The sequence below is a fragment of the Streptomyces sp. BHT-5-2 genome (assembly GCF_019774615.1).
Classification (GTDB): domain Bacteria; phylum Actinomycetota; class Actinomycetes; order Streptomycetales; family Streptomycetaceae; genus Streptomyces.
Window position 1 is genome coordinate 2,349,638 of the sequence record NZ_CP081497.1, and the last position, 114,606, is coordinate 2,464,243.

Here is a 114,606-nt window from a genome sequence, read left to right on the forward strand (position 1 = left end):
CGCGCACAGCGGCGGCGGGTAGGGCACGACGGGCGGGGGGAGCGGGCCCACCCGGACCAGGGTCCGGTAGCCCTGGTCCCCGTCGAAGACATGGCCACAGGAGGTGATGGTGTACTTGCCGGTGAACGGCTCGCCCACCCCGGCCAGAGCCACCGGAACGCCCGCCCGCAGTTCGGGGGTGCCCGAGACCTCGGCGGCCAACGTGGCCATCGCCGCCGCCGACTCCGCCGCCAGCGCGCGGGCCGCCGCGTCCACCTGCGGCGCGGTGGTGTGCGCCCGGCCGCCGACGAGCAGTTCCGGCGCCGGCCCGGGGAAGGCCGTGCCGAGCCGCGCGGGCGTGACGCCCAGGCGCAGCCGTTCGCTGTCGCCCGCACCGGCCTTCGCGGACAGCGCGGCCTTGCCGTCGGGATCCCAGCCCCGGACCTCCACCTCGGCGACCTGCGCCTCGGAGGACACGGCTGCGCGCAGGCCCAGCAGGTTCACCCCGTGCTCCAGGACGAACGGGCTCCGGTCCGCTCCGGTGCCGGGTGCGGGCGCCGTGTCGGCGGCGGCCGGGCGGCGCATGTGGAGGGTGCTCCCGTCGACCGTCAGACGCAGGCCGCGCTGGTCGGCGAGGTGGTTCAGGAACTCCCAGTCGGTCAGGTTGGGTTGGGCCACGTGCGGGATGCGGGTGCGCTCGGCCTCGATCCGGCCGGTCGTCAGGCCGTGCCGGGAGGCGGCCTGCCGGGCGGCCTCGGCCACCGTGGTGTCGACGTAGGCGGCCACCCGCCGCCCCCGCGTCAGCCGGTGCCCCCGGTCCATGGCCCGCACGGTCGTGAACGTCCCGTCGGCGTCCACCTCCGTCTCCAGCGCCGTGACCTCGCCGTCGAAGATCCCCACCCGGGTGCGGCGGCGTGCGGCGGCCACCGCCACGGTCAGCGGCTCGCCGACGGCGAGCCGCGCCGCCGCCAGGAGCTGGTGCCCGGGATCGCGGAACCGTAGGGTCGCGCGGGCCGGCAGCCCCACCGACGTGTCCACGGAAGCCTCCACCAGCCGTTCCGCCCACAGTTCCGGCAGCGGGGAGCCGAACGCGATGACCGGCTCCGCCGCGTACAGCCGCTCCGTCACCAGGTACCTCCCGCGGGTCGTTCCTCCAGGACCGGCAGGACCAGCACCGTGCCCACGGGCACCCGGGCCGGATCGTCGACGTCGTTGGCCGCGGCGATCGCCCGCCACCTCGTCGGATCGCCGTACGCCCGCCACGCCAGTCCGGCCAGGGTGTCGCCCGCCACCACGAGGTGGGTGTCCACCGCCCCGTCGCCGCCGGACGTCGGGTTCTGCCGGGGCGTCGAGCCGCCCACCTCCTCCAGGGAGACGGTGCAGGTGGCGCGCAGCGGTGTCCCGTCGTGCCCGAACCGGGTGTACGCCGCGTCGACCTGCGTCACCAGCGCGAGGAACGCGGTCGTGCGGGAACGCCCCCACTCCAGCCGCACCCAGGGTGCCGACGCGGGCTTCGCCGTGGCGCTCCGCGCGGTCGGGGCGCAGCAGTCGAGCAGCTTCTCCACCTGGTCCTGTACGCCGGAGCGGAAGTCGCCCGCGTCCAGGAACACCTCCAGCGTCATCGTGCGCGGCTGGGCCCCCACGAACTGCGCCCGTGGCGCCTCCTCGCTGGAGGGCGCCGGGCTGCGGTCCCAGCGGGCCTGCTTGCCGACCTGGAGCCGGTCGGGGTTGAAGTGGAAGCGGACGCGGCCGCGTTCCGGCCCCGGGGCGTTGCCGGTCCCCGTCGGCGGGTCGTAGATCACGAGGGCGGCGCGTACCGGTGCGCCTCCCAGCAGCTCGGGCAGCATGTGGTCCTCTCGACGGTTCGGAGGGGGCAGAGGTTCGGACGGGTCAGAGGCGCGGAGGGGGCTCAGGCGGGTCAGACGGTGACGCCCAGGAAGCCGTCGTGGGCGATCTCCAAGGTCTCCCGGGCCGGCTGCGACTGGTCCACGTCGAACGTCGGTCCGCTCCAGCGCACCGGCAGCACACCGTCGAGCAGCCACCGCACCAGCGGCCGCCGGTCCGGGCCGAGGGCGACGAGTTGCCCCGGCAGCCGCACCGGTTCGATGACCTGCGCCCGCAGCCACGCCCAGACGAGCACCGTCTCCTGGGTCAGCGGCCTGCTGAGCACGACGTTCGTGTAGCGCAGCCGTGTCGGCAGCTGCCACACGTGCCCGTTCGTCCCGCCCTCGACGCGCTCCTCGACGTCCATGGCGCAGCCGAGCCCTTCGCAGGACGTGAAGGAGCCGAGGGCGTGCATGCCGATGGAGAGCTGGAAGTGGGAACTGACGGCGAACGGCTGGTCCGGCATGTGCGAGCACTCCGTGGGATCAGGCGGCGGGCTGCTGCGGGAGTGAAGCGTGGGGCGTCAGCGGGGAGGATAGGTACCCCAGGGGTTGTCTTCCGTTGGCGTTGGCGATGGCGCCGACAGTGACTGCGACTGCCACCGCTTCGCGGCCCGGCGCATCCGCCGGGAGAGCCCGAGGGACGGAACCACGGCCTCGGCCAGGAGGCCGGCGTGCCGCCGGGCGACTTCCCGAGCGACCTCGTCGGCGATGGCCGCGGTGTCCGGTGCGGTCGGGTTTCGTGCGGGCTGCGAGGGCTGCGAGGGCTGCGAGGGCGGCGCGGAGGACGCGGCGGAGGTGTACAGGGGGGCGCCGGTGGACGTACCACCGGCCGCTGCGCCGGGCGGTGGCCCGTTCCCTGCGGCGGGCGGGGTGACGAACGGCATGGCGGTGCCGGGTACTTCGGGGAGCGGCTGCCCGACGCCGACCCGGTGCCGGGGGCCGGGCGGGGGGAGGGGGCCCTGGCCCTGCTCCTTCCCCGGTTCGGGGCTCCGCCCCGGCCCCCGCGGAGAGTTGGGTGCGTGCGGTTCGCCGGGGGCCTGCCGGCCGCCGAGTTGCTCTGACACTCCCGGCCGCGCCGTGACGGGGAACGCCTCGTGGTCCTGCCGGTCCGGCGGGCGACCGGAACCTTGCGGCGGCGTCGGTGCTCGGGCCTCGCTGCGGCCGCCCTGAGTCCCGGCGCGGCCGAGGCTGCACGGGGAGAGGGGGGCGGGGACGCCGCCTTGTTCCAACTGGCCTTGATGGTGCCCCGGTTCCCTTGCCGGACCGGGGCCGTCGGCTTCGGCCAGAGTGGGGCGGGGGCGGCGGTGTCCGCGGATTCGAGGAAACCGACGGCCGGGTGCTTCACCCTGGCTGGGTGTGCTCTGGTGACGTCCCGGGGCGCCGCCTGGCGGGTGGTGGCCGTCGGCCTCATCTCGCCTCGGGTGAGCTTCATGGTGGCCGAGGTCGCTTCCGTCGTGCCCCGGGCTCGCCGGCGTACCGGTGCCGTGGGCTATCCCCCTGGCCCCTGGCCCCCGGTGCTTCCCGCGGTGCTTCCCGGGGTTGTCGACAGGCCCGGGTGTACGGACCTCGGCGCGCTCCGTGCCCGGCGAAGCTTCGGACCGGTCGTCGGGCTCGCTTCGGACCCGCCGGTCCGCGCCGCTTCCCCGCGGGGGCAGGAGAAGGCCCCCAACGGCCTCGTCCTCGCACCGGATGCCCACCTCGTACTCGCGGGACCGATGGCCCACCTTTCTGTCGTCCACCGGGGGAACGGCGGCGAAGCCCCCGGTTCCTGGAAGGGGCGCGGTCGGGGCAAGGGCGTGCCCAGCCGGAGTCGGGGTCGGGGTCGGGGTCGGGGTCGGGGTCGGGGAGGAGCCCACCTCCACTCCCGACACGTCGGACACCTCGGCTCGCGGCAACCTCCCGGCGACCGCCGGCACTTCCGTCACCACCGCCACCCCGACCACCGGAGCGCCAAGGCCGCCCGGTGCCAGCGCCAGCGGCACCCCGCGTGGCAGCAGCCGCCCGTCGGCCGTGACGAGCGGCGCCGGGCGCCAAGCGGCGAGGTCCTGCCGGAAGCCGTCGAGCCCGCAGGAGAGCGACACCGGTAGCCGTAACAGGCCGACAGGCGCGACGATGCTCCAGTCCGCACGCGGCGGAGGGCCGGGCAGGCCCCCCGTTGGAGAGGACGGCGTCGGCGCTCGGCCCGTACGCCGCCCTCGCTGCCCCCGCCGCCCCCGCTCAGGCTTCAAAGAGCCCAACGGGTTCAACCGCTTCAGCACCCCCACCACTCCCACCACACTCACCGCCCCCACCACACTCACCGCCCTTCACCGATCGAGGAGTTGATCCGCGCGATCTCACGCACCCATGCACGCCGCTCCGCGTGCGGCAGGGCGAGGATGTCCTCGTACGCCCAGTGGAAGTGGTAGGCGATGTAGGCGCTCTCCTCACGGAGCCGGCGCTCCGGGTGCGTCATGCTTCCCCCAGGCGGCCGCCCGTGGCCGGTCCGGGCAGGGCGAAGCTGGTTCCGCAGGAGGGGCAGGCGACGGCTCCATGACCGGAGTCCAGGCCGTTGATGCGTCGGTAGAGGTCCTGGAGGTGGGCGAGGTCCTTGGCGAAGAGCCGTTCCACCACGCCCGCGTGGATGTCGCTCACGGTCCCCAGCCGTGTGATGACGAGGCTGAGGAGGACGACCCCCAGATAGGCGGGGTTCTCCCGGACCCGCTGGTCGATCAGGGGCGACAGCTCGTCGCGGGCCGTGGCGAGCCGCATGGCGCCCTTGCGGTGCACGGTGCCCGCGGCGTCCACATAGCCGTGGGGGAGCTCGAAGTCGTACTCGGTGCGCAACAGCGAATCGTTCTCCGGCATGGTGGGGCGGTTCCTCCTTCTGCGCCGGGCAACCGGGTGCCGGCCGGCGGATCCCGGCTCCCGCCGCAGGGTGGGAGCCGGGAGGGTCGTCAGTACGCGGCCGTCAATGGATGTACTGGTCGAGCAGGAGACTGACCGGGGTCTTCGCCACCCAGACCCGTACGGCGAACACGTCCGCCTTGTCGCCGGCCGTCAGCACCGGGGAGGCGGCCGAACCGTCGGTTCCGCTCGTCACCTTGGCGGTGTCCACGCCGCCGGGGAACGTCGCCGCGCCCTCGTCCCGGATCTTGAAGGTGACCTCGGCGCCTGGCACGGGACTGCCGTTCTCGTCCTCCACGATGACCCTCATCGGCTCGTCGAAGGACTTGCCCGGGGGGACGGTCTGCCCGGCACCCGCGACGTACCGGACGTGGTGCGCGGTGCCCACCGGCGGGGCGACGGTGAGCCGGGAGAAGGGCGCGACGGCCTCGGTCTCCGTCCAGCGGGCGGTGACGACGCAGGGGCCTTCCTTGAGCGCCTTGAGCAGGGAGCTCGTGGCGACGCCGAGCTGGTCGGGATCGCCGCCGGTGTAACGGACCTCCTTCGGTTTGCCGTTCTCGAAGACGGCCGAGCCGCCCTCGACGGAGAACTCGATCCGTTGCTCGGCCACCGGAGTGCCGTCCAGTTGGACGGCCTTGACCACGAGCGGTTCGGGGAAGCGCTGACCGACCGAAGCCGACTGGTCGTCTCCGGAGACGACGGTCAGCCGGTACCGGGACACGCGCCGCAACGCCGGCCTGCCGGAGAGCGCGGCCCACGGTCGGCTGTCGGCGGACACGGCCAGCCCCGAGGCCCGCGAACCGTCGCCGGTGGAGAACACGGTCGCCCTGCCCTCTCCGGGCAGGACGTAGCCGATGGCGTCGCCCTGGGGGCTGGTGAACCACAGGGTGCCGTCCGCGGTCGTCTTCAGACGGTGCGCCGGACAGGGGGCGTCGACACGCGTGATCAGACCGTCCTCGACGCTGTACTTGAAGAGCGCGTTGTCCGGGCTGGCCACCCATACGATGTCGCCCGACGGCGTGACCGCCAGGTCCCGTGGCTCGACGCCGATGTTGACGGGAGGGAGGAAGCTGCCGGTGTGCGCGTCATACCTGACCAGCGACCTGCCCCCGGGAGAGCTGAGCCAGTAGAGGGTGGGCTCGCGCTCCGAGACGGCCACGCCGTAGAGGCCGTCGTCGTACGAGAGCGAATTCGAGGTGGCGCCACCGGAGTTGACGAAGACCAGCCGGTTCCGGTCGGCCAGTACCGCGACGATGCGGTCCCATCCTTCACGGCTCTTGGCCAGCGCCATGGAATGGCACTCCCGCCCACTGTCCAGAGGGTGGATCTGGTAGCTGCCGTGGCTGTCGCATTTGACGAAGGCGGCTCCGCTCTGCCCCGAGATGAAGGTCCACACTCCGTGGCCGGGCCAGGCGATCAGGGAGTCAGCGGTGCCGGAAAAGGGCGGCCCCGGAGTGAAGACGGTGCTGCCCCAGGGGCTACGGGGTTCAAAGCGGCCGATCGTGCCCTCTGCCGTCACGAACCACAGGTTCTGGTCGTCGCTCTGCCATGCCAGGTCCACGGCGGGCGCGCCGATGGGGAACTCGTCGGGGTTGCTGGCGGGAATCGTAGTGGCTGTCATTCTGGTGCTCCCTCCGAGCGGAGCTATGGAGACATTTCGGCAATGCCGCGAGAGTGCGTGCCAGGCGCCGCGACACCGCGGAGATCCGTCTGAAGCGCCCTAGTCCTGGGTGATCCTCAGCGTCGTGGTCGCGTGCGGTTCGGTGTTGCCCAGACCGATGCTCAGGATGGCCACTTCCTCGGTCAGGCCGGCTGCCACGGGCGGCATGGCCACCCGGCCGAGCTGGTCGGTGAGGACCACGCGTTCCCTGGTGCCGTCGTCGAAGGTCGCCCCGTCCGCATCGATGCGGCAGGTGAGCGGAATGCCCGGTACGGGGTGGCCGTTGGAGATGTACTCGGCGATGAGGGGCTGCTGGACGTGGTCCTTCATGTGCACCACGGACTCGCCCTGATAGACCACCTGGGTCCGGCCGACGAGGGAAGCGCCGCCGTAAGGAGGCGGAGGCACGACGTACTTGCCGAAGGACTTGTTCCCGGGGCTCGTGTACCAGAGCTCCCCGTTGGTGCCGACGCAGAGGCCCTGCGCGCCTTTGCCGTGGGGGAGGTCGATCGTGGATTCCAGGCTCGGCTGATGGCGGTCGATTTCGTGCAGGCCCTTGCTGGAGGCCACCCACACCTTGTCGTCCGTGTAGAACACCAGTTGTTGCGGCACCGCGTCGCCCAGAGACACGGTGGTGCTGAGGCCCTCCGCGATGTCCCAGCGGATCACCTGGTTGGGATTGGTGGCGGTGAACCAGACCGCCTCGGTGTCGGCGATGATGTAGAAGGGCTTCTGCTCGGGTCCGTCGAGGATTCCGACGCTTTCCCATGTCGTCTGTCCGGGCGAGCGCCGGAACACACCGTTCTTGGTCCTGGTGGGGTTGCTGGCCCGCTTCTGACCTGTCGCCCAGTAGGTGTGGGTTTTCTTGTCGATCGGGTCCGTCGCGACGGCCACGTCCCAGAGATAGGTGTCATGGACGACGGGCATCTTGGCGTATGTGCCGCCGTGGGCGGGGATGGGGAGGATGCCGACGTAGTTGTGGATCGGCTCCGCGAACAGCAAGTCGTAGCTGATGTTCGGTTTGCCCTCGGTGCCCTTGTCGGTCGTCCGGAGCTTGATGCTCTCCGCCCGGCCGTCCCGTGGCTCCAACTCGTACACGGTGATCGGGAAGTTCCCTTGGGTTTCCATCATCAGGATGGGGTCCACCTTGTCCGGCGACGCCATCCAGATCCGCTGGTTCTCGGATACCGGGTCCTTCATGACTCCGGCCGTGAGGTCGTAATTCAGGGTCGGGATGACTCGCCTGCTGTTGGGGTCGTTGGGATTTACCCTGACGACGGACCGGTTGCTGGTGGTGATCCACAAGTAGCGCTGATTTCCCACGGCCACCGAATGCGGTGTCAGATTGAGGTTGAAGTCCTGGATGTTGGCGGTGTCTGCCACGGTGATCCCCCTCTGACCTTTGTTGAAGCGTGAACCCATCGGAGGGCGCGTGGAAGTGCGCACCAGCAAAAGGTGCCGCGGATTGATGGCTCACGCGAGGACGATGCTCGGCCGGTCGAGAGTATGCCGCCAGCACTCGCCGCCGCACCTGGGCGAAACCGGCCACCACGGGGCGGGGCTCCTGGCCTACGGGCGACACGGCTCCGCCCCCGCTACTCGGCTGGCATTTCAGCCGTGAACGGGGATATCCGACGCATGTCATTCCGCGCGATCCCCTGGTAGTCGATCTCGACAGGCAGGCTCGTCAAGGGTGCCTGTGCAGCGCTGACATGGCGGAACGATGTGGCCAGAACTCCTTCAAGAACCGTTTCCGCACGCCGGGAAAGCGGCCCCATGGAGAGAAATGACCTTGCCCGAATTGGTACGGACCTGCGATTGCCTATCGGTGGCCCTTCATGCTTCCTGCCGCAGGGCGCCGGCGGGAAGGCGAGGCCACCGAGCGCAAGCATCACGTCCTGGTCGCCGGCCCCGATTGCAGGATGTCCCCTCAACGCCTCATCGGGTTCTCCACTCCTCAACGGAGATGAAATGGCCCGTACTTGACGTACTCAACGGCACGGTCCACTGTGTGCTGGTTTCGCCCTGAGGGGGAGCATGCGCGCATGCGCAGTCGGATCCCGTTGTCGGATCGGCCGCAGCGTCCGGCGCGGCAACCGCCCAAGTCCAGGCAGGCCGGGCCGGCATCAGCCCTGGCATCCTCGGGGCGGGCCCCTTGCTCCTGGCCCTCCAACGGGCCGTGGGAGACGGCGCGGCCCTCAGGATGCTGCAAGCGGGCGGTGCTCTCCGCGAACGGTCCACCGCGCCTGAGGTGTTGCGCAGCGGCGGCGGCCGCCCGCTCGACGCCACCACCCGGGGCGAAACGGAAGCGCGGCTCGGCGCCGACCCGCCCGACGTGAGCGTCCACAGGGATGCCGCCGCCCACCGCTCGGCCAGGGAAATCGGCGCGCGCCAGTCATTCGTCCCGGCGGCGGCCGGTCAGCTCCGAGTAGAGCGCACGCCGCGCGACGGGATCGGTCTCGGCCGCGGCCAGCCGTCGCGCCCAGTCCTCCTTCAGCTCCTCCAGGAACCGCATCCAGCCGCCGCCCGTCGGGGTCCGGAACTCGCCGAGGTCGACATAGCGCTGGTTCACGGCCAGCTTCCCCTCGCCGATCTTGTCCTTCTTGTGTCCGTAGAAGCTGGATTCCGGGTTGGCGGTGGCCTCGGTGGAGCGCCACGTGTGCTGGTACCCGACCGGGCTTGGGCCACCCGGTGACGTGGTCTCGATTCCCACCTGCAGGGCACCGTCGCGGTTGCGGCGCGGCGGGGTGAAGCCGACGAACATATGGCCGTGCCCACCGTCCGGGAGGACCACGTCGCCGTTGAAGTCGCGGCTGCCCAGGCCACCGGCGGCCAGATCGAGGCCGTAGAGCCGCACCCGCTCGGACCTGCTCCCGAACTGCACGACGTTCTTCACCGAGGCGAGCGTGCCACCCTGCTCCCTGAACTTTCCCGCGACGCCGTCCTTGTTCTCGCCGATCTTCATGTGATGGGTGCCGAAGGCGCGTCGCTCCGCGGGATCCACATCGTGCCCGCCGTCACGCGTCAGCCCGAGCCAGTCGGTGAGCGCGAAGGCGGAATCCCTGACCTCCAGTTGCGGGATCCGGATGTTGACCCGTCCGCCGTGGGCCAGCGCGCGGGCGACGTCTCCTTCCCTGAAGTCGATATGACCCGCGCCTTCCTTGTACACCTTCAGGCCGTTCTGCAGGATCAGGAAGACGTGGGTCAGGATGGTCCGGGCCCGGGCGTCCTTCCGCCACGCGTCCGGGTCGTCCGGTAGGAGGGCGGTGCGGGTATCCAGCGTGTCGACGAAGGTCCCGTGGATCTGCCGATCACGCTCTTCTTCGGCGCTCCTGCGCGCGTCGTCGGGCAGGGAGCCGCCGCGCAGGGCCAGGTGACGGCCGAGCGTGTATGCGGGACTGGTGGGCGTGGGCCCGCCCTCATCCGGCCGGCGCCTCGTCCACTCCAGGGTGGCGATGAGCAGGCGCTGCCCCGGCTTCAGCCGCAGCCAGGTGCGGTAGTCGCCCTTCTCGGTGTACTTTTCGGCGTCCTCGTAGCGGCCGATGCCGATGTCGTCGAGCCACTTCGGTGACCGGGAGAGGATCTGGATGTCCCGGAGCTCGTCGGCGCTGAACACCGGGCCCTCGGTGAGACGCTTGGTCAGGACTTTCCTGACCTCGCGGTCACTGATCTCGCGGGTACCGATCTGGCGGGCACTGCTGTCCCGCCCGGTGAGCAGTCCACTGAGACGCCCCTGTGCGGCGCGTTGTTCGGCGACCAGAGCCACAGCCTGGTTGCCCAAGACGGACTGCAGACCGGCCAGGCCGGCGGCCGGCGGTGTCGATGGCCGCGTCACGGTCCGGTGTGCGGTGCCGGTGGGCGTCGCCGAACCCGTCCGCCGGCTTTCGTCGAGGTGTTGCCCCCTGTACGAGCGCATCCGCCCACCCCTCCGCGGTCGATGAAGCCCAGGGCCACCGCTGGAAGGACAGCCGCCCCAGCGCCCATTTTATCCGGAGACGGAGGTCGTTCCCAGAGTACGGTCACGCCGCGAAAGACCTCGGACGCACCTGGTCGGGGGAGTGGGATACGACGTCTCCCAAGTCAACTACGGGTGGGGGAGGGGCAGGCAGGAACGCCCGTCGTCCTCTCCGACATGACGGACAGTCAATTATTCGCATACGGCCGACCGTTGGATGACCGACGGCTCAGCGGCCGGACAGCTCCTTGTAGGCACGGGTGAATGCGTACAGCAGCCTGTTCCTGCTCCGGATCGCCATCTCCACCACCTGGTCATCGAGCTTGGCCAGCGTCGGGTTCTGCCTGATCCTGGTCTTGAGGCCCTTCGTGTCGATGGGGCTGTCGGGGGTCAGTTCCTTGGCGGCCAGATTCCGCAGCACGCCCAGGTCGGTCACTTTCGCGTAGACGAGTTCGGCCAGGGCCAGCTTCACGTCGCTGTCCAGTCCGTACACCGTGGCGACGCGGTCCTGCCACTCCTGCTTCCTGGCATGGCTCTGTGCGAGGTCGAAGAGCTTCCTGAGCGTGTCCTCGGCGACGGCCTGGCCCTTCCTGTGCCCCCCGACGTTCGTGCCGACCCGGTCCATGTCGGTGGAGATCGCGTACCGCGAGTCGAAGCCCTCTCTCACGTTGTCACGCTTGGAGCGCAGCGAGTTCACCAACTGCTCGCCCTCCAGCTTGCCGGTCCCGAAGGAGATACCGTCCTCCAGCCGGTCCATGTCCCAGTCTGTCTTCACCTTCACGAAGGTGTTCGGCTCGGGGTAGTACACGGAGCGCGGATTCACCTCGGCCATGGCGTTCCGGACGGCGAGGTCCACCTGATTGGCGTGCCAGATCAGGATGCCTCCGTCGGTGTCCTTGGTGCTCGCGGGAGCCGTGTAGCCGCCGCTGAACAGGTCCTTCTCCCCGGTGTCCAGGACCTCGGCGGCTGCCGAGAACAGCGGTCCCGCCTCGGTGTCGAACGACTGGGTGTCGGAGTCGCCGGTGTGCAGGTAGACATGGTCCCTGCCGCGATCCGTCAACCCCCGGACCAGTTCGCTCACCACCGGGTGGCGCATGATCTGGTCCCTGATCTCGCCGTAGGGAATGGTGGCCTGGCTGATGTTCGCGGTGGAGGAGACCCTGTGGTCGGCCCAGGTGAATCCGATGACCTCGACCCGGAATCGGTTGCTGTCCCAGCGGCTCGTGAAGTCGTTGATCTTGTTCCTGAGCAAGGTCTCCTTGGAGGTCTCCCTGGCGGCCGCGCCCGCCCCTCGCTGATCCCAACAGTTCACCCCGATCACCAGGGCGAATCGGTCCGCGGGCGCCGTTCCCCCGGTGAATCCCGTGTTGTACTTGTCCGCGATCGCGAAGAGGTCCAGGTTGTCGCTGAGCACGGCGGGCACGAGCGCGACCGTCCCCGCGCCGCCGGGTTCGACCTCGCCCTGGCCGAAGGCGCCGGCCCGCGCGGACGCGTTGAGCGGGGTGATCTGCGCCGCCCGCTGTACGACCAGCGGCCCCGCCTTCGCTGCGGACTGCGGCGCCGAGTGCTGCACCGTCCGTTGGGCCCGGCCCGCCGGGCCGGGGCCGAGGCGCATGGCGCGGGTGGCGCCGGCCTCGGCCGCGCGTTCGAAGCGGTCGGACGGGTCGCTGATCTTCAGGCCCGTCCCCTCGTCGGTACCGGCGACGGGGCCTTGGCGTTGTTGGATGACGTGGGCGAGTTCGTGGGCGAGGGTGTGGTTGTCGCTGCCGCCGTCGCCGATGACGATGTGGTTGCCGCTGGTGTAGGCGCGGGCGCCGACTTCGGCTGCGGATTCCTTGGCGGAGGCGTCGGTGTGGATCCGGACGTCGGAGAAGTCCGCTCCGAAGCGGGCCTCCATGTCCGTACGGGTGGCATCGTCCAACGGCCGCCCGCCGGCGCGCAGCACGTTGTGGACCGCGGAGCGCTGCACCTGGGATCGCACGTCTTGCCGGCCGCAGCCGGCACCCCGCTGGTGCTGTTCTCGGGTCCGGGCGTGCCTGGCCCGGCGGAGCATCTGTACAACGGCGGCGTTGCCGGCCGTACTCTGAAGAGCGAGGAGCCCCGGGACCTGGCCGCGGACTGTGGCCTCAGGCTTGCGGGCGGGGGCTCGTTCACTCGTGGTGCGGGCCGAGGATGTCTTGTCGTGGTCGCGCAACGAGGGCCTCTTCCCACAGCTGGTCGGCGACTACCTCAGGCAGTCGTACTGGACGGCGGCCGAGAAGGTCAAGCGCCCGTGGCTCGCCCTCGCACATGGCACCACGCACGGACTGCCGTTCCCACTGCTCACGCGGTCTCCGTTCGCCCCTGCCGTCTTTGGGGTCGGGATACCCCGTAGCGAGGGGCGTCACCAGTGCGCAGGGGCGCGAACGTGGTTGTACGGAACGGACTGTGGCAACGGTAGGGGCGCGACCGCTGCCCGGGAACGCCCGCCCGGCCTACGGTGCAATCAACGCCGCGCGGCAGGAGAGCGCAGAGAAGCGGCTGCTGCCGACGACGGACAAACGGTCGTGGAGCAGGTGGACTTCACCTGGGACGGTGCCACTCTCTGCGAACGGACCAGTACTTCGGCCCCGAAACCCAGCTTCACCACAACTACTTCCGGGCCTACTCGCTGCCGCCCGGGAAATAGGTAAGCCTGTTACCATCCGCAGAGTCAATCCCAATGATCCGTACCCGCCATCACTCAACGGCGTCACCTGGAAAGAAGCCTTCCGAAAGCGCATGAACTCCGGTCTGGACAGGGATGCGCAAGGTAATCCCGTTCCCCCTACGGGACTTACGGAACGGCCGCCGCACGCTCACCTTTCGAAGCGTTGGAAGAAGAGCGGATGCAAGAAGAATTGACTGTGATCGAGCGTCTCTGGGTGGATTACCGGTTGCCGGATCTTGACGGCCTGTACCTTCCTGACGGGCGATCGTACGAGGTCTTCCTCGACGCCGATGCGGCGAGCGGAATCAGGTTCGGGGAATCCTTCGACCTCGACGAGGTGCTGGCTGAGGACCCGGACTGGGTGACTGACATCGGCAGGAACCGATCGGTTTCACTGGCGGATGGAGGATTTCTCTGGGGAGGCGAGGGAGTGTCCCATGGGTCGTACGGATTCTGCGGACGGCTCCGCGCCGATCACACCCTGGTCTGGGTCCTCTTCCTGGAGGATTCCAACCCGTTCACCGAAATCCGGGTTTCGGGCAACGCCGCCGTTTTCCGCTCAACCTCCGGGAAGTCGATCACTGTTGACATCGACGATCCGCTCCGCCTCCGAGCCGTGTAGACCGCCCTCACGCACCATAAAAGTGGTCCGGCTGCCGAAGGAGTCGTCCCAGCCGGTACCTCCACGGCTCTGGCTCGTGGTCGAGCTGCCGTGGGCCTTGGCGGTCGGGCATGTGGACAGGGGGGCGGGGGCGGCGCGCCCGGGGCAGGGCTTGTCGTGGGGCCGCCTGGTCCCGTCTGACTGTTTCCGTTCGGTCTGTGTGTGGAGATTCCGAAAAGATCGCTGATACGTTTGTATGTGTAGTGAAGGCCGTGGCGTGGTTGGGGGTTGGGGGATGGCGCTTGCCTCTGCGGCGGCTGCGTCACCCCGTGCAAGTCACGCGCAGAGTGCGGAGGGGACACGCAGTGACAGGGGCTGGGCGGGGGGCGGGTGGTCCGGATGAGATTCACGGGCCGTCGGGCCGTCGGCGGAGCACACAGCGGGAGCCTCTCGCCAGTGAAGGGAACGGCGTCCAGGTACCTACGTCCGCAGACCCTGAACGCACGTTGCAGCTGAGGGTCGAACCGCCTGAAGCGACCGGTGAGACCGTTCTGACGCGGCGGCCGGAGGGGTCCGACGGGAGAGCCGGCCGACGTAGGGCCGCGCAGTCATCATCCGCCCGCACACGCATCGTTACGCTGCTGGCCCCCCTCGGCGTGCGGCTGGCGCCGTACGCTCGCCGGCTCAGGCCGCGTTATCCGCGTCCGAGCCGCACCGGCTGGCGGCGCTGGATGCCTTCCTGGCGGCAGTGGCTGGGCGTCGTGTCGATGACCATCGGCCTGACCGGGCTGTTCCTGGCCATCGCCTACGCCGCCACCGACATACCCAAGGACCTGAACGCGTACGCCACCCAGCAGGACAACGTGTACTTCTGGTCCGACGGCACACCCATGGCTCGCACCGGCTGGGTGCAGCGGCAGGCGATGCCGCTCAAAGACATACCCGGGGACGTCCGCTGGGCCGTGCTGGCGGCCGAGAACGAGAGCTTCTACGGCGACCCCGGCGTCTCTTTCAAGGGCCTCACCCGCGCCCTGTGGCGGACGGTCGGTCAGGGCGAAACCCAGGGTGGCTCGACCATCACCCAGCAGTACGTCAAGAACGTCTACCTGAACCAGGACCAGACCGTCAGCCGCAAGTTCACCGAGGCGATGATCGCGCTCAAGCTCGACAACCGGATGAGCAAGGACGAGATCCTGGAGGGATACCTCAACACCAGTTGGTTCGGCCGCGGCACCTACGGCATCCAGCGTGCCGCACAGGCCTACTACGGCAAGGACGTCGGCGAACTCAACGCGAGTCAGGCCGCCTTCCTGGCCTCGCTGCTCAAGGGCGCCGGCCTGTACGACCCCACACTGAGCGCGGCCAACCACCACCGGGCGGTGAAGCGCTGGAACTGGATCCTGGACCGGATGGTCAAGATCGGCAAACTGTCGCCGGCCGAGCGGGCCGGGTATCGGACGTTCCCCGAGCCGCTCAAACAGAACCCGCTGTACGACACCGGTCAGCAGAGCGACTACCTGGTGGAACTCGCCTCCCAATACGCCAAGAATGCCGGGCACCTCTCGGACCGGCAGTTCGATCTGGGCGGCTACCAGATCTACACCACCTTCGACCGCAAACGGGAGGCGGCCCTCGACGACGAGGTGGAAAAGGCACGCAAGAAGGCCCGGCAGACCCACCCGGACGCGGCAGCCACCGCCCATTACGGCGTCGCCTCGCTGGCCACCGACGGCCGCATCCTTGCGGTTTACGGCGGACCGGACCACCGGAAGCAGGGCTATAACGAGTCCAACGCCGGGACAATTCCAGCCGGTTCGGCCTTCCTGCCGTTCGTGTACGCGGCCGGTCTGGAGCACGGCGTCGCCAGGCGGCGGGACGCCCCCCGGGAGAAGGTCACCCCGCAGTCCCTCTACGACGGCGACGACGGCGTGCCCGTCAGTACGCCGGAGGGCCCCTACTGGGACCGCGGCGGCAAGAAGGTCACCGCCCACAACGACGACCGGAAATCGTGGGGCCGGGTGACGCTGCGCGAGGCGCTCGCCAAGTCGGTGAACACCCCCTTCATGCAACTGGGCATGGACACGGGCCTGGACAAGGTGAAGCAGACAGCCCAGGCGGCCGGGCTGCTGTCGTCGAGTTTCGGGCCGCAGGTACCCGCCCTGTCCCTGGGCAGCTCCACACCGAGCGCGATCCGCATGGCCAGCGGCTACGCCACCTTCGCCGCCGCGGGGCAGCACGTCGAGCCGTACTCCGTGCGCCGCGTCACCCGGAACGGCTCGACCGTGCGGCTGGACCTCCCGGACGCGCGCCGCGCGGTCAGCGCCGCGGTGGCCGGGGAGGTGACGCAGGCGCTCGCGGACTCCTTCCGGTCCGCCCACCCTGACGCCGCCCCGGCCGCCGCGGCGGTGTCCGGCAAGGCCGGCACGGTCGCCGATGACACGGCCGCCTGGTACGTCGGCACGGCCCACACCGTGTCGACGGCCGTGGTCGTCTACCGCATGGATCTGGCCAAGAGCCTCGAACCGCTGCCGCTGAAGGGGCTCGCGGGAACCGCCGCCGACAGCGTCCCGTACGACATCTGGGCGGGAGCCATGGGCCCACTGCGCTGACCGGCGGACCTATCCGCACCCGCACCCGCACAGGAACCTCCCTCGCAGATTCGAGCCTTGTATGAAGTCGACTTCAGGCCGCCGCCGTAAGGGGCGCGCACCCCGCCGCACCGTCCGTACCCGGTTCGTAGCCCTCGCGGCAGCCGCCCTCGTCGTCTGCGCGGCCGCCACCGGCTACCTGGTGCTGACCCAGACCGACGGCCAGGCTTCGGCTCCCACGGACGGCAAGGGGGGATCGGTTGCCCAGGGCCCGCCGCAGCCGCGCAAGAAGCCGGAGTGGGACGGCACCACCAAGATTCTCGGGGACGGATCGACCTCCTACACCGGCCCGCAGAAGGGGCAGTTGAAGGCGGTGCCGCTCAAACCAGGGGAGAGGCCACCGCAGTTCGTCGTCTTCTCCTGGGACGGTGCGCTGGAGGGCGACGATCGTCTCTTCTCCCACTACCGCGATATGGCCAAGGACCACGACGCCCATATGACCTTCTTCCTCACGGGCATCTACCTGCTGCCCAAGAGCAAGAAGGACCTCTACCACCCGCCCCAGCATCCGGTGGGTTCCGCCGCGATCAGCTACCCCACCGACGAACACATCCGCACCACCCTGACGCAGCTCGCCGCGGCCTACGAGGACGGCAACGAGATCGGCACGCACTTCAACGGCCACTTCTGCGGCGCCAAGGGGGGTGCCGACTGGAGCGTGGGGGAGTGGAAGAGCGAGATCGACCAGTTCTACGACTTCGTGGAGAAGTGGCGGACCAACACCGGCGACAAGGACATTCCCGCGCTGCCCTTCGACTTCCGCAAGGAGGTGACCGGCGGCCGTGCCCCCTGTCTGGAGGGCCAGCCGAACCTGCTCAAAGCCATGAAGAGCTACGGCTGGCGCTACGACGCCAGCTCCCCGGGCGACTTCCAGATATGGCCGAGCAAGAAGAACGGCATCTGGGACTTTCCGCTGCAAATGCTTCCGTACCCCGGTGGCAACTACCAGGGCCTGTCAATGGACTTCAACTTCCTCTACAACCAGTCCCATGGCGAGACCAAGGGCGATCCGGCCAAGTACGCAGACTGGGAGCGGCAGACCGTCGACTCCTACATGGCGGGCTTCAACCGCGTCTACTACGGCAGCCGGGCACCGCTGTTCATAGGCAACCACTTCGAGGACTGGAACGGCGGCATCTACATGAAGGCCATCGACCAGGTGGTCAAGAAGACCTGCACCAAGAAGGGCGTCAAGTGCGTGTCCTTCAAGGAACTCGCTGACTGGCTCGACGTGCAGAAGCCCGAGACGCTGCAGCGCCTGCGCGGTCTGGATCCGGCCCAGTCGCCGGACTGGGCCACGGTCGTCAATTGACCCGGGAACCGGCCTGGCCCCGATTGTCGGCTCGTCTCCAGGCACTTCACGCAGCTCAGGAAAAATTCGATCGCCCGGACCGTGTACCGGCGCAGAGGGGAACATCGGTGAAATCCACAAGAACAGGCCGCAAGCGGAGCCGCGCCACCATAGTCGCGGTGGCGGCAGCCTCAGTGGCCACGGGAATCCTGCTACCCAGCGGTAGCGCGAGCGCGGCGGCCACCCCCGATCCGACGCTGGACTCGGCGACCAAGGCCGCATTTCAGCGGCTGGCCGACGCGGTCTTCACCGATCGCACGCAGTCCCTGGTGAGCGATGCCGGGAACGGACGTCACAAGTCGCACCCGCAGCGGACATCCGGCTTCACCGGAAAGGTGCGACTGTCCGAGAAGCAGTCGCGCGAGGAGCGATCGACGCTCGACGAACTGCGCGCCCGCAAGTCCCGTCTGGCCCGGCTCGGCGAGCAGTACAGCGGAGCCGGTACCCGTGTCACGCTGGACGCCACCCGGGTGAAGGGCCGGTATGCCACGGCCGACGTCACCGAGACCACGACTCTGGCCTACGAGCACGCCAAGGGCACCGGGCCCGAGACCACCGGGTTCCGGGCCCGGCACGAACTGACCTTCCAGGCCGACCGCAAGGGTGACTGGCAGCTGACCGGTGTCCGCGACACCGACGACGGCCACGTCGCGGTGAACCAGGTCGCCAAGCCGTCCGTCGCCGCGCCGGCCACCGCTGCCGACCCGCCCTCGGCGACCCGCTCGGCCACGACGTGGCCCGCGCCGGCCAACCCGAAGAACTTCACGGCCACCGGGTACGACTACAACGCCATGGCGGCCTACGCGACGAAGTACTGGAGCAACTACAACCCGGACTACCCCGATTTCAGCGGCGCCGCCGCCGGCGGGGACTGCACCAACTTCGTCAGCCAGTCACTCAAGGCGGGCGGCTGGCAGCACGTCCCCGGCTACACGACGGACTTCCACAAGTGGTTCGGCAACTCCGAGATCCAGTCGGACTCGTTCGTCGGCGTCAACGAGTTCTCCTGGTTCGCCCTGTCTTCCAAGCGTGCCACCAGCCTCGCGAACGTCTACCAGATGGACGTCGGTGACGTGCTGCAACTGGACTTCGACAAGGACGGGTCCAAGGACCATTCAATGATCGTCACCAAGCGCAGCCGGCAGGGCATGCCGTACGTCACCTATCACTCCAACGACACCTACAACAGGTCGGTGGCCAGCATCGTCGCGTCGTACCCGACCGCCGCGTACTACGCCTACCGCACCTGATCGGCGCCGGACACCCGCGGCCGGCGCCGCGGCCCGCCCACACCGCTGCCGCGGCCCTCGTTCTGCGGGAACTCCTCCCGCAGGCTCCGGGGGCCGGCCGCAACGCCGGTGTGACCGCCGCACACCGACCACACCTGAATCGTTGGTGCAGCACCGTCGACTGGTCGACTGGTAGGTGGCGTCCGGTCCCAGGGAGCAGGGCGCGTCACAGCTCTCGGAGCCAACGATTCGACCACTCGGCGGTGGGCGCGTGGACGAAGCCATAGCGTCGGCCGAGTGACTTGGCGCCGGCCGGGGTTCCCATGTTCGACTCGATCCGTTTGAAACCTGCGTCGCGCAATATTTGGAAAACCCGTTCCAGGAAGGTGTCGACTATCTCCCGCCGGGTGTCACGATCGACTTCGGGAACGACGAAGAACCAACCGAGATCAGTCGCTTCCTGGCCTTCTTTCCGTTCCGTCGGGATGCAGAAGAAACCACCCAGCATCTTCCCCGAGTCGTCGAGCGCCACAAGGTGTTTGACGCTGGTGCCCAGGCCGCCCTCGATCGCGGAACGAGTGAAGTTCACGGGGTTGTCGACCGTGTACCCGTCATCGTTGAATTGCGAGTTCTCAAAGGTGTGGCGCAGTGTCGACTCGATATCGTCCCACCGGGCCTTCATGAAGTGCTCATCCACGAGCCTGATCTCCACTGCACACCTCCATCCGCTCGAACAGCGCGCGCTCCCGCGTCCACAATGACAACGGGTGGGCCTGCCTGCGATCAGACATCCGCCAAACAGGTGACGAGCCGCAGCGGCGGCGCCGATGACGCCACACACTCCGGCGCCCGTAACCCGCCTCATCAACGGGTGCTCGGTGATGGACCGTCCGACGTTGAGGGACGCGTGGATACCGCGCGAGCGCTGGGCGCGGATGTGAACCAGAAGGCTTTGACGGATCCGGCGGCATCGTCACGCACGAGAATCTCGGTGCCGCACCGATGGGCGGCGGGAATCTGGGCGAGCGCGGCGCCGAGCGCGACCTGGGGCGGCCCGTGTGATTGAGGTACGGCGACGACACCGTCGAGGACTTCTCCGGCATCGGCGAAGGCCCTCGCCCATCTTGGGCGAGGGCCTTGACTGTTGCGTCCTGCCGTCGAACGGGCTCTAGGTCCTGTCGTCAAACTCCCGCACGGCACCCTTGCCCGCTCGTCGGCCCGGTGCCCTCGGCGTGGTCAGGCCACGAGGACAACCGAGTTGATCGGTGTCATGTCGTAGGGCGAGAACTCGCCCGTAACGCGGTCCACGTCGGAGCAGTTGACGCCGTTGTACCCGAAGCAGAGCTGGAAGCCGGCCCCATCGGTCTGATTGTTGACCAGCACGCGATCGCCGGTCACGTTCGACAGGTTGTGGGACCCGTAGCTGTAGAAGATGTTCTGGCTCAGGATGGAGCCGTCCACCTCACGGATGCAGAACGCTCCGGAGGGGCAGGGTGTCGCCGCGACAGCATTGGGCGCTAGGGCGACTCCGAGTGTACCCACGGTGAGCGACAGTCCTGCGGCGGCTAATGCGATCTTGCGCATGCTTTCTACCCCCTCTGCCCTGGTGCACCCGGTATGGAGCACCTCGCACACGAAATTAGCCTGAACCAATGCGTGATGTCAGGACTTGGGGAAAATCGTGGAGGTAGTTCCGGTTACGGGCAGCCGGCAGTCAGAGGCCCCGCCGGCTACGGTCCAGGGGCGCTGGCGCGTCAGTGACGCTCACCCGCGGCCGGCAAACAACCGGTCCAGCCAGCCGGCGGCGGCTTGCTGGAACAGGCATGGCGTGAACTGATCCAGTGGGCCCGGAAACTGCACTACGGATGGACACCAGGCACCCCAGCGCAGTGGACCCGCAGTACACCCCGACCAGGCTGGGGGAGCAGCGCCCCCGAACCCCAAGCCGCCCCGGCGTCAGTCGGCAGGATCGTCGTCTCCACGTCAGCAAAGGAAAATCCGCTGCCTGGCAGTGCAGGCAGCAGATTGTGATCCGTGTTGACGACTATTGCGTCATGACTTCGAGAGCATTCCTGGCTGCCTCGGCAATACCGTCCCACAGCGGAGATGCCAGGAAGGCGCTGTCAGGGCTTTCGGAACCGACCTCTTCGATGATGTGAAGAAGCCGGTCAGACAGGCCCTTCATGGCCTGGGCTTCCTCCTCCGAGGCGAGCGTGTAACCGATGGCTGCATAAGGGTTGTCGAGGACGGTTGCGTCACCCAGAATATTGACATTGAGTGTGAAGTCGTCGAAGTAATCCGGGTTCGGATACTTCCTCTCAATCCATACCCGCTTCTGGTACTCAGGGTCCGCGAGGGCGCGAACGGCTGAGACGACCTCCTCCCTCATTTGTGGAAGTCGGATCTGCTCTTCACTCACGGCCGGTTCCATTCCTTCCTTGTCAGCCACTCGATGACCGGGGCGCTCGCAGTGAGCCTAGTGGCCGGGCCGTGAGCGCCCGCGCATGTGCCGCGGCCTCGGGCCCCGCCGGGCGGTGCCGGCCGAGCGCGTCGCACATGTGCGGGCACGGGGTATGGCAACAAGTCAGCGAGTACGTGCCGGGGCGAAGGGGATTCCCGAAGTCATGCCGCGATGGCCGACCATGAGGGACTCGCCGAGGAAGCTCAGGCCGATGGAGAGCTGGAGGGGGCGTGCGTTCTCGTGCATACCCATCTTCACCGCCAGGACATTGAACCCGGCTGTGGCCACCAGGGTGCCGATCAGGGTGAGGAAGGTGCGGCCGGTGTATCGCTGCCACAGGACGCCGCCCTTGTCGACGAGTTGAACGGTGGCGCCGCGGAGTGCGCCGAGTGCCGCACCGAGGACGGCGCCCGCGATGATCCAGGTGAGGTCGGTGCCGGTCAGATCCGTCTTCTTGACGAGGGACAGGATGCCGATCCCGGTCAGGATCGCCGGGGCGATGAAGAGGTCCTTCGCGTTGACCGGTTCACCGGTCAACCGTTTGATCACGACCGCGATCACGACCACCGCGATGATCGCGGTGAGCAGCCAGGGGTTCACGCAGATACCGCCCATCTTTGTAGCATGATTACGCTAAAAAATATTAGCTCGGTCGTGCTATAAAGGCAATGTGCCAAAGATCGTCGATCCCGTCGCCCGCCGCAGGGCGGTGGCGCAGGCCGTCCTGTCCGTCGCCGCCCGGCATGGGCTGGAGCATGCGTCGCTGCGCAACGTCGCCGATGAAGCCGGACTCGCCATCGGCTCGGTCCGCCACTACTTCGCCGACCACGACGAGTTGATGACCTTCGCGATGAGGGAGCTGAGTCAGCGCATCGGCGACCGCATCCGCACCCACGCCGAGCGGCTCCTGACTCCCGACGGCCACACCGACCGGCGGGCCGGAACAGAGGAGCTCCTGGCCGAGTTCCTCCCCCTGGACGAGACCCGCCGCCAGGAGTCCGCACTCTGGCTCGCCTTCACCGCCGCAGCGCACACCCGCCCCGAACTACGGCCCTGCGCTGCCGAGATGCAGGCCGATCTGCACGCCCTGATGACGCGTGTGCTGCACGAAGCCCGGTGCGCCGGCGGGCTGCCAGGCAGCATGGACGTCGAACTGGAAAGCACACGACTGGCCGCCCTCCTCGACGGCCTCACTCTCCAGGCAACGCTGCTGCCGGACCGCTATCCGCCCAGGCTGCTCCGGCAGGTACTGCGACGGCACCTGGACGCCCTCAGAGCCGGCAGCTGACCTCCGGTCATATGCGTCCGAGCTGCTTGGCATGAGGGCCGATCCCCGGTCGGCCCGTCGCCACTTCGCGCGACGGTCTGCCCCATCGGACAGGTCTAGGGCTTGCGTCGCTGGCGGCGTACGGCGAGGGAAGCGAGCGCCACGAGCGAGAGGGCGACTCCGCCCCCGATCAGCCAGGGCGGGCGGCTGTGCGGGACGGGTGGGCCGGCCACGGTCACCTGCCGGGTGGTGGTCTCCTGCCCGTGGTGGCTGACGACCGTCATCAGGTACCTGCCCGCCGGTATGTCGTCCCGTACGGCGGTGTGCCCTCCAAAGAGCCTGCTCCCGTCGTCGCACTTGCAGCCGGGATCGTCCTCGCCTTCCCTGAGTGTCAACGGACCATCGAAGAGCGGGGACTTGACCGTCAGTGACGTCTCGCCCGCGGCGGGCTGCCGATCGGTCAGGACCACGATGACGTCGCTGCCCGGACGCACCGCGCTTCGCTCCCCGTCGCCCGGCAAAGGACGCTTGGCGTCACCGACGACGAACCGGCCTATCACCGCCGGCCCTTCGGCGACGACTGCCATCCGGGCAGTGGCGACGATGCGGCCGTGGCTGGTCGCGGTCACGGGGTACGTGCCCGGCGCAATGTCACCGCGGATGCGATGCCGGGTTCCCGGCGCGCCCGTCTGGACGAACTGGACGGACCCTTTCCCCAACGGGGTGAGCGGAACGGGTTCGATGAGAGCCGGCGAAGTGACGGTCACCTCGTCCGTACCGGCGGGCATCCCGGCGACCTCGAACTCGACCGGTCCGTTCACCTCGACCCTGACCCCGGGCGCACCGCCGGTATACGACAGGTGAGGACCGCTGGCCGCGGCTGCTCCCGGCGCCGCCGACAGGACGAGCGCACCGGCAACGGCCAGGCCCAGGGCCCACCGACGCAGGGACGGAGGAGGGACCACGGCGAGCTCCTTGCGGGGTCGGGTCTCCAACCGGCGATGACGGCGCGGCACAGGTCTGGTGCCGATGGCGGCCACGTTGACGGATGTCATCGTCGAGGACGTTCGACCGCCCGCAAGGGTTGCCCGGCGGCGCTGCAGTGCACCGCTCTGATCCAACGGACATCACACCTGGCCGGGACCTGTCCGGTGAAACTTCGTGGATTCAACCGACGCCGGCATGTCCAGCCGCGGCTGGCTGACGGGGCCTCGGGCGCGGTCCGCTCGCATCAGGCACGAGTGCTCACCGGGACGAGCGATCTACCGGGCGTGCGAACTGCCCCCTGCTTCAACCGGATTGCTGCGACAACCCGGCGGTAAGGTCTCTCACCTCACTCGACTCCATGGCGCATCGTGGCGCACCCACGAGGTTCGACAAGAGGGCCTGCATCTTTCATGGCACCGTGACCGTCGCAGCAATTCGCCTGTGGCTTGGCTCTCAAACCCGCCGAAGAGCCTGTGAGTACCGGGCATCACCGCACGAGTCCGATGGCCTCGATCTCGATCATCCACTCAGGGTTGGCGAGTGAGGAGACCTCTACGAACGACTCCGCGAGGTGCGGTTTGTGCGGGAAGTGTTCCGCGCGCAACTCGGCAAAGATGTCCTGCTGCGCGATGTCCGTGACGAACACGGTCGCCTTGACTACGTCGGCGAGGCTGGAGCCCGCGTTTGTGAGGACCGTCGACAGATTCGCGAGCGCCTGACGGGCTTGCGTCTCGAAGTCCCCGGCGCCGACCGTGGCTCCCTGGGCATCGATCGGCGCCTGCCCTGAGGTGAAGACCAAGTTCCCGACCCGGACGCCGAGCGAGATACCGGCCGACTCGTACCAGTCGGGTTCCGCGGAGACGCGCACGCGCTCGGCGGCAGGCTGTGTAACGGACATATTTCTGACACTCCCTCAAAACTGCACAAGCGGGGCCGGGTAGCTGTGATCACCTCGGTTTGATCGACAGCCACGAGATCCTGAGATTCATTCCCGAGGGCTCACAAGTCCGCCTCGGCGCAGCTCGGGTGATGGTCGTCCACCTAGGCGAGCGTGCCGCATCCCAGGCTTGATCCGCAGGACAGGCCCTAAGGACCAGCGGCAGGAGGGAGTTTCCTTCGAAGTGCACCGGATCTTGGCATCGGCGCCGGACGCGTACGAACTCATCAAGTCTCCGTCGGTCAACGAGCGGACGGGCCGCAGCCAGTGGAGCGGGCACGCGGCGGAGCGGCTGCGGGCTGGTCGACCGCGACGCCGGTCGCGGTGGAAAAGAAGGTCGAAGCCATTCGCGACCTCGTTGAAGAGGAGGGCGAGGAGGACTGGTGGGATGAGCCCGAGCTCGAAGGCGAGGACGAGGGGGAGGATTGTGATCCGGCCCGGATCGTGCGGGGCTTCCACCGGGCGATGGGGTTCACGGATCTGATCGGGGTCTGTCAGGGGTTTGTTGCCGGGGCGAGCCGGCTGGTGCCGAAGCTGCGCGGCAGGGGAGTTCACCGAGTCGCAGCTCGCTCATGGGTCATGCGAGCCTGCCCCGCCCTGACATCTGCGCTCCCCCGCCTGCTTGCTACGGGGTGTAGGACAACATCACGCCGTCAACGGCCCCGTTCCGGCCGTTGGCCGGGTGGTGCTGCTGCCCAGACAGCGTACGGATCACGGACGACGGGGGACCAGCGCTCGATGGCATCGCTGGGCTCGTCCCCTCCGGAGAGGTCAAGACTGGTTCGCTTCGGCGCCCTTGCCCGAATCGGACCGCACGCAGAGGGAGATCGTGGTGGGAGGCTCCGAGTCCCCATGACCGACCTTCAGCACCACCCGGTCCTCCTCCCGGCCGGCCCGCAGCGCGGGGAGCGCGGCCCGGCCCCGGGCGTCCGTGGTCAGGAGGGTCTCTGTCGTTCCGTCGCTGAACGTCGTGCCACCGTCGGAGAGCACACGGCAGGTGAGCGGCACGCCGGGGATGGGCAGGCCGTTGCTGATGTACTGAACCACGCCCGACATTCCGGTGCGCTGCCCCGGCGCTGCCTCCGTCGCGAGTTGGGACACGAACTGGGTTTTCCCGCAGGGACTTTCGGGATCATCGGGAATCGGGTACTGCCCGATCGACTTGTTGGTCGGGTTGGTGTACCAGACCCATTTGCCGTGCTTGTCCACGCACAGCCCCATGGCGTCGCCGCCGTTCGGCAGGGACGGGCCCGGGAGCTCGGTAATGCTCTTGTCCGTACGGAAGCGTGAGATCCCCTTGCTGGTCGCTACCCAGAGATTTCCGTCCGTGCCCAGCATCATTTGTCGAGGCGCGCCGAATCCGGAGATGAAGCGCTGCGTCCAGCTGTGGAGGGCTGTGTCGTACCGACAGATCTGGCTTGGATTCTCGGTGCCTACCCATACCGCGTCCCCATTGGGGTCGGCGACGACATGAACCGGCTTTTGGCTGCTGCCCCCGGGGAGCGGAATGGGCTCCGGCTGCTTGTCCTTGGCGGGGGTATACCTGTAAAGACTGTTCGTCTTCCGCGGGTAGTCTCCCGTGCTGGCCTGACCCGTCGCCCAATAGGTGCAATCGGCGGGTGACTTCGCGTTCGCCGGAGCGGTGACGGCCACGGACCAGAGCCAGGTGTCGTAGACCGGGTGCTGCCGGGCGTCTGGAAACGGATACGTGCCCGGAGTGCCGGACTCGTCTTCCGCGTCACAATATCCGATCACGGTGTGCAGGGGCTCGGCGAACATGACCCAATAGGAATACTCGGGTTTACCGGCGTCGCCCGTATCGATCAGGAGCCACGTGAGAGTCTGAACCCAGGCTTCATAGGGAAGCTTGACCCCGGTGAGACGCCTCTGGTTCACGATGTCGTATTGGGCGACCGAGTCTCCGAACCCATCGGAGAGACAGGCGAACCATACGGCCTTCCTCCCGTCCGTTCGATGCGGGCGGGGGTCCGGAATGATTCCGATGCAAGGGGTGGGGACTTCGTCGGTGACCGCGAGTTGGGTGGCAAGGCTTTCCGGATTCACCTGGACGAGCCCGCTCCACTCGGTCGTCACCCAGAGATATCCATCCGGTCCGACGGTGACGAACTGCGGATCAGTGAAGCCATCGAGGAGAGGGTATTCCACGGGTTCGCCAGTGCCCGGCATTCTGGATCACTCCGTTCGATGTGCCGCTCAAGAGTGAAGCGTCTACTGTCGGCCCGGCATGGCTGCCGCGCAAGTGGCCGTTGGAGGATTGGCTTGAACGCACGCCGTGAGGTGCGCGTTCCGGTATTTCTCAGGCGGCCGGTATTCGATGTCGGTGAAAAATGATCCCACCGCGCCTCTGCGGCCCTCTGTCCTACGCCTCCTGAGCACGCGGGCGACCGTCGGAGCACGTTGTACGACCACCTCGTACATGTGGCGGCCCGCGCCTGACGGAGCGCGTACCCGCACCGCCCGTGCCTTCCCCGGGTGTCCCTCACAAAGCGTCACCGGCCAGGAGACCTGGAACAGGCACTCAGCTTGGCGTTTAACCTTGACTGATCACAAAACGTCACATTCATGATCGAAGCGTCGAAGGATTTCGCATTGGAGCTTGTGCCGGATGAGGACTCCCTGGGTGGTATGCGTCCGCTCCTGGAAGGTGAGGAGGCCGTCTTGGGGTACGAACCCCAGGAGGGTTTCCTGGACCGTTGCTGGGTTCTGCACGCCGTCACAGTGAGAGGGGAACGGGTCCGGTGGGATGACGTGCTGGCGCACGCCGGCAAGCGTCTGGAGGACTGGCAGTACACCCCTTCGTTCAGGGTCTTCGAGGGGCTGGACCTGCCCGAGGACCTTGAAATGCCGGAGCTGGGCGAGATCGACCGCGACAGTCTGGCCCGCCTGGTAGAGGTTTTCGCCCGGCACAGCCCTGATGGGCTGCGTACGAAGTGCTGCTGGGCCCAGGCCGCGATCGAGGACATCGGCCGTCCGATTCCGGCCCGCCGGGGCCGACTGGATGCGGCACTTGGCTACCACGATGCCTGCGCAGGGCCCCACTGCACCACAGGGAGCCAGTTCCCCGCGCACTGGTGGTCGCTGGAGGGTTCCTGGTTCGTCCTGACCGACTGGGACCTCAGCGCGACGGAGGTCTTTGGCACCCCGGCCCTGATCGTCGACCTTCTCGCTGATGACGGACTGGATGCCGTGCGTCACCCGAGCATCGCCGAGGTTCGGGGCAACCGCGCGCAATGGCGCGAGCGGGCCAACTGAGCCGAGCTTCCCACCAGCCTGACGCTCTCGAACGGTGAGTCATACAGGCTCACCCACCCGGGGATTCGCCAGACAAGCGGACGGCCCCCGCATGAGCATGCGTTCCGTCACAGAACCGCACTCGTACGAAGGCCGCAGGGTGAGTCTGGTGCACCACGATGTCCGGCACGAGGCATCCGACTTCACGTCCCACTTTCGGGAGGACTTCTATGGGTGCCTGACCCGGCGGGGTGACACGCTGTTCGAGCTCTGCGACGCGATGCTCTGCGAGAACGGGTCCGGTGACCTCGCCGGTCGACCTGACGCTGCTGGCCGAACACCGGCGGGGACACGGTGCGTTGTACGACGCGCTCAACCACGGCCGTATCGACGTGGACAGGCTGCGCAAGGCGCTGGCCATGCTGCCGCAGCCCAAGGCCGCCGACGGGCGCCTGGTGCTGGCCGTCGATGTCTCCCCGTGGCTGCGTCCCGACGCGCCGACCAGTCCGGACCGCTTGTTCTGTCATGTCTACGGACGCTCGGGACGATCCAGTGACCAGTTCATCCCTGGCTGGCCCTACTCCTTCGTCGCCGCTCTGGAGACCGGGCGGACGTCGTGGTGCCAGCTGCTCGACGCGGTCCGGCTCGGCCCCGACGACGATGTCGCCGAGGTCACCGCGGCCCAGATCCGCCGCGTCGTCACCGACCTGATCGGCCAAGGCCAGTGGGAGGCCGGCGACCCGGACATCCTGGTTGTCTTCGACGCCGGCTACGACGCCCCGCGCATGGCCTACCTCCTTACCGGCTTGCCCATCGAGGTGCTGGGGCGGATGCGCTCGGACCGAGTGATGCGCCGTCCGGCGCCCTCGCGCGAGGAGTTCCACCGGGCCCACCCCCGCGGCGGCCACCCTCCCAAGCACGGCAAGGAGTTCCGCTTCGCCAAGCCTGACACCTGGGGCGACCCGGACGCCGCCACCGTGCAGGTCACCGACCGCTACGGCATCGCCCAGGCCATGGCCTGGGACCGCATCCACCCCCGCCTCACCACCCGCTCCGCGTGGATCGGCCACGACGGCGAACTCCCCGTCATCGAGGGCACGCTGATCCGCCTCCAGGTCGACCACCTGCCTGGTGGAGGAGACCCGCTGCCGGTCTGGCTGTGGTCCTCCAAGACCGGCATGACCAGCCAAACCGTCGACCTGCGCTGGCAGGCATTCCTCCGCAGATTCGATCTTGAACATACTTTCCGTTTTGAAAAGCAGACCCTGGGCTGGACCCGCCCCAAGCTCCGCAGCCCCGAGGCAGCGGACCGCTGGACGTGGATTGTCATCGCGGCCCACACCCAGCTCCGCCTCACCCGCCCGCACGCCGCGGACCTCCGCCGCCCCTGGGAGCGTCCCGCCGAACCAGGCCGCCTCACCCCGGCCCGCGTCCGCCGCGGGTTCAGGAACATCCGCCCTCACCTGTACTGTCCGGCCCGTGCGCCGAAACCCTCAACTCCAGGCCCAGGACGCCCACCTGGCTCGAAGAACCGGCGGCCCGCCACCCGTTACGACGTGGGCAAGACCACCAGACGCCCCGAAAGCATCACCGAACGCGACCAACTCAGACGCTGAACACAGCGTCAGAAGGGAACGGCCAGCCCGGCTTCTCGCAATCGAAGCAGGGCCCTGCCCATGCACTCGGCAACCGAGGCCCCGTCGGCCCTCATCCCGCCGCTCAGCGGCCCACCAGAAGCGGCAAAAGTCCAGGCTGGCCGACCATCACGCATGCGCTCCGCGTCAACCCGGATCATGGCACCGACACCCTGCTCGCCGAGCCATTCCAGGATGAGCAGCGTCGCGTCCTCGACGCCGCTGTCCAGGTCCACCTTGGGCCACCGCCCCATTCCCTTGGCCATGGCCATAACCCTACTCAGCGTCTGGTTCGGCCTCGTCACACGCTTTCAAGGCGGCTCAAACCATAAAGATCAAGCTCAGCTTGTTCTTCAACCTGAGGTTGCTGCGGAGTGCTTGCTGGTCGGGGAAAATGCGGTGCGCGCTGGCACCACGCTGGTCAGACTCGCGGACATGACTGAGAAGATCACCCGCATCAACCCCGAGCAGCTGCATGAGACGCCCGGCTACCACCACATCACGGTGGTAGAGGCAGGTCGTACGGCCTACCTGGCGGGACAGTGCCCGCTTGATCGGAACGGTGACCTCGTCGGTTGCGGTTCCCTCGAGACGCAGGTCGACCAGGTGGTCGCGAACGCGCTCACCGCCCTGGCAGCGGCGAGTGCCCAGCCGCAACACGTGGTGCGGTCGGTGATCTACGTGCGGAGCGACGAGAGGGACGATCTCGGAGCCGCATGGCGTCGGCTCACCGAGTCTGCCCTGGGTCCGGCGTTCACCACCGCCAGCACGCTCTTGGGCGTCGCCCAGCTGGGCTTTTCAGGACAGCTCGTCGAGGTGGATCTCACCGTGGCGCTGCCTGACTGACTTCGAACGGCGTATCGAACCGCGTAGCCGAGCTGGGGATTCGCCGCCCGCACATCCGGCGAATCCTCACGCGAGCGAACCCGTTCGAGACACCGTTCGAGTTCGTGGCACCATGTACGGCGTGACGATGAACCGAAAGGTCCATGCCGCGTAGACGGCCAGGGCATATCCGCGCCAGCGTCCTCAGCCATCGCCGGACGCCAGGTGCGAAGCCAGTCATCGACGGCCTGTCCCCGGGTGCGATGTCCGAGGTCATCCGGCTTGAACGCACCCGCAACTATCTGCAGCCAGGAGACGTCAGCGCGGCCGTGCGCCTGTGGCAGGACTACGTACACCGGCCCGAGCGCGATGTATGGCACGACTACGAGTGGGGCAGCACGCACTGGTACTGCTGCGGCAATCCACTCGAATCCCGAGCTCTCCTCGACACCGTGATGCCGGCCCTATCGCCACGAAGCGTCCGCGAACTCCGAAAGATCGTCAGCCGTTCTGACGTTGTCTGGAACCGACCCGGTAGATGAAAAGCAAGCTCAGCGTGTCGCCGGGCACCGTGAAGCTCGGCCAGAACGTCTATCTCAAGGGACAGGGCGACAGTGACGCGCTGAAGTACGCGAAGTTCCGCGCCCAGGAGCGTGTCGGGACGCATGGTGCATGGCACACCGTCAAATGCGGCCGGGTCGTGACCATGGGCGCCGGCGAGGCCAAGGCCGATATGAAGGTCAAGGCCGGCCACCGGGGCGTGCTCCAGTTCCGTGGGGTGCTCTACGGCATCGACGGCCCGTGCGGCGGCCACTCGCGCGCGGACATCACCACACAGACCAAGACCGTCCACGTACGCCGACCCGGCGCCCGAGCCGTCCGGACCACCGCCAGATCGAGATCCAGAACACGAACAGTGCAGGCCCGATGGAAAACCACCGGGCCTGCACATGTGAGTAGCGGGGACAGGATTTGAACCTGCGACCTCTGGGTTATGAGCCCAGCGAGCTACCGAGCTGCTCCACCCCGCGTCGGCACGTTGAACTGTACGGCACTTACGCCGATCCACCGAATCGGCCTCGGTCGGCGTGACCGCGTGGCGAGGCTGAACGGGTCCGGCGGGTGGATGGTTGTGCCGTAGGGGGCGAGCCGTCGGTGTGGGTGTAGCTCAGCCGGTGAATTTGCCCAATTCAGGCTGCCAAGGGGTGTGCTGACCATCGCAGAGCACGGCTGAAGTGGCGTACGGGACTTGCTGCCAGGGACTGGTGGAGTTGTCCGGTCGAGGAGGCGTAGCCGCAGGCTCGATGGGATCTGTCTTGGCCGGCGGGGTGGGATGCCCTTGCTCTCCTTCCGGGCCACTGCGCCGCGTGGTTGCCCGGACTGCGGAGCGTGGTAGAGGCCACGCCGGTGTGGACACCCGCGATCAACGCGCGGGGTGCCCGGCGCGGGCCTCTGACCTGCGATGGTTTTGCCGGCCCGTCGTCCGCCTCGCGAATTGGCGAGGAGGCCGGACGCATCGTCCGGCCTCCTGTGCGCGTCACGGGGTCCCGGCGGTCGCCCCGGTCAGCCGATCCGGCTCTGCCGTTCGGCTGCTGTCGGCGCGATGGTCGCGCGGCCCCGGTGCTGGCGGGCCTTTTCCTGGTAGCGGCGCCGGTCCCGCCACCACAGCAGCCGGTCCCGGGAGTTCTGGGGGAAGACGGTGCTCAGCACTCCCACGAGCATGCTCGCCACACTGACCCCGACCACCACCTGCCATGGGGCGCCCGCCAGGGCGGTGGTGCCGGGAGGCACCGCGGTCAGGGCCATCGCGGTGCGCCCGCGGGCGCTCTCGGACTGGGTCACACTGCCTCCTCAGGTTCGCTGCGCAGGTCACGTGGCAGCCACACGCGGCCGGCCTGCTGTGCCCGCTTGATGTCCCGGCGCAACCGGTATCGGTGCTGGCGCACGGCTCCCGCGGTGGTCTTGAGCCGCTCGGCGATCTGGGAGTCGTCGTATCCCTCGTGGGCAAGCAGCACGACGGCCTGGGACTCGGGTGAGCGCTTGCCGATCAGCTCGGACAGCGCCCCGCCGGCACTGCGCGCCTCGGGACCGGGGAGGCGGCTGGGGGTTTGCAGGAGTTGGAGCAGCGCGTCGCTGCCGCGCACTGCCACCTCCTGCTCGGCCAGGCGGCGCCGAGCACGGCGCCATCGCAGGTAGACGCGACGGAACTCCCACACGCACTGCCCGATGAAGTAGGTCGTCAGGGTGCACGGGCCATGACGCCCCGCATGCCGGGGACTCCACCCGCCGCCCACCAGCGCGTTGTCGCGGAAGGACTTCAGTGCCCGCAGCAAGATCTCCACAGCTATCTCGTCGCGCGCCTCGGCACTGTTGTGCAGCAGCCGCAGGTCCTCGTCGTGGACATAGAGCGGGATCCCCCGCTGCTGGTGCTTGCGCTGCGAGAGCCGGGGCAGCTTTCCGCTGCGCAGCATGCCCCGCAGCATCGGCAGGCTTGAGCGGCACAGGTCGTCTTCGAAGATGCGGTAAGTAGGGCCGGCGAAGCCGTGATACGCGAGCTCGGCAACTCGCTCCACATCGCGCCGAATCCGCTCCGCGCGGTCGCTTGGTATAGCCGCCGTGACGCCCTCCTCTACTATGTCATCCCGCAAAAACATAAAACCCCCTCGGATCCCGGTTGCGGGCCGCATCGAGCGGGCCGGGGCGCCCGCCCGCAACGAGACTCGTGGCCTGGTTTTAGCGGCTCTCAGCCGTTGCTATGCAGCCGGGGAACGCGGATGTCACGCCCAGGCGGAAAAATCTTCGAGAAGTTCGATGCGGCGGGTACCGCGACCGTCGGCCGCGCGGCACGCTGGACGACCTGCCCTCCCGCTGGATCCCGTGCAGTGAAACAGCGTTGGGCCGTACGCCACGGCCGACCTAGCCGCGCAAGTCCCGTTCCGCTGGGCCGTGCAGCACGGATCGCTGGCCGCGCGCCCTCGCCGATGACCAGTGAATTTCCGCAGTGTGCACGGGTGCCGGTGCCCTGTCCCATCACCGACGCTTGAGTTGGTCGGTCTGGAGAAGGCAATGCCAAGTGATCGCCCGCCACCGCCACTACCGCAGAAGCCCCAGCTCAGGACGCGAACCGCAAATGGAGTGGGCGCCCGAAACGCGCTGGGGCGCGGACGCGATGGACGACAGAGGCGTCGAACGGGGTTGCGTGGTTGCGCAGTTGGGCAAGTGTTACACGTTGCGTGACTGATCGTGTCAAGGAGGTAGTAGGTGGAGCGGGGCGGGAGGTCGTCAATAGGGAGTACCAATCTCCGAGTTGGAGCCGCTGTGGCAGAGATCGAGGGCCTGTACACCGCGCTGCGCGGCGCGCGCAACGAGCGTCACCGGGAGCGCATCCTGGCCGACCTCGCCCAGGCCGGTCGGCGCCTCAGCGCCCTCACGCTCACGCCGCAGAGCGCTCGGGGAGGCGTGCGTCCGCGTTCGCGTTGGGAGCGACGGCGCCTTCTGGCAGCTCGCGGTGCCGACCTGGTGACGGCGTTCGCTACGGGCGGCGGCTGGAAGCACCTGGCCCGGTTCAGGGGTGGGGGGCAGCGATGAGGTTCCGCTCCGGCCTGGACAGCTGGCGAGGACCGGGGCTGTAAGTGGCGGCATCACAAGGTCGGTTGTGGGTGGGAGAACCCGTGGAGGACCCGGTGGTGAATCACGCGACGCGTTGCTGTGAGCTGCCGAGGAGCCACCCCTCCGGGCGACGCGGCCTTGGGTGCGTGAGCAGTCGGCCTGCTGTTCCGAACGGACCGAGGCACCCCCACGAGATGCTCAAGCGGATCCCGCCGACTGGCCTGGCCGGCCACACCGGCAGGAATCCGCTGTGGCGGGGCCGGACCTGTCCGGTGCGGTGCGGTGTGGTTCCTGCTGGGGGAGCGGTTCCTGTGGGCGGTCCTCGCCTCGGTGGGCGGGTGCCCCGTGCGGCTTCCCGGGCCGCCCGGTCGCCGCATTTCGGTAAAGCGTTCGACATGGGCATTTAAACAATCTTGTTGTGAGCATGGCTTACCGATGGGATCGCGACAGCCGCTGTGTGCGGCACAGATCCACTCAGGGAGGATTCATGCGCATAGCCCGTACCAGAAGACGTGTCGCGGTCACGACGGCCGCAACCGCCACCCTCACCGTCGTCGCCCTGGCGGCCACCCCGCTCGCCGGTACCGGAACCGCCGCCGTGCCGCACACCAAGGCCGTCCCGGCCATCGCCGGGCGCCAGTTGGTGCAGGCCGTGGGCAGCCCGCTCTCCATCGCGGAGTGCCGGGCCAAGTTCAAGCTCGCCTGCTACACCCCCCTCCAGTACCGCACGGCGTACAACCTCAACGCGCTGTACAGGAAGGGAATCACGGGCAAGGGCCGCACGATCGTCATCGTGGACTCCTTCGGCTCGCCGACCGTCCAGCACGATCTGGACGTCTACAGCAAGCAGTTCGGCATCCCCAGCACCAAGGTGAACGTGGTCAAGTGGGGCAACGTCCCGGCGTTCGACCCCAAGAACCCCGACATGACCGGGTGGGCCGGCGAAACCACCCTCGACGTCGAGATGGCCCACGCCGTGGCGCCCGACGCGAAGATCGTCCTGGTGGAGACGGCCGTCTCGGAGACTGAGGGGACCACCGGTCTGCCGGAGATGATGGACGCCGAGAAGGCCATGATCGACCGTGGCGTCGGCGATGTGATCAGCCAGAGCTTCGGCGCCACCGAGAACACCTTCCCCGGCTTCGACAAGGGCGACTTCTCCAGCATCCAGAAGCTGCGGTACGCCTTCAAGGAGGCCGCCAGGAAGCACGTCACCGTCCTCGCCTCCTCCGGCGACGGCGGTGCCACCGACAACACCGCCGACGGGAAGGGCTTCTACAAGGAGCGCGTCAACTCCTGGCCGTCCTCGGACCCGTTGGTCACCTCGGTCGGTGGCACCCAGCTGCACCTGAACGACCAGGGCCAGCGCATCAAGCCGGACGGCGTCTACAACGACCACGGCGCGGGCGGCGGCGGACAGTCGCACGTGTTCCCCCGTCCGGCCTTCCAGAACGTGGTGAAGGGTGTTGTCGGTGACCGCCGCGGCACCCCGGACGTCTCGATGACCGCGGCCGTCGACGGCGGTGCCTGGATCTACTCCAGCTACGACCCGACCGCCACCGGCTGGGACATCGCCGGCGGCACCAGCGAGGCGGCTCCGCTCTTCTCCGGCATCGTCGCCCTCGCCGACCAGGCCGCCGGTCGCCGCCTCGGCAACATCAACGACGCGCTGTACACGCTCTACAAGCGCTCCGCCCACGACAAGGGAACCGGCATCGTCGACGTCAACGACGGTACGAACAACAGCTACCAAGGCGTCACCGGTTACACCGCCGTCAACGGCTACGACATGGCCACCGGCGTCGGCACCGTGGACGCCGCCCGCTTCGTCCCGGCCCTCGCCCGGGCAAGCCACCACGGCTGACGCGCACCCCGCCTCTCGCGGTCCGGGCCTCGCCGGGCCCGGACCGCAGCTGTGCCCCGGTGCAGCCCGATAGCCTGCACACACTGGGACAACCGGAGGCTGAGCGATGGTGCAACCCCTTGGTCCATCACCCATCTCGCACCCGACGACGCGGTACCGAACCGGCGGCCGGCACCGTCAATACCCCCGTGCTGTACCGGATATGAACCCGAGCCACGGGCAGAGCTGCGTCGTCGAACAACCCGGAACCGGGGCGCGGCTCCAAGAGCCGCAACGCCGTGCCTGCCCCTCCTTCCGAGGAGCAATGCCGATGGCTTTGCGGTTGCCGGGCCCGTCGAGGCACTGCCTCCACACGTGAGACCTGGGGCGTGTCCGACGGGGCGGTGTGCCGCGCACCGCTGCCGCCTGCGGTGACGGAGCACGGCTCTTCGCTCTGCCTCGTCGGACGCGGATCCCGGCGGTTGGACGCGGCACGGGGCCGAGGGGCGGGTCACGCCGGGGACACCCCGTCTTGTGGCCGAGTCCGGGGGAATAACCGTCGCTCGAAGCGGAGTTGATACCCACATGATCGAATACACCGACATCTCCTACGGTCCTGAGTCCCGGAACCGACTGCACGAGGCCGGGGACCCTTCCGCCGAAGGCGCGCTCGCCGCGCTGGAGTCGTTCTACTACGCACTGAACAACCGTGACATCGAGGCTCTGCGCGCTGACTGGACCGCCGATCCGCTGGCCCAGTTGAACAACCCCGTCGGAGGCATCCTCCGCGGTGGGGCCCCGATCGCCGAGCTCTACGAGAAGATCTTCGCCGGCTCGCTGAAGGTGACCGTCACGTTCGGCGACGTCGTGGCCTACATCGGCGAGCGGCACGCCGTCTTCGCAGGTCGGGAGAGCGGCCACTACCTGGGACCGGACGGCGGCCGAATCCCGCTGGAGATCCGCACCAGCCGCTACTTCCGCTACGAGACAGGGCGTTGGAGCCAGTACCACCACCACGGGAGCATCGACGATCCCGATGCCCTCCGCGCATACCAGCAGGCCGTGCGCGGATGAACGGCGGCTTGGATCCCGGTGCCCATGCCGCTCTCGCCGCATTTCCGCCTGGCACGCCGGGATCGACCCGGGCGCAGCCCCCTCTCGCCGCTGGCCGACGGGGCTCAACCACTGCTGCCAGCTACTGAACTCGACTACTACTCCATCGTTATGACGGCCAGTTGGTATTCCCAGCAGTGAGATCCATTGGTCGAGTTGTGGTACGAGCAGTGCCGGACACCAGTTACTCCGGTTTCGTAGTCCAGGCCCTGCTAGGGGGTCTCACGCGGGTGTGCGCAACACACCTGCGGGGGGCGGGAACTCAGGATGAGGTTCGGGCAGCAACCGGTGGCGCCGCACTGCCGACACTGAGGGGCTCGACTTGCAACTGCTACGCACCGTGTCCAGCGTGCAGGAAGTGGGGAGCTGAACTGCCGCTTGTGGGGACCGCCAAAACAATCGGCCGCTGTCATTCCTTCGGAGCCGCCTGGACAGGAGCTGGCGGGACGAGTGGGGTGTCGGGTCGGGGTTGGGGCACGCGTCGACGCCGGCGACGAGGGTCTGCCGGCGTGGTCGCGGGTTGCCGGAGCTCGAACCGCGTGGACGAGCCCCCGGGTGTGCGGGCATGCTCGATCGCGCCGTGCGGCCGATGAGCATGCCCGGGCTTCGGTCGGGCGGTCGGTCGGGCGGGTCAGCGCAGTCCGGCGAAGAGATCGTTCTCGGGTACGGCCGCGCCGGTGGTGTCCTGGATGCGTACGAAGGTCTCCATGCCCATCAACCCGCCGAACCTCTCCTTGCCCATCTTGAGGAAGAAGATGCTCTCGCCCTGACTGGCGTGCGCGGCCAGCGCGTCGAACTTCTGGCCGCTGAACGCGGTGGTGTCCACCCACGTGGTGACTTCATCGTCGGGAAGGCCGATCTCGGCCATCGCGGCGGCCTCGGCAGGATCCGGCTCCGGCATGTCCTCATGAAACTCGCGCATGATCTCACCGAACCGCTGCATCATCGAGCGGGGCATCGTCGTCCAATACACCTTCGGTGTCAGCGCGGTCAGCTTCAGCGCCGCCATCGTGATGCGGTGCGCCTGGATGTGGTCGGGGTGGCCGTAGAAGCCGTTCTCGTCGTAGGTGACCACCACATCGGGCCGGTAGTGCCGCATGAGTTCCGCGAGTCGGGCGGCACCTTGCTCCACGGGGGTCTGCCAGAAGGAACCGGGGGCGTCGTTGCTCGGCCAGCCCATCATCCCGGAGTCGGCATAGTCCAGCATCTCCAGATCGCTGACCTTCAGGACGTCACAGCTTGCTCGGAGTTCTTGACGGCGCATCAAGGCGACGGCCGCCGGATCGTGCCCGGGATCGCCGGGCTTGGCACCCCCCGGTCCGTCACCGCAACCGCCGTCGGTACACGTCACGAGAACCGTGCGGATGCCCTCCGCCGCGTACCGCGCGAGGACCCCTCCGGTTCCGGTTGCCTCGTCGTCGGGGTGGGCGTGCACCGCCATGAGCGTCAAGGGCCGGTCAGTCATGAAACAGTCCTCCTGCAGAAATACGTCTCGGTCCGAGTGCGCGGTGGGCGTACCGCGATCCCGGGGTCCGGTCCTATCGGGGGGCGGACGACCCTGTGGTCTCCGTGTTCCCCGCCCGTGCGGCGCCGGTCCCTCGGTCGATGCAACAGCGCGGGCCGGGCCGGCTGTTCCCGGTCGACACCTCGGATCACGGGGCGACCGAGCACTCGGACGCGGCGTCAGCATGCCCGTTCCGCAAGCCGGAACCGGCGCCGCTCACCGACCACCGCCTGCTGTGCCCGCCATGCCATCTCCCACAGCCGCCGATGTGGCGCGCCCCGGTAGCTGAGCCTTGAGCCTTGCGCAGTGGTGCGTGACAGCCACGCCACCAGGGCAGCCATCAGCATGTCATCGCGATTTCAACGGTCGTGTCTAGCCTCTGGAGCCTTCGTTGTCGGACACGTCCACGACCTCAGGGGGAGATCAGGCATGTCGAAAACGAGCAGGACGGCACGGGCTGTTCGCACCGCGGCCGTAGCGGCCGCGCTGACCACCGGCGCCGCCGTCGCGTTCCCGTCCGCCGCACACGCGGCCGGCGCGGAGCACTACTACATCGAGATCGGCGGCACCGGTCCCACGGACTCCGGTCCCGGGTGCCCCACGACCACCAAGTCCTACAACACCGCGAACGACCGTCTCCACCTCGGTTCCTCCGCGATCAAGGTGTGCTACCCGGCCACCGCCGGGCCGCTCATCGGCACCCACGGCGGGCTCATCGAGCCGCCCTTGCAGCTCAACCCCGACGCCGCCACCGCACCGACCTACGACGCCAGCGTGCAACAGGGCTACCAGAACGGGTTGCAGGCGGCGGAGGACACCCACCGCGCGCACCCGGACGCGCGCCTCACGATCACCGGCTACTCCCAGGGCGCCCAGGCCGCGGACGAGGTGCTCCAGAAGATCGCCAGCGGCAGCACCGGCATTCCGCGCTCCCAGGTCGACGGCATGCTCTACGCCGACCCGATGCAGCCCGACACCGGCTTGTTCGCGCATCTCCCCAAGGGATTGGGCATCCCCGGGGTGGCCACCGCCGCCGGCGCCGGACCGGCGGAGTTCAACGGCATCCCGGTCAAGCGGTACTGCATCATCGGCGACCCCGTGTGCGACTTGAGGTCCATCACGAACGCACCCGGCTACTTCAACCTGCACTGGAAATACCCCGACTTCGTCATCCCCAAGAACCTCGACCAGGCCGGCCAGGACGGCGTCCAGTGGCTGAACGAGAACGGAGACCCCGTGTAGGGCTCCTGACGGAACCGCGGAGCAATGGGCCGCGGGGCCGGGCTCGGCCTGCCAGACTCGGCCGAGCCCCGGTTCCGCGGCCCGTGCCGTGCTTTGCCCTGCCCGAGACGCTAGGACCCGTACTCACCGGCGCCCGGCCGTCGTTGCCGGCATCGGCGGCCCGGGTCGTCCAGCGCACGGGAGATTCTCGCCCGGTCGGCGTCGGCGTCGGCGTCGGTGTTGGCGTCGGTGGCGGGGCGGGCGGTGCCCGTTCGAAGAAGTCGCGCTGCGGCAACCGCTCCTGTGCTGACGTCGGCCGCAACCCTGGTGCCGAAACCGCAGGCCAGGGCCGTTCCTCGGCCGGGGGCTGGCGGTGACCGGGGGCTGTCCGGTAGATCTTGTGCGTTCTAGGTTGCACGGAGCGGGGCCTGCGCTCCGTGCTCGTTTGTAGTTGCTGGATCAGGGGCTCACCGTGACAACTTCTCTCGTCGGTTTCTGTCTGTTCGCCCTGGTGGTGACGGTGGCTCCAGGCCCGGACACGCTCTTGGTCCTGCGTAACTGCATGCGCGGCGGCCGTCTCTCGGGTGTTGCGACCGCGCTCGGTGCGGCAGCAGGCTCGCTCGCCTGGGCGATCGGCGCCGCCGTCGGGTTGGCCGCTGCTCTACAGCGGTGGGACATGGCCCTCACCGTGGTCCGGCTGGCCGGCGCCGGGTATCTGGTGTTCCTGGGTGTGCAGAGCCTGTGGGCATACCGTCGTGGTGCATCGGGCCGACTGGAGATGCCCGGGGAGTCGGCAGGTTCCGCGCCGGCTGCCGGGCGGGCCTTCCGCCAGGGGCTGTTGAGCTGCCTGCTCAACCCCAAGGTAGGCATCTTCTTCGTGTCGGTGGTCCCGCAGTTCCTCCCCAACGATCACGCGACGTTGTCTACGACTCTGACCTTCGGTGTCATCGATGCCGGTATCGCTGCGGTGTGGTTGATGCTGGTCACGGCGTTCGCGGCCCGCATGCTGACGTGGCTGCGTCGTCCGCGCGTGAACACGGCGATGGAGCGAACCGCCGCGGGCGTTCTGGTGGTTCTGGGCGTTGGCACCGCTGTCGAGTCGGTCTAGTGACCTGAGTCAGAGATTCGTCGTTAGTCGGGCATGAGTCGTCCGGGTCCGAAGATTCCGCCGTTGTCGGTCACTGATGCCCAGCGGGCGGTGCTGGAGGGCTGGTTACGTCGGCGTACGACGGCTCAGGCTCTGGCTCAGCGGTCGCGGATCGTGCTCGAGTGCGCCGAGGGCCACTCGATCATGGAGGTGTCCCGCCGGCTGCGGATCGCTCCGGACACGGTCCGCACCTGGCGGCGCCGCTTCATCGAGCGGGGGCTGGACGGTTTGTGCGACGACCCGCGGCCCGGTGTCCCCCGGAAGATCACCGATGCTGACGTCGAGCGGGTCATCGTCAAGACGCTTGAGGAAACCCCGAAGAACGCGACTCACTGGTCGACGAGGTCGATGGCCGCCGCTACGGGAATGTCGCAGTCGACGGTCTCGCGGATCTGGCGGGCGTTCGCCCTGGCCCCTCACCGGTCCCAGACGTTCAAGCTGTCCACCGACCCGCTGTTTATCGACAAAGTCCGCGATGTCGTCGGTCTGTATCTCGATCCGCCGGAGAAGGCCTTGGTGCTCTGCGTGGACGAGAAGTCGCAGATCCAGGCACTGGACCGGTCCCAGCCGGTCCTGCCGATGGTGCCCGGCGTTCCCGAACGCCGCAGCCACGACTACGTCCGGGCCGGCACCACGACCCTCTTCGCCGCTCTCGAGGTCGCCACCGGAAAGGTCATCGGCTCCCTCCACCGCCGTCACCGGGCAGCGGAGTTCAAGAAATTCCTCGCGAAGCTGGACAAGGAAGTCCCGGCCGGTCTGCAGGTTCATCTGATCCTGGACAACTACGCGACCCACAAGACGTCCGACATCAAGCGGTGGCTGCTTGCCCACCCACGGTTCCACCTGCACTTCACGCCGACCAGCGCGTCCTGGCTGAACCTGGTCGAGCGGTGGTTCGCCGAGCTGACCCAGAAAAAGCTCAAGCGCGGCGTCCACCGCTCAGTCCAAGCCCTCGAACGCGACATCCGAACCTGGCTCGCCGACTGGAACGAGCACCCCAGACCGTTCGTCTGGACGAAGACAGCCGACGAGATCCTCGACAAAGTCGCCGCCTACTGCCACCGAATCTCTGACTCAGGTCACTAGGGCGCTTCTGACGGATCTCCGCGGCGTCGCGGCGCCTGGCACGCACGCTCGCGGCGTTGCCGAAATCTCTCCATAGCTCCGCTGTGAAGACCTTCCGGCGCCTTGCGATCGCACGCACCAGGCGCCGCTCCTTCCTCCACGGAGATCCGTCAGAAGCGCCCTAGGTCTGTGCGGAGCCGGCCGGCTCCGGTTCCGGCATGCCGTGACCGGTGAAGGTGCCGTCGAAGACGAAGGCGCATGCCTTCGGGGCGTCGCGGGGTGACAGCTCCTGTGGGACCACCGTGGGTCAACAGCATCCGGACGCGGAGGACTTGACCGTCGCGGAGCGGCGCCGGGGCAGGTGCTGTGGGCGTACATCAGCGGCAGCCCGAGGGACGAGGGACTTTGCCAAGCGGTGCATGAGCTCTGCTGCCCGGGAGATCACGGCCCGGCGGTCGTCGGCGCGCGGGATGCAGCGAGCAACGGCCTGACGCGGCGCAACCAGTTCACCGGGGCCTGTCCGGTACACCTCGAACCCCAGGACCTCCAGGACATCGGACTGCCCTTCGGGTGGACGCCGGTCGGCCGGGGCCGAGAGGCGGCCGCCGGTCCGGGCCGTGACGGCAAGTACGGCGCGACATGCACGAGGTGCCAGGCCGGCCACCTCGTCACGACACATCGCCGATTGACGGCCACATGCGTCTCCAGGCTGGGACCGCAAACGATCGCGCCCCGCGGTCACAGACCGTCCGATCCGTGACCGCGGGCCATGGCGGTCAGATGCTGTAGTGCCAGGTGGTGAGCAGGTAGGCGCCGTACCAGCAGCCCAAAAAGGCGGACGTGGCAAGAACGATGCCCGCGGTGCGGGGTGCGGTCCGGGCGAGGGCGCGGGCGGCGGGGAGGAGGAAGAGGAGGGCGGGGGTCAGCAGGCGCAGCTTGGAGTGGAAGTAGTTGCTCTGGCCCAGGGTGAGGATCAGGATGCCGGTGCCGTAGACGAGCAGCGGTGGCCAGGTCGTGCGTTGCCAGGCCAGTGCCGTGGTGGCGATGACGGCGAGGAGGAGGACGGCCGTGCTCACGGGCACCCAGCCGTCGCCGCGGGTCAGTGTCTGGCCGAGGAAGTCGAAGAAGGCGCGGCCGCTGTCCCAGTGGGTGCCCCAGCCCGCCTCCTGGATGGTGAAGTAGGCGTCCGGGCTGCCTGCCTGCTGCCCCACCCACCACAGGTACAGCGGGGTACCCGCGACCGCCGGGGCCAGGGCGGCCAACGGGCGCCAGGCGAGGCGGCGTTCACGCAGCAGATGGAGGCCGACGGCGACGGCCAGGGCGGCCACGACGGCCGCGGCGGCTGGCCGGGCCAGACCGGCCAGCAGGGCCAGACCGCCGGCCGTGAGCCAGGCGTGCCGGTACGCGGCGAGCAGCACCCCTGCGGCCAGGGCCAGGAACAGCGACTCGCTGTAGGCCATGGTGAAGACCTGAGCCATCGGCTGGGCCCCGGCCAGGAGCACGATCGCCATGGTGGCGGTGCGCCGCCCGTACAGCCGCGTCACGAGTCGGTGGACGGTGATCAGCGCGGCGATCAGGGCCAGATGGGCGGTGGCGATGCCCGCCGCGCCCCAGCTCAGGCCGCTGACCGCGTGGACCGCGCGGATCAGGAGGGGGAAGAGGGGGAAGAACGCCAGGTTGTTGCCGGTGAGCCGTCCGTCAGGGGTGTGGGAGAGCCCCTGCGGATAACCGTGTGCGGCGATCTCGGTGTAGTGGTGGCCGTCCCAGGCCAGCAGCCGGTCTCCCAGGCTGGGGCCGTCCGGGCCGGTCATCACCGACAGGAGCACCAGGTGCGCGAGCGTGGTGACGGCATAGACCGCCACAGCGGGCCCCGCCCGGCGCGTGATGCCCTCGGCAAGCCGCCGGGAGGGCGAGGGGGGTGGCGGCGGTGGGGCGGTAGTGGCAGGGGCGGATATCGCGGTGATGCTCATGGGTACTGCCATTCGTGGGGGGCTCGTGCTCGGAGATGTCGGAGTCTCCGTGCCAGGAAGAGGGGGCGCAGATCAGGGAGGTTGTCTCGTGATCGTCGCCGTCGCCGCCGCTTCCACCGTGGCCCTGGCTGGGCTGGTGTCCGCGGGGGTGGTGCTGGTTGCGGGTTGTGCGCCTGCCGACCAGGTCACGGCCGGCCAACGCGCCCTGGAGGACGGTGCCCCGGCCGCTGCCGCCGGGAAGGTCACCGCGATCGGCGACTCGGGGCCAGGGCCAGGCTCGGTTGGTCAAGCCGCCGACGGACCGCGCGCGGTGCGCGACGTCGGCTGAGATCGCGACGGCCGCGCCACCGACGTCTCTTCGGCGCGAGCGCGACCGTCGAGGACGTCCGGCGGACCTCCCCCTCCCTGGGGCGGCCGCACCTCACTGGCCCGTTGAGGGGGTGCCGCTGTCCCGACGCCACAACGTCAGGCTCACCGCGACGAACCAGAGGAGGCCGACGTGACGTCCGACCGGGATCAGCAGCGTGGCCGGCTCGGCGACCAGCGAGAGCAGGGACAGCATGCTCGCGGCGGACAGGACCAGCCCGGACCGGGCCACCCAGCCGACTGCCTGATTCTGGAGGATCTGCGCCAGTTCCTGGACGCCAAGATCTGCCGTATGCCGATTGCCTCGTCCACGACCCCTTCCGCGGCCGCGTGCCGTGCGGCGTGCACATCGCCCGTGCCGACCTGGTGGCGCGCCTGCGTCGCGTCGAGCCGCCGCGGGACGATCTGGGGACGAGCCGAGGACGCGTCCCCGGCCGGCTCAAGGTTTTTCTGGGGCTGGGGAACCGCTCCGCGGCTGCCGGCTGGATACGTTCCCAGCAGTGCGAGGGAGGCATCTGCCCCGTTTGAGCAGGCGCCGATCCTCACATCGTCCGGCCGCTCCATGACGTTGGCCACGGAACTTTCGGACGCACTCCGCCCAGTCACGTTGCCCGGCCCCCCTCGTACTCGTCTGGCAATGCTGGTCGCCGGTTTCTGCAGTAGCCGGTGTCCGCGGACGTGGTGCCGGAGAGGTATGGCGAACCGGGCGAAGTGCGACGTGGTTGGTTGAGCTCCACACGCAGGCGGGCAGGCCGGTGCCCGATCTCGACGAGGAAGAGCAGGAACCCCATGACGCTCTGCCTCAGGCCGGAAGGGTCGCCGCGGACGGCGGCTACCACACTCTGGGAATGAGGCGGGGGGTGGTGGCGGCGTAGTCGAGGTAATCGGGGCCGAGATGCTGAATGAGGATGGTGTCCTCGGTGTGGATGCGGTACAGCAGTGCGGCCAGGGTGCTGCCTGTAAGCACCAGCCAGGCAGGGGCGTCGTTGAGCGCTGTGGCGGCGCCGGCCACGGCGAGCAGGCCGCCCGTGTAGGAGGGGTGGCGCACATACCGGTAGGGGCCGGTGCGGATGACGGGCTGGTCGTCGCGGACGTCGATGGTGGCGCGGAAGTGGGTGCCGAGGGTACGCACGGCCCACCAGCGCACGGCGAGGCCGGCCCATACGGCAGGGAGTGCGACGAGGGCCGCCGTTGTGCGGTCGCCGACCAGCGGAACGGTCGGCCTGCGCCAGGCGAGGGCAACCGCGCCGGCTTCGCCGAGTACGCCCGTACCGAGCAGGACGAGAGTGCTGCGCCGTTCCGACGCCAACGGCTTGCTGCCGCTCCCGCGTCGCCTGGCGATCCAAGCGGCCTCCACCCCGTACCAGGTGGCGCAGGTCAACCCGGCGACGGTCCAGACGCCGACCCGCCAGTTCATCATCTTTCGTTCCTTTTCATCGGAGATGCGGTTAACTTTCGGCCATGCGCGAGAATCTGCACTGCCGTCCCCTTCGTGAGGAGGACCTGCACCTGCTCGACAGCTTCGCCGAGGACCCCACGGTGCTCGGCCCGTACGCGTGGACGGGCTTCAGCAGCGGACTACGTCGCCGCTGGGCGGAAACGGGACTGCTGACCGACGACGGCGGAGTGCTGGCCGTGGTGGACCAGGGCAAGCCGGTCGGAGTGGTCTCCTGGCGGAAGGCGGCCTACAACGCCGCCTCCCACGTCTGGAGCATCGGGCTGTGCGTGCTGCCTGAAGCGCGTCGCAAGGGAAGCGGTGAGCAGGCGGCCCGGTGGCTGATTCACTATCTGTTCGCGCACACCCAGACCAACCGCCTGGAGGCGCACATCGACGCGGAGAACATCGCGTCGCGCACGGGGATCGAGAAGGTCGGCTTCGTCTATGAGGGCATGGCGCGCGGCGCCGCGTTCCGCAACGGGGTCTGGCGGGACATGTGCCTGTACGGCCTGTTGCGTGAGGACCTCCGCCCGGCACAACCCACGTCTGTGCAGGGGTGAGGCGCAGCCGCCGCCCACTCGCCTGCGCTCCGCACCGGCAGCGCGGCAGCCGACCTGCCTGCCTGGTCACTCACTCCGGCGTGTACAGACGGGCCACCACCTCGCGATCAGGGGGACGGGAGGGCAACGGTGGCACCACGAGCGTGGACTTGTTGGTCAGTTGCGTATCCGCCAGCTTGGCAAGCGGCACCGGACTGATCCGCGGCGATGTCACCGGGTACGGGGACGCCTCGTACACCGTCACCTCGTGGTCAACGCCGTACGCCTCCGCCAACCGCTCGGCCAGCAGCGCCGCACCGACGCGCGCGTCGAAATCCGGGTTGCGGTCGGTCATGCCGATCACACCGACCTGCCAGAGCACCAGCAGGCTGGTGGGGTCGAAGAGACGCCGGTGCAGTAGGAAGTCGCTCGCCTCGAAACTCTGGCAACCGCACGTCCCCGGATCCAGCCCGAGGTCGGCGAAGAGCCAGTCCTCCGCCGAGGAGCCGGCGAGCATCCGCGCGGGGATCCCTTCCAGCCGTGCCCTGCGCACCGCCTCGTGCCCCGGGTAGGCGAACACTCCCGGGTGCCCGTAGAAAGCGCAGCACACCAGCCGCTCCCGGCGGACCTCGGACAGGATCTCCTGCACCATCTCCTCGTACGACTCCGACCGGTGCTTGCCCTTGGCGTAGCAGCCCGCCAGCGTGCGCACCGTTGGGTTCAGCCGTTCCAGGTAGCCGATGACCATGGGGTCGCCGGCCAGGCACAGCACCGTGTCGGCCTGTTCGAGACAGGCCTTCGCCTCCAGCGTCAGATCGCCGACGGCCCGGTAACCGGTCCCAACGACGATGAGCTCCGCCCTTCCGTTGGTCGCAGTCACCGGGCCACCGACCTCTCAAGGTTCGAATCCACCACGTGCCGTCGCTCAGTTCTCCTCGTCCGGCGTGCAGACGATGATGATGTGGGCGTCGGGCTGCTCCTGCACCGAGGTGTGGTCGGCCATCATCGACCGCACCCGCTCCGCATCACCTGACAGCACCGCCTGCCGCTCCTGCTCCGAAAGCCGAGACGCGGCCAGGCACTGTGCCGGCGCCTCACTGAACGCGCGCTGCTTGGCAACGTCCGTCGCGAGGTCTTCCATGAACTCCACCACCGCAGGGGACATGACTCCTCCTCGGGTTAGGAATGGCTTCGGACACAGCCATTGCACTCCGCCCCCACCCACCCCGCCACCGCAAACCCGTCCCCGACAACACCCTCACCCGAACGGCTCAGCAGCCCCACCCGGTGTACGGTCGGCACGAACCCGCGCAGGCACTGAAGGCGCGCGTGGTGACCGACCCCGAGGTCCACGATCCACGAGGTTGCCGCGCGTGCCGATCCCGGCTGGGGTACCGGGGCAGCCCTGGCGGCCAGGCGCGCCGCTCTCTTCGGGTGCGCCAAGCACAACGGCCAGGTGCCGGCGGGCAGGTCGAGCCGTTGCGGGATCCATTCGGCACCTGCGGTCAACGTCGACCACCTCGAACCGGTTCGTGCGCCGAGAACCTGCGTCGCGGTCACCGCGCGCGTGGGACGTGCATCTGCCCCGAGCACGGCTCCGAGTCGTGTCGCGCCTTCGGCCCCGGCTCGTGTGCCGTCCCTGCATCGCCGGGGAGGACGGTGTTCGTGTAGCAGTAGAGGGCGAAGGGGACGGTGCGTTCGACTCCGTGGCGGGTGTGGGAACGGGCCTGGTCCGCGCCGAGGTGCTCGTGTGCGGTGCCCGCTGTCGTTGCGGTCTGCGGTCTGCGGTCTGCGGTCTGCGGTCTGCGGGCTGTGTGCGGCGGCCGGTCCGCCTGGAACCGCTACATCGGCGTTGTCATTTCGGGAGCGGGGGGATCGGCCGCGCCCGGGGCGGCGTCCTCATCGGCCGCTGTCCAGTGTGGCCAGGGCAGGGCCATGGAATCTGGCTGGGGCCCGAGGTCACGGGCCGCAGCAGGCAGGCACTGTCATCGCCGCGTGGGTGCCGGTACTTACCGGGGGCTCTCCGCGATCCCCGACTACCGCCGTGGTGGACCTCCGCGCCTCCGTCCGGTGAAGAGGTTCCGGAACCGGTGGTGGGATGCCTCGTCCGCTGGGTAGTCGTCGCCGTTCTCGTCCGGGTAGCCGATCACCGTCCAGCTCACGGCGGAGACCGCGGGTTCCAACGACATGCGGCTGACGGCCGTTTCGAGAAGGGAGTCGTCGCGGCGTTCGGTGGTGAGTTCCGCGGCGACGGTGACCTTGCCCTCCTCGGCGTCGCGGCTGAACACCGAGCGCAGCCGGAAGCCGGGTCGGGCGAGGGCCTGGACGAGCAGGGCTCTGATGTGTGCCTCTTCCGGTTCGGTGCACACCGCCTCGAAGTAGTAGTCGGTGGCGACCTCGGCGCCGCCGCGCGGCTCCCGGTCCAGGCGTCGGCCCAGTGGCCGCAGCAGCAGGTTGGCGCCCACGACGGCGGCCGTGCCGAGCCCCGCCAGTACGTACAGCCCGGTACCGGACAGGGCGCCCACCGCAGCCGAACACCACAGTGTGGCGGCGGTGTTGAGCCCGCGCACACTCAGCCCGTCCCGGATGATGACACCGGCTCCCAGGAAGCCGATGCCGGAGACGATCTGGGCCGCGACGCGCGAGCCGTCGTATCCGACGGTACTGGTGGCCTGCGCGAAGCCGTAGTTGGACAACAGGACGAAGAGCGCGGACCCGGCGGCCACCAGCGCGTTCGTCCGCAGCCCGGCCATCCGGGCCCGCCACTGCCGCTCCAGGCCGATGGCGGCTCCGAAGCCGAGCCCCGCGGCGATGTTGTCCACCATCTGCCATTCGTTGACGATGGCCATGACCTGTTCCCCTCGTTCTTGATCCTGTTCCGTGTCGGCTTCTGTATCGGCCACTCACAGTCAGGTGTTGAACCGGCGGACACGCCTCGGGTTCGTTTCCGCCGCGGTACCGGCTCACCGGCACGGGCCGAGTTGCGGGAGGACGGCGTCCAGCCCGACGAACGCCACCGCATGGGTAATGCCACCGCATGGTGCCTGGATCGTCGTCCGAGGTGCCCGGAGGCCGGGTAGCAGCCGTACGTCTTCGCGACCGCCGTCCTAATCGTGCCAAATCGCCGCCGGATCACGGCCGGTGGCGTTGCTCCGCGCCGGGCAGCCACCAGTTGGCCCGGCCCAGCAGCCGCATCATTGCCGGAACCAGCAGCGCCCGGACGAGGGTGGCATCCAAGGCGATGGCGATGAACATCCCGACACACAGCTCCTTGACCATGTTCACGCTGCTGGTGGCGAAGACCGCGCTCACCACCAGAACCACCGCCGCGGCAGCGGTGATGACCGGAGCGGACCGCTGTAGCCCGACTGCGACGGCGACGGTGTTGTCCCCGGTGACGTCGTATTGTTCACGGATGCGCGACAGCAGGAAGAATTCGTAATCCATCGAGAGCCCGATCAGCAGGATGAGCATGATCACAGGCTGGGCGACATCGACGTAGCCGATGCGTTCCCCGCTGACCAACCACGTCAGATGCCCGTCCTGGAACATCCACACGAGTGCGCCGAATGAGGCGCCGAGGGACAGCGCGTTGACGACCAGCGCCTTCGCCGGCAGGACGACCGACCGCAACGCCGTCAGCAGCAGCGCATATGTGAACACCGCGATGGCGAGCAAGACCCACGGCAGGCGGTGAGCCAGCAGCTGGAGGGTGTCCTCGGCCATGGCTGACAACCCACCCACCAGCACCTGTCCGCCGTCCGGCGGGGACAGCGCGCGAACACGTCTGACCAGTGTGCGGGTGGCCGGGTCCTCGGCGCTGCTGTTGTGCGTCAGATAGACCACCGCGCTGTGCTTCGACGTCGCGGCGATGAGACCGGCACCGGTGCCTGGAAGGCGGACGAGTTCGCCGACCCAGGCCGTCAGCGTCTGCTGTCCCACGTGGGTGTCCAGGTTCTGCGGCACAGTGACCACCACCTGCACAGCGTCCAATCCGCCAAGCGCGAAGTCGCGCCCCAGGGCGTCGGAGGCCAGGCGCGCCGGCGCGTCGGCGGGCAGGGTCCGCTGGTCGGGAAATCCGAGAGTGATGTGCGCGAACGGTGCCGTCATGGCAAGCAAGGTCAGCAGTACACCGATCACGTAGTGACCGGGTCGGGCCATCACGGCCCGGGCCAGTCTGGCCCACGGCCCTTCTGCCGGGGCCGTGTCCTCGCGCCGTGGCCTGCGGATCCGTCCGGCGTTCACGCGCGGTCCGAGGAGCGCCAGCGCGGCGGGCAGCGCGGTGACGCTCAGTACGGCGCTGAGGGCGATGACCACAGCTGCGCCGACACCGAACGCTCGCAGCACGCCGATGGGGAAGAGCAGGAGCCCCAAGGCGATGCCGCTCATGGTGGTCCCGGACAGGAACACCGTACGGCCGGCGGTGGCGCAGGTGGCTGCCACCGCCTCCGGCACGCTGCCATGGTGGGTGAGCTCTTCGCGGAACCGGCCGACGACGAAGAGAGCGGCGTCCACTCCCAGGGCGAGCCCCAGGGAGGTCACCAGGCTCACGGTGATGAACGAGATCTCCACCGTGCCGCTCAGGAGCACCAGGATGCCCAGCGTGATGCAGATGCTGAGCCCGCCGATGACCACCGGCAACAAGGCCGCCACCAAGCTGCGGAAGACCAGCAGGAGCAGGGCCAGCACCAGGGGGAAGGCGACCAGCTCGGCGCGGCGCACATCCGCCAGGGCGCGCTCGGCGACCCCGTCGACCACGGCGACCGGCCCGGCGTACTCGATGTCGAAGCCCTCGGCCCGCAGCGCCGGGCGCAGCCGGTGGTAACTGGCCACCCGGCTCGTGTCGTCCGCTCCGGCGAGCATGATCGTGACAGCCGTCGCATGGTGATCCTTGGAGACCAGCGGGGGAAGATCGCGCGACCAGTACGTCATCGTGGAGACGACGGTCCCCTTCGGCGCGGACGCCAGCGAATGCTCCACCGCCTGTCGGAACACCGGCTCCTCCACCGTGTGGTGGGGACTGCGGTAGATGGCGATCACATCCGCACCACCCCGCCCGATGCGCTCCCGCACTGCCACCGCGGCCCGGTTCGACTCCGCGTCGCGCGCGATGAGTCCCCCGTAGCTCAGCCGGTCGTGGATGCCTGACGCCGTGATCGCTGCCAGTGCGGCCAACACCAAGGACACCAAGAGAACGACCCGACCGTGTCGGGCGGCGGCCCGGCCGAGCCTCACGAACACGCGGCTCCCTCCCAGTGCCGCGCGGGGGCTGCTCCCGTACCGGAACGGTGCGCACGGGACATGAACAGCGGAATGCCCAGGCGCAACGCCATCCGCGCCATGTGTGCGCGACCGATGCGGGGCTTGGCGGTCAGCACGTCGTAGTCCCGCCGTTCGATCTCGGCGAGGTAGGACCGGTAGAACATCAGCGAGGCCCTGACCAGGCTCCGGCACTGTGGATGCAGAAGATCAGGCAGACCGGCACCGCGCTCGTAGAGGGCGTGGGCGCGGTCCACCTCGAACTTCACCAGTTCTCTGACGGCCGGAGTCATGGGTCCACGGGCCAGGTCCTCGCGCGCGACGCCGAACCGGTCCAGGTCCTCCAGCGGTAGATAGGTCCGACCGAGCTGCTGGTCCTCGGCGACATCGCGGATCAGGTTGGTCAGGTACAAGGCGAGAGCCGCCGCTTCCGCTTCTGGTCCGGTCGGACGGCTCGTGGGCCCCATGACGGCGATGACCATGTGGAACGGTTCGACGCTCAAGAGACGCAGATGGCTCAGCAGATCGTCGAAGGTGGAGTACTCCGTGACGTTCTGGTCCATCAGATAGGCGTCAAGGTACTTCCGGGCCGGCTCGGGCCCGATGTCCCAGGTGCGCAGCGTGTGGATCAGTGCGCGTACGCTCGGCTCGCACGAGTACCCGGATTCGAGGTCGGCCATGGCTGTGGTGCACCAGTCGGCGAACTGCGTTCGCCCCGCCCCGGTTTCGATGGCCACCTCGGACATCTCGTCGACGTGGCGGCCGAATCCGTACACGGCCCACATGTGCGGTCGTCGTTCCGGTGGCAGGAACAGGCTGCCGCGCCAGATGTCCTTGCCGTCCCCGATGGCGACCAGGAGCCGGCGGCAGTATTCGTAGGATTCGCGCAGGAGCGGATCGTGGATGCCGGCTCGGCTCAGGGCGCGTTGGTCGAGGTACACGGCTGCCTCCCGGGTGCGGACCGCGCGGCGCTGCGCCCTGGGTCCTCGACTGTTCCGAAGGTGCGGTTGCGGGTCGCGTAGATCTCCACCGCCTGCCGCAGGTGATGACGATCGAAGTCGGGCCATGGCGTGTCGACGAAGACGAGTTCGGCGTAGGCGCACTGCCAGAGAAGGAAGTTGCTGATGCGCTGCTCACCGGCAGTACGGATGAACAGGTCGACGTCCGGCAGGTCGGGCGCGTAGAGGTAGCGGGCGAACGTCGGGATGTCGAGGGAGGCCGGGTCGAGCGTGCCGATGGCGGCGTCCTCGGCGATGCGGCGCGCCGCGTCCACAAGTTCCGCCCGCCCTCCGTAGTCGAGACACAGGCTCAAGGTGAGCCGGTCGTTGTCGGCGGTCAGTCGCTCGGCCGTCTCGATCGCGCTGACGAGCGTGGGCGGAAGTCCGGTGCGTCGCCCCAGGTGGCGGATGCGCACTGCGTTGGCGTGCAGCCGCTGGAGACGATTGCGCAGGGTGCGCTGCATCAGCGTCATGAGGAAGTCGACTTCGGCCGCGGGACGGCACCAGTTCTCGGTGGAGAACGCGAATACCGTCAAATGGCGAACACCGATCTCAACGGCGTCTTCGACCACCTGCGACAGCGCCTTTTCACCGGCTACGTGGCCCCTGGCGCGCGTAAGACCCTGCCGGGTGGCCCAACGCCCGTTCCCGTCCATGACGATGGCGACATGACCGGGAACGGGCGACGTCGAACGGACCCGACGCGGATCCACCCGAGGATTCTCCGCCACGGAGCACAGACTGGTCACCGCGGTGCCCGGTGACGTCACCTCGGCTCGATATGACTGCTCTCGTCGCACAGTGCACCCCGTATTCATGAAGGAGACATACCGCTGCGATCCCCGGCGGTTGTCGCGGGCGGGCCCCGCTGCCGGAGCCCGTGCCGGGCAGGCAAGGCGCGCCCGGCACACGCCCGTTGAAAACCGTCAGCTACCGGTCACCGCCCCGGAGCCGGAGCCGGTGGCCCCATTGAAGGTCCCGCTGGTGAGACAGTTGACCTCGACCTGTTGAACGGCCGTGGCCGTACCGCTCAGCACGGCGCCTTTGAAGGCACCGCTGGTGATCGAGCCGCTGGAGATGCCGGCGGTGATTCCCTTGCCGGCAGTGGCGGCCCACACCACGGTGGCCGTGAAGGTGCTCGTCTTCCCGTCGGGCCAGGTAATGGTCCCCGTGACGGGCATCGTTGCGTTCGCGCAGTTGTTTTTGGTGAGGGAGAACGTGGCAGTGCCGCTGGCGGCGCCGTTCTCCGTGCCCGTGACCGAGCAGGTGCCCTTCGCCTGGTACATGACCGGCTTACCAGGGTCGGCGTCGGTCACCATCACGGTGCCGGTGCCGTTCGGGCAGGTGATGGACACGGGTGCGGCGCTGACCGCTTGCGACTGCGCGGCGGGCGCTGCCGTGGCCGTCGCCGCGGTGCCGGCCAGCACGGCGAACAGGCTGTAGACGCCGAGGCGGGTGAGACGGCGACGCCATTTCGACATCGCGCCCGCACCCTCGACGGCGCCTTCCTGCGGATTTCCATGGACATTTCCTTGAGTTGACACGCTTCCTCCTTCCAAGAGGAATCGGAACTGCGCCGGGACGGAAATGATTCCGCGCCGCAGTGCGGGAAAGCGATGGTAAGTGGACCGCCATCGGCCCGAATGGACACATCTCACCGCTCCGTGAATCCAAGGAAAAATGGAACCACGGATATGCGGCGAGAGGGGGTGATCTCCCGAAAGTGCTCCGTGAAGTGAAAGTGCCACAGTCTGCTGGATGCGGAACGCTGTCACGGAATCCGCCGAGTCCGCCTTCGCCGTACAGGCTTGTCGTGTTGCAGCGACCGTACGGCGGAACCCGCCAAAGCGGAAGACGTCAGATGGGATTACGTGCCCATTCTTTACCGATGCCATCGCGGCGCCACAGGGCAGGCATTGGTCGCATATCCATTCGATGGAACGCTGAAATGGAATTCGCGCGTTCGACGCGAGGCGGGGTCACGGAGGCGGAGGCAGTCTACGAAAGTCCGCGACACCACAGGAATACCGTCCGCGCGAGGAACCCGCCTGACGCCCGTCGACGTGCGGGCCTGATCCCTCCAGGGTGGACAACGCGGTCCGTACAGCGCCCCGGGGCCCCTTCGCGCACATCAGGCGGCCCGTACGGGCTGTCGCACGGGCTGGTAGTTGTTCGGCAGCCATGTCGTCCTTCAGTGAACGCATGGTCACTCTCGCAAGCGGGCAGGCGCCCGCGACGCTCCCTCGCCCAGGGTGAAGGTCACCAGGAATGTGATCACGGCTGCCGCCCTGCCTTCCGCGCACAGGTGCCCGGAGTGCTGGACCGATACCAGCGGCGAACCGTCCCTCTGACCAGGTAGGACAAGGCCATGGTTGAGGAGTTGGTGGCGGGCCGGGCCGGGGCGCGTTTGCCGGCGAGGCGGCTTCCAGTTCGGCTGCACGGCGGTCGACGGCGATCCGGGCTTCGGCCAGACGTGGATGGGCTGCCGCAGGCCGTCGGGGAGTATCCGATGTGACCACGCCGGCGGATTTCGCCAAGCCGCGCCGCGGCCCGGGCTCAATCGCGCCCTACAGATGATGCGTTGGGGTGGCTACGGTGCCGCGGGTGGCCAACTCATACGCCGCGCTCTCGCGGCACTACGACCTCATCATGACCTCGGGCTACTACGACTACGGCGCCTATGCCCGCACCCTGCTCGCCGAGCTCGGCGACCACGCCGACGTCCTGGAACTGGGCGTCGGTACCGGCCTGGTCTGCGCAAGCCTGCTGGAGCTGGGCGGGGCCGGCCTGCGGATCACCGGGATCGACCACACCGAGAGCATGCTCACCCAGGCACGCGCCAGGCTCGGGGACCGGGTGCGGCTCATCCGGCAGGACATCGTGGCGATGGCGGCTCCGCCGACCTTCGACGCCGCCTACGCCGTCGGCGGCGTCTGGTACTGCGTCCAGGACGAGGACAGCACTTCGTTGTACACCCACCTCACAGGGGAGGACGACGACACCAGGGCCCTGAAGAACCTCGCTGCCGCCCTCCGGCCTGGTGCGCCGTTGCTGCTCGCCGTCCAGCAGCCCCACCGCGACTACCACCGGCCGCTACCCGGCGGGCTGGAGTACGCCCAGGAAATCCGAGCGGTGGAGGAGAACCGGTACCTCAAGGACTACTTCGTCCGGCAGGACGGCGAGGTCGTGATGCACCAGCGCTGCCAGTACCGCGCCTATCCGCAGGATCGGGCCGACCGGCTGCTGGCACAGTGCGGCTTCCGCTTCGAGCGCGTCACCGGTGACGGGCTGCTGCGGCGGTACGTGCGGGGATAGGCGGTACGCCGGGTAGGGCGGCCCCGCCCGGCAGCGCCGCGCCCGCGGCCTGGTCGAGCCGGTCGCCGCTCATCGAGCGTCTACGATCACTGCCCCTTGGAGCCGATCAACCGGTCGGCGCCGTCGTGCCGTTGGGCGTCCAGCGCGCGGGCGACGTCCTCGCGGGCTTCGAGCAGCAGTCGGCGCAGGGCCGGGGCCGAATGGTGCGTGGCGAGGTAGGCGTCGGTGGCCTCCAGGGTGGCTTCCTCCACCAGGGCGCGTGGGAAGAGGGCGTCGACGAGGCCCCGCGCGAGGTCGCCGCCGCGCTCGTCCCACAAGGTCGCCAAAGCAGCGAAGTACCGGTCGACATAGGGGCGTAGCAACTCGGCCCCGTCCTGGGGGAGGTTGGCGAACGCCTCGGCGACGGCGGTCTGCACGGCGTGCGGGAGATCGGTGCGGTGCACGACGGACTCCCAGGCCGTCGCCTTCGCCTCGGCGGTGGGGCGGGCGGCCAGGGCGCGGGCGGCGTGGCGGAGCCCGGCCGCGGTGTGGTCGTGGGCCGCCTCCTCGTCGATCGCCGCGGCGTCGGCGCGTCCCGCGGCGGCGAGCGCGGTCAGCAGCTGCCAGCGCAGCTCGGCGTCACCCGCCAGCCCCGGCACCGTCCGCTCGCCGGACAGCAGCGCGGCAACCCGGTCCAGGTCCGTGTCCGAGCGGGCCGTCTCGGCGAAGGCGCCGGCCCACATCAGTTGGAAGTCGCTGCCGGGCTCGGCCTGCCCCAGCAGCTCCCACCAGGCGGCGGCGAGTGCGTCGCGGGCCGCGGCGCGGTCGGCCGGCGCGGTGCAGCGGGCCACGGCCGTCTGCGCCTGCCGCTGCTGGACCTGTGCGATGCCGAAGTCGGTCTCGTGGGGCAGGCAGGCGGTGACGGCCCGGAGGTACGTCCGGGCGGCCAGTTCGGCGCTGGTGACCATGTCCCACAGTGCGTACCAGCACACCGCCCGCTGCACCGGCTCGCGCAGCGCGCTGACGTGCGCCAGCACGGTGGCCAGCGAACGCTCGTCGAAGCGGATCCGGGTGTAGCCGAGGTCGTCGTCGTTGAGCAGTACCAGATCGGGCCGGCGCACCCCGTGCAGCTCGGGGATCTCGGTGCGGGGGCCGGTCACGTCGGCCTGCACCCGGCGGACCCGTTCGAGGCGGCCGTCGCGGAGTTCGTACAGGCCGATGGCGATCCGGTGGGAGCGCAGTCGGGGGTGCGCGGCGGGCGCGTCCTGGACGACGGCGAAGGAGCGGAAGCGGTCGTCCCGGTCCACGGTCAGCTCGGGGCGCAGGGTGTTGGGCCCGGCGGTGCGCAGCCACTCCTCGGCCCAGTGGCCGAGGTCGCGGCCCGAGTGCTTGCCCGCGATGGCGAGGAGGTCGGCCAGGGAGGCGGTGGACCAGGCGTGCCTTCCGAAGTAGTCGCGCATCGCGTCGTCGAAGGCGTCGGTGCCCACCCAGGACACCAACTGCTTGATGACGGCGGCGCCCTTGGCGTAGGTGATGCCGTCGAAGTTGACCTGGACGTCGGTGAGGTTGGCGATGTCGGCCACCACCGGGTGGGTGGTGGTCCGCTGGTCGGCCTGGTACGCCCAGACCTTCTCGACGTTGGCGAACATGGTCCAGGACTGGGTCCACTCGGTCGCCTCGGCCTGGCAGCGGGCGGAGGCGTAGGTGGCGAACGACTCGCTCAGCCACAGGTCGTCCCACCACCGCATGGTGACCATGTTCCCGAACCACATGTGGGCCATCTCGTGCAGGATGGTGCCGGCCCGGCGCACCCGGAGCGCCTCGGTGGCCAGGGAGCGGAAGACGTACTTCTCGTGGACCGTGACGCAGGCCGCGTTCTCCATGGCCGCGACGTTGAGTTCGGGCGCGAAGACCTGGTCGTACTTGGCGAACGGGAAGGCCCCGAACACCCCGGTGTAGTGGTCCAGGCCCTGCCGGGTGGTGTGCAGGACCTCGTCCGCGTCGAGGTGCGGGGCGAGGGAGGCCCGGCAGGCCACCGCCAGCGGCACCGGCCGCCCGTCGGGAGTGGTGTAGGTGGTGTCGCGCACCACGTGGTATTCCCCGGCGACCAGGGCGAACGCGTAGGTCGGCAGGGCCGGGGTCGGCGCGAAGTGCCAGGCGGCGCCCTCGGGCGCGGCGGGGGTGGGCGAGGCGGAGAAGAGCTGCCAGCCTTCCGGCGCGGTCACGCTCAGGGTGAAGGGGGCCTTCAGCGACGGCTGGTCGAAGCAGGCGAAGACCTTGGCCGCTTCGGCCACTTGGAGGTGGGTGTAGAGGTAGACCTTGCCGTCGGCGGGGTCGGTCATCCGGTGCAGGCCGGTTCCGGTGTTGGTGTAGCGGCAGTCGGCGACCACCCGCAGGCGGTTGCGGGCGGTGAGGTCCGGGAGGCGGATCCGGCCGCCCTCGCACACCGAACGGGGGTCCAGTTGCCGGTCGTTGAGCTCGATGGAGTGGATGCGTTCGGGCACCAGCTCGGCGAAGGTGGTGGCGCCCGGTTCGGTGGCGGTGAAGTGGATCTCCGTCTCGGAGCGGAAGACGTCCGGGCCCGTGGTCAGGTCGAGATGGATCCGGTAGGAGTCGACGCGCAGCAGCCGGGTGCGCGCGTCGGCTTCGGCGCGGGTGAGTTCAGTGATCGCGGACACCGTGGGGTGCTCCTTGTGTGCGGGGGTGGTTGTGGGGCGGGTCAGGCGGTCGGGGTGTACGCCAGGGACGTGGTGGCGGCGGCCGCGTCGAGCCGCCGCTCGCATGCGGCGCGGTCCTCACCGGCGCAGACGACGTAGGCGAAGCGGCCCAGATAGCCGTTCGGGGGCAGGCGCAGTTCGGCGCCGGGGTCCGCGATCGGCTCGGCGTACAGCAGCCCGCCGGCCGGGTCCGGTGTCGGGACGGTGACCTCCTCGACGCGGCAGTCCCGCGGCGGGTAGCTGAACCGGATGCCGGTCGCCCGGCGCTCGGTGGGGGTGAGGTCGGGGCGGATGCCCAGGGCGAGTTCGACGGCCACCCGGCCGGGCTGGATCCCGGTCGCCAACTGGCCCAGCCAGGGGATCAGGTCGCCGCCCAGGCGGGCGTTGACCTCGATGATGACCGGGCCCTTGGCGGTGAAGCGGACCTCGGTGTGGGTGGTCCCGGTCGACACCGCCAGCGCCCGGTGGGCGGCCCGCAGGATCCGGAGCAGTTCGGGATCGCGGAGCAGTTCGTCGTCGGCGTCGACGACGTGGCCGGTCTCCTCGAAGTAGGGCTCCATGCCGGTCTGCTTGCGGGCGAGGAACATCGGCTGGTACGTGCCGTCGAGGCAGGCGCCGTCGATGCTGATCTCGGGGCCGGTCAGGTACTCCTCCAGGAGCACCCCGCCCTCGTAGTCGGGGGAGCCGCCGTGGCCGGCTTGTTCCGCCATGACGAAGGCGTCGTCCAGTCCGGCCGGGTCGTCGACCCGCACCACGCCGATGCTCGCGCCCATGCCGCGCGGCTTGAGCACCATGGGGAAGCCGATCGCCGCGGCGGCCTCCCGGGCCTCGTCCAGGGTGAGCGCGAGGGCGTAGCGGGGCTGGGGGAGGCCGGCCAGGGTGAGGGCCCCGCGGGTGCGGTGCTTGTTGCGGCACCGGTCGGCGCCGTCCGTGGTCAGGCCGGGCAGGCCCAGCTTCTCGGCGATCGCCGCGGCGGTGGTCACCAGCGTCTCGTCATAGGTGAGGACGCCGGTGATCCGGTGCGAGGCGGCGATGCGCAGGGCCGTGCTGGATATCCGCTCGCGGTCCGGGATCAGCCGGGCCCGGTCGAGCAGTGGCACCACGCTGGAGCCCACGATGTGCGGCTGCTGCCAGGTCGGCTCCGAGGAGTCGATCAGCCACAGCGGGTGCCGCTCGGCGGCGCTCGCGAGGAGGTACTCGCGGTAGCGCTGCTGGCCGCTGCCGATCACGAGCAGTACGTCGGTGGGTGCGGTCATCTTCCTGACTCCTCGGCCGTGACGGGGGTGGGGCGGGTGCGGGTGCCCGCCTGAAACCAACCATCGCCGTGTGCGGGCGGGTTGGCGGCCCGTGGACGACACCGGCAATCCGCCAGGCGGAAACCTGCCAAGGGGAGGAATCTCCACAGCCGGATCAAGTCGCCCGAGAACATGACAAGCCATGACGAGAATCTGGCGGATTCACCTCCGCTTCATACCCGGAAGCATGAATTCACTGCGCTTCAGATCGATTTGATGGGTTTTGTGAGAGGGGCGTATTTCTGCCAGGCGGTTTGCCGGGTGTCTTTTCGGCCAGCCAACCGGCCCGCGCGCTGCCATGGTTGCTGCCGAGCGGGCATCCCGGCACCACAGCCGGTCGAGGCCCCGCCATCCCTCTCCCCACGCCACATGAGGAGTTCGCATGTCCCGCATCCGTACCGCCGCAGCCGCCCTCGCGCTCGCCGCCTTCGTGTCCGTCCTGGCCGTCAACACCAGCTGCGGCCCGGAGGACTCGGGCTGGGGCGCCACGCTGGCCAGTGCCGACGACTCCGGCTGGGGTTCGACCCCGCCGACCGCCGACATCAGACCGGCGGGCGCCCTGCGGATCTGACCGCCCGACCCATCCGGCTCCGGGCGCAACACCGGGGCGCACCCACGCCACTGCACAAGGGGAAGTTCATGTCCAAGCACGACGTCGAAGTCCTCGCCATAGGAGCCGGCCCGGCCAATCTGGCACTGGCCGTGGCCCTGGAGGAGCTCGCGCCGCCCCACCTGGCCGGCCGGACCCTCCTGCTGGAGCAGGGCGACACCATCGCCTGGCAGCGCGGCATGCTGCTGCCCTGGTCGCAGAGCCAGGTCTCGTTCCTCAAGGACCTGGTGACGCTGCGCAACCCGCGCAGCAAGTTCTCCTTCGTCAACTACCTCCACGAGAACGGGCGGCTGGAGGAGTTCATCAACCTCTCCACCTTCACCCCCTACCGCAGCGAGATATCCGACTACCACCGCTGGGTGGCCGAATCCCTCGACCGGGTCCGCGTGCGCTACGGCTCCAAGGTCACCTCGCTGGTGCCGCGCCGGGACGGGTCCGGCGCCGTCGACGGCTGGCTGGCCCACACCGCGGACGGCGCCGTCATCTCCGGCCGCCACCTGGTCGTCGGCGCCGGCCGGGACGCCAACGTCCCCGCGGTCTTCCGCGGGCTCGGCGCCGACCGCGTCATCCACAGCACCGAATACATGGACCGCATCGCCGCCCGGCCCCGGCGGGCGGGGGAGCGGGTGGTGGTCATCGGCGGGGCGCAGAGCGCCGCCGAGATGTTCCACTCCGTCCAGCAGGACCTGCCCGGCTGCACTCCCACGCTGATCATGCGCTCGATCGGCCTCAACCACTACGAGACCAGCAAGTTCACCAACGAGCTGTTCTTCTCCGGCTTCGTCGACGAGTTCTACGCCGCGGACCCGACCGCCCGCGGCAGCATCCTGGAGGAGATGCACCGCACCAACTACGCGGGGCTGACCCCACCGATGCTGGAGCAGCTCTACCGGCAGGTCTACCTGGACCGGATGCGCGGCGGCGGGGGCCTCGCAATCCGCACCATGACCCGCGTCACTGACGTCCGGGACACCGGCGACGAACTCGTCCTGACCCTGACCAACCGGCTGACCGGCGCCGTCGAGGAACTCCCCTGCGACCTCGTCCTGCTCGGCACCGGTTTCCGCCCCGAACAGCCCGCCGTCATCCGGAACCTGGCCGACGCACTGGGCCTGGCGAAGATCGAGGTCGGTCGCGACTACCGGCTGGACCTCGGCGAACAGACCGCCGCCAGCTGCTACTTGCAGGGCGTCAACGAGGCCACCCACGGCATCGCCGACTCGCTGCTGAGCATCCTCGCCACCCGCAGCGAGGAGATCGCCAGAAACCTGATCGACCACGCCGCACGGTCCCCCCGGACCGCGTCGCGCCCCACCGCCGAGGACCGCGAGCCGGTTCCGGTCCTCTGAGCCCCGCGGCCCCGCCCCCGCCAGGCGACCGCGCCCCGCCGGCAAGCCCACTCTTGCCCTTCCCTAAGGAACTCCCTTGGACATCCGACACTTCGACCGCGCCGCGCTCGACGCGGACAACGGCTGGTCGCAACGGCTGCTGCCGTGGCCCACGCTGAACGCCCCCTTCGAAGGCGCCCAGAGCGTCATCCGCGCCGGCGCCTCCTCGCCCAAGCACGCCCACCACGAGTACGAGATCTTCATCGCGGTGAAGGGCGAGGCGTGGATCGAGTCCCGCGGCGAGCGGCTGCCGTTCGTGGCCGGCGACATCGTGCACTTCCCGCCCGGCCACGAACACCAGGTCATCAACGACACCGACACCGACTTCGAGATGTTCAGCGTCTGGTGGGACAGCGACATGAGCGCGGCGTTCACGAAGCGTCACGAGAGCGAGGGCTGAACCATGCCGTCCCGCAACGAGCTGGGCGACCGGCGCGTCATCGTCATCGACACCCCGCCCACCCCCAACGGCAGCCTGCACGTCGGCCACCTCGCCGGCCCGTTCATCGCCGCCGACGTACACGCCCGCTACCTGCGCGCCACCGGGCGCGGCGTGCTGTACTCCTCCGGCACCGACGAGAGCCAGACCTACGTCCTGGCCAGCGCCCGCAAGCTCGGCATCGCCCCCGAGGAGCTGGCCCGGCGCTCGTGGACCGGCATCCGGGACACCCTGGAGACGATGGGCATGTCCCTCGACGGCTTCGCGCCGTACGACGACGGCTACCGCGCCACCGTCCTGAAGTTCGTCCAGGAGCTGCACGCCGCCGGCAAGTTCGAGCTGCGCACCGTGCGCCTGCCGTACTCCGAGAAGACCGGCGAGTTCCTCGTCGAGGGACTGGTCTGCGGCGACTGCCCGATCTGCCTGTCGGAGAGCCGCGGCGGCCTGTGCGAGACCTGCGGCCATCCCAACAACTTCGACGAGCTGATCGGCGCCCGCTCCACCGTCGACCCCACCGACCGGCTCACCACCCGCGAGGCCGAGATCCTGGTCCTCCCGATGGAGGACTACCGGGACCGCCTCACCACCTACTACGCCGAGAAGCTGCCCTATCTGCGGCCCCACATGGCGCAGTTGGTGCGCGAACTCCTGGACCGGCCGCTCGCCGACTTCCCGATCACCTACCCGATCGGCTGGGGCATCGAGGCACCGTTCCCGGAGACCCCCGGACAGGTCATCAACGCCTGGGTCGAGGGCATTCCGGCGGTCATGTACACCACCGACCACGCGGCCCGGCAGCTCGGCGAGGAGACCGCCGCCTCCGACGAGCTGTGGCGGACCGACCACGACCACGAACTGGTCTACTTCATCGGCTTCGACAACATCTGGTTCTGGGGCCTGACCCACCTCGCCCTGATCATGGCCCACGAGGGCCGCTACATCGTCCCCGACGCCATGATCGTCAACGAGTTCTACGAGTTGGAGAACGAGAAGTTCTCCACCAGCCGCGGGCACGTCCTGTACGCCGAGGACCTGCTCAAGGAGGTCCCCCGGGACCTCGTCCGGTTCTACCTGGCCCTGGCCAACCCCGAGAACCAGCGCACCAACTTCAGCCGGGCGGCCCTCGACAAGGTCACCGACGAGCGGCTCGTCCAGCCGTGGGAGCGGCTCCGCTCCCGCCTCGACGAGGCGGCCCGCACGGTCGGAGCCACCACCCTGCCGGTCTCCGACCGGGCCCGCCGGCACGCGGCGATCATGTTGGAGCGGTTCGCCGCCTGCTACGAGCTGGAGGGCTACAGCCTCACCCGCGCCGCCGACCTCATCTGCGTACAGCTGGAGCGACTGGCCCGCTGGACCGAGGAGCTGGACCTGAGCGGCCAGAAGCCGGACCGGACGGCCCTCGGCGACCTGTACCTGGAGGTCCGCACCCTGATCGCCGGCGCCTCGCCGATCCTGATCGACCTGGCCGAGGCGGCCGCGCTGACCGACGGCTTCGACGGCTCGCTGGGCTTCGAGACCTTCGCGCTCTCCGAGGTCAAGCCGTTCGCCCTGCCGCAGCTCGGCACGAGCACGGCCCAGGCCGGCTGAAGCCGTGCGGATCATCGTCGTGGGAGGCGGAGTGATCGGCCTCCTCACCGCACTGGAGTGCTCGCTCGCGGGCGCCGAGGTGAGCGTCGTGGACCGGGGTGAGATCCCCAACCCGGAGGCCACCTCCTACGACCGGCACCGCGTCCTGCGGGCCCTGCATCCGGGCGCCCCCGAGGCCGCGGCGGCCATCGAGGCCCATCACCGGTGGGCCGAGGTCGAGTCCCGGCTCGGCGCCGACGTCTACCACCGGGTCGGGGCCCTGACCGTCCTGGGCCCCGGCGAGCCCGAGGTCTCGGCCGCCGCGCTCGCCGAGGTGCCGGGCGCGCTGCGGCTCGACGAGCGGCAGATCGTCGAGCGATTCCCGCACCTGCGGCCGCCCCGCGGCAGCCGCGCGGTGCTGGAGCGCAACGGGGGAGTGCTGCTCGCCGACCGGATCCTGACCGGCACCGCCGGCCTCCTGGCCGGTCGGCCGGGTGTCCGGCTGCTGCCCGGCCGGCGGGTCACCGGCGTGGAGGCGCCGTTCGGACTGGTGCGGCTGGCGGACGGCACCGCGCTGCGCGGTGACGCGGTCGTGCTGGCCGCCGGCCTGTGGTCGCGCGAACTGCTCGGCGCCGACCGGACCGACGACCTGACCCTCTACCGGCAGACCCAGCTGATGTGCACGGTGCCCCCGGACCTGCGGGCGGTGTGGGAGCGCACGCCCACCATCCCCTCCCTCGGCACCCCGGAGGGCTCCTGGCTGGTGCCGCCGGTGGCCGGGACCCCCCTCAAGCTCAGCGCGGCCGTCGCCTGCCGGCCCGTCGAGGAGGTGACCGACCGGACCGCCCCCGACGAACAACGGGCCCGGCTGGTGCGGCTCTTCGCCGCGCTGCTGCACGGATTCCGGGCCGAGTGGATCGAGCGGGCCGAGGACAGCTACTACCTCGCCGACAGCACGACCCACGGCCCGGTCCTCGGGCAGCTGGGCGAGGAGAACGCGTGGATCTACGCGGCCTGCGGCGGCTCCTCGTTCAAGTTCGCCCCCCTGATAGCCCGTTCACTGGCCCGCCGGGCGCTGGGCACCGGGCCCGCCGTCCCGACCGGCCTGGCCGCGGTGGACCGCCCGGTGCGGCTGCCCGACCGGCTGCGCGCCCCCGACCACTTGATCTCAGGAGTCGCACCATGACCACCTCACTGGCCCCCGGGGCACCGCAGGCGGCCCAGCCAACCGGCCGGGACCGGTCCGAGTGGCTGATCCTCCCGGCGAACTTCGTCACCTACCTCGGCAACGGCATCCAGATGATGGGCGCCTCCCTGCTGGTCCTCGAACAGCAGCGGACCGCCCTGTCGGTGGGCTGGCTGTTCATCGTGATGGCCATTCCGCAGGTGCTGCTCTCGGTGCTCTTCGGGCGGCTCGTCGACCGCTTCGACCGGCGGATGATGTGCCTGCTCTGCGACGTGGCGAGCGCACTCGCGGCGCTGTCGCTGCCGGTCGCCCTGGCGCTCGGAGCCTCCACACAGATCACCGCCTACGCCGTGACCTTCGCGCTGTCGCTGATCTCCGCCGCGTTCAACCCCGCCAGCAACGCCCTGGTGCGGGAACGGGTGCGGTACGAGCGGCTCGGACCGTTCAACGCCAACTTCTCGATGTCCACGCAGGCGGGCTCGCTGCTGTCGGCGGCCGTCGGCGGCTTCCTGATCCAGGTCTTCGGCCTGACACCGATGTTCTACTTCAACGCCGCCACCTTCGCCTTCTCCGCGGTGTGCTGGGTGCTGCTCGGCCGCAAGCCGCGGGCGAGCGCCGAACAGGCGGCCGGGGAGGGGGCCGCGGCGGGCGCGCCGACGGGCGGACCGGTCAAGCGGCTCGGGCTGCTGCTCGCCGTCGGAAGCGTCAACATCACCGTCAGCAACGTGCTGTTGGTGGTCCTGGTCATCCAGGTGTTCAAGGAGCACGCGGGCATCTTCGGGCTGGTCGACGCGCTCGCCGGGGTCGGCATGCTCATCGGCTCGGCCGTCTACAAGCGGATCTCCGCGCGGGTCTCCAACCTGGCGCTCGCGGCCTTCGGATTCGCGGGGAACGCGGCGCTGATCGCCGTGGAGCCGTTCCACATCGCCTCGCTGATGACCGCGATCCCGTTCGCCGCGTTCGCCTTCGGCTTCGCCGCGATCTCCTCGCGCACCCTGCTGATGCGGGCCGTCGAGGACAGCCGCTCCGGCCGGGTCTTCGGCACGGTCAACGCGGTCAGCCTGGCGGCCGGACTGGTCGTCACGATCACCCTGTCCTACCTCGCCGACCACCGGTCCGTGGCCCTCGCGTTCTGGAGCCTGTCGATCCTGATCGGCGTCGTCCCGCTGGCCGCCATCGCCACCATGCGGCGCTTCTACGCCACGCAGGAGCGGACCGCCGCCACCACGCCCGTGCCGCAGCCGGCCAACTGACCCCGAGGAGCCCGCACCATGAAACTGCTCGCGCTGGAGGCCCTCCAGAACGCCCAGTACTACCTCTCCCGCTACCAGCAGGTCGAGGAGTTCGGGGCCGAGCTGTACGTCCTGAACGGCCTGGGCGAGGACGCCTACTGGCCCGCCGAGCGCTACCGCGTCGCCGGCTCGCAGCAGATCGACGACATCGTCGCCGCCGCCCGCGCCTGGCACGCCGAGGAGCACTTCGAGGGCGTGCTGACCTTCTCCGAGGCCGGTGTGGTCACCGTCGCCGCCGTCGCCGAGGCGCTCGGTCTGCCCGGCATCGGGGTGGAAGCCGCCCGCACCAGCCGCAACAAGTACCTGATGCGCCGGGCCCACGAGAAGGGCGGCGTCCCGATCCCGGCCTTCCGCCTGGTCTCCGACCTGGCCGAGGCGCACGCGGCCGGCGAGGAGTTCGGCTACCCCGTCATCCTCAAGCCGACGCTGGGCGCGGCCAGCAACTTCGTCTTCCGCGTCGAGGACGCCGACGACATGGCCGAGCGGTTCGCCCAGGCCCTCGACGGCATCGACGACATGTCCTGGTACCGCATGGAGGCGCACGGCATAGACCTGGGCCCGCAGGGGCTGCTGGTCGAATCCTTCCTGGACGGGCGGGAGTTCCTGTGCGAGGCGGTCGCCTGGGACGGCGAGGTCTACCTCGGCTCGATCGTCGACCGGGTCACCGTCGAGGGCGACACCTTCGACGACGACGTGCACGCCGCACCGACCTCGCTGAGCCCCGACCGGATCGAGGAGCTGCACCGGGCGGTCCGGGCCGGCGTGCGGGCCCAGGGCGTCACCCACGGCGTGCTGCACGCCGAGGTCCGCTACCACCGGGGCGCCCCGCACATCCTGGAGATCGCCGTGCGCCCCGGCGGCGGCGGGCTCGACCACATCGCCCGGCTCACCGCCGGCCACTGCCCGATCCGGGCCCTGATGGACACCGCCCGCGGCGTCCGGCCGAAGGTCGGCGCGTACACCCCGACCGGGGTGCACATCGCCGGTATGGCCCTGCTGTGCGACTCCGGACGGATCGAGCGGGTCGACGTCCCGGCCGAACTCACCGACTCCGACAAGGTCTTCTTCTTCAAGATCACCGCCCGGCCGGGGGACCTCATCCGCCGTCCCCCCGAGGGCAACTCCATCCTCGGCTTCCTCGGTGTCACCGGCACCTCCTTCGAGGACGCGATGCGCACGGCGACCGACCTCGCCAACTCCATCGACGTGCGGTTCGCCCCCTGAACCAGGCCGTCACCCGGCCGCCCACCAGACCTTTCCGCACCCAGGAGGGACCAACCATGCCCTACCCGCAGCCCATCGAGCCGCCGCACACCCCCGAGGCTCCCCGCACCCGCACCGCGATCCGGCGCCGGCTGCTGATGTGCCGCCCCAGCCACTTCGACGTGCACTACTCCATCAACCCGTGGATGCACCCCGAGAAGCCCGTGGACGCCGAACTCGCCCTCGCCCAGTGGGAGACGCTGCGCGCGCTCTACGAGGAGCTCGGGCACACCGTCGAGCTGATCGAGCCGGTCGGCGGCCTGCCCGACATGGTCTTCGCCGCCAACGGCGCCACCGTCGTCGACGGCAAGGTGTTCGGCGCCCGCTTCCGCCACGTCGAGCGCACCGCCGAGGGCCCCGCCTACCTGGACTGGTTCCGCGACCAGGGCTACCAGGAGCTGTGCTGGCCCGAGTACATCAACGAGGGCGAGGGCGACTACCTCCTCGTCGGACGCCGGCTGCTGGCCGGCACCGGGTTCCGCACCGATGTGCGCTCGCACGCCGAGGCACAGGAGTTCTTCGGCGTCCCGGTCACCGGACTGACCCTGGTCGACCCGGAGTTCTACCACCTGGACACCGCGCTCGCGGTGCTGTCCGACACCGAGGTCATGTACTACCCGGCCGCCTTCACCCCCGGCAGCCGGGCCGTGCTCCGCGAGCTCTACCCGGACGCGATCCTCGCCACCGACGCGGACGCCGCGGTCTTCGGCCTCAACGCCTTCAGCGACGGCCACAACGTCCTGCTGCCGCAGTCCGCCACCCACCTCATCGACGCGCTGCGCGAGCGTGGCTTCGCACCGCGCGGCGTCGACCTGTCCGAGCTGCTCAAGGCCGGCGGCAGCGTCAAGTGCTGCACGCTCGAACTCCGCGACCGTGCCTGAGCAGCCCCCACCACTCCTGGAGGGCATGTTGATCCACTACGACGGCAGGCGGTTCCGGAAGGTCACGGCCGGCCCCGACGCTCCCATCGCCCACTACCGCCAACAGGGCGACCTGCTGTGGGGCTCCTCCGCCGGAGGCGACGTCCGACGCGGCTCGCTCACCGGCGTCGCCGCCCCCGACGGCACCCTCACCTTCGCCTACACGATGGTCCTGACCAGCGGCCGGACCGTCGCCGGGCACTGCGTGAGCGTCCCCGAGGTCCTCCCCGACGGCCGGGTCCGCCTGCACGAGACGTGGGAACGCTACGGGCCCGACGCCGCCACCGGCACCTCCTGCATCGAAGAACTCGCCGCGACCGACCCCCTCATCGAGCAAGGACCGTCGTCATGACCCAGATACCCCGCAAGGGCGGCACGATCAGCTGGGCCTGCACGCCCGGCTTCCCACCCGCCGGCATCTTCCCCCTGCTGCCGCCGGGCCGGTTCGGCGCCCGCAGCCTGTACGAGTTCCAGATGCTGATGTACCGGCCGCTGTACTGGTACGGCACCAAGGGCGACGCGCAGGTCGACTACGAGCTGAGCATGGCCGAGGCACCCCGGTGGAGCGAGGACGGGCGCACCGCGACCCTCACCGTCAAGCCCTACAAGTGGTCCAACGGCGAGACCGTGAACGCCGACGGGGTGATGCTCTGGATGCACCTGCTGGAGGCGAAGAAGGAGGAGTACGGCGGCTATGTGCCCGGCTACTTCCCGGACAACCTGACCGGGTACGAGAAGATCGCCGAGGACCAGGTCCGCTTCACCTTCGACCGGGCGTACGCGCAGAACTGGGTCCTGATGAACCAGTTCAGCCTCATCACCCCGCTGCCCAAGGCATGGGACCGCACCGCCGAGGGCCCCGCCAACGCCACCGCCCACAAGGAGGAGGCGTACGCGGTCTACGACTACCTGATGGCCGAGAACGGCGACGTCTACGCGGAGGACAACTCCGCGCGGGCCCGCTGGGCCGACAGCCCCATCTGGTCGATCGTCAACGGCCCCTGGAGGCTCGCCAGTTACGGGATGGACGGCCTCGTCACCATGGTGCCCAACCCGTCCTACTCCGGGCCCAACAAGCCCTACGCCGACGCGTTCCGCCTGGTGCCCACCGAGACCGACGAGGAACAGTACCGGGCGCTCGAGGGCGGCCCCCACGGACCGGACGCCATCCACCTGGGCTTCCTGCCCTTCGACAAGATCACCGAGCCGGCCGCGGACCCCGTCACCGGAGGCCCCAACCCGCTGGCCGAGCACTACCGGATCGTCCCGCAGATCCTCTACGCCATCCACTACTTCCCGTTCAACTTCGCCAACACCACCGTCGCCGGGAAGATCTTCCGGCAGCTGTACTTCCGGCAGGCGCTACAGACCACCCTGGACCAGGACGGCTCGTTCCAGGAGGTCTACCAGGGCTACGGCTACCCCACCTACGGCCCGGTCCCCGCCCTGCCGGCCACCGAGCTGCGCTCGCCCGCGCAGAAGTCCAACCCGTTCCCCTTCGACGTGGACCGCGCCCGCCGGATGCTCCAGGACAACGGCTGGGACACCTCGGTCACCCCCGCCGTCTGCGTCGCCCCCGGCACCGGGCCCGGCCAGGCCGGCGAGGGCATCCCCGCCGGCACCCGGCTGACCATCTCGCTGCGCTACGCCTCCGGGCACGAGAAGACGCTGGCCCGGGTGATGCGCAAGTTCCGCGACGACGCCGCGCGGGCCGGCATCGAGCTGGTGCTGGAGGAGGTGTACCCCTCGGTCCTGGTCGGCCAGGACACCACCGGAACCACCAACTGGGAGCTGTCCTGCTGGAACGGCGGCTGGGTCTACGGGCCCAACTTCCACCCGACCGGCGAACTGCTCTACCAGACCGGCGCCGGCTGCAACTTCGGCAGCTACTCCGACCCGGTCGCCGACGAACTCATCGCCAAGACCGTCACCAGCGACGACCTCGCCGACCTGTACGCCTACCAGGACTACCTCGCCGAGCAGGTCCCGGTGATCTGGATGCCCAACTTCCCACTGCGGGTCTTCGAGGTGGCCAACCAGCTCAAGGGCGTCGAGCCGATCAACCCGCTCGGCTTCATCAACCCCGAGAACTGGTACTTCGTCGACGAGCCGGACGGCTCCGATGCCCGCGACTGAACTCGCGGCGGCGCTCCCGGCGGTGGACCCGGTCGCCCACCTCCTGCTGGCCCTCCCCCTGATCATGGCCTGCGGGCAGGTGGCCGGGGTGCTCTGCCGCCGGGTGGGGCAGGCCCCGGTCATCGGCGAGATCCTCGTCGGGATCGCGCTCGGCCCCTCCCTGCTCGGGGCCGTCTGGCCCGAGGGGCAGCGCTGGCTGTTCCCGGCGGACCTGCTGCCGGTCCTCAACGCCCTGGCGCAGCTCGGCCTCGTCCTGTTCATGTTCCTGATCGGCTACGAGCTCGACCTGCGCCACGTCAGGAGCCGGGGCCGCACCGCGGTCCTGGTCAGCAACGCCGGCATCGCCCTCCCGCTGCTCGGCGGACTGCTGCTGGCCCTCGTGATGTACCGTCGGTTCGCCGCTCCTGGCGTCGGGTTCCCCGCGTTCGCCCTGTTCATCGCCGTCTCCATGAGCATCACGGCGTTCCCGGTGATCGCCCGGATCCTCGCCGACCGCGGGGCCGACCGCACCCCGGTCGGGGCCCTCGCCCTGACCTGCGCGGCCTTCGACGACATCACCGCCTGGTGCCTGCTCGCCCTGGTGACCGCGCTGGCCAAGGGCGGTTCGCCCGCGGCGGTGCTGGTCACCCTCGGCCTGAGCCTGGCCTTCGTCGCCGCCGTGCACTTCGGGGTGCGGCCGCTCCTGGCCCGGCAGGCCGCCCGGCACGGCGGCCGGTTCGCCCGCGCCGCCCTCCCCCTGGTGCTGTCCGGCGTCCTGCTGGCGGCCTACACCACCGACCGGATCGGCATCCACCCGATCTTCGGAGCCTTCCTGCTCGGTACGGCGATGCCCCGCGACTCGGCGGTGGTGGCGGCGGCCGTGGACCGGATGCGCGCGCTCACCGTCGTGCTGCTGCTCCCGCTGTTCTTCGTGTACTCGGGGATGCACACCGACTTCCGGCTGCTCGGCGGCGTCGGGATGTGGGGCTGGTGCGCGCTGATCACCGCCGTCGCCATCCTCGCCAAGTGGGCCGGAGCCACCGGAGCGGCCCGCCTGACCGGCCTTGGCTGGCAGGAGTCCGTCTCCCTGGGCGCCCTGATGAACTGCCGCGGCCTGACCGAACTCGTCGTCCTCGGCATCGGCCTGCAACTGAAGGTCATCACGCCGCCTGTCTTCGCGATGCTCGTGGTGATGACACTGGTCACCACGATCCTCACGGCCCCCGCACTGAATCTGATCGAGCGGGTGTCCGCGCGCCGGACGCCCTCCGCACCGTGCACAGAAATGGCCATGAAATGTCAGTAACCACCACCGTACGGGGCCGGTCGACCGAAGCGGTCCTCGTCCTCGAACCCGAAGAGAAGGACCAGGTCGAGGCCGCGGCCCGCGCCCTGTGCGCCCGGCTGCCCGAGGTCGACGACCCGCGCTGGGTGGCCGAGGCCCGGTCCGCCTGGGAAGAGCTGCCCGCCGCGCTGCGCCGCCGGGCGGGCACCTACCGGCGCCACTCCGGCACCTCCGGCGCACTCCTGGTGCGCGGCCTCCCCGTCGACGAGGAGAACCTGCCGCCCACCCCGACCGTGCCCGGCTCCGTACAGCGCGAGGTGAGCGTGCCCGCCGCCGTGCTGATGATGACGGCCTGCGGCCTCGGCGACCCGGCCGCCTTCCGCGCCGAGAAGTCCGGCGCCCTCGTCCAGGACGTGGTGCCGGTGCCGGGCCAGGAGACCTTCCAGGGCAACGCCGGCTCGGTGGCCCTGATGATGCACAACGAGAACGCCTTCCACGCCCACCGCCCCGACTACGTGATGCTGCTGTGCCTGCGCGCCGACCACGACGGCGCCGCCGGACTGCGCACCGCCGGCATCCGCGAGGCGCTGCCGCTGCTGCCCGAGGCCACCGTCGAGGCGCTGTCGGCACCGGAGTTCGCCACCCAGCCGCCGCCCTCCTTCGGAGCCGGTGGCGGGACCGTCCCGGCCCACCCGATACTCTCCGGAGACCCCGAAGACCCGGACGTGCGGGTCGACTTCGCCGCCACCACCGGCACCACCGAACGCGCCGTGGAAGCCCTGCACGCCCTGGAGAAGGCGTTCGACGACGTCTCGTACACGGTACGGCTGAGCGCCGGCGACCTGGCCGTCGTCGACAATCGGGTGACGCTGCACGGCCGTACCGCCTTCACACCGCGCTACGACGGCAACGACCGCTGGCTCCAGCGCACGTTCGTCCTCACCGACCTGCGGCGCTCGCGCGACCACCGACCCGACGACGGATACGTCCTGTCCCGCTGACCCCGGGACGTCCCACACCGAGGAGACCCGCATGCCCGAACTTCCCATGAACCAGGCCGCCCTGACCGCGGCCGTGACACGGTTCGCGCAGTTCACCAGGGTCGACGAGATCTGGGACGAGTACCTCGCCGCCACCGGCGGGCAGGCGGACCCGGCCCGCCCCGCACACCGCACCGCCCTGCTGCGCTGGCTCAACCTCGCCGGCTGCCGCATCCGTTACCCCAAGCCGGGCGAGCCGGACCTGTTCGACACCGGTCTGGCCGCCTGGTGGGAGACCTGGGGCGCGGCGCTCCCGCGACGCCCCCTGGCCCAGCTCACCGACGGCGAACTCGACACACTGGGCCCCTGCTTCGCCGAACTGGCCGCCACCCAGGCCGCGCTGTCCCCGGCCACCGGACGCGCCCGCACCCTCGGGCCGACCGCCGCCGCCAAGGCCCTGCACGCCCTGCGTCCCCAGTCGCTGATGCCGTGGGACGAGGCGATCGCCGCGCACCTGCACGGCGCCCGCGACCACACCGCGTACGTCGCGCACCAGCGGCTCGGGCGCACCTGGGCCGCCCAGATCCTCCAGGAGGCCGGCCTCGACCCGGACCTCGGCGGCGCGCTGAAGCTCGCCGCCGGCCTCGGCCGCCCGGCCCGCCCCCTCCCCAAGATGCTCGACGACTACTGCTACCTCGCCCTCACCGTCGACGGCGGGAGCACCTCGTAGGACACGAGCCGGCCGGCACCCTGCGCTCCACCGCCGGCCGGCTCCTCACTCACCGAAGGGTTATCACGTGGCTCGCAATGCGCTCAGCGCCGAGTTCCTGGAGACGGTGTCCGAGCCGGTCCCGGTGGACCCGGAGTCGGAACTCCTCAAGATCTTCTACAAGGGTGCCCTGTTGACCCGCCCGTTCTTCCTGGAGGCGGACGAACACCAGCGCCTCGTGGGCGACCTCGACGTGCTGCGCGGGGCGTTGACCAGCCTGCCGGACCGGCTGTTCGGCGGCGACCTCACGGCGTTCGCCCGCGCCCTGGGCATGAACGACGACCAGATCAGCTGCGTGCTGCGCGGCCGCAACACCAGCGTGACCCGACTGAGCCGCGCCGACCTGTACGCGGACGCCTCCGGCTTCCGACTGCTCGAATACAACATGGGCAGCGCCATCGGGGGTTCGGACGCCGTCGACATCGCCCGCGGCCTGCTCAACCACACCGGCCTCAAGGAGTTCGTCGAGAAGCACCGCCTCACCCACGTCGACACCCTCCGGTCCCACGTCGACACCATCCGCATCGAATCGGGTACCGCCCCCGGCAGCCGCCCGGTGGTCGCGCTCACCGACTGGCCCAGCAGCTACGAGTCGCTCGCCCCGTACATGCAGGCCGTCGCCCGGCGCTGGAGCGAGCTGGGCGTCGAGGCACACGCCTGCCACATAGGCGAGTTGACGGCCCGCGACGGCGGCGTCTGGCTGGGCGAGCGCCGCGTCGACATCATCAACCGGCTCTTCATGCTGGAGGACGTGCTGTCCGGCCCGGGGGCGATGGACCTGCTGGATCCCGTCCTGGACGCCGCCGAGCGCGGCGAGGTGAAGCTCTTCACCCCCCTCGACGCCGAACTCTACGGCTGCAAGGCCGCCCTGGCGATGCTCTCCGACGAGGCCAACCGCCCTCTGTTCAGCGCCCACGAGCTGGCGAGCCTGGACCGTATCCTGCCCTGGACCCGGAGCGTGCGGGAGGGCGAGGTGACGCTGGAGGACGGCCGCCGGGTCGACCTCGTCGCCTACGCCGTCGAATCCCGGGACGAGCTGGTGCTGAAGCCGACCCTGGCGCACAGCGGCGAGGGCGTGGTGCTCGGCTGGCAGGAAGGACTCACCGCCGAGCAGTGGGCCGAGCGGGTGCGGGCCGCGGTGGACGGGCCGTTCGTGCTGCAACGGCGCATCCGACCGGTCCCAGAGCCGTGCGCCGACCGGAACGGCGACCTCGTGGAGTGGACCCCGGTGTGGGGGGTGTTCACCACCGCCACGGTCAGCGGCGGAGGCTTCATCCGGGCCACCCGCACCGACTCCGGCGCCGACGTGATCAACCTCGGCGCGGGCGCTTCCATAGGGGCGGTCTTCCACGCCGTCGCCGACGACCGGTGAGGGCACCCGCGTCCCTGGACGCGTACGCCCGGCTGATGGCTCTGCTGGACGGTGCCGGCGCCGGCTACCGGCTCATCGACCACGCCCCCGAGGGACGCACCGAGCTCGCCTCCGCCCTGCGCGGCCACCCGCTCCGGCAGGCGGCGAAATGCCTGGTGATCCGGGTCGGGATGGGCAAGAAGCGCCGACGGTACGTCCTGGCCGTCGTCCCCGGCGACCGCCGGGTGGACCTGGCGCGGGTCCGGGACCTCTACCAGGCCGGCGACGCCGCGTTCGCGGTGCGCGACGTCGCCGAACGGCTCACCGGCAGCGTCAGCGGCTCGATCACGCCGTTCACCTTCGCCGCGGCCATGGACCTCCTGGTGGACCCCGACCTGTTGCGCCACGAGGAGATCTTCTTCAACGCGGCGCGGTTGGACCGCTCGGTGGCCCTCCGCACCGAGGACTACCTGGAACTGGCCGTTCCGCGGATAGCGGCGGTGGCCGGGCCCCTGCCCCTCGCCACCGTCGGCCACCCCGGCTGAGGCACGTCCCGCGGACCCGGCACGGGACCGGGCCGAACCGCAGGGCCACACCCGGGCCGCCACACCCGGAGGCCGCCCGTGACCCCTAGGAGGAGCGCACCGGATCCTTGGCGCCCTCGGGTGTTCCGGCCGTCCGCGCCGCGGCGGCCGGAGCACCCGTGTCGGGGTCCGCGGACCCCAGCAGATTGCTCTGGCCGATCAGGTAGCCCGCGTGCAGCCGGCTGCGGGCGCCCAACTGGTCCATGATCTCCGCGATGTGGCGCTGGCAGCTGCGCAGCCCCATGCCGAGGCGCCGGGCGATGGCGCGGTCGTCGAGGCCGGACACCAGCAGCCGCATGATGTCCTGTTTGACCTCCGACGACAGCGCCCGCACCTGCTCCAACTGGTAGCCCGCCGAGAACGGCGTGGCGGTCAGCCAGGTCCGCTCGAAGGCGGCGACGGCGAAGTCGACGATGCTCTGGTCGTGGACCAGCACGCCGCCGTGCGGATGGCCGTGGTACGAGATCACCGCGGTCTTCCGGTCGAAGACGATCATTCGCGCGAACCCGTCGCTGAGGGTCCGCACCTCGGCCCCGAGCTGGGCGACGCGCTCCACGTAGGCGACGGTCGGCTGGTTGTAGCGCGCGGTGTGCTGGTAGAGCGTGCGGATCTTGACACCGCGGCGCAGCATGTCCTCGTCCCGCACGATCGCCTCTTCGAGGACCGGCGTGGGACGGCCGCCGCCGGGCTGCGAGGTGAGCATCTCGGTGGTGCAGCACGCGCCCAGCTCGGTGAGCATGCTGCGCACCGACTTGAGCGTCTGCAGGATCTCGATGCCCGAACTCTGCAGCCACTTGGCCCGGGTGGTGGCGTAGAGCGGACGCAGCCGTTCCAATTCGGCGCGCACTTGAGTGACGGCGCTCTGCTGGTCCCGCAGGGCCTGCTCCATCGGGAAGAGGGTCTGGGCGGCCGCGCTGTCCGGGCTGACGGCCGTCAGCATTCCGGGCTTGTCGTCGGCCGGGCACAGCAGCCCCATAGCGCTGAGCTGCCCGAGCGCCTCCTCCACCTCTTCGACGGACTTGCCCAACTGGCCCGGGAGGGAGGCGGGGAGCACAGCCGGACTGTTCAACGCGAGCTCGTAGACGGATACACCGACCGCGCTCAGTTTCGTCAGTCCTGATGCTTCCAATCTCATCGACATCCTTGATGGGTGAATGAACTGTCGTGGAGCGGTGCCATTCTTACGGCCCGGGAACGTCCCGCACACAGTGGGGCGAGCATGTTTTTGCGGACATCTGACCGAACCGGGCGACGTACGGAGAATCCGTACAAGGTCACCACGCGTACCGGCCGTCACTCACATAAAGAGGGACGAGTGGTACGGCCTCCTCGGTTCCCCGCCACCGGGCCACCCGGCCGAAGCGGCGCTCTCGGAGCAGCATCCCGGACCGGTGCGGGTAGGACGATGACGATCTACCTTCCAGGACCAGAGGAGAGTGGTTGCGGTGCCGGACCCCAACGCCCCGGGTTCCTCCCCACCCGAGGGCGATGCAGAGCAGCAGGCGTATGACGCCGTCCGCGCCGTGACGCTCTGGTACAGCGCCCGGATCACCGCGGAACGCCGGGCTCCGGCCCCCGACGAGAGGCGGATCAGGGAGCTGACGGCCGCCCGGCGGGCCGCCCTCGACGACGGGGCGCAGCTGGCGACCGCCGACCCGGAGGAGGCGGCCCGCGTGGCGGCCTACTACACGGCCCGGCTCAGGGAACTGACGGAGGGGTGACCGGAGGGACACGTCACCGTCCGGTGTGCCCCGGCTGCCCGGCACCGCCGTGACAGGCGGTGAGGGGTGCCGGCCTGGTGAGCGCTTCGGACTCGCGAGATCACGGCGCACGCGCATGGCCCGGGCCGTCGACCGGCCCGGGCCGTGCAGGTGTTGGTCGATCAGTACTGGATGGTGTGGTCGTAGAGGATGTCTCGGGCCTTGGTGCCGCTGTCGAGGCCGTAGTCGGGCCGGTCCTCGACGAAGTACTCGCGGAGGCTGGACTGCTGGGTCTTGGTCATCATGGTGTTGCTCCTGGCCCAGCCGCCGTCGACCTGGGACCACAGGTCGACCAGCGCGGTGGCGACGCGGGCCTCGCAGGCGTCGCCCGGGTCGATACCCGTCGTGGAGCGGTCGTTGGCGAGATTCTGGGAGCTGCCGTTGCCCCAGTAGTAGGTGGTGTCGTTGAACGTGTGGAACGCCACCGCGTTGGCGAAGCCCTCGGTCCAGCCGCAGCTGGTGGAGGAGGTGCGGCTCACGTAGTGGGGCGAGCAGTTGCTCACGTTCGGCCACCAGCCCTTGTAGAGCTTGCCCATGAGGGCGTGGCCCGCCTCGTGGACGACGGTGTGTTCGGAGTCGGGGTCGTTGTCCGCGAGGTGGATCTTGTCCTCGTTGGTCGACCAGTAGGTGCCGTCGGTGGAGCCGGGGTACCACTGGACGGTGATCGGCGTGCAGTGGCCGTCCTGCTGGCTGCCGGTCCAGCAGTTGGTGGTGGAACCGCGGGTCCACCACAGCTTGTTGAGGGTGTCGAGGGCGTGCCAGGCACGGCTCTGCCCTTCGTTGGCGTAGACGTTGCCCAGGCTGGTGCTGCCCGAGACGTTGTCCTGCGAGTAGGTGGCGGTGGCGTAGCGGCGGCCGTTGCCGTCGACCACGGACCACGACTGGCCGGCCTGGGTCTGGAACTCCACCCAGACCTTGGAGGTGACGGAGGTGGTGGGGGTGTAGCAGAGGTTGAAGCTGCCGTTGTTGTTGCCGGTCATCCCCGTGGCGAGCTGCTGCGTACCGCTGTTGGCGGTGGGCTGGCCCCACAGGGTGACGTTGGCGTTGTGGACCGGCTCGTCCCGGTTGGCCTTGCCGTTCCAACTACCGCCCTCGGCGGACTGGAAACGGTTGCGGAAGGTGCCGCTGATGCAGACCTGCGAGGAGCCCCCGGCCCGGCCGGCGGCGCGCGGGGCGGCCGGGCCGGAGGCGGCCGAGGCGCGGGCCGGGGAGGACGCCGGGGCGGGAGCGGGTGCCTTGGGGGTGACCGGGCGTTCCTTGCGAGCGCCGGGCGCGGGACGGTGGACCGGGGCCGGACGGGCCTTGGTGACCGATATGCCCTGGTCGGAGGAGCCGTTGGCCTTGCCGACGGTGAGCTCGACCGAGTCGTGTCCGGCGCGGCGCGGGTCGGGGTGGTCGATGTCGCTGATGTCCGCCTGGATCTGGGCGGGTCCGGCGGCGACCGCCGTGACCTTGAGATGGACGGCCCGGGTGCCGGGGGTGAGGGAAAGGGTGCTGCTGGTGCGCTGGCCGAAGGTGTCCGTGGTGGGCGCGGCGAGGCCGGAGCCTCCACTGTCGGATATCCGGAGCGCGGGCGGTAGTTGGACGGCCAGGCCGGCGCGCTTGACGTCGGTCTGCGCCTTGACGTTCACGGTGAGGGTGGCCTGCTCGCCGACGGCGGGGAGGTGGTCGAGGGACGCGGTGACACCGAGACAGCTCAGCGGTGCCTCGGAGTTCTTCTCCGCAGGGCGGATCGTGCAGGCGCCGGCCGGTGCGGGGGTGTGGGCCTGGGGGGAGCTTCCCGCGAACGCGGACGGCATGACGACGGCCGCCAGGCAGACGCCTGTGCCTGCCATCGCGGTCAGAGCGACAGTTCTGGGAACCCGTCTCCGGGCCCGTCGTATTCGGGACATGGGTGTGCCTTCCTACGGCGTGCACCAGCCGACTTCGGTGCACGCCGACAAAGCGTGAGGGGGGTAAGGAACTGACCCCGGGTCACTACAGCCATCAAGCTTTGGCCGTAGCTGCACCGCGGGTAACAGGTGGGCGGAACCATATACCGCACGGCTCGCGCATGTCACTGGCGTCGGAGAAGAGAACGAGACGTGCGATGCCTGGCGTTGGCGGATGCCTGACCGCCACCGACTCGGCGTCGCCTTGGGCCTGCTGCCTGCCCAACACACCACCGACGACGCCTGGCAGCGCAGCCGGAGCCGTGGGCGGGCCGACAGTCGTACGCCTGCCGGAACAACCGCGCCTACCTGCGCCCGCCGGGGAATCCGCTGCACCATTTCGGACAAGTCCGACCGGGCCCGCAACCACACGTGCGCCGAACTCGCGGTCCGTACGAGGCCACCGTCCTCGTTGCCGCCGTCAACGAGTGGTTGTGACGTACTGGTCCGACGACAACTCGAACACCCGGACTCGCCGACCGCCGGTGGGATTGACGGTCTCACGGACCGGACGCATCCCCAGTTTGGTCATGATCCGTTCGGAGGCGTCGTTGCCCACTTGAGCGATGCTGACGATCCGCTCCAGACCTCGCTCTTCGAACCCGAACCGTACAGCGGCCGCGGCGGCCTCGGTGGCCAAGCCCTGCCCCCAGTGGGAATGTCCCAGCCGCCAGCCCACCTCGACCGCCGGCAGTACCTCCGGCAAGAAGTGGGGCACCGAAAGGCCGGTGAAGCCGGCCAGTTCGCCAGTGGACCGGACCTCCACGGCGAACAGTCCGAAGCCCCGCGACTCCCACTCGCTCTCCCATGCCTGGATCCCGCCGCGAGTCTGCTGTTCGTCACGGACGCTGCCGTCACGGATCCACCGCATGACCTCGGGGTCGGCGTTGATGGCAGCCATCGGCGCGACGTCCTCCTCGCGCCAGCGACGCAGGATCAAACGGGGAGTCTCCAGCGTGACCATCCAGGCATTGTGGATCACGAAATGGGCTCTACGCCATCCTCGCCGGGCGCTTTCGATCACATCAAGTGCCCTCCTGGACCGGCTCCGACGTCAAAAGTCGGGGGAGGCCGGATGCCCGGTGCGCGGTTGTCGGTTGAGTGCGATGACCCGGTCGAAGGGCTTGCGGAGCTGGCGGACTGGCTGGGCCAGGAGCCTGAGCTTCTGGGCCGGGGCAGCAATCGGCGCGAAGCGTGTCGGCGACGTCGAGGCGTTGGTGCGAGAGGCACTCGGGCGGGCAGAACGAGCGGGCGGGCGGTCGATCCTGATCGGCCGAGGATCGTGCTGGTCGGCACTCCCTCCTACGAAGATCCGGAACTGCCGGACGTGCCGGTGATCGCCAACAACATCAGCGACCTGACCCGGGTGCTCACCGATCAAAACCTCGGCGGCTTCAGCCCGTTCCATCGCGTTGCGGTTCCCGCGGCGGCCAGCGTGGCCCAGGTCGGTGACGTGTTGGTGCGTACGGCCGAAGAGGCGGAGGATTTGCTGCTGTTCTACTACAGCGGACACGGCCTGCTCGGCCCGCGGCGTCGGGAGTCGTATCTGAGACCGAGCGGCTCTTGGCCATGCTGAGTGCCGGCGGCCCGACGGCCGGGACGTTGATCGGTTTCGGAGACATCTACCGCCACCTGCACACCCGGTTGCGTGCCGACGGCCTTCCGGTGCCGCAGCAGTGCGGCACGCACACCGCGGACCTGCTTGGACTGGTGCGCAACGTCCACTCCGCACACACGGCAGCTGTACCGGACGATGCATCAGGCGTGGCTGTGGCTGATGACGGTTCGGCGACGGCTGATGATGACGAACCTGAGCCCGTGCCCGTCCCGGCCAAGGACGGTCGCCTCAGGCATGCCGAACGCATTGCGAGCACGATCGCTGATGGACGGTGGCGGGCCCGTGCGCTGACGAATATGGTTCTCGCGGCGGCGACGGAACTCGAATCCGACCATGTGGGGCGCCTGTTGGAGCGGGTGGAAAACGCCGTGAACACGATCGGCGACGGATGTGCCCAAGTCGGCGCGCTGACCGCCGCGGCCACTGCGGTGTCCGCCCTCGACCCCGACCGGGCCGAACATATCGCGAACACGATCACCGACAAGCAGCAGCAGGCGAGGGCGCTGGCTCCCGAACGCCTCGCGAGCGCAATTGCTCGCGAGGAATTCGCTGTACAGGTACTGGCCAGTGTCGCCAGGGCAGTGGCCGCGGCTGATTCTGATCACGCGCGGCGTATCGCCGACCCGGTCCCCAGCACGGCGAAGGCGGAGGTCCTGTACTCGATGGTTGTTGCGCTGATAAAGACGACGCCCTGACACGTCGGTGCGGAAATGACAACCAGGCAACCGGCCTTCCTCGCCTGGCTCTGCCTCGGGGCTGAGGCGCTCGCGGCACGCGGCGCCGGATCATGCCATGCAACACCTTGCTTTTCCGTGAGTTCTAACGTTTTGTTAATGGAGTTGAATGATTGCGGTAATAGTCGCAACGAAAGCGAGGTGCGGTTCGTGACTCCCGCCACAGCCGGGGGTCTGATATATGCCGCACTGTTACGATCGCGGCATGCTGATTTCGCGGCAGTTAATCTACTTCACGAGTCTCGCCAAAGAGTTACATTTCGGGCGCACTGCAGAATTTCTCCACATTACGCAGTCCGCCCTTTCTCAGAGCATTCGGTCCATGGAGCGTTCGCTGGGGCTGGAACTCTTCGAGCGCGATCGACAGGGCGTCCAACTGACCGACGCCGGGCGGGCGCTGCTGGCGGAGGCCGACGAACTCGTCGAGCAGTCCGAGCGTGCCCTCAGGGCAGTGCGTCGAGCGGCGCAGGGGTGTCGAGGAACGCTGCGCGTTCTGTACAGCCGTTCCGGCGTCCATCTTGGGCAGCGCGGTCTCGTGGAGGAGTTCCGCCGCCGGTATCCGGGGGTTGAGGTGCGCACCGAGGCCGGGTGGGCGGCGCACAATCTGGAAGCCTTGCACGCGGGTACGGCGGATGTCGCGTTCCTGCGCACGCCCCCGTGCTCCTCGGATGTGACCACCCATGTGGTCAGCCGCGAAGAGTTGGTTGCCGTCGTGCCTGTGGGGTCGACGGTGGCTTCCTCCCGCGACGTGGTCAGCCCGGAAGAGCTGCGCGGTCAGCCGGTGGTGACGTGGCCACGGTGCCAGGCACCGGAGCTCTACGACCGCATTCTGGCGCAGGTGTGGCGCACGGAGGACCCGCCCGTCGGCGTGGTCGAGCCCGACTACGCGAACGTCATCGAGGCGGTCCGTGCGGGTCACGGCATCGCGGTGCTGGACCGTCGGCTCGCGGAGACGGCTGGGCAGGACGGGCTGGTGATCCGTCGGTTCGTTCCGCCGCGTCCGGTCGGCGAGGTCTCCGTGGCATGGCTGCGCGGGGCCACCGCACCGGTGCTCCGCCGCTTCGTCGGCTTTCTCAGGGCCGAGCGGCCGGCGCCCTCGGCGGCCATGAAGGTCGGCGTAGCGGCGGGGTGAGAGGCGGCGCACCATGGGGGAGCGGTCCACCGAACTTCCCTCACCAACGCGCCCGAGCCCGCACCCACACCAGCCGCTTCGCAGCACTTTGCCCCGCCGATCAGGTGATCGGCGGGGCAAGGCGACAGGGGCGGGTCCCCTAGATTTCCTCCGCGACGGCGGGTGTCGGGATAGCGGTGCCACGGTCACGCTTCCGCACGTAGCGGGTCATCAATGCGTAGCTGGCCAGCCAGAACACGCCACCCAGGAAGATCAGCCAGGAGTCGCCGAGCACGGGGTCCAGGTTGGCGAGCAGGCCGGTCGCGACCCAGCCGATGGCCATCACCGAGCCGCTGACGCCCAGTACCCAACCCTGCTTGTCCTCGGGCACGGCGTCCGAGAACACCGTGAGCAGCGTCGTGTAGGCAACCATGTCGAAGGCACCGATGACCATCGCCAACACCCATTGCCCGGCCTGGACGTGTACGAGCCCGGAGGCGACTTGGGCGACGCCGGCCACGACGAGGCCCACCTGTGCGGTGTAGGCGGCGGTGCGACGGCGCAACAGGGCGCGGACGACCACCGTGAGACCGACCACGAAGAAGGTGCCGATGAGACCGCTGAACAGGCCCAATCCAAGCGTGGAGTAATGGAATTCGTGCTGCAGCTGCAGCAGGATCATCTGGAAGTAGAGGCTGTAGCCGATCTGCATGAGCAGGAAGACCACGCAGAGCAGCCGCACCCGTTGGTCCGTGGCGGCCTCGGCGATGACTTTGAACGGCAGCAGCACACTGATCCTCCGTGTGCGCGCCGCCCGTGTCGTCTCCTTGAACTTCACCAGAATCCACAGGTAGCAGGCGAAGGAGATGAGCCCGACGAGGGCGAACGGCGTCCAGTAGCTGAAGAAGCTCACCGTGGCGGAACTTGATGTCGCGCCGCCGATGACCGGGCCGATCACGATCCCCGCACTGTAGGCGATCGACATGACGCTCATGTTGATGGCCTTTGTCTCGGGGGTGCTCAGGTCCGAGATGGCTGCCTGTGCGATGCCCTGGCAGCCCGCCATGAGTCCGCCGAGGCCGCGGCCCACGATGAGCAGGACCAGACTGGGCAGGGCGGCTCCCGCGGCCATCATGAAGTAGCTGGCCGACAGGCCGAGCACACAGGTCGAGAGGACCCGCTTCCGTCCGAAGACGTCGGAGAGCTCACCCATCAGCGACGAGCCGAAGAACATGAACAGCGGATACACGGCGTATCCGAGGCCGATGAAGAAGAACCGCCACTGTTCACTGATGCCGGCGGACAGGATGCCGGAGTGCGGGTCGCTGAAAATCGCCGACAGGATCGGGTAGACGAGGCCGAAGCCCATGGCGTCGATGCAGATGGCCAGCAACGACGGCGAAATCTTCCACAGATCGAGCTTCGCGCCCGGCTTGGCGCTGGACTTGGCGTGGGACAAGGCCTGTTCCGTCTTCTCTGCGCTGTTCTTTCCTAATCCCATATCGGTCCTTGTGTTTCACTTGCTCTCGTTGAACAGGCAGTCGGTGTACCGGGAGATCAGGCTGTCGTAGTCGTCGTCGGGGCACCGGAGCCCGATCGTCTCCAGGCGGCCTGCGTGGCTTCGGTGCGGACCGCTATGGGGGGAGCTGTCCGGCGCGTCCGCGCGGTGTCCCGGAGCGATTCCCCTTTGCCGACTGGCGACCCGCCGGCCGACAGGTTCACCACCTGGGCGCCACCGTGCGCCCATGCAGCAAGGGCCTGACCTGGGAAGTGGAAAGCAGGCTTCTCATGTCGTTCACCGCCCCCGAAAATTCAGCGAATACACAATGCCTTCGGTGAAAAATAACCGTAGGTGATGGGGGTAGTTCGCGCCAACGAAAAATATTGATCACCTGATCAGTTTCGTTAATCGCGGGGTTTGCGGAGTCCGTTGTCCCCGGTGCCGGCCTGCGCACACTGGGGCAACCGGAGGCTGCTCGGCGCGCGGTGACGACGCGCGCCGGCGCGGAAGCGATGCACATCGGATCCGTAGGTGGTTTCGCCCACTGCTGTGCCGTAGCGCATGACCCGGTCCGAGGCCAGGCTTTCGCCTGGGACGACCGGATCGCGTGAGACGGTCAGTGCGCCGGACTCTCAGATGATCTGGACAGGGCCGCGGCGGGCCGTGATGTGATGGCGCCGTGAGTCGCGCCGCAGAAGAGGTCAATCGCCGCATGCTCCGGGCGCGGGACGCGATGGACCGCGTCTACGCGCAGCCGCTGGACGTGCCGGCCCTGGCACGGATCGCCCATGTGTCACCGGCGCACTTCTCCCGCACCTTCCGGGCCACGTTCGGCGAGACGCCGCATCGCTATCTGCAGCGCCGCCGTGTCGAGCGGGCCATGTTCCTGCTGCGGGAGACCGACCGCAGTGTGACGGACATCTGCTTCGAGGTCGGCTTCGGCAGCCCGGGAACCTTCAGCCGCACGTTCCGCGACATCGTTGGGCGGTCGCCGAGGACGTATCGCAAGGAAGCGGTGGCCACGGGCGTGCCGACGTGCTTCACCATGGCGTGGACGCGACCGAGCGGCTGATCGTCCATCCGGTCCGGGCCGCCCGTCGACAGAGCAGTTCTGGATAAGTTTTCGTCCCGTCGGCTCAGTAGCGTGATGCACATGTTCAACGCAATCACGCACTCGCAGATATACGTCCTGGACCAGGACGAGGCCCTCGACTTCTACGTCGGCAAGCTCGGCCTGGAGGTCGCCGCCGACGTCGACCTGGGCTTCATGCGCTGGCTGGCCGTCAGCGTTCCCGGTCATCCCGAGCGCCAGATCCTGCTGGAGAAGCCCGGCGCTCCGGCGATGTCCGAGGAAACGGCGGAGCAGGTCCGGGAGTTGGTGACCAAGGGCGCGATGGGCGGGTGGCTGATCTTCACCACGGACGACTGCCGCAAGACCTACGAGACGCTGCTGGGCCGAGGCGTGGAGTTCACCGAGGAGCCCACGGACCGTCCGTACGGTACCGACTGCGGACTTCGCGACCCGTTCGGCAACCGGATCCGCTTCACCCAGCCGAGGGCCTAGGAGTTCCTACGGTAGGCGGGCTGCCGGCCGCGGGCGTTGCCGGAGCGGCCGCGGCCTTGCGGATCTCGCGCATTGTCGGCAGGCCGTTGATCACCATCAGTGTCGCGGTCAGGCCGTGGACGCCGAGCCCGGTGGCCACGGAGCCGTGGTGAACCAGCACGGTGGCCATGTCGCCGTACGCGGCGAGGGACTCCACCGGCAGCACCCAGCCCGGCGCCCCGCGGTGGCCCGTCACCAGCAGGATGCCCAGGACCAGGACCAGGACGACGTGAGGATTTCCTTGACGACGTGCGGATTTCCTTGATGATCAGGAATCCGTCGCCGTCGCCGGACGGCCAGCTCGGCAGGCCGAAGCCCGGTGCCGACTGCCCGCCCGGAGAACTCCCCGGCTACAACTGCCGTGTCATACGTCGATCTGCTCGAAGACGTGCGGGTACGACACGATGTCGTCGGGGGACTCGGCCGCCATGCGCTGGAACTCCGGGTTGCCGAATGCCGTGGCGAGCGCCTCGGTCGACTCCCAGACCGCGACGTTCATCAGAAGTTGACTGTCCGCCGTTCCCTTGTGCATCTGCAGGGAGACGAATCCCGGCTGAGCCTTCATGAACTCCGCCTGCCTCCGAAAGAGGGCCAGGAACGCTTCGGTCCTCTCCTTCGGGACGACGAAGGTGTTGGCCAGAACGATGGGCCCGGTCTTCTCCTTGAACTGCGCGAAGATCGGCGTATTCGGGTCGAGGCTCTGCAGCTTGGCCATTCTCGGCACTTCCTTTCGCTACCGGTCAGTGGGTGTCGCCGGCGCCCGCGTCCGGGGGGTGCCGGCGGAGTTCGAGGGTGTTGGTGTCCGGGGCCCGGACGTAGACGGAGGTGGCGGTGCCGCACTTTCGGGCGCACGGCCGGGCGGTTGCGGCTGACGATCGGGCGGGTGGGCCCGGGGGCTCAGGTGAGGGCGGCGACCAGCACGGCGAAGGCGGCGATGAGGACGGCGACACGGGCGTAGTGGTAGCGGTCCCAGCGGTTCGCCTGCTCCTTCCAGTCCTCGGGCCGGTTCTCGGGGGTCCACGTCTTGCTCCGGTTGTTGATCGGGACGAGCAGCAGGATCGACATGATCACGCTGAGGATCAGCAGCGCGGCGGCGACGACGAGGAGGCCGGTGCCGGGGCGGTGCCATCCGGCGATGGCGCAGACGGCGACGAGGACGAGCGAGGTGATGTACCAGACCGGCATCACTGCGCCGAGCATCCGGCCCCCGTGGGCGCGGCCGAGTTGGCCACTGTCGCCGGGGAGCGCGTCGAGGATCCGGTTGATGACGAAGGCGACGGAGAACTCCACCCCCACCATCACGCCGACGACCACAGTGGTGACGACCTCAAGTGCGTTGAGCATGATGAGCCCTCCCGGGATCTAGCGCCGCTAGCTGGTGAGGCAACGCTAGTACTGCTGCCGCTCGATTGTCTAGCAGTGCTAGAATCGACTCATGTCGGTACAGGAACGCAAGCAGCGCGAACGGGCGGAGCGCGAGCGCCTCATCGTGGCGACGGCCCGCGAACTCGCCGAGCAGCAGGGCTGGGACGCGGTCACCACCCGCCGGCTCGCCGAGCGCATCGAGTACAGCCAGCCCGTCCTCTACAGCCACTTCCGCGGCAAGCGCGAGATCATCGGCGCCGTCGCCCTGGAGGGCGCCACCGAGATGGCCGTGGCGGTGCGGGCCGCGACCTCGGCCGCGGACGGCCCGCGCGCCCGGGTCACCGCCCTGGCCCGCGCCTACCTCGACTTCGCCGAGCGCAACCCGGCGGTCTACGACGCCTTGTTCCAGCTCGACGGCGGCCTGGCGTACGCGCAGGAGGGCACCCCGGAGCCTCTGAAGGACGCTTTCGCCGCGCTTCTGGAGAGCCTGGGCGAGGTCGCCGGGGACGGCGTCGACCCGGGGCTGTTCACTGAGACGTTCTGGGCGGCCCTGCACGGGCTGGCGACCCTGACCCGGGCGGGACGGCTGCCGCCGGAGTACATCGAGCCGAGGGTGGAGCTGCTGGTGGACCGGCTCGCCATGGTCTGACACACCATCCCGGCGGGCACACAGCCGGGGCCCTCGGGCCCCGCCGCTGCCTGTCTGCGGCATCGCTTCCGGTCCGTCGCGTCCGCGCGGCGCGGTTGCAGATCATTGGGCCCCGTGCCCCGGACGGGCACCCGCCCCGGCAGCTGCGATGCTCATGAGCGCGAACAGGACGGGCAGTTCGCCCAGCGTGCATACCAAGTGCGGGCGCAGGCCCCAGAAGTCGCTGATCGAACAGGTCCATGCCGAGTCCCGCGGCACCTGCGGCGTCCGCCGGATCACCGCGCGCTGCGGCGCGAGGGTGTGCAGGTGGCCCGCCGCACCGTCGAGCGGCTGGTGGGCGACTGGGCCTGGAGGGCGTCATTCGCGGTCGGCGGCGGCGGACCACCGTGCCTGAGTCGTCGGCACCCCGCCCGCCGGACCTGGTCGACCGGCTCGCCGAGATCGGCGCCAACCCCGTCGAACCCTCACCACTCACCGACCGCCGACCCGTCGGACAGGCCCTAGGTATGTGCGCAGCCACAGCCTGTTCTCACCTGCCGCGAACAGGGCGGCGCCGATCGCCAGCGCCGCTCCCGCCACCCGGCGGGCCATCGAGGCCACCTGGCGCTGCAACGGGGTCTGCTGCCGCGGCGCCGCCGCGGCGAGCCGGAAGATCCGTCCGAAGCCGGTGGCCGCCCCGGTGGCGAACACCACGGCCTTCGCGGACCCGGCGACGACGTCCGTGCCCAGGAACACGCAGTTGCGCGCCTCCAACAGCGGCCCGGCCCCCACCGGGTCGCCGCTGCGGCCGACCGCGTCGCTCTCACCCGTCAGCGCCGCGTTGTTCACCGAGACCTCGTGTGCCTCGACCAGGCGGCAGTCCGCCGACACCGCGTCCCCGGCCTCAGGACGACGACGTCGCCCGGCACCAGTTCACGCGCGGGCAGCTCCCAGCGCTCCCCGTCGCGCAGAACCCGGCAGGTGTGCGGCACCATCGCCTGCAGCGACTGCGCGGTCCGCTCGGCGGAGTACTCCTGACCGAAGCCGATGGCCGCGTTCAGCACCACGACGCCGAGAATGGCCACGGCCAGCCGGAAGGTGCCCGGATCCCGGGGCTGTTGCGGTCCGTAGGCCGCAAAAGTGAGCGCCGACGCGACGAGCAGGACGACCGCGAACAGATCGGTGAACTGCGCCGCCAGCTGCCGCCACAGGGGCCGGCGGCGGGCGTGCGGCAGCTCGTTGGGGCCGCAGCGGCCCCGGCTCGCCGCCGCGTCCACCGCGGTGAGCCCACGCGGCGAGGTCTCCAGCGCGGCGAAGACCTCCCCCGGCGGCACGGTCTGCAGGAGGGGGTGCGGCGGTCCGGTTTGCGCGACCGGCTCCCGTTCAAGCACCGACCCGGGTCTCGGCCCTGCGGGAGCGCCCTGCCGAGGAGGTCGACGGCGGGGTGAGCGGGCCCGCACCGAGTGCCGGGACGACTCCGATGCCCACGTTGCCGGTGGCCCCGACGACCGTCGCCCGCATGCCAGGAGAAGCCATGGGTATCGCCCGCCTTCCGCGTGGGCTGGAGTACCCGCGCGTACCCGCGCGTACCCGCGCGTGCCACCTCGCTGCCACCGTAAGACGCAGCCGACGGCGTCGCACGATCTCACCCCGCCCCGAGCCCGCATGTCTGTGCAGCCCGCCGCCTCGCCGGGTGCGGGGAACCGGACGGCGGGACGCGGTGCGATGCCCGACCGCGGCGTTCACCGTCCGTTCCGGGGCCGGTCGCGACACCTGGCACGGAGGCCGACGGTCGTGCAGGGGCCGTGCGGCCCTGATGCCGCGGACCGGTGGCCCCATGCGCCGTGCCTCCCCTACGCGGGACACTGAGGGCAGGTCCGCGGGTCCGGCGTCGTTGCCGCGAAGCAGCGGATCACGGAGGTCGCCATGAGCGGAGAGCCGACGGGAGCGGGCCGCATCGTCGTGGGCGTCGATGGCTCCGACTCCTCGAAGGAAGCCCTGCGCTGGGCAGTGCACCAGGCCGAGCTGACCGACAGCACGGTGCACGTGGTGACGGCGTGGGAGTACCCGCCGTTGTACGGATCGATCGGCTGGATCGACGCACCGCAGGAGCTGGCCGCCGACGCGAAAGGCTCGGCGGGCCGGGCCCTCGACCATGCCGTCGAGGAAACCGTGCCGGCGGAGCGCAGAGACCGGATCCACCGCTGCCTGGCGTACGGCACGCCCACCGCGGTGCTGCTCGACCAGGCAAGGGGGGCCGACTTGCTGGTGGTCGGCAGCCACGGTCACGGCGGCTTCACCGGCGCCCTCCTGGGTTCGGTCGGTCAGCACTGCACCCAGCACGCGCCGTGCCCGGTTGTCGTGGTCCGCGGTACGAGCGGCGGGACGTAACCGGCCCTGGGCGTGCGGCGGGCCGACTACCCATCCCGGACAGTCTGTTGGGGCACGGGGCGGAGCGCGAGCACGCCCGCCGATTCGGACGCGACCCGGACGGGCGGCCGGTCTCCGGACCGTGCACGGGGCCCACCGGAGGACGATGGTCGTGCGGCGCGGAGCCGCTCCCGAGGGAGGCCCGCGACGGCGGTGCACGCTGGCGCGACCTGCGGCGCGGGAGGCCCGGGCACCGTGCTCAGCCGTGCGGGACGACGGCGACCGGGGCGGGGCAGTGGTGCAGAACGGCGTGGGTGATGTGCCCGAGGCGGGGCAGGGCCGGGAGGGTTGTGCGGCGGTGCCGTCCGATGACGACGAGAGCGGCGTGGGCGGCGGCATCGAGCAGATGGTGGGCGGGCTCGCCGATGACCGCCTGTGCCGCCACGTCCACGCCCGGATACCGGTCCCGCCACGGTCGCAGCGCCTGGCGTACGGAATCACGCTCACCGGCCGAGAGGTCGGTGCCGAACTTCAGGGCCGCGCCGAGCCCGTAGGCGTCGTACGGCGGTGGGTTCCAGCCGTGCACGACCGCCAAGGGCGCGGCGTGCACGGCCGCGGCCTCGAAGGCGAAGTCGATCACCTCGTCGCAGGGGCGGGTCAGATCGAGTCCGAGGACCACCGGAGGGGGCGGTCCCGATTCCGCGTCGGGAAGCGGTTGTTCTCCTGGGCCCCCGGCCCGTACGAGGACGACGGGCGCTGCGGCGTGTGCGACGGTGGCCATGCTCACCGAACCGACCAGGAAGCCGGTGAGCCTGCCCACTCCGGTGGTGCCGATCACCAGTATCTCGGCGCCCTCCGCAGCCCGGCACAGCACGTCCCGAGGCGGGCCGATGACGAAGTCCGCCGTGATGTCGAGGTGCGGGTGGAGCTGCCGCAGCCGGCCGGTCACCTCCTGGGGAACGCCCTGTGACCAGCGGCGGGCGGCCTCCGGCCCGGCGGGCGGGGCGTGGGAGTAGGGCTGCCGCTCCCCGGCATGGACCAGCCGCAGCGGCAGATCCCTCAGCAGGGCTTCGCGAGCGCCCCAGTCCGCGGCGACCAGGCCCGCGGGCGAGCCGTCCACACCGACGACCACGGGGCGTGCCATGGCCACCTCCCGGACGATGGGTCTGCATGTCGTGTCTTCCAGACTGCGCGGTGCGCCCGCTTCGCGGGAAGGGGGCGCTGGGCCTGTGGGCGGCCCGGTCGGCCCGGACGGGGCCGGGGATGCGACGGAGCCCCGGCCGGTCGGCGGGAGGTAGGGCCGGACGGCCCCTGCCCGGGGCGGGTGGACACCAGCACGCTGAAGGTGTCCCGGTCCGGGCCGACAGCGGTCGGAGGAGGCGGCGTCATGGCGCAGAGTCCGCACACGGTCAGCGATGTGATGACCCAGACGGTGGTCGCCGTCGGTCAGGAGGCCCGCTTCAAGGAGATCGTCGAAACCATGGAGCAGTGGAAGGTCAGCGCCCTTCCGGTGCTCGCGGGCGAGGGGCGGGTGGTCGGCGTGGTTTCCGAGGCCGACCTGCTGCCCAAGGAGGAGTTCCGGAGGGCCGACCAGGACCAGATGGTGCAGCGGGGACGACTGGACGCCCTGCGCAAGGCCGGCGCCCTGACCGCGGGCGAGTTGATGAGCGCCCCGGCGCTGACCGTGCACGCCGACGAGACCCTCGCCCAGGCGGCACGGACCATGGCACGCAAGTCGGTCAAGCGGCTGCCGGTGGTCGACGCCCAGGGGATGCTCCAGGGCATCGTCAGCCGCGCCGACCTGCTGAAGGTGTTCCTGCGTCCCGACGAGGACCTGGCGGCCGAAGTGCGGACGGAGATCGTCGACCGGCTGTTCGGCGGGGCTCCGGAGAAGGTCGAAGTACGCGTCGAGGACGGGGTGGTGACGCTGCGCGGACCGATCCGCGACAGCGCGTTGCTGCCGGTCGCGGCGCGCCTCGTGCGCGCGGTGGAGGGCGTGGTCGATGTGACGTTCGACGTCCGGACCGCGCCGACGACGAAGAAGCACACGGTGGCCGGTTGAGGGGCAGCACGGCGGTGCCTGGGGAAGGGCGAGGTGCGATGACGGAAACGGTGTCCGCGGTCCGTACGGTGAGTGCGCTGCTCGCAGACGGGAGCACGGTCCGGCTGCGCCCGGCCTGCCCGGCCGACCGCCCACAGGTGCTCCGGCTCTACGACGAGATGTCCGTCGACAGCCTGCGCAACCGCTTCTTCATGGTGAGCCGGCGCTCCGGCGAACGGGCCGCCGACCGGCTGTGCACGCCGGGCGGCCGCGGGCACCGCACCCTGGTCGCCCTGCACGGCGACCGGCTGATCGGCGTCGCCGAGTACGAGACGGGCGACGACCCGGCCACCGCCGAGATCGCCCTGGCCGTCGCGGACGACTTCCACCGCCGCGGCGTGGGCACCCTGCTGCTGGAGCACCTCGTGCACACCGCCCGCGAGAACGGCGTGACCGCGTTCACCGCCGACTTGCTCGCCGACAACCACCCCATCCACCGCGTCCTGGCCGACCTCGGGTTGCACCTCACCCGGCGGTACGACGGCACCACGGTGCACGGCGTCATCGGCCTCGAACCGGACGAGGCCTACCTCTCCGCCATGGACCTCCGGGGCCGCACCGCCGGAACCGCGAGCCTGCGGCCGCTGCTGCGGCCCCGCTCGGTCGCCGTCATCGGAGCCGGCACCAGGCCCGGTTCGGTGGGGCGCGCCATCCTCCACAACCTGCGCGAGGACCACTTCCGGGGGCTCCTGCACGCCGTCAACCCGCACGCCCACGCCGTCCTGCACGTCCCGGCGTTCGCGTCCGTCGGCGAGTTGCCGCACCCTCCGGAACTCGCCGTCCTGGCGGTGCCGGCCGCCGCCGTCCCAGGCGTTGCGCGGGAGTGCGGCCGGGTCGGGGTGAAGGCACTGGTGGTGGTCACCGCCGGCCTCGACGCCGACCGCACCGCGGAGCTGACGGCGGCCTGCCGCCGATGGGGCATGCGCATGGTCGGGCCGAACTGCCTGGGAATCGCCAACACCGAGCCCGACGTCCGGCTCGACGCGACCTTCGCCGTCGGCAGACCGCTGCCCGGCACCGCGGGAGTCGCCGTCCAGTCGGGCGGTGTCGGTATCGCCCTCCTCGACGGGCTGTCCCGCCTGGGCATCGGCGTCTCCAGTTTCGTCTCGCTCGGGGACAAGCGCGACGTCAGCGGCAACGACCTCCTCCAGTGGTGGGAGTGCGACGACCGCACCGACCTGGCCCTGGTGCACCTGGAGTCGTTCGGCAACCCCCGCGCCTTCTCCCGCACGGCCCGGCGCGTCACCCGGCGGATGCCGCTGCTCACCGTCGACGCGGGCCGCTCGACGGCCGGCCGGCGCGCCGCCGCCTCCCACACCGCCGCCGCGGCCACCCCGACGATGACCAGGCGGGCACTGTTCCGACAGGCAGGCATCACCGCCACCGACACCCTCGGCGAACTCCTGGACACCGCCGCCCTGTTGCACTCCCAGCCACTGCCCCACGGCGACCGGGTCGCCGTGGTCTCCAACGCGGGCGGGGTCGGAGTGCTGACCGCCGACGCCTGTGCGGACGTCGGACTGGCCGTACCGGAGCTTCCCCCGGCGCTCGCCGATGACCTGCTCGGCATGCTTCCGACCGGCGCCGGCGCCGGCAACCCGATCGACACCACACCGGCGGTGACCGTACCGGAGCTGAGCCGCTGTGTGGAGCGGATCGCCGCCTCCGGAGCGGTCGACGCCGTCGTGGTGGCCCTGGTGCCGACCGCCCTGACCACCGCGGTGGGCACCGACCTGCTCGACGCCCTCACCTCCGCACCACGCACCGCCCGTGCCAAGTGCCCGCTCGCCGCTGTCCTGCTCGACCAGCCGGAACGCGTCCGCCTGCTCCGCACGGACGACGGACGGGCCGTCCCCGCCTACGGCGAGGCCCAGTCGGCGGCCCGCGCCCTGCGGCACGCCACCGAACGCGGCCAGTGGCTGGCCCGGCCGCCGGGGACCCCGGTGGCACCGGCCGGCGCCGATTCGGCGGAGGCCCGTGCCCTGGTCGCCGATTTCCTCGCCCGGGACCCGGCCGGCGGCTGGCTGGACGCCCGGCGGACCGCACGGCTCCTGCGCTGCTACGGCATTCCCCGGTTGCCGCAGTCGTACGTCACCACCGAGGAGGAAGCGGCCGACGCCGCGGCACGCCTGGCGAGCCGCTCCGGGGCCGTGGCGCTCAAGGCACAGGGCCCGGACCTCCTCCACAAAACCGAACTCGGCGGTGTGCTCCTCGACCTCCGCGGCCGGCACGCCGTGCGGACCGCCTACCGCGACCTGACCGCACGCCTGGGCACGGCGATGACCGGGGCCCTGGTCCAGCCCATGGCACGGCGAGGTACGGAGCTGCTGGCCGGTGTGGTCCAGGACGAGGTGTTCGGTGCCCTGGTCGTCTTCGGCTCCGGCGGCACCACCAGCGAGCTGCTGGCCGACCACGCGGCCCGACTCGCCCCCCTCACCGACACCGACGTCCACGAACTGCTCACCGCGCCCCGCTGCGCCCCCTTGCTGTTCGGCTACCGCGGTGCCGAGCCGGTCGATCTGGCCTCTCTGAAAGACCTGTTGGCCCGCCTCTCGCTGATGGCCGACGACCTTCCCGAGTTGGCCGAGGCCGAGTGCAACCCGGTGATCGCGCGGCCCGACGGCAGCACCGTCGTGGACGCCCGGATCCGCCTGCTGCCACGCCGGGCGACCGACCCGTACCTGCGCCGGCTGCCCTGAAGCCGACAACGGACGGCGGAATGCGGGGAGAAGGGAAACGAGATGAAGCGGCGACGGGTCGGGGCGGTCATGACCGGTGACGTCGTCCGCGCGCAGGGTGGGACCCCGGCCATCGAACTGACGCGGTGGATGGCCGAGTTCGGCATCAACGGCGTGCCGGTGGTCGACGGCGACGACAAGGTGATCGGGGTCGTCTCGGCGACGGACCTGGAACGCGCGCGCCGTACCGGCGGCAGCTCGCCGGACCGCTCCGCGCGGACCCTGATGTCCGCCCCGGCCCATACCGTCCGCGCCGACGACTCGGTCGTGCGGGCCGCCCGGCTGATGTCCTCGTACGGCATCGAGCGGCTCCCGGTCGTGGACGAGGAGGCCCGCCTCGTCGGCATGCTGACCCGGCGCGATGTCCTCAAGCTCTTCGCCCGCTCCGACGAGGAGATCCGGGCCGAGGTGATCGACGCGATCGTGCTCCGCACCATGTGGCTGGACCCGGCCGGCGTCGACGTCTCCGTCCGCGACGGCGTGGTGACCTTGGAAGGATCCCTGGACACCAGTGGCCAGGCAGCGGCCTTGGTGGGGATGGCGCGGATGGTCGACGGCGTCACCTCGGTGGTCGACCGGCTCGCCCACCGACGCACGGGCCCGTGGCGGGGCCCGGAGCGGGGGAAGGAGGACGATGCCCGTCCGCCGTGACGGGCCGCGGTGCGCGGGGCTCGGTGGCGGTCGGGCGCGCAACGGTCACGGGTGGTCGCGTCGCGACGGCGCGTCGAGTTCCGCCCACTCCCGCTCCCACTGCGCGTACCGCCGGCGGTTCAACAGACCGACGCCGGCCTTGTACGCGCCGAAGACCGCCAGACCGGTGCCGGAGGCGGCCACGGTCCCGATCGCCACGCCCTCGACCAGGGTGTCCCCGGGTGTGCCGGGATCCCGGATCACGGCTCCGTGGCGGTCCAGCCAGACGGTCGTCCGGTCCCCGGCCTGCGTGGTGGGTGGCACCGTGGCCTCGCCCGTCCGCACCGTGCCGTCCGGTGCCGTCCACCGGACGACCGCGTGGACGGGTGCCACCGCTCCGCTGCCGGAGCCGATATTGATGGTGGTGGGAGGCGCTTTGGTCACCACGGCGGTGGCCGAGTGCCAGCCGGCTCGTTGCTCTCGGACGGCGGTGTCCACCGAACTGCCGGCCACCACCCCCGCCACAGGCGCGGCCACGGCGATCAGCAGGCCGCTGACCAGCGCCAACCAGGACTGTGCCACGTCCGTGCGGCGCTGGAGCGGACCGTGCCGCCACGGCCGGTGGAGTGTCCGCGGAATCATCTGGCACCCCCTTCACCTGCTGGTTCGAGGCTCTCACCACAGGGTGTCCGGGGGAGAGGGCCGAACGGTCCCGGTGCGGGGCCTGGAGGTGTGGTCGGTGGGGGTGGTGTGGGGGCTGTTCGGCCCTGGCGGGTCGCCTTGGGTGGGGTGAGGATGAGGTGGGGGGTGGGGTTTGTGGACGGAGGGCCTGATGAGCGAGACGGGTGTGTTCTCCCCGCAGTGGCCGATCCGGGTGTTCCTGGTCGATGATCATGAGGTGGTCCGGCGTGGTGTGCAGGATCTGCTCGATGCGGAGCCGGACATCGAGGTGGTGGGTGATGCCGGAACGGCCGATCGTGCGTTGGCGCGGGGGCCGGCGTTGCGGCCCGATGTGGCGGTGCTCGATGTCCGGTTGCCGGATGGCGACGGGATCTCGGTGTGTCGTGAGTTGCGTTCGCGGATGCCGGAGGTGGCCTGCCTGATCCTCACCTCGTTCGACGATGATGACGCGCTGCTCGATGCGATCATGTCCGGGGCTGCTGGTTACGTTCTGAAGGAGATCAAGGGCACGGATCTGGTCGCCGCGGTGCGTACGGTGGCGTCGGGGCGTTCGATGCTGGATCCGGCCACCACGGCGCGGTTGATGCGTCGTCTGCGGGGTGGGGAGGAGGACGTGGCGCCGTCGGAGGAGGATGCTCTGTCCGGGCTGTCGGCGCGGGAGCGGGAGATCCTAGAGCTGATCGGGGAGGGTTTGACGAACCGTCAGATCGGTGCGCGGCTCTATCTGTCCGAGAAGACCGTCAAGAACCACATCTCCCGGCTGCTGGCCAAGCTCGGCGTCGAGCGCCGTATCCAGGCGGCGGTGCTCGCCACGCAGCACGGGGTGGGGGCGAGTATGGAACGGGCGGGCTAGCGCATCAGGGGATCGGTGCCGTCCACGTCAGGCGGGTGCCGCCCTCCGGCCGGGCCGTCACGGTCATTTCGCCGCCTGTGCTGCGGGCTCGTTGGGCGAGGTTGTCCAGGCCGCTGCGTCGGTGGTGTTGGGGGATGCCGGTGCCGTTGTCGGTGACGGTCAGGGTGAGTCGGCCGGCGTGGGCGGTCAGGGACACGTCCGCCGTGCTGGCGTGGGCGTGGCGGGCGATGTTGCTGAGGGCTTCGGAGAGTGCGGCCAGGGTGTGTTCGGCCAGTTCCTGCGGTACGTCGGTGTCCAGCAGTCCTTCCATGTGCAGGGACGGGGAGAATCCCAGTGCGCGGGATGCTTCTTCCAGTGTGGCGACCGTCCGGGTCCGCAGGCCCTGTCTGTCGGTTGCGGTGTCGTGGGTCCGTAGCCCGAAGATGGTGGATCGGATGATCTTGATGGTCTCGTCCAGGTCGTCCACCGCGCGCAGGAGCCGTTCGTGTGCCTCGGGGTGGTCCACGAACCGTACTGTGCTCTGCAGTGTCATTCCGATGGCGAAGAGCCGTTGGATGGCCAGGTCGTGCAGGTCGCGGGCGATCCGGTCGCGGTCTTGGAGCAGCGTCATCTGATCTGCGGCCGCGCGCTGTTCGGAGAGTTCCATGGCCAGGGCGGCTTGTCCGGCGAAGGTCAGCAAGGGTGCGGTCTCGGGGCTGGTGAAGGGGGCGCGTCCGCGCAGTCGCGCCAGGATCAGCACGCCGCGGACTTTCTGGCCGGTTGCCAGGGGAACGGCCACCGCCGGCCCCAGCCCCCACCAGCGGGGTGGACCTGCGGTGATCCTGGTGTCGTGCTCGATGTCCTGGCTGATCAGCGGGCGTCCGGCGGCCAGTGCGGCGCCGCCGAACGATCCGCGGCGGGGCAGGACCAGGCCGCGGTGGGCCTGGGCGTCGACGCCGGAGGCCAGCTCCGTGCGCAGGCAGTCGCCCTCCACCGGTAGGGCGAGGACTGCGAGGTCGGCGGAGAGGATGCGCACCGCGCGGTCGACGATGGTGCAGAGCACGTCCTTCTCCAGGGTGTTCTGGTCCTTGGCCGCCGGTAGTAGTCCGGCGACGATCTCGCTGTTCGCCTCCAGCCATTCCTGGCGGTAGCGGGCTTCTTCGAAGAGCCGGGCGTGTTCGATGGCCACTCCGGCTGCCACCGCCAGCGTCGACAGCAGTGTCTCGTCGTCCTCGGTGAACGGCCCGCCGCCGTGCTTCTCGGTCAGGTACAGGTTGCCGAAGACCTCGTCGCCGATGCGTATCGGTACTCCGAGGAAGGAGTGCATCGCCGGGTGGTGCGGTGGGAATCCGTGGGAGGCGGGGTGGTCGGCCAGTTCGCTGACCCGCAGTGGGGCGGGACGGCGGATCAGCTCGCCGAGGATTCCGTGGCCGGCGGGCAGGGTGCCGATGGCCTTGAACTGCTCGTCGGTCAGGCCGACGGGCAGGAACTGGCTGAGTCTGCCGTCGGCACCGATCACCCCGAGCGCGCCGTACCGTGCGTCCGCGACCACCACGGCGGCCTCGATGATGTGCCGCAGTACCTGTGGCAGCTCCAGGCCGGCGCCCACCGACAGCACCGCTTCCAGCAGCAGGTGCTGCGAGCGGCCGCTGGTCTTCTCCACGGCGCGCAGCCGCTCCAGCAGATCGTCGGGCAATGCGTGCAGGTGCAACCGCTCCCCGTCCGTCCGACAGCCCACCTCGCCCACGGCCCACCTCCGTCGTGGCCGGCCTGTGTGGCCCGGCCACACCACCACGGTAAGGCGAGCCACCGACAGACACCTCATGTACAGCGCTCTTCGCCCGTCCTCGGCCCTTCGCCATGGCGTGGGCCGTTCGGCCCGGACCCAGCGCCCATCGGCTCATTGGTCGGCAGAGGGCCGGGGAGCAGGCTCGACAGCGAGGGGCGGTCAACCGTCCTGTGGCCGTTTTGACTGAGGAGCAACGATGGGCAACGTACTGCAACGCCACCCGGCACGGACTCTCTCGATGCAGGACATGTTCGACCGGCTGGAAAGCGGGATCCTCGGGGGGCCGTGGCACTTCGGCACACACGAGATCCGCATAGAAGAACACCTGACCGAGGACGCTTACCAGGTCAAGGCGGAGCTGCCCGGCATAGACCCGGACAAGAACCTGGAGATCGACGTCACGGGAGACTTCCTGACCATCCGCGCCGAGCGGGAGGAACGCACGGAGACCAAGGAGAGCTCCGAGTTCCACTACGGGTCGTTCGCACGCGCGGTGCGGCTGCCTGCCGGGGCTCACGGGGACCGGGCGACCGCCGACTACACCGACGGCATCCTCACCGTCCGGGTGCCGCTGGAGGCGGCGAAGGGCGAGACCACCAAGATCCCGGTCACCCACGCGACGCGGCCCAGCTGAGCCGCAGGGCGGCGAAACGGGAGAACAGGGCCAGGGCCGGCAGCGATCGCCGTGCGACCGCTGCCGGCCCTGCGTCATGCGGTCGCCTTCGTCGAGCGCCGCACCGACTCGTGTACGCCCTCCAGGTCGTCGGTCGCGGTGCGCGCCAGTTGTGCGGCCAGGTCGTTCATCGCTCGGCTGGCCGCAAGCTCGTCGCCGATCTCGGGCACGTTGGGGTCCCGTGGGCTGCACCGGGCCGTGCCGTGCCCGGTGAGCGTGGTGGTCCCGGTGTCGAGGACGACATGGGCCTTCGTGGCGCTGCCCTCCTCGAAGAGGTGCAGCCGTACCTTCCATTCAAGGGTCTTGGCCATGACGTACCTCCTGTGTCGAACTCCCAGCGCCAGGATCGACCCACAGCGCCGGATCCCGACAGGGCTGGAGCGCCTCGGTCCATGAGCCGACCGGCCCCCGGTCGTCTCGTCCCGCGGCGTCCGGACGGTGCCGACCTCAGCCGCCGGAATCCGTGCCCCGCGGTGCGAGGTCCCGCTCGATCCGTGCGACGAGCGGGAGAACGGCGGCGGCGACCGGCGGCGACAGGGTGGTGCCGGGGCCGGTGTCCGCGGCTTCCACGGCGTAGACGAGCAGTTCCGTCGGCAGTCGGCCCAGCACGCGGGCCAGCGCCACGGCATCGCCCAGGGCGAAGCCGTGCGAACTGGTCTCGCCGTGGGGTGAGGGGGAGAGCGCGTCATGGATGCGGAACCGGTGGACGTGGCCCGGCCGGGACGGACGGGAGCGGGCCGCGTCCACGACGATCGCCCGGCGCGCGCCTTCCCAGGCACCGATGAGCCGGGTGGGTTCCCCGTCGGTGCGGAACAGCGCGACGCCGCGGGCGAGCCGACGCCGTGCGAGCTCGGCGACGACCGCCCACCCCACGCCGTCGTCGCGACGGTGGTCGTTGCCGATGCCGATCACGGCGATCCGCGTGCGGGAGCGGGAGGAACGATCCATGGTGCCGCTCCTTCCCCACGCGGGCTCCCGCGGAGTCGTCCGGGGCCGCCCCGGGGGCCGTCCGAGGTACGCGCAAGGCTGTATGGGGCACACCCCAGCCCGTCGGCCCGGTCAGCGACCGGGGCCGGTCCCATACTGACCGCGTTGGCGTGATCTGCACCGGAAGGCGGCCGATGACGGGCGAGGCATCCACCGCGGTGATCGGGACCGACGGGATGGCAGCGCTGATCCGCGTCCTGGCCGCCCGAGGCCGCACCGTCATCGGCCCCACCGTGCGCGATGGCGCGATCGTGCTGGACGAACTCACCGACGGCGAAGAACTGCCCTACGGCTGGGGCGTGGAGCTGGAGGCCGGGCACTACCGGGTGCGGCCCCGCCCGGACGGCGCGGCCTTCGCGCACAGCGCCGGCCCGCAGTCCTGGAAGACCTACCTCCAACCGCAACGCGAGCGGCAGTGGAGCGCCGACCGCGGGTCCGACGGCACCTGGACGGTGACCGAGGACGACACCCCACCGCCGTCGTACGCGTTCCTCGGCGTCCGCCCCTGCGACCTGCGGGCGATCGCCGTGCAGGACCGGGTACTGGCCGGCGGGCCGCACAGCGACAGCCGCTACCGCGCTCGTCGCGACCGGGCCTTCCTCGTCGCCGTGGAGTGCACCGAACCGGGAGCCACCTGCTTCTGCACCTCCATGGGCACCGGGCCCGGTGTGGACGGCGGCTACGACCTGGCACTGACCGAGGTCGTCGATGACGGCGGCGGCCACCGCTTCTGGGCGCGGGCCGGCAGCGACGAGGGCGCGTCGGTGCTGGCGGAGCTGCCGCACCTGCCGGCCGATCCCGCGCTCGCCACCGTGGCCCGGGAGCAGGTCGCCGCGGCGGCCGACCGGATGGGCCGCACCATGCCCGAGGTGGACCTCCAGGCGCTGATGCGCGAGACGCTGCACGCCGACCGCTGGAACGACGTCGCCGCGCGCTGTCTGACCTGCGGCAACTGCACCATGGCCTGCCCGACCTGCTTCTGCACCTCGGCCGAGGACGTCACCGATCTCACCGGTGACCATGCCGAGCGGTGGCGGCGCTGGGAATCCTGCTTCGACCTGGAGTTCAGCCATCTGCCGGGCGGCCCGGTCCGCGCCTCGGGCCGCAGCCGCTACCGGCAGTGGGCCACCCACAAACTCGGCACCTGGTACGACCAGTTCGGCAGCTCCGGCTGCGTCGGCTGCGGACGGTGCATCGTGTGGTGCCCGGTCGGCATCGACATCACCGAGGAGGCCCACGCCCTGAACGCGGAGCGCGCGACGGGCGGCCCGCCGGGGGAGGGCCGTGCATGACCCCCGACCGCTCGGGCTTCCTCGATGCGCTGCCGCCCGTACACCGTGACCGACTGCTCACCCTCGCCCAGGAGATCTCCTTCCCCGTGGGGCTGCGGATCTTCGACGAGGGCGGCACGGCCGACCGGTTCTGGGTGATCCGCTCGGGGACCGTCGCCCTCGACGTGTACGAGCCGGGCCGCGGCGCGGCCGTCGTCGAGACGCTCGGCGAAGGTGAACTCCTCGGCTGGTCCTGGCTGTTCGAGCCCTACCGCTGGCATCTGGGCGCACGGACCCGGGCCCCGGTGACGGCGTACGAGTTCGACGCCGAGCGCGTCCGTGGAGAGATCGATGCCGATCCCGCCTTCGGGCTCGCGGTCACCCGGTGCGTCGCGGCGGTGGCGATCGGCCGACGGCTGCGGGCCGCGCGCATCCGCCTGCTGGACCTCTACGGCCCGCCCGGCAGTGCGCCTCGGACCGGGAGTGCGGGAGCGGCGCTGTGAGCGTGACTGCGACCAGGGGCCGCCGCCCGGACCTGGTGCCGGTTCCCTACCGGGTGGCGGAGCGCACCGACCAGAGCCCGGACACCGCCGATGTCGTGCTCGACCCGGTGGGCGACCCGCTACCGCCTTTCGTCCCAGGGCAGTTCGCCATGGTGTACGCCTTCGGTGTCGGTGACATCCCGCTCTCGCTGAGCGGTACGGACGGCCATCGGCTGACGCACACGATCCGTGCGGTCGGTGCGATCTCCCGGGCGCTGCACGGTCTGCGGCCCGGTGCGACGGTCGGGGTCCGCGGCCCCTTCGGCGTCGGCTGGGAGCTGCCCGCCGGTCAAGGGGCCGACCTCCTGATCGTCGCCGGGGGGCTGGGCCTCGCCCCGCTGCGCCCGCTGATCCGCGCCGCACTGGCCGCACCGCGACGGCACGGCCGACCGACCGTCCTCATCGGCACCCGCACACCCGGCGACCTGCTCTGTGCCCGCGACATCGAAGCCTGGCGTGCCGCCGGTGCGCGGGTGGAGATCACCGTCGACCGGCCCGATGATGCCTGGCAGGGAGACGTCGGAGTCGTCACCGGTCTGCTGGGCCGAGCGGAATCCGACCCCCGGAACGCGGCCGCCTTCGTCTGCGGACCGGAGGTGATGATGCGGGCCACCGCCCGTGAACTCGTCCATCGCGGACTGGCGCCCGACCGGATCCAGGTCTCGCTGGAACGCACCATGCACTGCGGCACCGGTCACTGCGGGCACTGCCAGCTCGGCCCGCTGCTGCTGTGCCGCGACGGCCCGGTCGTCGCCTGGCATCACGCCGAACCCCTGCTCGCGGTAAGGGAGTTGTGATGTGAGGGCCACCCCCGACGCGTCCGCGACCGACCGGCTTCCGGAGCTGGCGGTGTGGAAGTTCGCCTCGTGCGACGGTTGCCAGCTCACCCTCCTCGACTGCGAGGACGAACTCCTCGGCATCGCCGGCCGGCTCCGGATCAGCCACTTCCTGGAAGCCTCCAGCGCCCCGGGGCCCGGCCCCTACGACCTCTCCCTGGTCGAGGGGTCGGTCACGACGGCGCAGGACGCGGAGCGGATCCGACACATCCGCGCCGCCTCCCGCCGCCTGGTCACCATCGGCGCCTGCGCCACGGCCGGGGGCGTGCAGGCCCTGCGCAACTACGTCGACATCGCCGAATACCAGGCCGTGGTCTACGCCCGGCCCGACTACATCGACACCCTCGCCACCTCCACCCCCATCAGCGCCCACGTGCCCGTCGACTTCGAACTGCGCGGCTGTCCCATCGCCCCCGGCCAACTCGTCGAGGTCATCACCGCCTTCCTCGCCGGACGCACACCCGACGTCCCCGCCCACAGCGTGTGTTTCGAGTGCAAGCGCCGTGGCACGGTCTGCGTCACGGTCGCGCACGGCACCCCCTGCCTGGGACCGGTGACCCACGCCGGGTGCGGCGCCATCTGCCCCGCCTACGACCGCGGCTGCTACGGCTGCTTCGGCCCGTCCGATTCCGTCAACTTCCCCTCCTTCGTCCCGCTGCTGCGGCGCGACGGCATGGACACCCTCGACGTGGTGCGGGTGCTGCGCACGTTCAACACCGGCGCGCCGGAATTCGACGCGGAGTCGCGGAAGGAGAACGGTCGGTGACGCACCGGGAAACCAAGGTGCTGCGGGTGGACTCCCTGGCCCGCGTCGAGGGCGAGGGAGCCCTGCATCTGCGCCTCGACGGGGGCCGGGTCGTCGAGGCGCACCTGAAGATCTACGAACCGCCGCGCTTCTTCGAGGCGTTCCTGCGCGGCCGTGCCCACACCGAGCCGCCCGACCTCACCTCCCGGGTCTGTGGGATCTGCCCCGTCGCCTACCAGATGAGCGCCTGCCGCGCCGTCGAGGATGCCTGTGGCGTCAGCGTGGAGGGACAGCTGACCGCCCTGCGCCGGCTGCTCTACTGCGGTGAGTGGATCGAGAGCCAGACCCTCCACATCTACCTCCTGCACGCCCCGGACTTCCTCGGCCACGACAGCGTCATCGACCTCGCCCGCACCCACCCCGGGCACGTCGAGCGCGGCCTCGGGCTCAAGCAGACCGGCAACGCGATCATCGAACAGCTCGGCGGACGCGCCATCCACCCCGTCAACGCCCGCCTCGGCGGATTCCACCGCGTCCCCACGAAACGTGAGCTGCGGCCCCTGGCGGAACGGCTGCGACGCGCCCGCGACGCAGCGGAGGCCACCGTGCGCTGGGTGGCCGGCTTCGACTTCCCCGACGCCGGCGGCGACCACGACCTCCTCGCGCTGGCCGAACCCGGCAGCTACGCCATCGGCTCCGGCACCCCCACCGTCATGCCCGCCCCGAGCACCGCCGGCCTGCCGCCGGACAGCGACCGGGCCCTGCCCACCCGCACCTTCCCGGTCCACACCTTCCCCGAGCACGTCGTCGAGACCCAGGTACCGCACTCCACCGCCCTGCACTCACGACTCGACGGGCGCCGCCACCTGACCGGGACGCTCGCCCGCTACGCGATCAGCGGCCGCTGGCTGCCCCCGAAGATCCTCCACACCGCCCGCGAGGCCGGACTCGGCGACCCCCGCGAGGGCACCGTGTGCCGCAACCCCTTCCGCAGCATCATCGTCCGCGCCATCGAGGTGCTCTACGCCGTCGACGAGGCGCTGCGCCTCATCGACGCCTACGAGCCCCCGCCCCGTCCCCACATCGACGTTCCGGCACGCGCGGCCACCGGCCACGGCGCGACCGAGGCCCCCCGCGGCCTGCTCTACCACCGCTACACCCTCGACGCCGACGGAACCGTCACCGACGCCTCCCTGGTCCCGCCCACCGCCCAGAACCAGGCAGCGATCGAACACGACCTGCGGTGCGCGGTGCAGCACCGCCTGGACGCAGGCGGCCCGGCCACCGACGCCGAGCTGACCACCCTGTGCGAACGCGTCATCCGCAGCCACGACCCGTGCATCTCCTGCTCCACGCACTTCCTCGACCTGACCGTCGAGCGGGGGTGACCGCCGCACATCCCGAGACCGGGGCGCAGGGCCTCCGGACCCCGTGCGGAGCCACCCGGCCCTACCGGTGCCGGTGCCGGTGCGCCAGGCTCGGAAGCACAGGGTTCCGGTAGGGCCCCTCCGGGCCCGTCTCCGGGAGGAGAAGGAGCATGAGCAGCAACGACCCGCGCAACCCGGTGATGGTCGGAGTCTCCCGCTCGTCGACGGCCGCGAGTGCGGTGGCATGGGCAGCGGCCGCGGCGGCCCGGCGCGGCCGGGAGCTGTGCCTGGTGCACGCCCAGGAATGGCCCGCCGGAGCCGCGCCGAAGGACCGGCTCGACGCACCGGACCAGGTGTGGGCCTCGCATTTCCGGGCCACCGGACGCGACCTGTTGCAGAACCACAAGGACGCCGCGGTCGAGCAGGTGCCCGGACTGCGGGTCGCGACGCGCCTGGAGGACGGTCATCCGGCCGCTGTGCTGCGGGAGGCGGCGGAGGGAGCCGTCCTGCTGGCGGTCGGCACCCACCAGGTGTCCGGGCCGGGGGAGGCGGTCACCTTCACCACGGTCGGCCGGTCCCTCGTCGGGCACCCTCCGTGCCCGGTGGTGCTGGTCGTCGGCGACACCTCGCGCTACGACCCGCTGGGGCCGGTGATGGTCGGTGTGGACGGTTCGCCGGCATCGGCGCCGGCGGTGGCCTTCGCGTTCGAGGAGGCCGCGTCGAGCGACGCGGACCTGCTCGCGGTGCAGGTACGACGGCCGCGCCGCGGCGACTGGCCGGAGGCCGTCCAGGAGTCCCTCGTCGATGTGTCGGAGGCGCTCGCCGGGTGGCGTGAGAAGTACCCGCAGGTCGTGGTGCGGGAGAAGGTCGTGAGGGGGCAGCCGGCGGTGCAGCTGGCCGAGGAGGCCGCCGCGGCACGTTGCCTGGTGGTCGGGTCCCGGGGGCTGGGCGGCTTCCGTGGGATGGTGCTCGGTTCCACCAGCCGTACGCTGGCGCACTTGGCGCCGGGGCCGTTGGCGGTGGTGCCCCGGGAGGCCGGTACGGACTGAGCGCTTGCCGGCCCGCACGACGCCGCGGTCGCCGATCGGTGGGTGTCAGGCGCCGGGGCCCGGTCCGGTGCGGTGCGCCGCCCAGCGACGTCGGACGGCGTCCTCGTGCTCCGACTGCTCCAGGGCCAGCTCGACGGCCACGAGTTCCTGCTGGAGGCGGGGGATGCGGAGCCGGCGCAGTGCTCTGACCCGGACCGTGGTGTCGCGCAGCCGGGCCCCGACCAGGCGGGCGGCGGCCGAGGCGGCCCCGTAGCGCGCGGCCGCCTCGATCGCCGCGCGGTACGAGGTACGGGCGTGGATCAGCGCGGTGTTGCGCGGCGCGGCGTCCGATGTGGCCGTGGGGCCCGGGGACACGGTGGTCCGGCCCGGGTGGCGGACGCCCAGTGAGTCCTCCCACTCCACGGTGACGTCCGCGGGCGGGACGAGGGAGGCGGTCCGCAGGGCGTTCTCCCCGCTGAGCAGCAGACCGCGCAGCAGCCAGGTCCGGGCCTCGCGCTCCCGTTCTTCCCACTCGGCCCGGGCCGCGGATTCCGCCCGTCGCAGCTGCGCGAGTTCGGCCCGCAGGAGGTGGAGCTGCCGGTCGAGCACCTCCGCACCGCGGGTGGCGACCTGAAGGTTGCGGCGCAGTCGCAACCGGGCGGCCCGGCCGACGGGAGGAGGGGCGGCCGCCGTCATGGTTCGGTCACCGGGGAGCCGTCGCCGGTCCGTGCCTTCACCAGGGCGGCCGGGAGCATGCCCAGCTCGCTGGGCGGCAGGGTCAGCAGGACCTGCCAGGCACGCTCCAGCGACTCGTCCAGTGTCAGTGTCCGGTCGCGCCCCTGGTGCAGGAAGTCGTGGAGGTACACCGGGTACATCGCGAGGTAGCGGCGGTCGGCCGGGCTCAGGGCGGACTCCCCGGCCAGTTCGGCGAGTTCGGTGGCCTGCCGCGCGCGGGCGAGCGCGGCGGTGAGCTGTGCCGCGACATCCAGGTGGTCGGGGCGGGTCCGGTCGGGGCCGGCGCCCTTGCGCATCAGACGGGAGAGGGAGGACAGCGCGTCCACGGGCGGGTACACCCCTTCGGCGTGGATCTGCGGGGAGAGGACGATCTGTCCTTCGGTGATGTAGCCGGTGAGGTCGGGGACGGGGTGGGTGATGTCCCCGGCCGGCATGGTCAGGACGGGCAGTACGGTCACCGAGCCGGGGCGGTCGACGATGCGTCCGCACCGTTCGTAGAGGGAGGCCAGGTCGCTGTAGAGGTACCCGGGATAGGCCCGGCGGGCGGGCACCTCCCCGCGGGCGGCGGAGACCTCGCGCAGCGCCTCGGCGTAGGACGTCATGTCCGTCATGATCACCAGGACGTGCCGGCCGCCGTCGAACGCGAGGTGTTCGGCGACGGTGAGCGCCAGGCGCGGGGCGAGGATGCGCTCGATCACCGGGTCGTCGGCGGTGTTGAGCAGCAGGCACAGCTCGCCGGCGGCGGCGCGGTCCTCCAGCGCGTCCCGGACGAAGAACGCGTCCGCGTGGGTCAGGCCCATGCCCGCGAAGACGACGCTGAACCGCTCGCCCGCCGTGGTGGCCTGGGCGGCGATCTGCACCGCGAGTTCCAGGTGCGGCAGCCCGGCGGCCGAGAAGATCGGGAGCTTCTGCCCGCGCACCAGGGTGCTGAGCGCGTCCACCGCCGCGACGCCGGTGAGCACCGGCTCACCGGGCGGTTGCCGCCGCACGGTGTTGATCGCCACCCCCTCCACCGGGGCGGAGACCCGGCCGAAGACGGGCGGTCCGCCGTCGCGCGGAGCCCCTTTGCCGTCGCAGGTCCGGCCCAGCCAGCCCGCCCCGACGGGGACCGTCAGCGGGCGGCCGTCGAACGCCACCCGCAGCCCGGCCGGATCCATGCCACCGGTGCCCTCCAGGACCTCGACGACCGCGAGGTCGTCGTGTACCTCCAGGACGACGCCGTGCCGTCGTTCCCCCGAAGCGAGGGTGATCGTTGCGAATTCGTCCCAGCCGACGCCGGTGACGCCGCCCATCACGACGAGCGGTCCGCGCAGCTCCCGTGCCGCGGTGTACTCCACCGCCGCGGCCGGTGTCTGCTCGGGGCTCACCGGAGCTCTCCCAGGGCGGTGAGGACGGTGTCGCGGGCCGCCCGCACGGTGGCGGTGTCGCTCGGCCCCGCCTCCTCGCGAGCCCGCAACAGGGCGGTGAAGTCCGCCTGTTCGACGAGGTCCGGCGGGGTACCGGACGCCACCAGGGTCCGACACCGTTCGATGACGGCGAGCACCGCGTCGGCGAGCGCGGCCGTCTTCACCGGGGTGCTGTGCGCGTCGTTGGACGAGAGGGCGCTCTGTTGCAGCAGACCCTCCCGGATCAGGCGGCCGGCCAGGACGCCGACCCGTTCGGGCGCGGGCAGTGCGCCGATGCCGACCAGATCGACCAGGTCCGCCAAACGGTCGGCCTCGGCCAGCAGCCCGGCCACGGCGGCCCGCCGGTCGGCGGCCTCCGGTCCGTCCGGTCCCACGGTGAGGACTTCGGCGTCCCGGGAGAACGAGTGCGCCCATGACACCGCGGGGTAGTGGCGCGCGTAGGCCAGTTCCCGGTCGAGCGTCCACCGGCCGCGCACACAGCGTTCGGTGTGCGCGGTGACCGGCTCCGTCAGGTCGCCGCCGGGCGGGGAGACGGCTCCGAGGACGGTCACCGAACCGGGCCCCGCCCCGAGCGTGTTCACCGCCCCGGCCCGCTCGTAGAAGGCCGCGAGGGCCGAGGCCAGCCCGGCCGGGTACCCCTCCTCCGCGGGCAGTTCGCCGGTCCGCGAGGCGAATTCCCGCAGGGCCTCCGCCCAGCGGGAGGTGGAGTCGGCGATGACCACCACGTCGTACCCCATGTCACGGAAGTACTCGGCGACGGTGGCACCCGTGTGGATACTCGCCTCCCGGGCCATCATCGGCATGTTGGACGTGTTGGCGATGATCACGGTGCGATCCGCCAGCCGCCCGCCGGTCCGTGGATCGGTCAGCTCGGCGAACTCCGTGATGACGTCGGCCATTTCGTTGCCGCGCTCACCGCAGCCGACGTAGACGATGATGTCGGCGTCGCACCACTTGGCGATCTGCTGGAGCAGCAGCGTCTTGCCCGTGCCGAAGCCCCCGGGCACCGCGACGGTGCTGCCCCGGGCCACCGGGAAGAGCAGGTCGATCACGCGTTGTCCGGTGGTCAGTGGAGTGCGGGCCCGGACCCGTTCGCGGACCGGACGCGGCCGACGCACCGGCCAGTCGGTCACCGACCGGATCTCGGTGCCGCCGACCACGGCGAGCACCGCGTCCTCGGGCTGCTCGGCGGAGTCGGCCACGTACGTGACCGCACCGCCGCAGCCCGGCGGCACGAGAATCCGGGTACGCGGCCCGGCCGCGTCTCCCGCCTCGCCGATCACCGTGCCCTCGCCCACCTCCCGACCCCGGCCGACGGACGCGTCGAACGTCCAACGGTGCACCGGGGGCGCGCCGGTGCCGGTCCCCGGCACCAGCCGGTCACCGAAGGCGGTCAGCGGGCGGAGCAGCCCGTCGAACACTCCGCCCAGCAGCCCGGGGGAGAGCCGCGCGGAGACCGGTGCGCCGACGGGGAAGCCGTGCTGGCCCGGTGCCAGACCGCCGGTGTACTCGTACGCCTGGACCGTGAGCCGGGACGTGGTGATCGCGACGACCTCGGCCGGTACCCGCCCCGGGCCCAGCAGAACCAGGTCGTTCATGGCGACCCGGCCTGCGTTCTCCAACTCGACGAGTGGCCCGGCCACCCGCAGGATGCGGGCGGTGGGGGTCGGACGGGCGGCGTGCTCCGCCGTCGTCAGGTCCGCCACAGCGACTCGATCCCGGCACCGGCGCCGTCCAGGACGCGACCGGCCAGCGCGTCCAGGCTCAGATCCACGCGCCGGCCGTCGGCGCTGCCCACCACCCCGCCCCGCGGATGCTCGGCGAGGGTGGCCCCCGGGCCCAGCAACCGACGTGCCCGATCGGCCAACTGCTCCCGCACAGCGGGGTATCCCGGTTCCTCCCGGCACCGTCGCACATGGCTCAGTACCGTCCGACGCAGTTCGTCGTACGCCTCGGCCCGGGCCCGGAGGATTCCCGTGCGCACGGCGTGCCGGGTGCGCGCCGTGGCGTCGGCAGCGGCCCGGGCGCCCGCCTGCTCCCCCTGGCGGCGCGCCGCGCGCAGCACGGCGGCCGAACGGGACCGGGCGTCGGCGACGACCGCGTCGGCGTCCCGGTACGCCGCGGCCACCAGCCGATCGGCGTCCTCCGCGGCGGCGCGCAGCAGCGCCGTCCGGACGGCGGCCAGCGGCTCGGCCGGGCCGGTCGCGGGGGTGCGCGCCTCGGTCACGGCGGCATCACCACCGTCAACGGCTCCGCGGCGTCCAGGACTTCGGGGCCCAGTGCGGCTGCTGCCGCGGGGGTGAGGACGACCAAGGCCGCGTCGGCGGGCAGCTCCCGCCAGAACGCGCGGACCCGGTCCGGGTCGTCGGCGGGCCCGACCTGTGCCCCGGCCAGGGCGAATCCCGCGGTCCTGGCCCGCTCCCCGATGGCGACGACCACACCCATGGTGCTCACGCCTTGCCGATCAGGAGCACGGCCACGACCAGTCCGTAGATGGCGATTCCCTCGGCCAGCCCGACGATCACCATCGCCCGGCCGAAGAGCTCCGGGCGTTCGCTGAGTGCGGCCAGGGCCGCGGCACCGGTGTACGCCACGGCGATCGCCGCGCCGATCGAGGCACCGGCCACCGCGATGGCCGCGCCGATCAGCGCCGCGGCATTGGTGCCCGCGGTACCGGCCTGCGCCGTGGGCGCCGCCTGGGCCGGCCCCCCGCTCAACGCCACGAGCAGCAGGGCCACCGCCCCCGCCAGCAGTACGAGGTTGGCCCCCACGGCACACCGCAGCGCGCTCTTGCCGCCACGCTTGCGGAACAGCAGGCGCAGCGCCCACCACATCAGGGCGATGACGGGCAGCGCGACGAGCCAGGTGATCACGGCACGACCTCCGAACGACGAACCGGAAGACGCCAGGGACGGAACGGCCGTCCCTGACCTTCGAAGACCCGGGAGAAGAGCTCGAAGTACGTGAGACGCAGCGCTTGGACCCCCGCCACCAGCGCCTCCAGCGCGAAGACGAGCACATTGCCCAGGACGAAGAGCACCACGGCGCCCAGCAGCCCTGCCGGGCCGTGCCGGGCCAGGCCCGTGGTGCCCGCCCAGACCACCGCGCCCAGTACCGCATGGGTGAGACCGAAGGCGGCCAAGCGCGCGAAGGACACCGCGTTGGACAGGATGCGGACGACGCCGTCGAAGAGCTGCACGCCGGTCTGGAACAGCCCGGAGACACCGCGATCGGTGCCGGCGTACAGGCCCGCCGCCGCCAGGACGGCGCCGGTGACCGCCACCGCGGCCCCCGCCGCCACCACCCACCTCAGATGCCCGACGGCGCCCCCCGCCACCCCCGCCAACCCCAGGAAGACACCGCCCCCGGCGATACCCGACAGGGAGTACAGGGCGCCGGAGGGGCCCCGCTCGCGCCACCGGTTCAACGCCCCCGCTCCGTAAGCGAGGAGGAGCAGGACCGCACCGACCGCAACCGCCGACAGCAGCAGCCGGACGGGAGCGTGCAGCGGCGCCAACCACAAGACGGGCAGCACCCCGGTCGGCCCGAAGAACTCCCCGTAGGCCAACCCGGCCACGATGCTCAGGACACCGGCGGCGGCCACGAGGGGCCAGATCCGCAGCCAGGCGGCCAGTCGGCGGGGCCGCAGCACCGCGAGTCCGAGCGCCGCGAGCAACAGCAGGACACCGTGCCCCACGTCGCCGAACATCATCCCGAACATCACCGCGTACAGGGCGGCGGCTCCCCACGAGGGGTCGAGGTCCGGGTACGGAGGTGTGCCGTAGGCCGTCACCAGGGACGAGCAGGCGCCACGTACCGGGCCCGTGCGACGCAGCGCGGTCGGCGGGTCGATGCCCCGCGGCGCCGCCATCGGCACCAGCGCACCGCCGAGTTCGGCCAACCGCGCGCCCAGCGGTGCCACCTCGGCGCGCGGACACCACCCCGCGAGCGCGGCGACGTCCCCACGCCGGACCGCTTCGCCCAGGCGTGCCGCCACCTCCCGCTCCGCGGCGAGCGTCGCCGCCGCGGAGCGATCCGGGTACGACGACGCGTCCCCCGGTGGCCCGGGGCCACCGGTCCGGTCGAGGTCCACACATCCGGCCTCGGCGAGGCACACCAGGGCGTCCCGCTCGGCCGGCCGTGGCACGACCACCGCCACACGCTGCATGGGCACGGGGAAGAGTGCCTCAGACCAGGAAATCGAAGTCATCGAAGCCCTCCGGGGAGGAGGCACCGCTCACGGTGAGTTCCAGTGCGGCGCGGGTGCGCCACGCGTCGGCCGACAGGACCGCGACCACGCCCACAACGGGAATCGCGTCGTACCGGCAGCGGCGCGACATGCTCCGGCCGTCCTGCTCAATATCCCGCCACCACCGTCCCTCCGCCTGCCAGAGGCCGGCCGGATCCTCGATGCCGCGCAGCGCCCACCGTGCCGAGACGGGGAGCCGACGTCGGTACGCGCGGAAGTCAGGAGCGCGGTAGGCGGGGCCGATGAGCCGTGCGGCCGGGCCGGTGGCCTGTGCGGGCAGTTCCCGGCCGTGCACGAACCGTTCCCGTGCAACGAGGAGTGCCGCGCGGCCGGCCGCCCAGCGTGCCGCGGGCGGCACCCGTGCGGCGGTCCTGGCGGCCGCGATGAGCCGCAGCCCGACCGCCAGCTCGGCGGCACTGCCACCGGCACCGCGCCAGGGTGATGCCTGCAGGGCGGTTCGCAGCTCTTCGGGCCGGGCGGTGCGGGAGAGGTGGTGCCAGGCGGTCGCGAGCGCCCCGAGTTCATACGGGGACGGTTCCGACGGCTCGCCGCTCAGCTGCCGCAGGTGCCCCTCGACATTGACGATCTCGAAGCCGGACGCCAGCAGGCGGAGATCGTCCACCCCGCGCCGCGGCAGCCAGCCCGCGAGCACACGCAGATGCCAGAGCAGGGTCGCCGCGACCGCCCGCTGGGCCGCCGGCAGGGACATGCCGGCGGTCAGCCGCCGTTGATAGGGGGTGGTGGCCAGACGACGCACGGCCTCGTCCAGCGTGCCGGCAGCCGCGACCCGGCGGGCACCGGCCGCGCCCGGACACCGTTCCAGCAGCCCGCGCGCCCTGGTCACCCCGGCCACCCATGCGGCACTCACGGGCCGCCGCCCCGCTCCCGTGAACCTCCGGGGGGTTCGGTGTGCAGGGCGGACAGGCCGAGTTGCCGACGCACCTCGTCGGTCAGCCGGTCCGCCATGGCCGGGATCCGTGCCGCGGCTCGGCTTCTCAGCACGGCTTCCGCGCGTCGGCCCTCCTCGCGAATCGTGGCGGCCTCCCGTCGGCCGAGCTCCAGCCGCTGCCGTGCGGCATGCGTTCGGATGCGCTCGGAGAGCGCAGTCGCACGGGCCGTGATGGCCTCCGCGTGGCGGGCGGCGTCCCGGCGGATGCGGTCGGCCTCACGGCGCGCCGAGGCACGGACGGCTTCCGCCTCGTCGGCCGCGCCGTCCAGTCGGGCCAGCGTCGGTGTGAGTTCGGCGGCCAGCTCCGCGGCACGATCGGCGGGTACGCCGGTGGCCGCCGGGCCCGGGGTACTGACCGGACGGAAGCGCATCAGGAGATCACGCAGCCCCGCCATCGCCGAACCTCCCTCCGTCGGCCGTACTGCCGATGCCGTCGTGCTTCCAGTTTCTCCGCAAAGGGGTGGACGGTGCTCGGGAGAGCGCCGCGGCTCACTTCCGGGGAACGACCGCGACCGGGCAGCACGAGTGGTGCAGGAAGGCGAGCACCGACGGGCCGAGGGGCATGGGCATGCGCTGTGTCCGGCGCCCGACGACCAGCAGCCCGGCTCGCGAGCAGGCGCCCAGGAGCGTGGGCACGGCCCCGCCGTCGAGCACCTCCTCGATCACCTGGACGTTCGGGTACTTCTCGCGCCAGGGGGCCAGGCTTGCCGAGAGCGACTCCCGCTCCGCCGCCGTGCGCTCCGTCTCGTCCGGTGTCGGGGCGGTGCCGACGTCGAGAGCGGTGGAGGGCGTCCGGGCGCGTACGGCGTGCAGGCACGCACGGTGTGCCGAGGCGGCGGTGAAGGCGTAGTCGAGCACCGCATCACCTGCGGAGCCCTCTTGTCCCGATACGCCGACGACGATCTCGGGTCCGGGCCCGACGGACGCCTCCTGCTCACGGACGGTGATCACCGGGCACTCGGCACGCCCCAGAACACACAGGCTCACCGACCCCATCAGGAAGCCCGCGATGCTGTCGTGCCCGCGCGACCCCAGTACCAGCAGCGTGGATTC

Annotated in this window: 108 protein-coding genes, 1 tRNA gene and 2 pseudogenes (2 of these 111 only partly in view); 54 read left to right on the top strand and 57 right to left on the bottom strand. The window is 70.3% G+C overall.

Features of this window, described 5'->3' with window-relative positions; translation table 11 throughout:
• The 7 genes from K2224_RS37985 to K2224_RS38015 all read right to left on the bottom strand — a co-directional run.
• Window positions 1–1,107, bottom strand: partial view of a VgrG-related protein gene (locus K2224_RS37985; RefSeq protein ID WP_221911643.1) — the 5' portion only. 690 nt of this gene lie to the left of the window's left edge; only the first 1,107 of its 1,797 coding nucleotides appear in the window; its start codon is at window positions 1,105–1,107; its stop codon lies off the left edge, out of view.
• A complete protein-coding gene (locus K2224_RS37990) occupies window positions 1,104–1,826 on the bottom strand; it encodes a LysM peptidoglycan-binding domain-containing protein (RefSeq protein ID WP_221911645.1) in 723 nt (240 codons plus the stop codon). The genes K2224_RS37985 and K2224_RS37990 overlap by 4 nt, the downstream gene beginning before the upstream one ends.
• Before the next feature lie 71 nt (window positions 1,827–1,897).
• Window positions 1,898–2,329 (bottom strand): phage tail protein, encoded by a 432-nt coding sequence (locus K2224_RS37995; RefSeq protein ID WP_221911646.1) that lies wholly within the window; start codon window positions 2,327–2,329, stop codon window positions 1,898–1,900.
• 1,832 nt (window positions 2,330–4,161) lie between these two features.
• Window positions 4,162–4,320: a DUF6760 family protein gene (locus tag K2224_RS38000; RefSeq protein ID WP_221911647.1), complete on the bottom strand. Its 159-nt coding sequence runs from the start codon at window positions 4,318–4,320 to the stop codon at window positions 4,162–4,164.
• Window positions 4,317–4,712, bottom strand: a complete 396-nt coding sequence (locus K2224_RS38005) for a hypothetical protein (RefSeq protein ID WP_221911648.1) — start codon at window positions 4,710–4,712, stop codon at window positions 4,317–4,319. The genes K2224_RS38000 and K2224_RS38005 overlap by 4 nt, the downstream gene beginning before the upstream one ends.
• Before the next feature lie 103 nt (window positions 4,713–4,815).
• On the bottom strand, window positions 4,816–6,372 hold the full coding sequence (locus K2224_RS38010; RefSeq protein WP_221911649.1) for a hypothetical protein: 1,557 nt from the start codon (window positions 6,370–6,372) through the stop codon (window positions 4,816–4,818).
• 99 nt (window positions 6,373–6,471) lie between these two features.
• The gene (locus tag K2224_RS38015) at window positions 6,472–7,794 is read right to left on the bottom strand and encodes a hypothetical protein (protein ID WP_221911650.1); all 1,323 of its coding nucleotides are present in this window, start codon (window positions 7,792–7,794) and stop codon (window positions 6,472–6,474) included.
• A gap of 820 nt (window positions 7,795–8,614) precedes the next feature.
• On the opposite strand from K2224_RS38015, the pseudogene K2224_RS41210 reads away from it, so the two are divergent.
• Window positions 8,615–8,791, top strand: a pseudogene (locus K2224_RS41210) (DUF4157 domain-containing protein); the annotation flags it as partial.
• Between the two features lie 15 nt (window positions 8,792–8,806).
• Here the strand turns inward: K2224_RS41210 and K2224_RS41215 are convergent.
• Window positions 8,807–10,327 (bottom strand): PE-PGRS family protein, encoded by a 1,521-nt coding sequence (locus tag K2224_RS41215; protein ID WP_260693776.1) that lies wholly within the window; start codon window positions 10,325–10,327, stop codon window positions 8,807–8,809.
• A 268-nt stretch (window positions 10,328–10,595) separates the two neighbouring features.
• On the bottom strand, window positions 10,596–12,335 hold the full coding sequence (locus K2224_RS38025; protein WP_399021127.1) for a DUF4157 domain-containing protein: 1,740 nt from the start codon (window positions 12,333–12,335) through the stop codon (window positions 10,596–10,598).
• Window positions 12,336–13,251: 916 nt separating this feature from the next.
• Here K2224_RS38025 and K2224_RS38030 point away from each other — a divergent pair.
• The 4 genes from K2224_RS38030 to K2224_RS38045 all read left to right on the top strand — a co-directional run bounded on the left by K2224_RS38030 (window position 13,252) and on the right by K2224_RS38045 (window position 18,905).
• On the top strand, window positions 13,252–13,677 hold the full coding sequence (locus K2224_RS38030) for an SBDS family protein (RefSeq protein WP_260693778.1): 426 nt from the start codon (window positions 13,252–13,254) through the stop codon (window positions 13,675–13,677).
• Between the two features lie 608 nt (window positions 13,678–14,285).
• Window positions 14,286–16,265, top strand: coding sequence for a transglycosylase domain-containing protein (locus K2224_RS38035; protein ID WP_260693929.1), 1,980 nt, complete (start codon window positions 14,286–14,288; stop codon window positions 16,263–16,265).
• Between the two features lie 61 nt (window positions 16,266–16,326).
• Window positions 16,327–17,616, top strand: a complete 1,290-nt coding sequence (locus K2224_RS38040) for a hypothetical protein (RefSeq protein WP_221911653.1) — start codon at window positions 16,327–16,329, stop codon at window positions 17,614–17,616.
• Window positions 17,617–17,774: 158 nt separating this feature from the next.
• Window positions 17,775–18,905 (top strand): amidase domain-containing protein, encoded by a 1,131-nt coding sequence (locus K2224_RS38045; RefSeq protein WP_221911654.1) that lies wholly within the window; start codon window positions 17,775–17,777, stop codon window positions 18,903–18,905.
• A gap of 205 nt (window positions 18,906–19,110) precedes the next feature.
• Here K2224_RS38045 and K2224_RS38050 read toward each other — a convergent pair whose 3' ends face one another.
• From K2224_RS38050 to K2224_RS38065, 4 genes are all read right to left on the bottom strand, one after another.
• The gene (locus K2224_RS38050) at window positions 19,111–19,596 is read right to left on the bottom strand and encodes a hypothetical protein (protein ID WP_221911655.1); all 486 of its coding nucleotides are present in this window, start codon (window positions 19,594–19,596) and stop codon (window positions 19,111–19,113) included.
• A 524-nt stretch (window positions 19,597–20,120) separates the two neighbouring features.
• Window positions 20,121–20,468, bottom strand: coding sequence for a hypothetical protein (locus K2224_RS38055; RefSeq protein WP_221911656.1), 348 nt, complete (start codon window positions 20,466–20,468; stop codon window positions 20,121–20,123).
• 460 nt (window positions 20,469–20,928) lie between these two features.
• On the bottom strand, window positions 20,929–21,303 hold the full coding sequence (locus tag K2224_RS38060) for a calreticulin family protein (RefSeq protein WP_221911657.1): 375 nt from the start codon (window positions 21,301–21,303) through the stop codon (window positions 20,929–20,931).
• A gap of 165 nt (window positions 21,304–21,468) precedes the next feature.
• A complete protein-coding gene (locus K2224_RS38065; protein ID WP_260693780.1) occupies window positions 21,469–21,960 on the bottom strand; it encodes a CcdC protein domain-containing protein in 492 nt (163 codons plus the stop codon).
• A gap of 55 nt (window positions 21,961–22,015) precedes the next feature.
• Here K2224_RS38065 and K2224_RS38070 point away from each other — a divergent pair, with 55 nt between their 5' ends.
• Complete coding sequence (locus K2224_RS38070) at window positions 22,016–22,633, top strand: TetR/AcrR family transcriptional regulator (protein ID WP_221911658.1); 618 nt, start codon at window positions 22,016–22,018, stop codon at window positions 22,631–22,633.
• Between the two features lie 95 nt (window positions 22,634–22,728).
• Here the strand turns inward: K2224_RS38070 and K2224_RS38075 are convergent, their stop codons facing one another.
• The gene (locus K2224_RS38075; RefSeq protein WP_221911659.1) at window positions 22,729–23,577 is read right to left on the bottom strand and encodes a hypothetical protein; all 849 of its coding nucleotides are present in this window, start codon (window positions 23,575–23,577) and stop codon (window positions 22,729–22,731) included.
• A gap of 509 nt (window positions 23,578–24,086) precedes the next feature.
• Entirely contained in the window at window positions 24,087–24,497 is a 411-nt protein-coding gene (locus tag K2224_RS38080) for a RidA family protein (protein ID WP_221911660.1), read from the bottom strand.
• A 169-nt stretch (window positions 24,498–24,666) separates the two neighbouring features.
• Here K2224_RS38080 and K2224_RS41830 point away from each other — a divergent pair, with 169 nt between their 5' ends.
• Complete coding sequence (locus K2224_RS41830) at window positions 24,667–25,020, top strand: DUF6192 family protein (protein WP_399021131.1); 354 nt, start codon at window positions 24,667–24,669, stop codon at window positions 25,018–25,020.
• Between the two features lie 287 nt (window positions 25,021–25,307).
• Here the strand turns inward: K2224_RS41830 and K2224_RS38090 are convergent, their stop codons facing one another.
• A complete protein-coding gene (locus K2224_RS38090) occupies window positions 25,308–26,723 on the bottom strand; it encodes a hypothetical protein (protein ID WP_221911662.1) in 1,416 nt (471 codons plus the stop codon).
• Between the two features lie 396 nt (window positions 26,724–27,119).
• Between K2224_RS38090 and K2224_RS38095 the strand changes: the two genes are divergently transcribed.
• Together K2224_RS38095 and K2224_RS38100 are read left to right on the top strand one after the other, a co-directional pair.
• The gene (locus K2224_RS38095; protein ID WP_221911663.1) at window positions 27,120–27,809 is read left to right on the top strand and encodes a hypothetical protein; all 690 of its coding nucleotides are present in this window, start codon (window positions 27,120–27,122) and stop codon (window positions 27,807–27,809) included.
• A 97-nt stretch (window positions 27,810–27,906) separates the two neighbouring features.
• Window positions 27,907–29,404, top strand: a pseudogene (locus K2224_RS38100) (NF041680 family putative transposase).
• Window positions 29,405–29,412: 8 nt separating this feature from the next.
• On the opposite strand, the gene K2224_RS38105 reads toward K2224_RS38100, so the two are convergent.
• Window positions 29,413–29,688, bottom strand: a complete 276-nt coding sequence (locus K2224_RS38105) for a hypothetical protein (protein WP_260693781.1) — start codon at window positions 29,686–29,688, stop codon at window positions 29,413–29,415.
• A gap of 169 nt (window positions 29,689–29,857) precedes the next feature.
• Between K2224_RS38105 and K2224_RS38110 the strand changes: the two genes are divergently transcribed.
• The gene (locus K2224_RS38110; RefSeq protein WP_221911667.1) at window positions 29,858–30,268 is read left to right on the top strand and encodes a RidA family protein; all 411 of its coding nucleotides are present in this window, start codon (window positions 29,858–29,860) and stop codon (window positions 30,266–30,268) included.
• Between the two features lie 535 nt (window positions 30,269–30,803).
• On the top strand, window positions 30,804–31,223 hold the full coding sequence (locus tag K2224_RS38115) for a hypothetical protein (protein ID WP_260693782.1): 420 nt from the start codon (window positions 30,804–30,806) through the stop codon (window positions 31,221–31,223).
• Here K2224_RS38115 and K2224_RS38120 read toward each other — a convergent pair.
• The 3 genes from K2224_RS38120 to K2224_RS38130 all read right to left on the bottom strand — a co-directional run bounded on the left by K2224_RS38120 (window position 31,205) and on the right by K2224_RS38130 (window position 32,820).
• A tRNA-Met gene (locus tag K2224_RS38120) sits at window positions 31,205–31,278 on the bottom strand. The genes K2224_RS38115 and K2224_RS38120 overlap by 19 nt on opposite strands.
• Before the next feature lie 532 nt (window positions 31,279–31,810).
• On the bottom strand, window positions 31,811–32,089 hold the full coding sequence (locus K2224_RS38125; protein ID WP_221911669.1) for a hypothetical protein: 279 nt from the start codon (window positions 32,087–32,089) through the stop codon (window positions 31,811–31,813).
• On the bottom strand, window positions 32,086–32,820 hold the full coding sequence (locus K2224_RS38130) for a hypothetical protein (protein ID WP_221911670.1): 735 nt from the start codon (window positions 32,818–32,820) through the stop codon (window positions 32,086–32,088). Before K2224_RS38130 ends, K2224_RS38125 begins: the two co-directional genes overlap by 4 nt.
• A gap of 745 nt (window positions 32,821–33,565) precedes the next feature.
• Here K2224_RS38130 and K2224_RS38135 point away from each other — a divergent pair.
• From K2224_RS38135 to K2224_RS38145, 3 genes are all read left to right on the top strand, one after another.
• Window positions 33,566–33,835: a hypothetical protein gene (locus K2224_RS38135; protein ID WP_260693783.1), complete on the top strand. Its 270-nt coding sequence runs from the start codon at window positions 33,566–33,568 to the stop codon at window positions 33,833–33,835.
• Between the two features lie 508 nt (window positions 33,836–34,343).
• A complete protein-coding gene (locus K2224_RS38140) occupies window positions 34,344–35,720 on the top strand; it encodes a S8 family serine peptidase (protein ID WP_221911673.1) in 1,377 nt (458 codons plus the stop codon).
• A gap of 564 nt (window positions 35,721–36,284) precedes the next feature.
• Window positions 36,285–36,773 carry a nuclear transport factor 2 family protein gene (locus K2224_RS38145; RefSeq protein WP_221911674.1) on the top strand — a complete coding sequence of 163 codons (489 nt, stop codon included), beginning with the start codon at window positions 36,285–36,287 and terminating at the stop codon, window positions 36,771–36,773.
• Window positions 36,774–37,443: 670 nt separating this feature from the next.
• Here K2224_RS38145 and K2224_RS38150 read toward each other — a convergent pair.
• Window positions 37,444–38,277, bottom strand: a complete 834-nt coding sequence (locus K2224_RS38150) for a PIG-L family deacetylase (protein ID WP_221911676.1) — start codon at window positions 38,275–38,277, stop codon at window positions 37,444–37,446.
• Window positions 38,278–38,745: 468 nt separating this feature from the next.
• On the opposite strand from K2224_RS38150, the gene K2224_RS38155 reads away from it, so the two are divergent.
• The 3 genes from K2224_RS38155 (at window position 38,746) to K2224_RS38165 (ending at window position 41,770) form a co-directional block, all read left to right on the top strand.
• Window positions 38,746–39,558 (top strand): cutinase family protein, encoded by an 813-nt coding sequence (locus K2224_RS38155; protein WP_221911677.1) that lies wholly within the window; start codon window positions 38,746–38,748, stop codon window positions 39,556–39,558.
• A 451-nt stretch (window positions 39,559–40,009) separates the two neighbouring features.
• Window positions 40,010–40,645 carry a LysE family translocator gene (locus K2224_RS38160; RefSeq protein WP_221911678.1) on the top strand — a complete coding sequence of 212 codons (636 nt, stop codon included), beginning with the start codon at window positions 40,010–40,012 and terminating at the stop codon, window positions 40,643–40,645.
• Between the two features lie 33 nt (window positions 40,646–40,678).
• The gene (locus tag K2224_RS38165) at window positions 40,679–41,770 is read left to right on the top strand and encodes an IS630 family transposase (protein WP_221908881.1); all 1,092 of its coding nucleotides are present in this window, start codon (window positions 40,679–40,681) and stop codon (window positions 41,768–41,770) included.
• A 755-nt stretch (window positions 41,771–42,525) separates the two neighbouring features.
• Here K2224_RS38165 and K2224_RS38170 read toward each other — a convergent pair.
• Complete coding sequence (locus tag K2224_RS38170; RefSeq protein WP_260693784.1) at window positions 42,526–43,611, bottom strand: hypothetical protein; 1,086 nt, start codon at window positions 43,609–43,611, stop codon at window positions 42,526–42,528.
• Between the two features lie 196 nt (window positions 43,612–43,807).
• On the opposite strand from K2224_RS38170, the gene K2224_RS38175 reads away from it, so the two are divergent.
• The gene (locus K2224_RS38175) at window positions 43,808–44,047 is read left to right on the top strand and encodes a hypothetical protein (RefSeq protein WP_221911679.1); all 240 of its coding nucleotides are present in this window, start codon (window positions 43,808–43,810) and stop codon (window positions 44,045–44,047) included.
• 93 nt (window positions 44,048–44,140) lie between these two features.
• Here the strand turns inward: K2224_RS38175 and K2224_RS38180 are convergent, their stop codons facing one another.
• Both K2224_RS38180 and K2224_RS38185 read right to left on the bottom strand, forming a co-directional pair.
• A complete protein-coding gene (locus tag K2224_RS38180; protein ID WP_221911680.1) occupies window positions 44,141–44,317 on the bottom strand; it encodes a hypothetical protein in 177 nt (58 codons plus the stop codon).
• A 600-nt stretch (window positions 44,318–44,917) separates the two neighbouring features.
• A complete protein-coding gene (locus tag K2224_RS38185; RefSeq protein WP_221911681.1) occupies window positions 44,918–45,505 on the bottom strand; it encodes an isoprenylcysteine carboxylmethyltransferase family protein in 588 nt (195 codons plus the stop codon).
• Between the two features lie 41 nt (window positions 45,506–45,546).
• On the opposite strand from K2224_RS38185, the gene K2224_RS38190 reads away from it, so the two are divergent.
• Window positions 45,547–46,083 (top strand): GNAT family N-acetyltransferase, encoded by a 537-nt coding sequence (locus tag K2224_RS38190; RefSeq protein ID WP_221911682.1) that lies wholly within the window; start codon window positions 45,547–45,549, stop codon window positions 46,081–46,083.
• Between the two features lie 70 nt (window positions 46,084–46,153).
• On the opposite strand, the gene K2224_RS38195 is transcribed toward K2224_RS38190, so the two are convergent.
• The 7 genes from K2224_RS38195 to K2224_RS41525 all read right to left on the bottom strand — a co-directional run bounded on the left by K2224_RS38195 (window position 46,154) and on the right by K2224_RS41525 (window position 53,878).
• Window positions 46,154–46,942, bottom strand: coding sequence for an SAM-dependent methyltransferase (locus K2224_RS38195; RefSeq protein ID WP_221911683.1), 789 nt, complete (start codon window positions 46,940–46,942; stop codon window positions 46,154–46,156).
• A 45-nt stretch (window positions 46,943–46,987) separates the two neighbouring features.
• On the bottom strand, window positions 46,988–47,227 hold the full coding sequence (locus K2224_RS38200) for a hypothetical protein (RefSeq protein ID WP_221911685.1): 240 nt from the start codon (window positions 47,225–47,227) through the stop codon (window positions 46,988–46,990).
• A gap of 871 nt (window positions 47,228–48,098) precedes the next feature.
• Window positions 48,099–48,911 (bottom strand): MgtC/SapB family protein, encoded by an 813-nt coding sequence (locus K2224_RS38205; RefSeq protein ID WP_260693785.1) that lies wholly within the window; start codon window positions 48,909–48,911, stop codon window positions 48,099–48,101.
• Window positions 48,912–49,194: 283 nt separating this feature from the next.
• Window positions 49,195–51,249, bottom strand: a complete 2,055-nt coding sequence (locus K2224_RS38210) for an MMPL family transporter (protein WP_221911686.1) — start codon at window positions 51,247–51,249, stop codon at window positions 49,195–49,197.
• A 44-nt stretch (window positions 51,250–51,293) separates the two neighbouring features.
• Window positions 51,294–52,262: a phytoene/squalene synthase family protein gene (locus K2224_RS38215; protein WP_221911687.1), complete on the bottom strand. Its 969-nt coding sequence runs from the start codon at window positions 52,260–52,262 to the stop codon at window positions 51,294–51,296.
• Complete coding sequence (gene uppS / locus K2224_RS38220) at window positions 52,238–53,032, bottom strand: polyprenyl diphosphate synthase (RefSeq protein WP_260693786.1); 795 nt, start codon at window positions 53,030–53,032, stop codon at window positions 52,238–52,240. Before uppS ends, K2224_RS38215 begins: the two co-directional genes overlap by 25 nt.
• 213 nt (window positions 53,033–53,245) lie before the next feature.
• Window positions 53,246–53,878, bottom strand: coding sequence for a hypothetical protein (locus K2224_RS41525; protein ID WP_221911688.1), 633 nt, complete (start codon window positions 53,876–53,878; stop codon window positions 53,246–53,248).
• A 1,045-nt stretch (window positions 53,879–54,923) separates the two neighbouring features.
• Here K2224_RS41525 and K2224_RS38230 point away from each other — a divergent pair.
• Window positions 54,924–55,634 (top strand): class I SAM-dependent methyltransferase, encoded by a 711-nt coding sequence (locus tag K2224_RS38230; RefSeq protein WP_221911689.1) that lies wholly within the window; start codon window positions 54,924–54,926, stop codon window positions 55,632–55,634.
• Between the two features lie 86 nt (window positions 55,635–55,720).
• Here K2224_RS38230 and pepN read toward each other — a convergent pair whose 3' ends face one another.
• Together pepN and K2224_RS38240 are read right to left on the bottom strand one after the other, a co-directional pair.
• Window positions 55,721–58,291 (bottom strand): aminopeptidase N, encoded by a 2,571-nt coding sequence (pepN, locus tag K2224_RS38235; RefSeq protein ID WP_221911691.1) that lies wholly within the window; start codon window positions 58,289–58,291, stop codon window positions 55,721–55,723.
• Between the two features lie 41 nt (window positions 58,292–58,332).
• Window positions 58,333–59,586 (bottom strand): ATP-grasp domain-containing protein, encoded by a 1,254-nt coding sequence (locus tag K2224_RS38240; protein ID WP_221911692.1) that lies wholly within the window; start codon window positions 59,584–59,586, stop codon window positions 58,333–58,335.
• Window positions 59,587–60,007: 421 nt separating this feature from the next.
• Between K2224_RS38240 and K2224_RS38245 the strand changes: the two genes are divergently transcribed.
• The 15 genes from K2224_RS38245 (at window position 60,008) to K2224_RS38315 (ending at window position 75,334) form a co-directional block, all read left to right on the top strand.
• Window positions 60,008–60,196 carry a hypothetical protein gene (locus K2224_RS38245; RefSeq protein ID WP_221911693.1) on the top strand — a complete coding sequence of 63 codons (189 nt, stop codon included), beginning with the start codon at window positions 60,008–60,010 and terminating at the stop codon, window positions 60,194–60,196.
• Window positions 60,197–60,264: 68 nt separating this feature from the next.
• Window positions 60,265–61,584, top strand: coding sequence for a lysine N(6)-hydroxylase/L-ornithine N(5)-oxygenase family protein (locus K2224_RS38250; RefSeq protein ID WP_221911694.1), 1,320 nt, complete (start codon window positions 60,265–60,267; stop codon window positions 61,582–61,584).
• A gap of 76 nt (window positions 61,585–61,660) precedes the next feature.
• Window positions 61,661–62,023: a cupin domain-containing protein gene (locus tag K2224_RS38255; RefSeq protein ID WP_221911695.1), complete on the top strand. Its 363-nt coding sequence runs from the start codon at window positions 61,661–61,663 to the stop codon at window positions 62,021–62,023.
• A gap of 3 nt (window positions 62,024–62,026) precedes the next feature.
• Window positions 62,027–63,649 (top strand): class I tRNA ligase family protein, encoded by a 1,623-nt coding sequence (locus tag K2224_RS38260; protein WP_221911696.1) that lies wholly within the window; start codon window positions 62,027–62,029, stop codon window positions 63,647–63,649.
• A 4-nt stretch (window positions 63,650–63,653) separates the two neighbouring features.
• The gene (locus K2224_RS38265) at window positions 63,654–64,814 is read left to right on the top strand and encodes an FAD-dependent oxidoreductase (protein ID WP_221911697.1); all 1,161 of its coding nucleotides are present in this window, start codon (window positions 63,654–63,656) and stop codon (window positions 64,812–64,814) included.
• Complete coding sequence (locus K2224_RS38270; RefSeq protein WP_221911698.1) at window positions 64,811–66,067, top strand: MFS transporter; 1,257 nt, start codon at window positions 64,811–64,813, stop codon at window positions 66,065–66,067. Before K2224_RS38265 ends, K2224_RS38270 begins: the two co-directional genes overlap by 4 nt.
• An 18-nt stretch (window positions 66,068–66,085) precedes the next feature.
• On the top strand, window positions 66,086–67,330 hold the full coding sequence (locus K2224_RS38275) for an ATP-grasp domain-containing protein (protein WP_221911699.1): 1,245 nt from the start codon (window positions 66,086–66,088) through the stop codon (window positions 67,328–67,330).
• A 56-nt stretch (window positions 67,331–67,386) separates the two neighbouring features.
• Complete coding sequence (gene ddaH, locus K2224_RS38280; protein WP_221911700.1) at window positions 67,387–68,250, top strand: dimethylargininase; 864 nt, start codon at window positions 67,387–67,389, stop codon at window positions 68,248–68,250.
• A 25-nt stretch (window positions 68,251–68,275) separates the two neighbouring features.
• Window positions 68,276–68,641 carry a hypothetical protein gene (locus K2224_RS38285; protein WP_399021285.1) on the top strand — a complete coding sequence of 122 codons (366 nt, stop codon included), beginning with the start codon at window positions 68,276–68,278 and terminating at the stop codon, window positions 68,639–68,641.
• On the top strand, window positions 68,638–70,425 hold the full coding sequence (locus K2224_RS38290; protein ID WP_221911701.1) for an ABC transporter substrate-binding protein: 1,788 nt from the start codon (window positions 68,638–68,640) through the stop codon (window positions 70,423–70,425). The genes K2224_RS38285 and K2224_RS38290 overlap by 4 nt, the downstream gene beginning before the upstream one ends.
• Entirely contained in the window at window positions 70,412–71,710 is a 1,299-nt protein-coding gene (locus K2224_RS38295; RefSeq protein WP_221911702.1) for a cation:proton antiporter, read from the top strand. The genes K2224_RS38290 and K2224_RS38295 overlap by 14 nt, the downstream gene beginning before the upstream one ends.
• Complete coding sequence (locus K2224_RS38300; protein ID WP_221911703.1) at window positions 71,701–72,690, top strand: clavaminate synthase family protein; 990 nt, start codon at window positions 71,701–71,703, stop codon at window positions 72,688–72,690. Before K2224_RS38295 ends, K2224_RS38300 begins: the two co-directional genes overlap by 10 nt.
• Before the next feature lie 31 nt (window positions 72,691–72,721).
• On the top strand, window positions 72,722–73,399 hold the full coding sequence (locus tag K2224_RS38305; RefSeq protein ID WP_221911705.1) for a hypothetical protein: 678 nt from the start codon (window positions 72,722–72,724) through the stop codon (window positions 73,397–73,399).
• A gap of 67 nt (window positions 73,400–73,466) precedes the next feature.
• Window positions 73,467–74,810 (top strand): hypothetical protein, encoded by a 1,344-nt coding sequence (locus K2224_RS38310; RefSeq protein ID WP_221911707.1) that lies wholly within the window; start codon window positions 73,467–73,469, stop codon window positions 74,808–74,810.
• Window positions 74,807–75,334, top strand: a complete 528-nt coding sequence (locus tag K2224_RS38315; RefSeq protein ID WP_398197234.1) for a YbaK/EbsC family protein — start codon at window positions 74,807–74,809, stop codon at window positions 75,332–75,334. Before K2224_RS38310 ends, K2224_RS38315 begins: the two co-directional genes overlap by 4 nt.
• Window positions 75,335–75,419: 85 nt before the next feature.
• Here K2224_RS38315 and K2224_RS38320 read toward each other — a convergent pair whose 3' ends face one another.
• Window positions 75,420–76,508, bottom strand: coding sequence for a helix-turn-helix transcriptional regulator (locus K2224_RS38320; RefSeq protein ID WP_260693787.1), 1,089 nt, complete (start codon window positions 76,506–76,508; stop codon window positions 75,420–75,422).
• A gap of 310 nt (window positions 76,509–76,818) precedes the next feature.
• On the opposite strand from K2224_RS38320, the gene K2224_RS38325 reads away from it, so the two are divergent.
• On the top strand, window positions 76,819–77,094 hold the full coding sequence (locus tag K2224_RS38325) for a hypothetical protein (protein ID WP_260693788.1): 276 nt from the start codon (window positions 76,819–76,821) through the stop codon (window positions 77,092–77,094).
• Between the two features lie 161 nt (window positions 77,095–77,255).
• Here K2224_RS38325 and K2224_RS38330 read toward each other — a convergent pair whose 3' ends face one another.
• Together K2224_RS38330 and K2224_RS38335 are read right to left on the bottom strand one after the other, a co-directional pair.
• Window positions 77,256–78,968 carry a mycolysin gene (locus K2224_RS38330; protein ID WP_260693790.1) on the bottom strand — a complete coding sequence of 571 codons (1,713 nt, stop codon included), beginning with the start codon at window positions 78,966–78,968 and terminating at the stop codon, window positions 77,256–77,258.
• A 517-nt stretch (window positions 78,969–79,485) separates the two neighbouring features.
• A complete protein-coding gene (locus K2224_RS38335; protein WP_221911711.1) occupies window positions 79,486–80,028 on the bottom strand; it encodes a GNAT family N-acetyltransferase in 543 nt (180 codons plus the stop codon).
• 318 nt (window positions 80,029–80,346) lie between these two features.
• On the opposite strand from K2224_RS38335, the gene K2224_RS38340 reads away from it, so the two are divergent.
• The 3 genes from K2224_RS38340 (at window position 80,347) to K2224_RS38350 (ending at window position 82,548) form a co-directional block, all read left to right on the top strand.
• On the top strand, window positions 80,347–80,640 hold the full coding sequence (locus K2224_RS38340) for a hypothetical protein (RefSeq protein ID WP_221911713.1): 294 nt from the start codon (window positions 80,347–80,349) through the stop codon (window positions 80,638–80,640).
• The gene (locus tag K2224_RS38345; RefSeq protein WP_221911714.1) at window positions 80,628–81,377 is read left to right on the top strand and encodes a hypothetical protein; all 750 of its coding nucleotides are present in this window, start codon (window positions 80,628–80,630) and stop codon (window positions 81,375–81,377) included. The genes K2224_RS38340 and K2224_RS38345 overlap by 13 nt, the downstream gene beginning before the upstream one ends.
• Before the next feature lie 244 nt (window positions 81,378–81,621).
• A complete protein-coding gene (locus K2224_RS38350) occupies window positions 81,622–82,548 on the top strand; it encodes a LysR family transcriptional regulator (protein ID WP_221911715.1) in 927 nt (308 codons plus the stop codon).
• A gap of 139 nt (window positions 82,549–82,687) precedes the next feature.
• Here the strand turns inward: K2224_RS38350 and K2224_RS38355 are convergent, their stop codons facing one another.
• On the bottom strand, window positions 82,688–83,986 hold the full coding sequence (locus tag K2224_RS38355; RefSeq protein ID WP_260693791.1) for an MFS transporter: 1,299 nt from the start codon (window positions 83,984–83,986) through the stop codon (window positions 82,688–82,690).
• 721 nt (window positions 83,987–84,707) lie between these two features.
• Here K2224_RS38355 and K2224_RS38360 point away from each other — a divergent pair.
• Together K2224_RS38360 and K2224_RS38365 are read left to right on the top strand one after the other, a co-directional pair.
• Entirely contained in the window at window positions 84,708–85,100 is a 393-nt protein-coding gene (locus K2224_RS38360) for a helix-turn-helix domain-containing protein (RefSeq protein WP_221911718.1), read from the top strand.
• 81 nt (window positions 85,101–85,181) lie between these two features.
• Window positions 85,182–85,592: a VOC family protein gene (locus K2224_RS38365; RefSeq protein ID WP_221911719.1), complete on the top strand. Its 411-nt coding sequence runs from the start codon at window positions 85,182–85,184 to the stop codon at window positions 85,590–85,592.
• On the opposite strand, the gene K2224_RS38370 is transcribed toward K2224_RS38365, so the two are convergent.
• The 3 genes from K2224_RS38370 to K2224_RS38380 form a co-directional block, all read right to left on the bottom strand.
• Window positions 85,573–85,827 (bottom strand): DUF4267 domain-containing protein, encoded by a 255-nt coding sequence (locus K2224_RS38370; RefSeq protein WP_260693792.1) that lies wholly within the window; start codon window positions 85,825–85,827, stop codon window positions 85,573–85,575. The genes K2224_RS38365 and K2224_RS38370 overlap by 20 nt on opposite strands.
• 168 nt (window positions 85,828–85,995) lie before the next feature.
• A complete protein-coding gene (locus K2224_RS38375) occupies window positions 85,996–86,346 on the bottom strand; it encodes an antibiotic biosynthesis monooxygenase (RefSeq protein ID WP_221911720.1) in 351 nt (116 codons plus the stop codon).
• Window positions 86,347–86,528: 182 nt separating this feature from the next.
• Entirely contained in the window at window positions 86,529–86,975 is a 447-nt protein-coding gene (locus tag K2224_RS38380) for a DUF1772 domain-containing protein (protein ID WP_221911721.1), read from the bottom strand.
• Window positions 86,976–87,066: 91 nt separating this feature from the next.
• Between K2224_RS38380 and K2224_RS38385 the strand changes: the two genes are divergently transcribed.
• Window positions 87,067–87,645 (top strand): TetR/AcrR family transcriptional regulator, encoded by a 579-nt coding sequence (locus K2224_RS38385; protein WP_221911722.1) that lies wholly within the window; start codon window positions 87,067–87,069, stop codon window positions 87,643–87,645.
• Window positions 87,646–88,116: 471 nt separating this feature from the next.
• On the opposite strand, the gene K2224_RS41530 is transcribed toward K2224_RS38385, so the two are convergent.
• The gene (locus K2224_RS41530) at window positions 88,117–88,473 is read right to left on the bottom strand and encodes a hypothetical protein (protein ID WP_313904830.1); all 357 of its coding nucleotides are present in this window, start codon (window positions 88,471–88,473) and stop codon (window positions 88,117–88,119) included.
• Window positions 88,470–89,015: a cation-transporting P-type ATPase gene (locus K2224_RS41535; protein ID WP_313904831.1), complete on the bottom strand. Its 546-nt coding sequence runs from the start codon at window positions 89,013–89,015 to the stop codon at window positions 88,470–88,472. The genes K2224_RS41530 and K2224_RS41535 overlap by 4 nt, the downstream gene beginning before the upstream one ends.
• Window positions 89,016–89,550: 535 nt before the next feature.
• Between K2224_RS41535 and K2224_RS38395 the strand changes: the two genes are divergently transcribed.
• Entirely contained in the window at window positions 89,551–90,015 is a 465-nt protein-coding gene (locus K2224_RS38395) for a universal stress protein (RefSeq protein WP_221911723.1), read from the top strand.
• A gap of 238 nt (window positions 90,016–90,253) precedes the next feature.
• Here K2224_RS38395 and K2224_RS38400 read toward each other — a convergent pair whose 3' ends face one another.
• Window positions 90,254–91,138: a universal stress protein gene (locus K2224_RS38400; RefSeq protein WP_221911724.1), complete on the bottom strand. Its 885-nt coding sequence runs from the start codon at window positions 91,136–91,138 to the stop codon at window positions 90,254–90,256.
• 243 nt (window positions 91,139–91,381) lie between these two features.
• On the opposite strand from K2224_RS38400, the gene K2224_RS38405 reads away from it, so the two are divergent.
• From K2224_RS38405 to K2224_RS38415, 3 genes are read left to right on the top strand one after another with little or no spacing between them, the layout of a single operon-like run.
• Entirely contained in the window at window positions 91,382–92,056 is a 675-nt protein-coding gene (locus K2224_RS38405) for a CBS domain-containing protein (protein WP_221911725.1), read from the top strand.
• 38 nt (window positions 92,057–92,094) lie between these two features.
• Entirely contained in the window at window positions 92,095–94,794 is a 2,700-nt protein-coding gene (locus tag K2224_RS38410; protein ID WP_221911727.1) for a GNAT family N-acetyltransferase, read from the top strand.
• 42 nt (window positions 94,795–94,836) lie between these two features.
• Entirely contained in the window at window positions 94,837–95,484 is a 648-nt protein-coding gene (locus tag K2224_RS38415) for a CBS domain-containing protein (protein ID WP_221911728.1), read from the top strand.
• Between the two features lie 45 nt (window positions 95,485–95,529).
• Here the strand turns inward: K2224_RS38415 and K2224_RS38420 are convergent, their stop codons facing one another.
• Window positions 95,530–96,105 carry a hypothetical protein gene (locus K2224_RS38420; protein ID WP_260693794.1) on the bottom strand — a complete coding sequence of 192 codons (576 nt, stop codon included), beginning with the start codon at window positions 96,103–96,105 and terminating at the stop codon, window positions 95,530–95,532.
• A 190-nt stretch (window positions 96,106–96,295) separates the two neighbouring features.
• Here K2224_RS38420 and K2224_RS38425 point away from each other — a divergent pair, with 190 nt between their 5' ends.
• Window positions 96,296–96,997 carry a response regulator transcription factor gene (locus K2224_RS38425; RefSeq protein ID WP_221911729.1) on the top strand — a complete coding sequence of 234 codons (702 nt, stop codon included), beginning with the start codon at window positions 96,296–96,298 and terminating at the stop codon, window positions 96,995–96,997.
• Between the two features lie 4 nt (window positions 96,998–97,001).
• On the opposite strand, the gene K2224_RS38430 is transcribed toward K2224_RS38425, so the two are convergent.
• Entirely contained in the window at window positions 97,002–98,723 is a 1,722-nt protein-coding gene (locus K2224_RS38430) for a GAF domain-containing sensor histidine kinase (protein WP_260693795.1), read from the bottom strand.
• 238 nt (window positions 98,724–98,961) lie between these two features.
• Here K2224_RS38430 and K2224_RS38435 point away from each other — a divergent pair, with 238 nt between their 5' ends.
• Entirely contained in the window at window positions 98,962–99,399 is a 438-nt protein-coding gene (locus K2224_RS38435) for an Hsp20/alpha crystallin family protein (protein ID WP_221911731.1), read from the top strand.
• 74 nt (window positions 99,400–99,473) lie between these two features.
• Here K2224_RS38435 and K2224_RS38440 read toward each other — a convergent pair whose 3' ends face one another.
• Together K2224_RS38440 and K2224_RS38445 are read right to left on the bottom strand one after the other, a co-directional pair.
• A complete protein-coding gene (locus K2224_RS38440) occupies window positions 99,474–99,749 on the bottom strand; it encodes a dsRBD fold-containing protein (protein ID WP_221911732.1) in 276 nt (91 codons plus the stop codon).
• Window positions 99,750–99,885: 136 nt separating this feature from the next.
• Window positions 99,886–100,386 carry a hydrogenase maturation protease gene (locus K2224_RS38445; RefSeq protein WP_221911733.1) on the bottom strand — a complete coding sequence of 167 codons (501 nt, stop codon included), beginning with the start codon at window positions 100,384–100,386 and terminating at the stop codon, window positions 99,886–99,888.
• Window positions 100,387–100,559: 173 nt separating this feature from the next.
• Between K2224_RS38445 and K2224_RS38450 the strand changes: the two genes are divergently transcribed.
• From K2224_RS38450 to K2224_RS38475, 6 genes are all read left to right on the top strand, one after another.
• A complete protein-coding gene (locus K2224_RS38450) occupies window positions 100,560–101,717 on the top strand; it encodes a 4Fe-4S dicluster domain-containing protein (RefSeq protein WP_221911734.1) in 1,158 nt (385 codons plus the stop codon).
• Window positions 101,714–102,199, top strand: a complete 486-nt coding sequence (locus K2224_RS38455) for a cyclic nucleotide-binding domain-containing protein (RefSeq protein WP_221911735.1) — start codon at window positions 101,714–101,716, stop codon at window positions 102,197–102,199. The genes K2224_RS38450 and K2224_RS38455 overlap by 4 nt, the downstream gene beginning before the upstream one ends.
• The gene (locus tag K2224_RS38460; protein WP_260693797.1) at window positions 102,196–103,035 is read left to right on the top strand and encodes an FAD/NAD(P)-binding protein; all 840 of its coding nucleotides are present in this window, start codon (window positions 102,196–102,198) and stop codon (window positions 103,033–103,035) included. The genes K2224_RS38455 and K2224_RS38460 overlap by 4 nt, the downstream gene beginning before the upstream one ends.
• 1 nt (window position 103,036) lies before the next feature.
• Window positions 103,037–103,840, top strand: a complete 804-nt coding sequence (locus K2224_RS38465; protein ID WP_260693798.1) for an oxidoreductase — start codon at window positions 103,037–103,039, stop codon at window positions 103,838–103,840.
• Window positions 103,837–105,207, top strand: coding sequence for a Ni/Fe hydrogenase subunit alpha (locus tag K2224_RS38470; protein ID WP_221911736.1), 1,371 nt, complete (start codon window positions 103,837–103,839; stop codon window positions 105,205–105,207). Before K2224_RS38465 ends, K2224_RS38470 begins: the two co-directional genes overlap by 4 nt.
• A 149-nt stretch (window positions 105,208–105,356) precedes the next feature.
• On the top strand, window positions 105,357–106,235 hold the full coding sequence (locus K2224_RS38475) for a universal stress protein (RefSeq protein ID WP_221911737.1): 879 nt from the start codon (window positions 105,357–105,359) through the stop codon (window positions 106,233–106,235).
• Between the two features lie 45 nt (window positions 106,236–106,280).
• Here the strand turns inward: K2224_RS38475 and K2224_RS38480 are convergent, their stop codons facing one another.
• From K2224_RS38480 to K2224_RS38525, 10 genes are all read right to left on the bottom strand, one after another.
• Complete coding sequence (locus K2224_RS38480) at window positions 106,281–106,910, bottom strand: V-type ATP synthase subunit D (RefSeq protein ID WP_221911738.1); 630 nt, start codon at window positions 106,908–106,910, stop codon at window positions 106,281–106,283.
• Entirely contained in the window at window positions 106,907–108,316 is a 1,410-nt protein-coding gene (locus K2224_RS38485; protein WP_260693800.1) for a V-type ATP synthase subunit B, read from the bottom strand. The genes K2224_RS38480 and K2224_RS38485 overlap by 4 nt, the downstream gene beginning before the upstream one ends.
• Window positions 108,313–110,061: a V-type ATP synthase subunit A gene (locus K2224_RS38490; protein WP_260693803.1), complete on the bottom strand. Its 1,749-nt coding sequence runs from the start codon at window positions 110,059–110,061 to the stop codon at window positions 108,313–108,315. The genes K2224_RS38485 and K2224_RS38490 overlap by 4 nt, the downstream gene beginning before the upstream one ends.
• A complete protein-coding gene (locus tag K2224_RS38495) occupies window positions 110,049–110,582 on the bottom strand; it encodes a hypothetical protein (protein ID WP_221912321.1) in 534 nt (177 codons plus the stop codon). The genes K2224_RS38490 and K2224_RS38495 overlap by 13 nt, the downstream gene beginning before the upstream one ends.
• Window positions 110,579–110,800, bottom strand: a complete 222-nt coding sequence (locus K2224_RS38500; protein ID WP_221912229.1) for a hypothetical protein — start codon at window positions 110,798–110,800, stop codon at window positions 110,579–110,581. Before K2224_RS38500 ends, K2224_RS38495 begins: the two co-directional genes overlap by 4 nt.
• Before the next feature lie 5 nt (window positions 110,801–110,805).
• Entirely contained in the window at window positions 110,806–111,228 is a 423-nt protein-coding gene (locus K2224_RS38505) for an ATP synthase subunit C (protein ID WP_221911739.1), read from the bottom strand.
• Complete coding sequence (locus K2224_RS38510) at window positions 111,225–112,523, bottom strand: V-type ATPase 116kDa subunit family protein (protein WP_221912231.1); 1,299 nt, start codon at window positions 112,521–112,523, stop codon at window positions 111,225–111,227. The genes K2224_RS38505 and K2224_RS38510 overlap by 4 nt, the downstream gene beginning before the upstream one ends.
• Before the next feature lie 19 nt (window positions 112,524–112,542).
• Window positions 112,543–113,472: a hypothetical protein gene (locus K2224_RS38515; RefSeq protein ID WP_221911740.1), complete on the bottom strand. Its 930-nt coding sequence runs from the start codon at window positions 113,470–113,472 to the stop codon at window positions 112,543–112,545.
• Window positions 113,469–113,948, bottom strand: a complete 480-nt coding sequence (locus K2224_RS38520) for a hypothetical protein (RefSeq protein ID WP_221911741.1) — start codon at window positions 113,946–113,948, stop codon at window positions 113,469–113,471. Before K2224_RS38520 ends, K2224_RS38515 begins: the two co-directional genes overlap by 4 nt.
• A gap of 94 nt (window positions 113,949–114,042) precedes the next feature.
• A protein-coding gene (locus tag K2224_RS38525; RefSeq protein ID WP_221911742.1) for a universal stress protein crosses the window boundary here: on the bottom strand, window positions 114,043–114,606 show its 3' portion. The gene runs 291 nt beyond the window's last position; the window shows 564 of its 855 coding nt (coding positions 292–855); its start codon lies beyond the right edge, outside the window; its stop codon occupies window positions 114,043–114,045.

Excerpts from the sequence above, each read along its gene's own strand:
- K2224_RS38385 (WP_221911722.1), top strand. The coding sequence starts at position 87,067 with ATGTCGGTACAGGAACGCAAGCAGCGCGAACGGGCGGAGCGCGAGCGC.
- K2224_RS38405 (WP_221911725.1), top strand. The coding sequence starts at position 91,382 with ATGGCGCAGAGTCCGCACACGGTCAGCGATGTGATGACCCAGACGGTG.
- K2224_RS38295 (WP_221911702.1), top strand. The coding sequence starts at position 70,412 with ATGCCCGCGACTGAACTCGCGGCGGCGCTCCCGGCGGTGGACCCGGTC.
- K2224_RS38105 (WP_260693781.1), bottom strand. The coding sequence starts at position 29,688 with ATGGCCAAGGGAATGGGGCGGTGGCCCAAGGTGGACCTGGACAGCGGC.
- K2224_RS38285 (WP_399021285.1), top strand. The coding sequence starts at position 68,276 with ATGTTGATCCACTACGACGGCAGGCGGTTCCGGAAGGTCACGGCCGGC.
- K2224_RS38455 (WP_221911735.1), top strand. The coding sequence starts at position 101,714 with ATGACCCCCGACCGCTCGGGCTTCCTCGATGCGCTGCCGCCCGTACAC.
- K2224_RS38145 (WP_221911674.1), top strand. The coding sequence starts at position 36,285 with ATGATCGAATACACCGACATCTCCTACGGTCCTGAGTCCCGGAACCGA.
- K2224_RS38380 (WP_221911721.1), bottom strand. The coding sequence starts at position 86,975 with ATGCTCAACGCACTTGAGGTCGTCACCACTGTGGTCGTCGGCGTGATG.
- K2224_RS38140 (WP_221911673.1), top strand. The coding sequence starts at position 34,344 with ATGCGCATAGCCCGTACCAGAAGACGTGTCGCGGTCACGACGGCCGCA.
- K2224_RS38260 (WP_221911696.1), top strand. The coding sequence starts at position 62,027 with ATGCCGTCCCGCAACGAGCTGGGCGACCGGCGCGTCATCGTCATCGAC.
- K2224_RS38005 (WP_221911648.1), bottom strand. The coding sequence starts at position 4,712 with ATGCCGGAGAACGATTCGCTGTTGCGCACCGAGTACGACTTCGAGCTC.
- K2224_RS38095 (WP_221911663.1), top strand. The coding sequence starts at position 27,120 with ATGATCGAAGCGTCGAAGGATTTCGCATTGGAGCTTGTGCCGGATGAG.
- K2224_RS38305 (WP_221911705.1), top strand. The coding sequence starts at position 72,722 with ATGCCCGAACTTCCCATGAACCAGGCCGCCCTGACCGCGGCCGTGACA.
- K2224_RS37995 (WP_221911646.1), bottom strand. The coding sequence starts at position 2,329 with ATGCCGGACCAGCCGTTCGCCGTCAGTTCCCACTTCCAGCTCTCCATC.
- K2224_RS38410 (WP_221911727.1), top strand. The coding sequence starts at position 92,095 with ATGACGGAAACGGTGTCCGCGGTCCGTACGGTGAGTGCGCTGCTCGCA.
- K2224_RS38290 (WP_221911701.1), top strand. The coding sequence starts at position 68,638 with ATGACCCAGATACCCCGCAAGGGCGGCACGATCAGCTGGGCCTGCACG.
- K2224_RS38375 (WP_221911720.1), bottom strand. The coding sequence starts at position 86,346 with ATGGCCAAGCTGCAGAGCCTCGACCCGAATACGCCGATCTTCGCGCAG.
- K2224_RS38155 (WP_221911677.1), top strand. The coding sequence starts at position 38,746 with ATGTCGAAAACGAGCAGGACGGCACGGGCTGTTCGCACCGCGGCCGTA.
- K2224_RS38445 (WP_221911733.1), bottom strand. The coding sequence starts at position 100,386 with ATGGATCGTTCCTCCCGCTCCCGCACGCGGATCGCCGTGATCGGCATC.
- K2224_RS38065 (WP_260693780.1), bottom strand. The coding sequence starts at position 21,960 with ATGGGCGGTATCTGCGTGAACCCCTGGCTGCTCACCGCGATCATCGCG.
- K2224_RS38055 (WP_221911656.1), bottom strand. The coding sequence starts at position 20,468 with ATGCGCAAGATCGCATTAGCCGCCGCAGGACTGTCGCTCACCGTGGGT.
- K2224_RS38245 (WP_221911693.1), top strand. The coding sequence starts at position 60,008 with ATGTCCCGCATCCGTACCGCCGCAGCCGCCCTCGCGCTCGCCGCCTTC.
- K2224_RS38205 (WP_260693785.1), bottom strand. The coding sequence starts at position 48,911 with ATGGCCATCGTCAACGAATGGCAGATGGTGGACAACATCGCCGCGGGG.
- K2224_RS38420 (WP_260693794.1), bottom strand. The coding sequence starts at position 96,105 with ATGATTCCGCGGACACTCCACCGGCCGTGGCGGCACGGTCCGCTCCAG.
- K2224_RS38250 (WP_221911694.1), top strand. The coding sequence starts at position 60,265 with ATGTCCAAGCACGACGTCGAAGTCCTCGCCATAGGAGCCGGCCCGGCC.
- K2224_RS38150 (WP_221911676.1), bottom strand. The coding sequence starts at position 38,277 with ATGACTGACCGGCCCTTGACGCTCATGGCGGTGCACGCCCACCCCGAC.
- K2224_RS38435 (WP_221911731.1), top strand. The coding sequence starts at position 98,962 with ATGGGCAACGTACTGCAACGCCACCCGGCACGGACTCTCTCGATGCAG.
- K2224_RS38270 (WP_221911698.1), top strand. The coding sequence starts at position 64,811 with ATGACCACCTCACTGGCCCCCGGGGCACCGCAGGCGGCCCAGCCAACC.
- K2224_RS38240 (WP_221911692.1), bottom strand. The coding sequence starts at position 59,586 with ATGACCGCACCCACCGACGTACTGCTCGTGATCGGCAGCGGCCAGCAG.
- K2224_RS38275 (WP_221911699.1), top strand. The coding sequence starts at position 66,086 with ATGAAACTGCTCGCGCTGGAGGCCCTCCAGAACGCCCAGTACTACCTC.
- K2224_RS37990 (WP_221911645.1), bottom strand. The coding sequence starts at position 1,826 with ATGCTGCCCGAGCTGCTGGGAGGCGCACCGGTACGCGCCGCCCTCGTG.
- K2224_RS38110 (WP_221911667.1), top strand. The coding sequence starts at position 29,858 with ATGACTGAGAAGATCACCCGCATCAACCCCGAGCAGCTGCATGAGACG.
- K2224_RS38190 (WP_221911682.1), top strand. The coding sequence starts at position 45,547 with ATGCGCGAGAATCTGCACTGCCGTCCCCTTCGTGAGGAGGACCTGCAC.
- K2224_RS38510 (WP_221912231.1), bottom strand. The coding sequence starts at position 112,523 with ATGCAGCGTGTGGCGGTGGTCGTGCCACGGCCGGCCGAGCGGGACGCC.
- K2224_RS38090 (WP_221911662.1), bottom strand. The coding sequence starts at position 26,723 with ATGCCGGGCACTGGCGAACCCGTGGAATACCCTCTCCTCGATGGCTTC.
- K2224_RS38165 (WP_221908881.1), top strand. The coding sequence starts at position 40,679 with ATGAGTCGTCCGGGTCCGAAGATTCCGCCGTTGTCGGTCACTGATGCC.
- K2224_RS38395 (WP_221911723.1), top strand. The coding sequence starts at position 89,551 with ATGAGCGGAGAGCCGACGGGAGCGGGCCGCATCGTCGTGGGCGTCGAT.
- K2224_RS38040 (WP_221911653.1), top strand. The coding sequence starts at position 16,327 with ATGAAGTCGACTTCAGGCCGCCGCCGTAAGGGGCGCGCACCCCGCCGC.
- K2224_RS38475 (WP_221911737.1), top strand. The coding sequence starts at position 105,357 with ATGAGCAGCAACGACCCGCGCAACCCGGTGATGGTCGGAGTCTCCCGC.
- K2224_RS38330 (WP_260693790.1), bottom strand. The coding sequence starts at position 78,968 with ATGGCAGGCACAGGCGTCTGCCTGGCGGCCGTCGTCATGCCGTCCGCG.
- K2224_RS38480 (WP_221911738.1), bottom strand. The coding sequence starts at position 106,910 with ATGACGGCGGCCGCCCCTCCTCCCGTCGGCCGGGCCGCCCGGTTGCGA.
- K2224_RS38450 (WP_221911734.1), top strand. The coding sequence starts at position 100,560 with ATGACGGGCGAGGCATCCACCGCGGTGATCGGGACCGACGGGATGGCA.
- K2224_RS38425 (WP_221911729.1), top strand. The coding sequence starts at position 96,296 with ATGAGCGAGACGGGTGTGTTCTCCCCGCAGTGGCCGATCCGGGTGTTC.
- ddaH (WP_221911700.1), top strand. The coding sequence starts at position 67,387 with ATGCCCTACCCGCAGCCCATCGAGCCGCCGCACACCCCCGAGGCTCCC.
- K2224_RS38200 (WP_221911685.1), bottom strand. The coding sequence starts at position 47,227 with ATGTCCCCTGCGGTGGTGGAGTTCATGGAAGACCTCGCGACGGACGTT.
- K2224_RS38335 (WP_221911711.1), bottom strand. The coding sequence starts at position 80,028 with ATGGTCACGCTGGAGACTCCCCGTTTGATCCTGCGTCGCTGGCGCGAG.
- K2224_RS38320 (WP_260693787.1), bottom strand. The coding sequence starts at position 76,508 with ATGAGATTGGAAGCATCAGGACTGACGAAACTGAGCGCGGTCGGTGTA.
- K2224_RS38300 (WP_221911703.1), top strand. The coding sequence starts at position 71,701 with ATGTCAGTAACCACCACCGTACGGGGCCGGTCGACCGAAGCGGTCCTC.
- K2224_RS38010 (WP_221911649.1), bottom strand. The coding sequence starts at position 6,372 with ATGACAGCCACTACGATTCCCGCCAGCAACCCCGACGAGTTCCCCATC.
- K2224_RS38000 (WP_221911647.1), bottom strand. The coding sequence starts at position 4,320 with ATGACGCACCCGGAGCGCCGGCTCCGTGAGGAGAGCGCCTACATCGCC.
- K2224_RS38415 (WP_221911728.1), top strand. The coding sequence starts at position 94,837 with ATGAAGCGGCGACGGGTCGGGGCGGTCATGACCGGTGACGTCGTCCGC.
- K2224_RS38440 (WP_221911732.1), bottom strand. The coding sequence starts at position 99,749 with ATGGCCAAGACCCTTGAATGGAAGGTACGGCTGCACCTCTTCGAGGAG.
- K2224_RS38365 (WP_221911719.1), top strand. The coding sequence starts at position 85,182 with ATGTTCAACGCAATCACGCACTCGCAGATATACGTCCTGGACCAGGAC.
- K2224_RS38520 (WP_221911741.1), bottom strand. The coding sequence starts at position 113,948 with ATGGCGGGGCTGCGTGATCTCCTGATGCGCTTCCGTCCGGTCAGTACC.
- K2224_RS38185 (WP_221911681.1), bottom strand. The coding sequence starts at position 45,505 with ATGATGAACTGGCGGGTCGGCGTCTGGACCGTCGCCGGGTTGACCTGC.
- K2224_RS41215 (WP_260693776.1), bottom strand. The coding sequence starts at position 10,327 with ATGCGCTCGTACAGGGGGCAACACCTCGACGAAAGCCGGCGGACGGGT.
- K2224_RS38080 (WP_221911660.1), bottom strand. The coding sequence starts at position 24,497 with ATGTCCGTTACACAGCCTGCCGCCGAGCGCGTGCGCGTCTCCGCGGAA.
- K2224_RS38500 (WP_221912229.1), bottom strand. The coding sequence starts at position 110,800 with ATGGGTGTGGTCGTCGCCATCGGGGAGCGGGCCAGGACCGCGGGATTC.
- K2224_RS38400 (WP_221911724.1), bottom strand. The coding sequence starts at position 91,138 with ATGGCACGCCCCGTGGTCGTCGGTGTGGACGGCTCGCCCGCGGGCCTG.
- K2224_RS38350 (WP_221911715.1), top strand. The coding sequence starts at position 81,622 with ATGCTGATTTCGCGGCAGTTAATCTACTTCACGAGTCTCGCCAAAGAG.